The organism is Arthrobacter sp. 05T442 (genome assembly GCF_056395945.1).
Genome location: NZ_JBFTKM010000007.1, coordinates 1 through 112,658, shown reverse-complemented (window position 1 = coordinate 112,658; position 112,658 = coordinate 1). Strand labels below are relative to the sequence as shown.

Genomic DNA, 112,658 nt, shown 5'->3' with positions numbered 1-112,658 from the left:
AAAAAGCAACGAGGCCGATCGTCGCCGGGAGGATGAACAGCAGTGCGATCCTGAAGTCGCGCACTTTGGCCATCCGACGGCCTGGGTTTGAACGTTGCGGCATCTTCTGCGTTACGGCGGGTGGGTGCTTGGTAATAGTGGTCATCTTTGATCCCTCTCCTGTGAGGCAGGTAACAATTGACCGCCACTCTACGCGCGTAGCTAAGAAAAAGGCAACCTTTTCCTTGCAAAGCAGAGCTTTTTGGCTAGTCAAAAAAACGCTCTTGACGCGCGTAGATTTCATGGGCATACTTTTTCCATGACTTCTTCAATTGGAATCGTTGGTGCGGGACAGTTCGCAGGCGTCTTCGCCAAGCTCTTCGCCGCCCATCCCGGAATCTCAGACATCTTTCTCACTGACCTCATCACTGAGCGTGCGGAGGCCCAAAGCAGCAGCGCCGGCGCCGCAGGGACGTTCGAGAGCTTCGAGGCAATGCTTGAAAGCGACGTCGACGCTGTTGCGATCTTCACCCAGCGCTGGACCCACGGACCCTTGGTGCTGCAGGCGCTGCGCGCCGGCAAGCACGTCTACTCCGCCGTGCCCATGGCGATCTCCGAAGAGGAGATCGCAGAAATTATCGAAGCGGTCCGCGAGACCGGGCTGACGTACATGATGGGTGAGACCAGCTACTACAACCCCGCAACCGTCTTTGCCCGCAAAAAGAATGCAGAGGGCGCCTTCGGCCGGATCTTCTACGCCGAGGGCGACTACGTCCACGACATGGACCTCGGCTTCTACGACGCATACCAGTACAGCGGCGGAGAAAACTGGAAACGCACCGCCAGCTACCCGCCCATGCTCTACCCCACCCACTCCGTGGGCGGGGTGCTCGGAGCAACCGGCTCCCACGCCGTCAGCGTCAGCTGCGTCGGCTACCGGGATGAGCGCGGCGACGGCGTCTTCGACCGAGAGGTAAGCATGTTCGCCAACGACTTCTCCAACGCCAGCGCCCTGTTCGAACTCGCCGACGGCGGGTCCATGCGCATCAACGAGTTCCGCAGGGTGGGCTACCCCTCCCACCTGCGCGAGAGCCGCTTCCGCTACTTCGGCACGGAGGCCAGCTTCGAACAGCTCGCCCTGGTCAGCGTCTGGCAGGACAAGCACGTCGTGACCGACATCAGTGACCAGCTCGAGACCCAGGCCACCATGGACGCGGACGACCCCATGTTGGCCGACGTGGCTCCTGCACTTCGCGATGCCTTTATTTCCGGCATGGCCTCCGTGCACGACGCCGGACGACTGCCGGCAGAGTTCCGCGGCCTGCCCAACGGCCACGAGGGCAGCCACCACTTCCTCGTGGACGACTTCGTCACCGCCATCAACACCGGCACACTGCCTCTGATCAACGCCTGGGAAGCGGCGCGCTACACGCTTCCCGGCATCGTGGCCCACCAGTCGGCCCTGCGCGGCGGAGAACGCCTGCCGGTGCCCGACTTCGGCGACGCTCCGGCAGAGCTGCCCCGCCCGGTACTTCGCGAGTCCGCCAAGTGAAACGCCGATAGCATGGTTGCCATGCCGCACCCGACCTCACACACCAAGCCCGCCGTTACACGCGACGATGTCGCCCGGCTGGCAGGGGTCAGCAGCGCCGTCGTCAGTTACGTGGTCAACGGCGGGCCCAGGGCCGTTTCCCCTGCGAACGAGGCCAAGGTGCGGCAGGCAATCAGGGCGCTGGGCTACCGGCCAAACGCGGCAGCCAGGGCACTTGCCTTAGGTTCCAGTGAGATGCTCGCCATGATCATCCCCGATGCCCTGAATCCGTTTTTCGCCTCACTCGCCCGCGCCGTCGAGAACGCCGCGGCGGAGCGGGGCTACACCCTCCTGCTGGCGGACTCTCAGGCTTCGCTGCGGACTGAGCGCCGCCTCATCAAGAACTTCGCCGCCCGGAGGGTGGACGGAATGTTCCTCTGGAGCGAACTGTCCGATCCCGATCTGATGGACCTTGAACAGGCAGACATTCCCGTAGTGCTCCTGAACCACAGCACTGACCTTCCCACAGCAGGCAGTCCCGCCGTCATGAAACACAGCGCGGAAGACCACGGCGCCAACTCCGTCGGTGTAGCTTTCCGGGACGGAGCGCGCATGGCGGTCGAGCACCTCATCGGCCACGGCCACGAATGCATCGGGCTGGTCATGGGCAACACTGCTGGCGGCGACCTCGACGCGCGCGAGGTCGGATGGCGCCAGGGCATCCTGGACGCCGGCCTCACCCCTGGCCCTATCGTTCGGGTTCCGTTTACCCGCGAGGGCGGGTACCGCGCCGGGCTGGAGCTGCTGGCCCGCAGCGAGCGGCCGACCGCGGTCTTCGTCAGCTCCGACCAGCAGGCTGTTGCTCTGCTCTGCGCCCTCCAGGAGGGCGGCCTGCGGATACCGGAGGACCTCGCGGTGTTCTCCTTCGACGGCTCACCCGAAGCTGAATACACCTGGCCCCGGCTCAGCACAGTCGCCCAGCCCGTCAAGGACATGGCCCAAGCCGCCCTGGATGCCCTCCTGGCACCGCCCGGAAAAGAAACTCAGACCAATATCTTCCCCGCCGAACTCGTACTGCGCACTTCCTGCGGCTGCCACTAAAACACAGCCTCTCCGGCTGCGCTAAGGCGATCACCTGCCGGAGGGGCCGGCATCCCCCGGCACTGGGAGAACCGGCCCCTCCGGGGCCGACGTCCGTCCGCAACCGCCCACCGGCGAGTGCGTTTCCTTGCTGACCGGAGGTCACCTGGCAGCCGCCGCGGCTGCCCATCTGCCAGCGGCGTACCTACCGATAAACCACAAAGGCACCCAACGTCATGACTGCTATTTCCGCACACGAGGATGACATCTTCAGGCCCGCCATCCACTACACAGCCAAAAACACCTGGCTGAACGACCCGAACGGACTCGTCTACCACGAGGGCATTTATCACCTCTATTACCAGAACAACCCCTTCGGGAACGTCTGGGGCAACATGTCCTGGGGCCACGCCACCTCGGCGGACCTGGTCAACTGGGACGAGCAGCCCGTGGCCATCCTCTGCGACGCCGAAGAGGACATCTTCTCCGGCAGCATCGTCATCGACCAGTACAACACCAGCGGCCTCGGCAACGGGCGGACCGCCCCACTGGTGGCAATTTACACCAGCGCCTACAAAGACGGCTCAGGCCGCCGGGGCACACAGGCCCAGTCCCTGGCCTGGAGCTCCGACGGCGGCTACACCTGGACCAAGCACCAAGGCAACCCCGTCCTCGACAGGAACTCCGCAGACTTCCGCGATCCGAAGGTGTTCCGCTACAACGGGCCCCCGGGCAGCTATTGGGTCATGGTGGCCGTCGAAGCCAACGAGCACAAAGTGGTCATCTACAGCTCCGATAACCTTCGGGACTGGCACTACCTCAGCAGCTTCGGACCCGCCAACGCCACCGGCGGCGTCTGGGAGTGCCCCGACCTCTTCCCTTTGCCACTGGACGGCGACGAAGAGCAGACCAAGTGGATTCTCACCCTGAACCTCAACCCCGGAGGGCCCAACGGCGGATCCGGGGGCCAATACTTTGTCGGCCACTTCGACGGCGTGGCCTTCACATCCGAAACAACCGTCACCGACGGCAGAAGCCAAACGGCCGAACTCGACACCTACCACTGGCTCGATTGGGGACGCGACTACTACGCGGCCGTCTCGTTCAACAACGCACCCGATGGGCGCCGTCTCATGGTCGGCTGGATGAACAACTGGCAATACGGCGCCGCCATCCCGACCTGGCCATGGCGCAGTTCCATGTCACTCGTACGCGAAATGTCCTTGGTCACGGACCGGGGTCAGCCCCGACTGTCCCAACGGGTCGCCGACGAGTATCGAAAGGGCAGCTCGCTGTCCGTGAACACTTGGTCTGATCTTCCAATAGATGAAGGAATACACCACCCGCACGGGGGAGCGCCCGTAGAGATCATCGAGGTGACCTTCAGCCCGGGATCCGCAGAGGAATTCGGGCTCATCATTCGAGGCAAGGGCACCGAAGGCACGCGTATCGGCATCCGTCCCTCCAACAACCGGCTCATCATGGACCGGACAAGATCCGGCAATACGGAATTCCACGACGCCTTTGCTTCCACCGATACAGCACCATTAAAACCGGCCCCCGACGGGTCCTACACTCTCACCCTCTTCATCGACCGCTGCTCAGTGGAAGTCTTCGCCCAAAACGGCCAGGTCACCATGACAGGGCTCATATTTCCCGAGCCGGATAGCAACCGTCTGTCGCTTTACGCCAAAGGGGGGACCGCCGCCGCCCCCTGCCTGAAAGTGACGCGACTCGCGGAGCCGCCGGTGCGAATCGCAGAACCATTGATCCTGAGCCGGTAGCGCCTAACGACCAATGAAGAAGGCTTCCCAAGGCTCAGAGTGTGCCTTCGATGATGCCGGTCCACCCCCAATCAAGGACGTCATTGCAGTAGTGCAGACGGCTTCTGACATTCCGTGCAGACGCCTTCTGAAACTGACAAGGCGCACGAGCGCCGAACAGCGCACGCAAGGGCACAAAAAAGGAACCGGACGGCCCGGTTCCTTTTTTGTGCGGCGCTATTCGGCGTTTCGCAGCGGTGCGGGGCCTTACTGGCCGCAGACCTGGCTGAAGGTCTGGCCGGCCGAGGTGTAGCTGGCCTTCAGGTCCTGGAGCTTGCCGGCGTCGGGGTTTTCCTTCGTGGATTCGTCCAGGAAGTCGACGACGGCCTTCAGCGACGGCTTCAGGTCGTCCGAGGACGACGCCGCGATGGGCCTGATCTGGTTGGCGAGCTTAATCATGCCGGGCTTGTCCGAGCCGGACGACGGGGCGGCGACGACGGTCTTGATGCGGGCGCAGGTTTCCTCGTTGGTCATCTTCGGGGCAGAGCAGCCGGCGGCGCCGAGCAGGGCCCCGGCAGCGATCAGGACAGTGAGGGTCTTCTTCATGGTGTACTCCGGGGTTCTACGGGTCTGACGATAATGGCAGTCATTTCGAGTCTACTGTGAGGACAGGGTCTTCCAGGCAGGCGTCGCGACGCCCCGCCCCGCACGGGAGGAGCCGGCTCAGGCGACGTCAACCCCGCCGAGCTCCATCTCCGCGACGGCGTCGTCGAGATCCTCGGCGATCCCCACCGTCAGGCCGCGCAGGACGGTGACGGAATAACCGGCCTGCACAGCGTCCAGCGCCGTCGCCTTTACACAGTAATCGGTGGCGATCCCCACCACCACCACGTCCTCGACATCGTGGCTTTGCAGCCAGTCGTCAAGCCCGATCGCATCCTCGTCCGCGGCGGAGGCCTCGGCGGCAGGCGAGCCAAGCGGCATCGAGCCGGGTGTCCGGTCCCCGGTGGGGACGGCGTCGTCCGGAGCCAGGACACCTTCGAAGCCCGAGTAGGCCGCGGTGAACTGTCCTTTGCGGAAGTAGGCCTGGATGTACTCCGGGTCGAGGTCCGGATGCAGCTCGGCGCCGCGCGTGCCGGCCACGCAGTGCGGCGGCCAGCTGTCCACAAAATCCGGGTCCTCGGAGAAGTGCCCGCCCGGGTCGACATGCCAGTCCTGCGTGGCCACGATGTGGTCGAACTGGCCGTGGTGGGCGTCGACGTACTCGCTGATCTCGCCGGCCAGCTCGGCCCCCCCGTCCACGGGCAGCGTGCCTCCCTCGCAGAAATCGTTCTGGACGTCAACGATGATCAGGGCGCGGGACATTTAGTCCTCCTCATAGGCGGTGGGGACGGCGGGTTCGCCGCGCTGGAGGCGGTTGACGACGGCGGGGAGTTCCTTCATGGTCTCCGCGTGGCGCCGGCGGGCGCGCTGGACACCTTCAGCGCCGGTCCAGCCCGGCAGGAGCTCGCCGTTCTTGATGAACTGCTGCAGCAGCTGGCGGTCGTTGCCGTCGTCCTCCGGGCGGTGGCCGATGCCCACGATCTCCTGGGTGGCGGTGCCGTGCGCGTTGAGTTTGCGCAGGGCGTACTTGCGGCCGCCCTTGCTGGTCTTGTTTTTGGCCGCCTTGGCCACCGGAATGAACTCTCCGGCGTCATCGGTGCGGCTGACCAGTTTGTAGACCATGCTGGCCGTCGGGGCTCCGGAGCCGGTGACGAGGGAGGTGCCGACCCCGTAGGAATCCACCGGCGCGGACTGCAGCGCGGCGATGGCGAATTCGTCGAGGTCCGACGTCACCACGATCTTGGTGTGGTCGTTCCCGAGCTCGTCGAGCAGCTGGCGGACCCACTGCGCCTGCGCCACGAGGTCCCCGGAGTCCAACCGGACGGCGCCGAGCCTGTTCCCGGCGAGCTCGACGGCGGTCCGGACGGCCGCTTCGACGTCGTAGGTGTCCACGAGGAGGGTGGTTCCCGGGCCGAAGGCGGCGATCTGGGCCTCGAACGCCTCGCGTTCGGTGTCGTGGAGCAGGGTGAAGGAGTGCGCGGCCGTGCCCACCGTCTTGAGCCCGTACCGCAGCCCGGCCTCAAGGTTGGAGGTGCTGTCGAATCCGGCAATGACCGCGGCGCGGGCCGCCGCGGACGCGGATTCCTCGTGGGTCCGGCGTGATCCCATCTCGATGCAGGGGCGGTTGCCGGCGGCCGTGATCATCCGCGAGGCGGCTGAGGCGATCGCGCTGTCGTGGTTGAGGACGGAGAGGAGGTAGGTCTCCAGGATGCAGGCCTCGGCGAACGTGGACTCCACGATCAGGACGGGGGAGTTGGGGAAGTAGGCCTCGCCCTCCGGGTAGCCCCAGACGTCGCCGGAGAAGCTGTAGCCGGCCAGGTAGTCCAGCGTTTCCTCGTTGACCACGCCCGTGCGGCGCAGGAAGTCGAGCTCGGCCCCACCGAAGCGGAAATTCACGATCCCCTCCAGCAGGCGGCCGGTCCCTGCCACGATCCCGTAGCGGCGGCCGTCCGGCAGGCGCCGGGCGAAGGCCTCGAACACCGACTTGCGGTGGGCGGCGCCGGACTGCAGCGCGCCTTGCAGCATGGTCAACTCGTAGTGGTCGGTGTACAGGGACGTGCGGGGATGGTCCCAGCCGGCAGAGGTACTCACAAATTCACTCTAGTCCCCACCGGCTCCCTCGTCTCGCTTCGCTTCGCCGCGGGGCCCCTCGCCGGCGTGGGCCCACCCTCCCCATAGAATGGACAGATGACCCTCAGCGTTGCGCTCGGCCCCGACACGCGGGAGAGCACCCAGACCGGAACAGTGACGTCCACCGACGTTTTGACCGCCCCGGACATCCCTTGGAACCTCGTCATCTGGAACGATCCGGTGAACCTGATGAGCTATGTGAGCTACGTGTTCCGCAGCTATTTCGGCTATTCGGAGGCCAAAGCCAACAAGCTCATGATGGAGGTCCACAAGAAGGGCCGGTCCATCGTGGCGCACGGCAGCAAGGAACAGGTGGAGCAGCACGCGGTCGCCATGCACGGCTACGGCCTCTGGGCCACCGTGGAAAAGGCCACCGGCGGCGACGGCACAGGATCAGGCAAGGGCAAGGGGAAACGTGGCTAAGGCATTCAAGAACGGGCTCAAAGGCATCACCGGCTATCTGGAGCCGGCCGAGCGGGAGCTGCTGCGCAGCCTCTTCGATGACGTCATTTCGATGCTTGAGCCGGAGGAACGCGCCAACCAGGATCCGCTGGCCGCGCTGGTCGGGCTCGACACCGAAGCCCGGGAGCCCTCTGACCGTGCCCTGCGGCGGCTGCTGCCCAACGTCATGAAGAACGACGACGACGCTTCCCTTGAGTTCCGCCGCTACACCGAACGCTCACTGCGCGAGGGCAAGATCGGGGCCCTGAAGGCGGCCTCGCTGGGGCTGGACAGGAACGAGCTCGTGCTCACCGCGGCGGAGGCCCGGCACTGGGCCACCGCGCTCAACGATGTCCGGCTCGTGCTCGCCGAACGCCTCGACATCCGCGACGACGCCGATGCCGACAACGTCCACCTCATGCAGGACTGGTCCCAGGCCGAGGACGTGGAAAGCTACCTGGCACTCGTCTACAACTTCACCACCTGGCTGCAGGAGTCCCTCGTCCAGGCCATGGCGCAGTCGCTCGAAACGCGCCGCTGAGCCGGGACCCCGGCGCGGCGCATGTGACTGACCAGACACGAGTCGCACGACACAATGTCATGGCCGCACCGGAGGCTAAGCCCTATCCTCGAATAATCATGACTTCAGCATCGAGCATGGATCCGGCAGCGGGAGCTGCAGCGGAGTCCCCAGCGAGCAGCACCGCCCCCAGCCGGATGGGATCGCGGCCCATCGGTGTCTTCGACTCAGGCGTCGGCGGACTCACCGTGGCACGGTCCATCATCGACCAGCTGCCCAACGAATCCATCCTGTATGTCGGGGACACCGCGCACGGCCCCTACGGCCCGCTGCCCATCGCCGAGGTCCGCGCCAACGCGCTCGGCGTCATGGACGAGCTGGTGGACTCCGGCGTCAAGCTGCTGACCATCGCCTGCAACTCCGCCTCCGCTGCCGTGCTGCGCGACGCCCGGGAACGCTACACGGCCCGCTACGGCATCCCCGTGATCGAAGTCATCCAGCCGGCCGTCCGCCGCGCCGTCGCAGCGACCCGCAGCGGCCGTGTCGGCGTCATCGGCACCTCCGCGACGGTCGGGTCCCGCGCCTACGAGGACACCTTCGCGGCGGCCCCGGACCTGGAAATCACCTCCGTGGCGTGCCCGGCGTTCGTGCCCTACGTGGAGGCCGGCATCACCACCGGTCCTGAACTCCTCGCCGTCGCCCGCGAGTACCTCGCGCCGCTCAAGGCCGCGGGGGTCGACACGGTGGTGTTGGGCTGCACCCACTACCCGCTGCTTACCGGCGTGATCTCCTTTGTCCTCGGCGAGGACGTCACCCTGGTTTCGAGCGCCGAGGAAACGGCGAAGGACGTCTACCGCGCACTGGCCTCCCGCGGCCTGGAACGGATGGACGCCGCGGCCCCCGAGCACCACTTCATCGCGACCGGGGATGCCGCCCAGTTCGAACACCTCGCCCGGCGCTTCCTCGGCCCCGAGGTCCTCAGCGTCCGCCACGTGGACCACGTCGCCGCGCAGTACCCCACGGGCAGCCTCGCACGGATCACCCCGGAGATGATCGCCGCAGCCCAGGCCGGGGCGGGCCGTCCCCGGATCTCCAACTTCGTGGCGCCGTCCTCCCAGCGGGGGCGTGGCCTGTGAAGCTGACCATTGTGGGCTGCACCGGATCCTTTCCGGGACCGGGCTCGCCGGCGTCGTGCTATCTGCTGACCGCCAACGACGGCGAGCGGAACTGGAAGATCGTGCTGGACATCGGCAGCGGAGCCCTGGGCGCCATCCAGCGGTACACGGACCTCGAAGACATCGACGCCATCTTCCTCACCCACCTCCACCCGGACCACTGCATGGACCTGTGCGGACTGCACGTCGCGGTGCGCTGGAAGCCGGGCGGCTGGGGCCGGGGCCGGATCCCCGTCTGGGGACCCGCCGCCACGGCTGACCGGATGGCCACAGCCTACGGGCTGGATCTTGACCCGGGCATGCACGAGGAATTCGACTTCAGCAACTGGGCCGAACGCACGCCCGTGACCCTGGGCCCGTTCACGGTGACGCCCTACGCCGTCAACCATCCCGTGGAGGAGTGCTACGCGCTGCGCGTCGAGGTCACCGAGCCTGCAAAGGACGGTACGCCCGTGACCCGGGTCCTGAGCTACTCGGGCGACACGGATTCCTGCAGCGGCCTGGAGGACGCCGCCCGCGACGCCGACCTCTTCCTCTGCGAGGCCGCCTTCGAGGAAGGACGCGACGACGGGATCAAGGACGTGCACCTGACCGGCAAACGGGCAGGCGAGGCCGCCGTCGCTGCCGGTGCGCGGCGCCTGCTGCTGACCCACATTCCGGTCTGGACCTCGCCGACGACCGTCATGGCCGAGGCCAAGGACATCTTTGGCAAGGACGTGGCCGTCGCCGTCGCCGGGGTGCACTACACGGTCTGACTGCGTCCGGCAGCCCGGCGCGGGCGGCGCTGCGTGAGTCGATAAGCTAAGGGCATGACTTCCGAAGCCCTTACTGTCCCCGTCATCCGCGCCGATGGCCGCACTCCCGACCAGCTGCGGCCGATCAGCATCACCCGAGGCTGGTCCAAGCAGGCCGAAGGTTCGGCCCTGATCGAATTCGGCAACACCCGGGTCCTGTGTACGGCTTCCCTGACAGAAGGCGTTCCGCGCTGGCTCAAGGGCGAAGGCCGCGGCTGGGTGACCGCCGAATACGCCATGCTGCCCCGGGCGACAAACACCCGCTCCGACCGCGAGTCGGTCAAGGGCAAGATCGGCGGCCGCACCCACGAGATCTCCCGGCTGATCGGACGCTCACTGCGTTCCATCATCGACACCAAGGCCCTGGGCGAGATCACGATCGTACTGGACTGCGATGTCCTGCAGGCCGACGGCGGCACCCGCACCGCCGCCATCACCGGCGCCTACGTGGCGCTTGCCGACGCCATCCGCTTCGCCCGGGAGAAGAAGATGATCCCGCGCAACGCCGAGCCCCTGATCGATACCATCGCGGCCGTGTCCGTCGGCATCATCGACGGCGTCCCGATGCTGGACCTGCCCTACGTCGAGGACGTCCGGGCCGAGACGGACATGAACGTCGTGGTGACAGGATCCGGCAAATTCGTCGAGGTCCAGGGCACCGCCGAAGGCGCGCCTTTCGACCGTGATGAGCTGAACAAGCTGCTGGACCTGGCTTTGCTGGGCACGGAGCAGCTCGCCGCCATCCAGCGCGAGACCCTGGCCGAAGCGCCGTGACCCAGGCCCCCGCCGAACCGGTGCTCGTCCTTGCCACGCACAACAAAGGCAAACTCCGGGAGCTCCGGGAGCTTCTCAGGGACCAGGTGCCCGGGCTCGACGTCGACACGCAGGTTGTGGATGCGGGAGCCGTCGGAGCACCGGACGTCGCCGAGACCGGCGTGACATTCGCCGAGAACTCGCTGCTGAAGGCGCGGGCGGTCGCCGAGGCGACCGGGCTGGTGGCGATCGCCGATGACTCCGGACTGTCCGTGGATGTCCTGGGCGGCGCGCCCGGGATCTTCTCGGCGCGCTGGGCCGGCCGGCATGGGGACGATGCCGCGAACCTGCGGCTGCTGCTGGCGCAGCTGGCCGACGTGCCGGATGAATACCGTGGCGCAGCGTTTGTTTGCGCGGCAGCCCTGGCGGTGCCGGGCACGCCCCCGGACGGCGGCCGGGAAGTCGTGGAGTACGGGCAACTGGAAGGCACGCTCCTGCGCGAGCCCCGCGGCGAAGGCGGATTCGGCTACGATCCGGTGCTCCAGCCGAGCGGGCTGGACCGGAGCTGCGCCGAGTTGAGCTCCGAGGAGAAAAACGCCATCAGCCACCGCGGCCACGCTTTCCGGGCGCTGCTGCCGGCAATCGTCGAGGCCTTGGCCGGGAAGTAGCGGCCGGTCTTCCCCGCCTTAACCACTTGAAGGCGCCCCACCGTGCGGGGCGCCTTCAAGTGGTTTACGATGCCTGCGTCCTAGGGGGTCTTGCGCTCGTCTTCGGGCTCGTGTTCTTCGATGAACTCGTCCACCGCATCCGTGCCGAACTTTGCGGACTGGCGCCGGGCGATGAAACCGCGGATGACCTCAATGGCGATCGGGATGACGGAGACCAGCACGATGGCGATGAAGATGATGTCGAGGTTGTCCCGCACCCACGGCACGGTGTCGCCCAGGAGGTAACCGAGCAGCGTCACGCCCCCGCCCCACAGGACAGCGCCGACGACGTTGTAGAGGAAGAACTTGCGCTTGCTCATCTGGGCCACGCCGACGATCACGGGAACGAAGGTGCGGATGATCGGCACGAAGCGGGCCAGGATCAGTGCCTTGCCGCCATGCTTTTCAAAGAAGGCGTGGGCGTTTTCCACGTGTTCCCGCTTGAACAGCTTGGAGTTGGGTTTGTTGAACAGGGCATGGCCGGCTTTGGACCCGATCAGATAGCCTGCCTGGTTCCCGAGGATCGCGGAGACGATGATCAGCGCCGCCAAAGCCCAGATGTTGAACTTGATGGTGCCCGTGGCGACGAGCAGGCCGGCGGTGAACAGCATGGAGTCTCCGGGCAGGAAGAAACCGATCAGCAGCCCGGTTTCGGCGAAGATGATGCCGCAGACCAGGAGCACAACCCACGGGGCCAGCGACGGGTTGGCCAGGAAGACCTGCGGGTTGATCCAGTCCGGCAGGAGGGAGGACAGGTGCGGCTGCACCGGCCCGGCGCCTCCGAGTGCGGACACGGCATAGTCGGTCATTGCTATAGGGTTCACCGGTTAAGCGTACTTGACGGCCGTCGTCGGGCATCGTCGCCGCGGCGACAGGCGGGGGCGGTTGCGCGTCGGGCCGGTCGCCGGCGGTAAAGTTGAGGCGTGGGTTTGGACTTTACGGCGATCGATTTTGAGACCGCGAACGGCTTCCGCGGTTCACCGTGCGCCGTTGGCCTGAGCAAGGTCCGCGGCGGCGTCGTGGTCGAGGAGGCATCCTGGCTCATGCGGCCGCCGGAGAACCACGACGCCTTCGACCACCACAACGTCCGGATCCACGGCATCCGGCCGGAGCAGGTGGCGGGCCTGCCCCGCTTCGGTGAACTCTTCCCGGAGATCGGGGCCTTCATCGGCGGGGACGTGCTGGCCGCCCACAATGCCGCCTTCGACCTCGGCGTGATCCGTTCCGGCCTGGAGGTCTCCGGGCTGCCCGGGCCGGCCTACGATTACGTCTGCACCGTGATGCTCGCGCGCCGCTGCTACTCCCTGGTCTCCAACTCGCTGCCCTACGCGGCCCAGGAAGCCGGGGTGCCGCTGGTCAACCACCACGACGCGGCCGAAGACGCCCGGGCGTGCGCCGGTATCCTGATTGATATTGCCGCCCGCAACGGCGCCGGCAGCATCGCGGAGCTGTACCTGTCCCTGGGCCTCGCGGTGTCCCACCAGCCGGCGTTCGACCCCCGGCGCGATGCCCTGTCCAAGGCGACCGTGTCTGCCCTCGCCGGGGGACCGGGCAGCGCAGGGGCACGCGAAGCCCGCCCGTTCCAGCCCGGCTGGCCGGAGGAGGGCGCCAACCCGGCGCCTAACAACGCCGCCGCACCGGACCACCCGCTGTTCGGCCAGACAGTCGTGTTCACCGGCGAGCTGGCGATGCCCCGGCCCGAAGCGAAAATCCGTTCCGCGGAACTCGGGGCGAGGCCGGAAAGCCGCGTCACCGCCCGCACCACGGTCCTGGTGGTGGGGGACGGCTTCGTGGCCGCGGACCTGCGCTCCGGCCGGCTGACCGGAAAAGCCCGGCGCGTCCTGGAGCTGCACGGGCGCGGTCAACGGATCGAAGTCCTGTCCGAAGGTGAATTCCTGCAGATGGTTGGAAGCCACCTGGCCGCGGCCGCCCCTGCCTAATGCGGGGCGCGTCGGGTTTCTCCGGCTGACGCCGGCCTATGCCTGGCTCGCAGGGCTACGCCGGTCCGCGGTTCGCCGGTCACACGGCGCAACATTCATTTCCGCGGTGGTGCGATGGCTCCTAGCCTTGACGGATGAGCAAACTGATCGATGCACGGACTCCGGCGCTGGCTTCGCAACGAACCGACTGGCGCAAGCTCTTCGCGTTCCCGAACCCGGTGAACGAGTACTCCGCCCGCCTTACGGCCGCACTCGTGGTGGTGCTCTCCGGCGTGACCCTGCTGACCGGCTTCGGCTGGGGGCTCGCTGTCATCGCGGCAGGATTCTGGCTGCGCGTGCTCTTCGGCCCGCGGATCTCGCCCCTCGCGCTGCTCTCCGTCAAGGTACTGACGCCCTGGCTGGGCCGGACCCGGCTTGTGCCGGGGCCGCCCAAACGCTTTGCGCAGGGCATCGGCGCCGCCATGTCCACGGCGGCCGCGATCCTGTTCGCCGTCGGCGTCGCACCCGCCGCGTGGATCCTGCTGGCGGTCCTGATCGCCGCCGCCTCGCTCGAGGCGTTTGCCGGCTTCTGCCTCGGCTGCACCATCTTCGGGTTCCTGCAGCGCCGCGGGATCATCCCCGACGACATCTGCGAGGCGTGCAACAACATCTCACTCCGGCGCGCATAAGGCAGGCGCCCGTATGCGGACCCGCGGGAGCGCCAAACCAGGCGCCGCGCGGACCGCTGTTCAGGCTCCGGTGACGGCCGCCAGCTGTGAGGCCATGCCCCGGATGACCTCCGGGGCTTCCAGCGCCGCGAGCCACGCCGCCGGAAGGCAGTCCTCGCCGTAGAAGGCGCCCAGGATGTTTCCGGCAATCGACGCGGTGGAATCGCTGTCCCCGCTGTGATTCACGGCAACGGCGATCGCCGCCCGGAAGTGGGCCTCCGGACCGCAGCCGGCTGCCGCCGTCGTCGTACCTGTGGTTGACGTTCCCGCGGTGGTGACCGTACGGGCTTCCGTCCCAGGGGCCGGCCTGCCGGGGGCGGTGGCCAGCACCGCATAGAGCCCGACGGCGAGTGCCTCCTCGGCGACCCACCCCTCGCCGAGTTCGCGGACGAGTTCCTCGGGGCTGAGCCGCGGCGTGCCGCCCGTGTGAGCGGTGAGGCGCAGCGCCGCCTGCAGGCGCCCGCTGAGCGCGGGATCGGGTTCCTCGCCCCTGCCCAGCTTCTCTTCCTGCAGGTGCCCCAGCGCGAATTCCGCTGCTTCGCGCAGGCCGTGGCCCGTGGTCAGTGCATGGATGACCAGGCTGAACGCCCCGGCACTCTGCCGCGCCGAGGGGTGCCCGTGCGTCAAGGACGCGGCATCGGCGCTGAGCTTGTAGACCGACCCGGGCGGGATGTGCGGGATCAGGCCGAACGGCGCCGACCGCATCACCGTGCCGCAGCCTTTGGAGTCCGGGTTGACCGGCCGGTACACCGTGCCCATCTCGCCGGTGGCGAGTCCGCTGAGGCAGGCATTGCCCGGTGCGCGCCGGTTCTTGAGGACGCCCTGGGTGTCGATCCAGCGGGGAGGCTGCACCGGGGCCGAGGGCGGGACAGCGACTCCCTGGGTGCCCAGCCAGCGCAGGTAGGCCAGCCAGAGGCAGGCGTTGGTGTCAGCGCCCACCCCCGAGTTTGCCCATTCCAGGGCTTCCAGGAGGCCGTCCACCGTGTAGAGGGTCATCTGGGTATCGTCAGAGAAGTGGCTGCCGGCGTCGAGCGCGGAAAAGTCCTGCAGCCCCGCGGGACCGAACCGGGCGCGGATAGCGTGGATGTCGTCGAACTCGACGGCGTAGCCCAGCGAATCACCCAGTGCCCCGCCGAGCAGGCAGCCGTGGATACGTGACGCGTGGGAAGGCGCGGTGGTGGGCGCAGGGGTGGTGCCGGGCTCGGTGCTCATAGCCTCAAATTTACCCCGATGGTGTGACGCCTGCGGCATGGGCCGCGCGCCGGTGGGCGGGCGTGCGCTGGCGGGGCGTGGCGCCGGGTAGGGTGCTGTTGGGGGCACAGGCACCCGGACCGGGCCGCCCGTGGCAGCACAGGAGCCGAGCAGAGGAAGCTAATGCGCGAGCCAGCGTGGCGCAAGACCGGCAGCACGCCCGACTACAGGTTTTCCCTGGCCAACGAACGGACCTTCCTGGCCTGGCTCCGGACATCCCTCGCGTTGATCGCCGGTGCCCTGGCGATCGACCAGCTGGCCCCGGAGATCGCCCCGGCGCCGGTCAGGATCACGTTGTGCGTCATCCTGGCGGTCCTCGGCGCAAGCCTGGCCACGCTGTCCTACCGGCGGTGGGGGCAGATGGAAGCCGCCATGCGTAACAACAGGGAGCTGCCGTTTTCCGGATTGATGCTCGTGATGACCGTCGGCGTCGCCGCTGCCGCCTTCACCTTCGCCGTCCTGATGCTGGTGGCGCATTGAGCGCGCCGCCAGCGCGGGACCGCGGCCTCCAGCCCGAGCGGACGTCGCTGGCCTGGCGCCGGACGCTGCTGGCCCTCGTCGTCGCGGACCTGCTGATCTGGCGCGTCTGGGCGCACGCGGGAACGCACTCGGCCACGCCCGGAGCCGTCGATTACCTGGGCGTCTGCGCCCTGACCGCGATGGCGGCCACCGTGGTGCTGTGTTTGTGTGTACTGGAACGGGGCAGGGAACTGCGGCGTTCCTCGGCCGCGCCGGCGGCCGGGATCGTGCGCTGGGCTTCCGGCGCCGTCGTCGCCCTGGCGGGGAGCGCCGTCGCAGCGGTGGCGCTGGGCCGTTAGGTCCGGACCCCGGCGCAGCCCCGGACACAGGCAAGCCCCAGCCAACGTCCAGACTCCGCTGGCAGACTGCTCGCGGACCGTATTTCCGGGCGGCGGCACGCCGCGGGCCCGGACCATCAGGCGGCTGCCCGCCCAGGCGCACGCAGCCGCAGACCTCCAAGCAAAGGAATTCCCGACCATGAGCACGCCTGTGTCAACCCCCGAGGCAGGCGGCGTCCTGCCGCAGGCCACCCGCGACGATTCGCTCCGGCCCGGACTCGTGGCCCGGCTGTCCGCCGAGGCCCTCGGGACACTCTTTGTGGTGGTTGCGGGCCTGGGAGTGCCGCTGTTCACCATTCCGCAGTCGAACCCGCTGCCCGCGTCCCTGGCCGCGGGCCTGGCACTGACAGCGGCGATGCTTGCTTTCGGCTACCTCTCCGGCGGGCACTTCAACCCGGCGGTCACGGTGGGCAACGCAATTGCCGGGCGCATCAAGCTGGTCCCTGCCGCGGCCTACCTCGGCGCCCAGCTGGTGGGCGCGCTGCTCGGTGCCGTCACGCTCTTCGGTGTGCTACGCACCGTCCCCAAGATCAACGACACCCGGGCCGCCTTCGACACCGTCACCGCAGGATTCGATGAGCATTCCATCATCCAGGTCCCCATGGCCGGAGTGCTGCTCGTGGAGGTCCTCGGAGCCGCCCTGCTCGTTGCGGTCTACCTGGGCACGACGGCGGGCCGCAACCCTGCCAAAGCGGCGGCGCCCTTCGCCGTTGGCCTGACCATGGCCGTGCTGCTGCAGCTCGGCCAGGCGGTCGGCAACCTGCCGTTCAACCCGGCCCGTGCCACGGCATCGGCGATCTTCAGCGGCACCGACTCGCTCGGGCAGCTATGGCTCTTCTGGGTGGCACCCCTCGTGGGCGCGGCGGTCGCAGGACTGGTCTTCCGTGGATTCGCCCAGACCACGGCGACGGCGGCCGTCAAGGCCGTGCCGGCAACGGAGTCGGAAGACCAGGACGACGACGGAATGGCCGCAGTCGAGGCCGAGGACTCCCTCGTTCCGGACAAGGCCGCGGCGCGCGGCGCAGGCGGCACCCGAAGTGCCGGCCGCGACGAAGCCCGCGACTTCTTCGACGGCAAGCCCGGAGACTAATCCCGGGGCGGCGGCAGCTCCGGCGTCGTTGCTGTGCCGGGGCGGCGGCGCATTAGTGTCGGTGGCAGCCGATACCGTAGGAGCATGCGGTTACTGCACACATCGGACTGGCATTTGGGCCGGTCGTTCCACGGCGTCGGGATGCTCGACGCCCAGCGCGCCTTCGTCGACCAGCTCGTGGCCTTCGTCCGGGACGAGTCGGTGGACGTCGTCCTCATCGCGGGGGACGTCTATGACCGCGCCCTGCCCGGCGTCGACGTCGTCGGCCTCCTCGACGACGCCCTGGTGCGTATCACCGGCGCCGGTGCCCAGGTGGTGCTGACCAGCGGCAACCACGATTCCGCCATCAGGCTTGGTTTTGCCTCACGCCTGCTCGAACGCGGGGGAGTGCACCTGCGGACGCGGCTCACCGAGCTGGACCAGCCGGTGCTGTTCCCGCTCCGTGACGAGGCTCCCGGCGACGACGCCCCAGTGCTCGCCATTTACGGCATCCCCTGGCTGGAGCCGAGGCTCGTCGCGGAACAACTCGGCGTCGAGACCGCAAGCCATTTCGAGGTCACGCGCGCCGCCACGGAACGGATCCGGGCGGACCTGGACACCCGGGCCGCGACCCGGACGGTCCATTCCGTGGTCCTGGCGCACACCTTCGCCAGCGGCGGGATCAGTTCGGACAGCGAGCGGGACCTGAGTATCGGCGGCGTCGGTGCCGTGCCCCTGGATCTCTTTGACGGCTTCAGCTACACGGCGCTGGGCCACCTGCACGGCCGCCAGGAGCTGTCGCCTACGGTGCGCTACTCCGGTTCGCCTCTTGCGTACTCGTTCTCCGAGGCGAAGCACACTAAGGGCAGCTGGCTCGTGGACGTCGACGGCACAGGAGTCACGGGCGTCAGTGAGGTGATGTGGGACGCGCCGCGGACCCTCGCCGTGCTGCGCGGGAGGCTGGAGGACCTGCTCTCGGCGGAGGACTTCGCCTGGGCCGAGCCTGCCTACTGCCAGATCACCCTGACGGACGCCCAGCGTCCCGCACAGGCCATGGAGCGGCTGCGCGCCCGATTCCCCGACACCCTCGTGCTGGGGTTCGACCCCGAAGGCGGCGCCGCTGCCGCCAGGACCAGCTACAGCAGCCGGCTCGCCGAGGCCGGGGACGACCTCACAATCTGCTGCGGCTTCCTCGAGCACGTCCGCGGCCGGGGGGCCGACGACGCCGAATCCGCGGTCTTCGCTGAAGCCCTCGAGGCCGTGCGCCTGGCAGGGGTTTCCCTGTGAGGATCCATCGTCTCGAGATTTCCGCCTTCGGTCCGTTCGCCGCCACGGAGCGGATCGACTTTGACCGGCTCAGTGCGCATGGCCTGTTCCTGCTCAACGGGCCCACCGGTGCGGGAAAGACCAGTGTCCTGGACGCTATCTGTTTCGCCTTGTACGGTTCCGTGCCCGGAGCCAGGCAGGATGGCAAGAGGCTGCGCAGCGATCACGCCGGGGCCGCGACCGAACCGCGGGTCACCTGTGAGTTCTCGGCCCGTGGCCGGCATTTTGAAGTCTCCCGTGCTCCCGCCTGGGACAAGCCCAGCGCCCGGGGCAAGAACGGCTTCACCGTCCAGCAGGCCAACACGGTGCTGCGTGAACGGGTTGACGGTGAATGGATCGAAAAATCCGGCCGCAACGACGAAGCAGGCGCGGAAATCGCTGACGTCCTGGGCATGAACCGGGACCAGTTCACCCGCGTCGTCATGCTGCCGCAGGGTGATTTCGCGGCATTCCTCCGGTCCAAGGCCTCGGACCGCCTCGACCTCCTGCAAAGCCTCTTTGGCACCCAGCGCTTCGAAGCCGTAGAACAGGAGCTCACTCGCACAGCACAGTTGGCCCGGGCCGAGGTCGCAAACCTCAACACCCGGCTGGAACTGCTGCTGGCCCAGGCCGTGGCCGAAACCGAAGGGCTCGGACTCGACATGGCCGGGGCCCCGGACCGGGAAGCCGCCGATGCCCTGCTGGACTGGCTGGCGGCCGCCTCGGCCTCCGCAGCGGACGGGTGCCGTGACGCCGCGGCCGAAGCCGAACTGTTGAAGGCAGAACACGCGGCAAGGCTGGGCGCCGCCGCCGCGCGGGCCGCCCGCCAGGCCAAGCTCGCCGTCGCGGTCCGGCGCCGGGCCGACGCCGAAGCCGCCGCACCCGCCCTTGGCGCAAAGAGGGACCAGCTGGCCGCGCACCGCAAAGCCGAAGTGCTCAGCGGCCACCTGCAGGCCGTGGAAAGCGCCGAAGCGGCAGAAGAACTGGCGGCGACGGCGATGGAAGCCGCCAGCGTTGAATTGCACGCGGCGGTCCTTGCCGACCCCGAACTCGCGTCGTTGCGGAGCGCCGGGTCACCACTGGGCGCCGGTGCGGACATTGCGGCCCGCACGTTGCCGGTGGCGCCTCGGTTCGACAGTGAAGCCGTCCGGGCCGCGCTGGGGGGACTGCGGTCCGTCCATGCGGTTCTTGAGGAACGGCTGCCGGATGAGTCAAGGCTTGCCGGGCTACGGACCCGCACCGCCGGCCTGCGGACCTCGCTGGAACAGTTACAGGGCACGCGCCGCTCCGGCGCCGCGGCTCTGGACAGCCTTCGTGCCGAATCGCATGCACTGGTGGCTGGCCTGCGCCCGCTCGAAGAACTCGCCGCGGAGATCCAGCTGCGCACCAAAGAGGCCGGCGCCGCCGAGGAACTCGTGGTCATGGTGGGGCGCTATGCCGCAGCCGAGGCGGCCTGCCGCGCCGTCATGGAACGCCACAGCCGTGCACGGGACGAGCACCAGGACCGCCGCCAGCAATGGCTTGACCTCCGCGAGCAACGGCTCGCCAACGCCGCAGCAGAGCTGGCGGCCCAGCTCCAGCCCGGTGTCCCGTGTGCCGTATGCGGAAGCCCGGACCATCCGCTACCCGCCCCTGCCGCGGCCTCCGCGCTCGCCGTCGCCGAGGCGGAGCAGGCCGCGCAGGACGCGTGCGAGGCCGCGGAGACCGCTTTGGACGCCGTCGAACGCGAACTGGCCGAGGCCCAGCAGGAGCTCGCCGTGCTGGCCGCCCAGGGCGGCACTACGGACCCTGAACAGGCCCGGCTGGATGCAGCACTGGCGCAGGACAGGGCAGCTGAAGCTGCCAAGGCGGCCCGGGAACTTGATGCGAGCCGGGTCCGGCTGAACGGGCTGGAGGTGGAGATCTCCGCGGCCGAAGTCGCCGTCGCTGCCGCTGCGTCCGGCATTACCCAGACGGAATCCACGATCGCGGAAGTCCACGAACAGGCCGACGCCCTCGAACTCGCATTGGAAAAACTGCGCGCCGGACACCCGACGCTGGCGAAACGCACCGTCGCCCTCAAGGCGGCCACCGCCGTCCTGGAACGGGCAGATGCAGCGCAGACCGGGCTGGAACAGGCCGCGATGCGCACCGCCGGGGCCCGGACGCAACTGGAGCAGGCTCTTCCAGAGTCCGGATTCGACACTGCCGGTGCTGCGCGTGCCGTCCTGCTGCCGGCAGCCGACGCAGCCGGGCTGGAGGCCGCGATCCGGGCAGGGCAGGACGAAGCAGCCCGTATCGGCGAGCTGTTCGCCGGCGAGGAACTGGCCCTCGCCGCCTGTGAGCGGGAGTCCGGGAGTCCTGCCGGGGACGGCATCCTGGAACAGCTCCGCCTGGAGTCCGCAGAATCAGAACGTGCCGCAAAGGACGCGGTCCTCGCCTCCGGCATTGCCGAGAAGACGGTGCAAAACCTGGCCCGGATCGCGGGCGACTACACCGTGGCCGCCGCAGCGGGCAAAGAACCGCGCGACCGCGCCGCGCTGCTGAACGCCGTGGCCGACGCCGCCAGGGGCGCGGGGGACAACACGTATCGCATGAGCCTGAACACGTACGTGCTCGCGGCGCGGCTTGAGCAGGTGGCACTCGCGGCTACGGAGCGGCTGATCGGCATGAGCGACGGCCGGTACACCCTCCAGCACACAGATGCCAAGGCCGCACGCGGGGCCAAGTCCGGGCTGGGCCTGGAAGTGGTGGACCAGTGGACCGGCCAGCGCCGCGACACCGCCACCCTGTCCGGCGGCGAGTCCTTCATGGCCTCGCTCGCCCTGGCCCTCGGGCTGGCGGACGTGGTGCAGCAGGAGTCCGGCGGGGTGGACATCGAGACGCTCTTTGTCGACGAGGGCTTCGGAAGCCTCGATGAACAGGCCCTGGAACAGGTCATGGATGCGCTCGAAGGACTGCGTGACGGCGGACGGGTCGTGGGGCTCGTGAGCCATGTCGGTGAAATGAAGCAGCGCATCACCACCCAGCTCCAAGTCGTCAAGGGCCGTAACGGTTCCACGCTGCGCATATCCGACGAGGTCCAGGTCTAGCCGGGCTCACCGACTGGCCGGGCACGCCGGGGCCGCCGGGGCCGCCCGGCTCGCCGGACGGAATTTGCGGTGGGCCCGGCGCCCACAGCGGTAACGAACACGTTGCCGCCGTAGCGCCGTCGGTTATCATTGGACTTGTTACCGGGTCGCGCGCATCGGGAGGAGGGACGATGCGCACTATCGAACGAACCCGGAATCATGAACCCTTCACCGTCTTTCCAGGCGCCCGCTTCCTCTGAGGCGCCCGCTTCCCTCACGCCCGCCCCAGCGCCCGAACAGCATGCTGGCGGCCGCTTCGCCCGCCTCCCGCAGCTTGCGGGCCGAAGTTTCATCCCGCTGGGGCTCTTCGCCCGTCTCCCGCTGGCCATGCTCACCGTCGGCGCCCTCACCCTGGTCACCGCTGTCACCGGTTCTTACGCCGTCGGCGGGGCATCAGCCGGCGCTGTGGGTATCGGCTCAGCCCTGGGAGCTCCCGTCCTGGGCATCCTGGCGGACAGGCTGGGCCAGCGCGGGGTCTTGCTGTTCGCCGCAGCCTTCAACACGGTCGCCGTCGTGGCACTGATCCTCGCTGCCTACCTCATCCCCGGCGGGCAGGACATGGCCACGGCGGTCCCGGTCCTCGGGGCGGCGTTCATCGCCGGCGCCAGTTGTCCGCAGGTCGGCCCGCTGGCCCGGGTCCGCTGGATGGCACTGACCTCGCGGGGCAGCCGCGGCGCCAACACCGCGGACCTGGACGCGGCCTTGTCGTACGAAAGCACCGCGGACGAACTCACCTTCGTTTTGGGACCTGCCCTGGTGGGCATCCTCGCCAGCCTGGTCGCGCCCTGGCTGCCCTTGGCCCTCGCCGCAGTACTGACCATCACGCTGGTGCCCGCCTTCGCCGTCCACCCGACGCACCGCGCCCTCGTGCGGACCCAGGCCAACGGTGCCGGCTCCGGCCCAGGCCAGGAACGGGATGCCGCGGCTGGCGGGACCCGCATCAGGACCCTGGCCGCGGTGGCGCTCCCGGTACTGGCCATGGTGTGCATGGGCACCTTCTTCGGCTCCACCCAGACGTCCCTGAGCTCATTCTCCGCAAGCTTTGCCACGTCTGAGCTGGCGGGCCTGCTCTACGCCGTCATGGGACTCAGCTCCGCCGCGGCCGCGCTCTCGGTCGCTTACTGGCCCCGCCGGTTCTCCGTGAATGGCCGCTGGATTGCCTGCGCGGCGCTCATGACCGGCCTTGCTGCCCTCCTGCTGCTGCCCTCGACGGCGCTGCCCATGATCATGGTGCTCCTGGTCCTCGGCCTGCCGGTGGGGCCGCTCATGGTCACGGTGTTCGCGATCGGCGGTCTCGTCGCCCCCGCCGGCAGGCTCGGCACGGTCATGACGGCGCTGGCCAGCGGCATTGTCGCCGGCACCGCGCTCGGCTCCTCCGTCGCGGGGCGGCTGGCGCAGGACCACGGGTACTCCGCCGCCTTCCTCGTTCCCGTCTGCGCCGCGGCGGCACTGCTCGTCCTGGGTGCGGCGGCCGCCGTCGTTCTCCTGCGCAGGAAATCGACGACGGCGGCGCCCGCCTGACTTTCCCCGTCCGGAGATTGCGCTACAGCTGGGCGCCGAGCTTGAAGCCGCGTTCCTCGCCCGGCTCGCGGGTGTAGGCGAAGCCGTCGGCGCCGACGGTCACGGCCATTTCGCTGCTCTCGGTCCGGATCACGAGCGGCTGTGGGTTTCCGTCGAGGTCTAGGACCAGCGAGGCCTCGGTGTACCAGCTGGGAACCACGGGGTTTCCCCACCAGTCGCGGCGCTGGTTATCGTGCACGTTCCACGTGATGGTGGGGTTGTCCGGGTCTCCGGTGTAGTAGTCCTGCGTGTAGATCTCGATCCGGTGGCCGTCGGGATCCAGGATATACAGGTAGAAGGCGTTGGACACGCCGTGCCGGCCGGGGCCGCGTTCGATCCGGTCCGAGATGCGCAGGGCGCCCATCTTGTCGCAGATCTGGATGATGTTGTGCTTCTCATGGGTGGAGAAGGCGATGTGGTGCAGGCGCGGGCCGTCACCGCCGGTCAGGGCGGTGTCGTGCACGGTCTGCTTGCGGTGCATCCAGGCCGCATAGGTGACGCCGGCGGAGTCCTTGATGTCCTCGGAGACCCGGAAGCCCAGGTCCTCGAGGTACTTCCGCCCGCGCGGCACATCGGGCGTGACCTGGTTGAAGTGGTCCAGCCGGACGAGCTCGCCGGCGGAGTAGATGTCGTAGCGCTGGGTGAGGCGCTCGACATGCTCCACGTCGTAGAAGAACTCGTACGGGAAGCCCAGCGGGTCTTCCACCCGGACGGCGTCGCCGATGCCGCGGGCGAACCCGTCCTTGCGGCGCTCGGTGCGGCAGCCCATTTCGGCGTAATAGGCCTCGGCCTTGTCCACGTCCTCCGGGGTGCGCACCCGGTAGGCGAAGGCGGCCGCAGCAGCCACCGGGCCCCTGCGCAGGACCAGGTTGTGGTGGATGAACTCCTCGAAGGAACGCAGGTAGATGGCGTCCTCGTCCTCGTAGGTCACGTGCAGGCCCAGCAGGTCCACGTAGAACTCGCGGGACTTCGCGAGGTCGGTGACCACCAGGTCCATGTAGGCGCAGCGGACGATGTCCGGGGCAGGAACGGTGGGCGTGATGATGTTCTCAGCCATGGTCAGAACTCCTCATTGAGCGGTGTGCGGCGGCGGTACGGGGGTTGCGGTGCGGCGGCGGTGCAGTGTGCGGTGGCAACAGGTGGGGTCCAGTCGGGTCGGCCGCTAGTGCGGTGCCGACGCGCCGAACCTGGGCGTGTGGACGCTGCCCAGGGTGATGTGGACCGCCTGCTGGTCGGTGTAGAAATCGATCGATCGGTAGCCCCCCTCGTGGCCCAGTCCTGAGGCCTTGACCCCGCCGAATGGCGTTCGGAGATCGCGGACATTGTGGCTGTTCAGCCAGACCATGCCGGCTTCCAGGTTCTGGGAGATGGTGTGCGCCCGGGTCAGGTCGTTGGTCCACACATAGGCGGCCAGCCCGTAACGGGTGTTGTTCGCCAGCGCCAGGGCCTCGGCATCGTCCTCGAACGGCGTGATCGCGACGACCGGGCCGAAGATCTCCTCCTGGAAGATCCGCGCGTCCGGCGCGACGTCGGCAAACACCGTCGGCGCGATGTAGTTGCCGTCGGGCAGGTGTGCCGGGCGGCCGCCGCCGGCGAGGAGCCTGCCTTCGGACTTGCCGATCTCGACGTACTTAGCGACCTTGGCGTAGTGCTCGGGGTGGACCAGCGCGCCGACCTCCGTGGCGGGATCGTGCGGGTCACCGACGACGATGTTCTTCGCGCGCGCGGCGTATCTCTCGCAGAACTCCTCGTAGATGCCGCGCTGGACCAGTATCCGGGAGCCGGCCGTGCAGCGCTCGCCGTTGAGGGAGAAGACACCGAACAGGGTCGAGTCGATTGCGGCGTCGAGGTCGGCGTCGTCGAAGATCACCGCGGGGCTCTTGCCGCCCAGTTCCATGGAGAGGCCCTTGAGGTTCTCAGCGGCGTTGCGGAAAATCGTCTTTCCGGTGGTGGTTTCGCCGGTGAAGGAGATCAGCGGGACGTCAGGGTGCTTGACGAGGGCGTCCCCGGCTTCCTCGCCAAGACCGTTGACGAGATTGAAGACGCCGTCGGGCAGCCCGGCATCCTTGAAGATCTTGGCCCACAGCGAAGCCGAGAGCGGTGTGAATTCGGCCGGTTTGAGCACCACGCAGTTGCCTGTGGCGAGAGCCGGGGCAAGCTTCCATGACTCCAGCATGAAGGGGGTGTTCCACGGCGTGATGAGGCCTGCGACGCCGATCGGCTTGCGGTTGACGTAGTTGATCTGCGCGCCCGGGACCTTCATGGCGTCATCGAACTGGGCGACGATGAGGTCGGCGAAGAACCGGAAGTTTTCCGCCGCACGCAGCGACTGGCCCTTGGCCTGGGTGATTGGCAGGCCCGTGTCAAAGGTTTCCAGCTGCGCCAGCCGAGTCTCCTGGGCCTCGACGGCATCGGCGATCCGGTTCAGGACGCGGGCGCGTTCGCGCGGCTTCATGGTGGGCCACGGCCCCGTAGTGAAGGCCTTGCGCGCGGCGGCGACGGCGAGGTCGATGTCCTCTTTCTGCCCGGCCGCGGCCGTGGCGTAGGTTTCGTTGGATACCGGGTCCAGGACATCGAACGTCTTGCCGCTGATGGAATCGACGAACTCGCCATCGATGTAGTGGCGGATCCGGGTAGGCAGATCGTCCGGAATGTAGTGCTCAGCCATGGAAATCATCCTTTGCTTCTGCGGGAAAGTGCGGCGAAAAAGTGCTGAAAGAACAAGAACTAGCGGGAGATCCGGAAGCCGTCCACCGGCGTGAGGTAGTCCCGGCCGGCTTCCATGAGCTCGCTGATCTTCTTCAACCCGGCCTCGGTGGGCGTGATGAGCGGCGGCCGGACGTAGCCGGAGGAGATCAGCCCGGCCTCGGCCATGAGCCACTTGCCGGGCGCCGGGTTGGTCTCGACGAAGAGCAGGTCCACCAGCGGGTGCACGCCGTAGTGGATTTCGCGGGCGGCCTCGAAGTCGCCCCCGACCCACGCTTTGTACATATCGGCGGAGGCCTTGGGCGCGATGTTCGCCAGGGCAGAGATGAAGCCCACGCCGCCGATCGCCATCAACGGCAGGCACAGCAGCTCGATCCCGGACCAGACCAGCAGGTCCTTGCCGGACAGGTGCATCACGCGGGAGAAATGTTCGAAGTCCTTGGTGGTCTCCTTGATTCCCACGATGTTCTCGAAGTCGCGGAAGAGCCGCGCCACCGTCTCGGGTGCCATGTCGACGGCGGTGCGCGAGGGAACGTTGTAGATCACGAACGGCATCTGGGGGAACTCGGTGGCGATCGTGGCGTACCAGCGGTACAGCGCCTCCTGCGTGGGGCGGGAGTAGTACGGCGTGATGATCATCGATGCGTCAGCGCCGGCGTCGACGGCGGCCTGCGTGAGTTCGAGCGTCTCGGCCAGTTTTGCCGTCCCGGTGCCGGCCATGAAGGGGACCCGGTCGCCGATGGCGGCGGCGGTGGCGCGGATGGCGTCGGCGCGCTCCTCGACGGACTGGGCACTCGGTTCGCCCGTGGAGCCGCCGATCGTGATGCCCGACGAGCCGCTGGCAATCTGCCACTCGACCATGTTGCGCAGGCTTGCGTGGTCGACGTCGCCGGCGTCGGTGAACGGGGTGAACATGGCGGCGAGGGATCCCTTGAGGTGCTGTTGGGGGTCGGAACGGAACTTCATCGTTATGTCCTTATCGCTCGGGGGAGAGGGCGGGCGCCGCGTCGGCGCGGCTGTGGGCAAGGTAGGCGTCCAGGGTGGCGGCCCGGTGCGCGCGGGCGGCGCGTTCGACGGCGTCCGCGCCGGCCCCCGTCTCGATCAGCGCCAGCAGCGCCTCGTGTTCGGCCACGGATTCCCGGGCGCGGCCCGGGACGTAGCTGAACGTGGAGGACCGCAGGGCCTGCAGCCGGTTCCAGCCGCGGTGCACGAGGTCCAGGATGTGCGGGTTGGGGCAGTGCTCGAACAGGACGGCGTGGAACTCCAGGTTCAGGCTTGTGAAGCGGACGGGATCGAAGTCCTCGAGGCAGTCGCGCATGAGGGCATTGACGCGGCGGGCACGGGCGATATCCGCGGCGGAGATCAGCGGTGCCGACAGCGCTGTGGCGGCGCCCTCGACGATGCTCAGCGTCTGCATTGTGTACAGGTATTCGGTGGGTTCGATCCCGGCCACAGTGGCGCCCACGTTGCGCTCGAACACCACGAAACGCTCCGCTTCAAGCCTGCGGATCGCTTCCCGGACGGGGACGACGCTCACGCCGAGGTCATCGGCGATCTTGGCCAGCACGAGGCGGTAGCCGGGGGAGTACTCGCCGCTGAGGATGCTGGCCTTGATCGCAGCGTAGGCCTGCTCCGACTTGCTCGACGATGCGGGCGTGTTCACCGTCCGGTCACCGTCCGTGCTGTTCACGGTCGCTGGCCCAGGCACGGTACTTTTCCTGCCACAGCGCATTCATGGGATAGAGGCCGTCCACGCTGTGCCCGGCGGCCACCATCTCGGCGATGTAAGTCTCCTCGGCCTCCTGGACGATTGCGTCGTCGGCGACTTCTTCGGCGAGGGCCGGCGGGATCACGAGGACGCCGTCGGCGTCGCCCACGATGATGTCACCGGGCTGGACCGTGGCGCCGCCGCAGGAAATGGTCAGGTCCACGTCCCAGGGAATGTGGCGGCGGCCCAGGACGGCAGGGTGGGCATTGGAGAAGTAGGTGGGCATCTCCAGGGCGCCGACGGCGGTGACGTCGCGGACGCCGCCGTCGGTGATGATGGCCACTGCGCCGTTGATTTCCGCGCGGAGGGCGAGGATGTCCCCGACCGTGCCGGTGCCCTTCTCGCCGCGGGCCTCCATCAACAGGATCTCGCCCTCGCGCAGGGAGTCGATGGCGCGCTTCTGGGCGTTGAAGCCGCCGCCGTGGGTCTTGAACAGGTCCTCACGGTTCGGCACGTAGCGCAGGGTCCGGGCGACGCCGACCACCTTCCGGTCCGGCCGGGTGGAGTGCAGGCCGTCGATGCTGACGTTGTTGAGTCCGCGTTTGCGCAGCTGGGAGCTCAGGGTTGCTGTGCCGACCGACTCCAGTTTGGCTTTCAGCCCAGGGGCCAGGACAGCCGTCGGCAACGTGTCCGCGGCGGGCTGTTCCGGGGACCGCGTGCCGTAGGCTTCGGCTCGCTGGGCATCGTCGGTGCGCGGCCGGGCGCCGTAGTCGGCGAGCGGCACGGTGCCCTGGACCACCGTCGTGGTCAGGCGGCCGGTGCTCAGGCCCGACCCCGGCGCGTCGACTTCGATGTCCATCACGTCGCCTGGCTGGGCGACGGAGGCCCCTGCCGGCGTTCCCGTCAGGATGATGTCGCCGGGTTCCAGCGTGAGCAGCTGGGACAAGTCCGCCACGAGCCGCGCGAACGGGAAGAGCAGCGTGCCGGTGGTGTCCTCCTGCACCAGTTCGCCATTGAGCCAGGTGCGGACGCGGAGGCCGGCAGGATCGACGTCGCGGGCGGGAATCAGTCCCGGGCCGACCGGGGTGAAGCCGTCCCCGCCCTTGGAGCGCAGGTTGGAGCCCTTGTCCGCGTAGCGCAGGTCGTAGACGCCGAGGTCATTGGACGCGGTGACGAAGCCGACGTGCTCCCATGCGTCCGCGGGGGCTACCCGGCGCGCCCGGGTGCCGATCACAAGCGCCACTTCGCCCTCGAAGCCCAGCAGCTCGCAGCCGTCCGGGCGTTCCACGACATCCCCGCCAAGGCTCAGCGAGGAGGAGGGCTTCAGGAAGTAGGACGGCTGTTCGGGGGTGCGGCCGCGCTGGGCGGCCCGGCTGGGGTAGTTAATGTGTACCGCGATGACCTTGCCCGCGGCGGCCAGCATGTCCTGCGAAAGCCCGTCCATCGCCACTCCTCATTGAGTATGAAATCGTATACGATACAAAATGCCCGAGTGGGGGTGGATTGTCAAGCGGACGGGCCCGCCTCGTGTCAGCCGGGCGGCGCTTCCGGCCCCGGCGCTAGGGCGTCTCTGCTAAAGCGTAGGGCGTGGTTGTTGGATGCTTGATGGGTGTCTCGTGCTTCTGTTTTGACTGATGGGCAATGGGCCCGGATCCAGGCAGGCCGCGCACCCGCCCCGACCGGTGCGCGGAGACAAGGCCCATTCGTTGCGGGGCGATCCGGTCGCAGCTTCGTGCACGCGGAACAGCGGCAGCTATCCCCGAACCCGCCGACCAGATCGGCCACCGGAATCGGCATCCCCGGGCCCCTCGTCACGGCCCTGACCGTCCGGTAGTGGAGCCGCCGAGAAGTATGCCACCTTCCAGCCCGGCGGAGGGCTTGCCGCTGGCTTCCGGGGATCCTGGACGAGGCCGGCTGCCGGCGAAGCTGTTAGGCCTCGGCCGCCGACGGGGGCTCCGGAATTAGTGCCGCCGTGCCGCTGACTACGATTCCCCCGGTGGGGGGAATGGTCACGTTCAGGAGCCCGGGCCTGCCGACGTGGCGGCCTTGGTGGATGAGGATTCTGGCCGCTGGTTCCACGAGGTCCAGGATGCGAAGGTAGCCGCCGACTGCCGCGGCGGCCGACCCTGTGGCGGGGTCCTCGGTCATCACACCGACGGGGAAGAGGTTCCTCGCTTCGAATTCCTGCTCGGCGCGCCGGTGAAGGACCGCGACCGTGGTCCAGTTGTGGACGTTCATGAGCTGGCGGACGGCGTCCGGGTCGAAGGCCAGGGAATCGAAGACCCGGCGCTCGGTGATAAACAACACCGGATGCCAGTTGCCCGAATATGCGATTCGTGGCGGGAAGGACTGGTCGAGATCTTCTTCTGCGATTCCCAGGAGTCCGAGGAGCTCTGCAAGGACTCCGGCGCTGAATGTATCGATTTGTGGTTCAATGGCAGTGAACGAGGCTTTGGTCTGCTCGCCTTTCCCTTCCGTCTCGATGACAACGGAGCCGGCGGGGGTTTCGAACGTGAAGGTTCCGGCACCGATGCGTGCGCTGAGCGCAACGGCCAGCGCGATGGTGGCATGGCCGCAGAACGGCACCTCGGCGATGGGTGAGAAGTACCGGACCTTGCTGTGCCGGGGATCGCCCCCGACAGCTGGATCAGTCACGAACGCCGTTTCCGCATATCCGACAGCGGCAGCAACGGCCTGCATGCCTGCGGCATCCATGGGGCGGGCATCCAGGACCAAACCTGCGGGATTGCCCCCCTCGGGAGTACGGGCAAATGCGGCATAGCGCAGTACTTCAGTGCTGTTCTTCATGCTGGAATCCTTCCGTGTCTGGCGGTTAGGCGCCCGCCGCCGGTTTTCTGAATCTAATCACGTCGTTCGATAGCCTGCGGTGCACCGCGGTGTGTTTTGCCGGCAAAGCCCATCATCATGGCTTTGTGATCGATGCCGACGGAAACCGTCTGCTCTACCGCGGCGAAGTTAAAACGGATGCCAAAGATGCCGCCGTCAAAGCGGACCAGGCCCGGATCCGAAATGGTCTGCAACTTTTTCGTGAGGGAGACGAGATCAGCACCGGGCTGCGGATCCTCACCGCGAGGCGTGCGGATAAGTCTGCGGACCGGGTCCGGGCGATCAACCGACTCCAGGCCCAGCTGCTCGAGTACTTCCCGGCGCTGGAACGGTCGTTCGACTACAGCCGTTCCAAGGCAGCCTTGACCCTGCTGAGAAAACATCGCACGCGGGCGGGATCCGCCGTGGCGGGCGGGCCAGGATCCACGCCTGGCTGAAGAAGAACGGCGCGCGCTCCTCGGCAGCCGTCACCGCAGCAGCGGTCGAGGCCGCAAAATCCCAGCACACCATCATTCCCGCCCAGCACGCGGGGAGGGGATCGTCGCCGCACTTGCTACCAGTCCTTTACCTCTCTCGGCCCTCCGCGCTGAAGCCCTGCCCACCTTCGCTCGGCTACTACGGCCGCAACCGTGTGGAAGGAAAATCCCACGTCCAGGCGATGCTCTCGCTGGCCAGCCGCCGTCTCAATGTCTTGTGGGCAATGCTCCGCGACGGCACCACCTAGACCCCGGCCCCTGCCCCGGCACCGCGGTCTGCTGCCTGACTGTTCCCGGGCGGCAGAGTCTATCTTGTGAGCTAGAGGTGTGACTTGCCGAAGCAACAGGCGTGGGTTTGGCAGCGCTTTTTGGCGCTTGCCAGGCGCCCTCGCCCGGCGTGCTGCCGGCCCGTCGGGGTGAGGTGTTGTTGAAATCGGGCGGGCCAGTGTTTGGACCGATGCGGACGGGATCGTTCGATGATGCTGGACGTTGCAGCTGCTGCTGTGAGGGTTGTCGCCAGCAGCAGCGGTGCCCAGACCGTTGGTGCGATGGTTGCGCCCGCGACAGCTGTCCCGGCTGATCCCGCTGCGATCTTGAGCGCGCCTACCCAGATGAAGATTTGGCCGCGAGCCTCGATGGGTGCGTATTCGCCGCGCGCGGCGAGTGTCGCGGCGAAGAAGAGCGCGTTGGCAATCCCTGCCAGGCAGAAGGCAATGAGGGAGGTGGGAAGTGTCGGAGCGAGCATCACCAGTATCAGCGTCGCCGCGACGAGCACAGCGAGGGAGCTCATGAGTTGGTCTGCGTCGCGGCGAAGCGGCCGAAGCATGAGTCCTGCTGACCCGAGAAGATTCCCTATCCCGTATGCCGCGACCAGTGTTCCGGCGGCTGCGGCCCCGCCGAACGCGGGAGCTGTGGCAACGGCGTAGATCGGCAACGCGGCGACAGAGAACGCGACGGCCACGGTGAGCCCGAGCGTGCGGCGCAGCGGACCACGTGCCCGTATCAATCGCAGTGTTCGACCGGGCGACGGCACGTCAACTGCCTTATCAGGTGGCTCTTGCCTGGGCAGTGCGAGGACGGCTCCCGCACCAACGACGGCGGCTCCGGCCAGAACCAGTGTCGCGGTGAGCGCGTCAGATGCTGCCGCGATCCATGCCACTGCTGCGGGGCCGAGGGTGCCGCTCAGCCCGTAGCTTGCGACGTCCCAGCTTTGTGCTCTGCGTTGGCTGCGCTGCCCGGGGCCGGCGATAGAGGGCAGACGGCTACTGATCCCGCCGGTGAGCATCGGCCCGAAGATGCCCGAGGCAAAGAGCAGCATGGCTGGCCAGATCGCCCAGGCGACGGGTAGGAGCAGTGCAGCAGCACCGAGCAGCACGCCGTGGAGGACGGCGGAGCAGGCGATGACCCTTCTTCCGTCGCGGGCTGTATCGAGGCGTCGTGCGATGAACGGGCCGAGCAGGTGGGGTGCGGTGATGGATGCTCCCAGGAGCCCGGCCAGCCAGCCGGGCATCCCGCTGGCGCGGGCGAGCAGCACAATGGCGACCACTGCGCCCCTCGGCGGTGCGTACCAGGGTCGCGGCGAAGACGTAGCGGGCCGGCGCCCCGGCCCGGCGCTCCCTGCACGGAACGCCGAGGCCCGCGCTACGGGTTGAGCCCGAGCTCATCGACAATCTTGCCAACGTGGGAACGCTGCTTCTCGGTTAATCCTTGGATGGGAAGAGGCAGGCACGATCTTGATGCCAGTCCCAGCTGCTCCGCTATTGCCGCAACAACACGGATACTCCCGCCAAATTCGGTAAACAACTGCCACAACGGTGCAAGCCGTTCGGACTCGGCCAATGCGTCGGAGACCCGCCCTTCCAGGGCGGCCCGGGTGATCCGCATCGCAAGGGCGGGCATGGTGCCGCCGATGACGGAGTACCAGGCATCGCATCCGGCGGCCAGTCCGGCGGCGGCCTTGGCGTCGCCGGAAACACCGATGGTGACATGAGCCGGGACGGCCGCCCGGATTTCCTCAACGCGCACCTGTGCCTGATCCGGATCGGCCGCTACTCCGGGGATTTTGATGGAAGCGATACCGGGCAGTTCCGCGATGCGCCCGTAGAGTTCAGTCGTGAAGGTGAAGTGGGTGGTGCCCGGGTTGTCATAGACAATCACGGGCAGCGACGAGTTCGCTGTGACGGTCCGGAAGAGTTCGAACACGTCATCTTCGGTGAGGGGTTGATAGGTCATCGGCGCCAGCAGCAGACCGGAAGCCCCGGCCCGCTCGGCGTTCTCGGCGTTCGCGAGGACGTGCGAGGTCCGCAGCGCCCCGACGCCAATGAATACGGGTGTCTGGCCGGCGTGCTCGACGGCAAGGCGCGCAACACGGCTTCGCTCATCACTGCTCAGGTAGGCGTAGGAACCAGTGGAGCCGAGCGCCGTAATGGAGTCGACCGTGGCCTCGCGGAGCCTTTGCACCACGCGGATAAACGCAGCCTCGTCGACCGCATCGTGTGCCAGCGGGGTGATGGGAAAAGCGCTCAAGCCAGTGAACATGGTTCTAACTCCTTTATTAGATTCCGAATGGAAGCAGTGTGGGGGCGCAGGTCGCCACGTCCTCTGTGAGCGTGCGCCAGCGGCTGCCGGAAGCGGTACGTCGTTCGAGGATGTAAGCGCCGCTTCGGGCGGTTAGCCCACAAAGTCGAGATCCGCAGGGCTGGGGTTCTGCTCCGGGCATGCCGGGCGCCGTCGTCCGCCCCGTTGCGCCGCGGCGCCGGCGAGGACGACGAGCAGGATGCCCAGGACCTGGATGGCCGAAAGCTGCTGGTGCAGGATGAGCAGTCCGAGGAGGACCCCGAGGGCTGGCTCGAGGGCCATCAGGGTGCCGAACGCGGTCGGCGTCATCCGCCGCAGGGCGAGCATTTCCAGCGCGAACGGCAGCACGGGCAACAGGACAGCGAGTCCGGCTGCGGCGGCCAGGATCCCGAAGGTGAGGTGGCCGGCGGCCTGCGGAATGCCGACGACGGCTGCCGTGGCCGCAGCGATCGGCACAGTCATTGAGAGCGCCCCGATTCCGGTGAAGCGGTCCCCGATTCGCTGGGTAAGCAGGATGTAGGCGGCCCACCCGATCGCTGCCAGTGCGGCGAAGGTGACGCCGGTCAGGTTGAAGCCGCCCCGCCACGGTTCGGTGAGCAGAACGACGCCGATCAGTGCCACAGCCGGCCAGATGAGGGCCTTCCTGTTGTGGCTGCGCACCGCGGCCACTGTCAGGGGTCCCAGGAACTCGATCGCGACGGCGGTGCCCAGCGGAATGTGCTCGATCGCGGCGAGGAACCCGATCGTGACCAGCCCCGTGGTAATGCCCAGACCGAGCAGCGGCAGCACGTCGCCCCGGCGGACGGAGCGCAGCGGTGGGCGGGCAATCGCTAGGAGAATGATGGCTCCCATGCTGAGCCTGAGCCAGGCTGTCCCGGCCGGACCCACGGCCTCAATCAGATCCACCGACAGGGCAGACCCCAACTGGACTGACAGGATCGCCGTCACAGCCAGCCCCCACGGCGGGACTGGGACGTTCAAAGGGCTTCGCCGGCGCATGTCAGTTCTCTCCATGAACGGAAGTGTCCGCGGCTATCCGACGGCGGGCCGTCCTGACGTCCGGGCCGAGCCCCGCCAGCCGGTGGGCCAGATCGTCGGCGGCGCCGTCGAGTGCCTCATCGGTCATGGGCTGGAGGGCGTCGAGGATGAACAGGGCCGTTGTGGTGTCTTCGCAGAGTTGGGTTCTCCGGCCCTGGCGCCAGTTCCAGCGCCGGCAGGTCACGCCGGCGTCGTCGAACCACACCACCTCGCCCTGCTCCGGGTGCTCGATCACCTCAATGCCCCTCGCGACGGTGTCGAACGCCTCCGCGCCGGCGGCCCGGAGAAGCCGGGGCGGACCGGCATAGCCGGTCAGGTCCTCCCCACCCAGGGGTAGCTGATGCAGCACCGAGACGGCGTTGTAGAGGTCGGTAAGCCGGTTCACACGGGGCAAACCCGACGCCGCGCGGCGCAGCAGGGCCTCCAGGCTGTTGCGGGTGCGCTGTGGCTTGGCGCCGAACGACTTGTAAGCCTCGCGCCACGCAGCCACGTCCGGCAGATCCTCCACGGGCCAGGCGCTCAGTGCTTGGCGGGCTGAGACCTCCGCTGCTCCGAGCAGCGTGTCACTGGCCTGATCGCTTGGTCCCGGGACAAGCCCGTCGACGGCCAGCAGGACGGTGCGGTAGTCCGGCCGCAGCGAGAACACTGCGGCATCGACCCCGGCGCCGTTCAGAAACACTTGAAGCGTTTCCAGATCACGCATTGGTCGCCTCCGGTCGGTGTGCTGATCCCACGCCCGGTTCAAAGACCGCTAGGGAGAAACGGGCCCGTTCCTGGCCCGCGGCGCCATACGAGTGCGCCACGTCGCCGGGAAAGGACACAGCGTCGCCGGCCTTGAGGATGAACGCCTCACCGGCAACCACAACGGAGACGGATCCCTCCTGGACCTGCAGCAGCTCCTTGGTCCCCGGTGAATGCGCTTCGCTCCCGTGAGTATCCCCAGGGGCCATCGTCCAGTCCCAGAGTTCAACCACGTTGGGCGTCTCTGTCCCGGCCACCAGCACGCCGCGGCCACCGGCATCCGAATCCCACAAGGCAGCGCCCTCACCGCGGCGGGTGACCGTCACTGGCCTGGGGCGAGGGAGTTCAACCAACGCGGGCAGTCCAATCCCTAGAGCGTCACTGATTCTCAGGAGCGTCCCCACGCTGGGATTCGTGGCGCCCTGCTCGACGTTGACCAGCATGCGGCGGCTCACACCCGTGGCGTCCGCCAATTGATCAAGCGTCCACCCCCGCGACTGCCGCTCCTGCCGCACCCGGCTGCCAATTGCTACCGCGAGGGCGGATGTACTCATATCCATAAGTGCATCATAGTGCACTTGGAGTGCACTATGCAGTCGGGGTTGGGCAAGATGTAAGCCAAAAGGGCCGAGGGGTCAGACTCAGGAGGCTGGGAAGCTATGGAGCTGAAGGCCTAGGCGACGAGATTGTCCGCGGCGCCGTCCATATGCTCGCGGATCGTTTTGCGGGCCAGGGAGGCGTCGCCGGTTTCGATGGCCGCGACGATCTCGTGGTGCCGGTCCACGCTCATGTTCCTGACCCCCTTTTCCAGGCCAGCGAACATGATGGACATCCGGATGGAGCCCTCCAGCGATTCCCAGGAGTGGAGCAGTGTTTCATTCCCTGTCAGTCGGCACAGGGTGCGGTGGAATTCCATGTCGGATTCGATCCGCTCTTCCAATGACGCGTCCTGAGCCGCCTCCATGACGTCAATCTTCTGATGCAGGGATCCGATGGCAACTTCGCGGTCCGGGAGCTCGCACAGGGTGCGTGCGGCCAATGTTTCGAGGGCGGCCCGTACGGCGAAAATGTCGCGGATTTCTTTTTCGTCCAAGTGCCGGACTGAGAGCCGGCCGCGCGGCCCCGCGGACAGCAGCCCTTCCTGTTCCAACTGGCGGAGCGCCTCACGCAGCGTTCCTCGGCTGATCTGAAGCATTTCGGACAGCTCGGTTTCCACTAGGTGCCGGCCGGGCTCCAGTTCTCCACTAGTGATGGCGGTGCGCAGTGCCGAAACCGCCTGCTCGCGCAGGTTCTGCTTCTGCAATCCCAGCAGCGGGGCTGTCATTCCGGTCATGGCCCGTCCTCAGTGTTATAAGTCGACTGTTTACATTTAATGGTTGTTTTGATGATACGGCAGAAAGCACGGCTCCGGACGGGGGACCGGTGCCGTGCTTTCTGCGTTACTGGAAACTGGTTTGCGGGCGGTCAGCCGAGTTCGGCGAGGACCTTGGCCACGATGCGGTCCACAGCCAGGCCGTAGCGCTCGTGCAGGGTGGGCAGAGCGCCGGCGTCGAGGAACTGGTCCGGCAGTGCCACGGGAACCACGCGTTTGCCTATTCCGGCGGTGACGACGGCGGAGGCCACCGTTTCGAACAGGCCCCCGATTACGGAGTGGTTTTCCAAGGTGACGGCGAGGCGGTCGCTGTTGATCTCGGCGAGCACGGTTTCGGCATCGAACGGCTTGATGGTGGGGGTGTGGACGACGGCGACGTCCACGTTGTGCGCGGCGAGGGCCTTGGCGGCCTGCAGGGCGCGCATGGTCATCAGACCGGAGGAGATGAACACGACGTCGTTGCCGCCGCGCAGGACCTTGGCCTTGCCGAGTTCGAAGGTGTAGCCGTACTCGTCGAGGACGGTAGGGACGTTGCCGCGCAGCAGGCGCAGGTAGGTCGGGCCGTCGCTGGCCGCCAGCTGGGGGACGGCCTGTTCAATGTCGATCGAGTCGCAGGGGTCCACGATGGTCAGGTTGGGCATGCCGCGGAAGATCGCCATGTCCTCGGTGGCCTGGTGGCTGGGCCCGTACCCGGTGGTCAGTCCGGGGAGACCGCCTACGATGTTTACGTTCAGGTTCGGTTCGGCGCTGTCCAGACAGAGGAAATCGTAGGCACGGCGGGCCGCAAACACCGAGTAGGTGGAGGCGAAGGGGACCAAGCCGGTTTCGGCGAAGCCGGCGGCGGCGCCGAAGAGGAGCTGTTCGGCCATACCCATTTGGAAGAACCGCTCCGGGAAGGCCTGGGCGAAGATGTGCATGTCGGTGTACTTGCCCAGGTCGGCGGTCAGGCCCACGATCTTGTCGTTTTCCTGCGCGGCCTTGACGAGTGCGTGCCCGAACGGTGCGGACGCGGTCTTCTGGCCCGCGTCCGCGAAGGAGGCGATCATCGCCGAGGTCTTCAGCTTCGGCTTGGCGGCTGTTGTGGTGTCGGGGGCCTCGGTTGTGGTGCTAGCGGTGCTCATCGGGCAGTCTTCCCTTCGTATCCGGCGGTGAGCTGCTCGCGGCAGGTCTGCCATTCGTGTTCTTCGATGCGCATGAAGTGCGCCTTTTCGCGGTTTTCCAGCAGCGGGACGCCGCGGCCCACCTTGGTGTCGCAGAGGATCACGGAGGGGCGTCCAACGGCGGCGGCCTGGGCGGCTGCGTTGTCGAACGCCGCCAGCAGCGCACCGACGTCGTTCCCGTCCACCCGCTGGGTGTACCAGCCGAACGCTTCCCACTTTTCCGTCACCGGCTCGGTGCGCAGGACGGTGTCGGTTTTGCCGTCGGCCTGAAGGGCGTTGATGTCCACCATTGCGGTGAGGTTGCCCAGCTGGTGGTGGTGGGCCCCCATGGCGGCCTCCCACGTGGAGCCCTCGTCCAGTTCCCCGTCGGAAAGGAAGTTGAACACCCGGGCGCTCGAGCCCAGGTAGCGCAGGCCCAGGGCCATGCCGATGGCGATGCTCAGCCCGTGGCCCAGGGAGCCGCCGGAGATTTCCATGCCGGGGGTGTAGGTGGACATCCCGGACATGGGAAGCCGGGAGTCGTCCGAGCCGTAGGTCTCAAGTTCTTCCACGGGCACGATTCCGGCCTCGGCCAACGCGGCATAGTGGCCGATGGCGTAGTGGCCGGTGGAGAGCAGGAACCGGTCCCGTGCTTCCCAATGGGGGTCCTCGGCCCGGAAGTTCAGTTGGTCTCCGTAAACGGTGGCGAGCATGTCCGCTGCGCCGAGTGCCTGGCCCACGTACCCCTGGCCCTGCACCTCGCCCATGTTCAGGGCGTGGTGCCGGATCCGGTACGCCGCGGCGCTGATCTTCATCACGCGGTCCTGGTCCACCCGCTCGGCGGTAAGTGTTGGCATTGCTGGCTCCGTTTTCGTCTCGGTCGTTGCGGTGATCAAGCGTTCACCATGTTGGGGGTGCTTTTGGTGGCTTCGTCAGCAAACTCGCGCTCACGCTTGCCCCAGGTTTCCTTGGTGGCGATGGCGGCCCAGAGGCCGATGGCTGCGTAAAGGGCGAACAGCAGCGCCGGGCCCATCCAGCCGAAGCTCACGAACAGCAGCGTCGTGATGAAGGGCGTGAAACCGGAGACGGTGGCCGAGATCTGATAGGCCAGCGAAGCCCCGGAGGAACGGGTGTTGGCCCGGAACAGCTCGGGGAACCAGGCGCCCTGGGCCCCGGCGAGGGAGTTCTGGCAGACGGCGTAGGAGATCACGAGGGTGGCGATAATGAAGAAGAACATTCCCGTGTTGACCAGCAGAAACATCGGAATCGCGAACAGCAGGGCGAAGGCGCAGGACCACACATACAGCGGCCGCCGACCGATCCGGTCCGTGAGCGCTCCCCAGGCCTGGGTGGCGAAGATGCCGATCGCCGAGGCGATGCACAGGGCCACCAGGGTCTGGGTCTTGTCCGCCAGGTGCTGGGTGTTCAGGTAGGAAATCATGTAGGTGATAGACACCGCGTAGCCGGCGGTCTCCGCGATGCGCAGGCCGATGCCCTTGACGATGTTCCGCCAGTCCGTCTTAATGACCTCCACGATGGGCGACTTCACGATGGCGCCGGAGTCCTTGACTTCATCGAAGACCGGGGACTCGGGGACCTTGGAACGGATGATCAGGCCGACTATGACGAGCACGATGCTGGCCAGGAACGGGATGCGCCAGGTGAGCTCGCCGCCGAGCTGTGCGCTGGAGAGGAAGACCAGGTTGGCCAGCAGGAGCCCCACCGGGAAGCCCGCCTGGACCATTCCGGTGTATTTGCCCTTCGACTTCCAGGGTGCGTGTTCGTAGCTCATCAGGATGGCGCCGCCCCATTCCGCACCGAAGGCCAGGCCTTGGACGATGCGCACGAACACCAGCAGGGCCGGGGCCAGAAGGCCGACCTGGCTGTAGGTGGGGAGCAGGCCAATGACGAACGTGGCAATGCCCATGAGGACGAGCGAGGAGACCAACACCGGCTTGCGCCCGAGCTTGTCGCCGAGGTGGCCGCCGATGATGCCGCCGATCGGACGGGCGGCAAAGCCGACGCCGAGGGTGGCGAACGCGGCCAGCGTCCCGGTCACGGGGTCACTGCCGGGGAAGAAAGCCGTTCCGAAATACAGCGCCGCAGCGGTGCCGAAACCGATGAAGTCATACGTCTCAATCACAGCGCCGACGCTGGAACCAATGGCTACCCTTCTGGCGTCCTTGGTGCCGTGTACATGGCCCCGCATTTTCAGAGCTTCATTGCTCATGGAGTTTTGTCCCTTTCAATGAGCGAGGGGCACACGGCTCCAGCGCTGTCGACTGTTAACATACCTGACACGAATAATAGTGACGCAGGTCATGAGTGATGTCAACAGTCGATGTTGAGAGTTGACTGTTGACAGCAGACTGTTCTACAGTGATTCGCATCACCCTGCAGATCAAGACGATCAGCGCTGGCCACCGGCGGATTCCTCTGTCGGCCGCAGCAACGCACACCACACGCTACGTTTCCAAGGAGCATCATGAGCCACACCATCCAGCGCACCGCCGTCCTTACCGGGGCGACCTCCGAGCGCGGCATCGGCATCACCACTGCCCGCCGCTACGCCAGCCAGGGATGGGCGGTCGTGATTCTGGATCTCGATGGCGAGAAGTCTGCCAAGGTCGCCGCAGAAATCGGCAACGAATTCGACGTCCCCGCCTTCGGGCACGAAATCGACGTCGCCAACGAAGCCTCCGTCATCACCGCCCAGGCCGCAGTAGCGGCCGAAGTCAGGCAGGGCAACCTTCCCCCGGTGGGTGCCCTGGCCAACATCGCCGGCATCACCTCCCCGGTCCCGTTCCTCGAAACCACCCTGGAGCTCTGGCACAAGATCATGGACGTCAACGCCACCGGCACCTACCTCGTGACCAAGGCGTTCCTGCCGGACATGATCGCCAACGGCTGGGGCCGGATCGTGAACATGTCCTCTGTCTCCGCCCAGCGCGGCGGGGGCGTGTTCGGCAAGGTTCCCTACTCCGCAGCGAAGGCCGCCATCCTTGGCTTCACCAAAGCACTCGCCCGCGAACTCGGCGCCACCGGCGTCACCATCAACGCCATCACCCCCGGGGCTGTTGACACCAACATCCGCGTCGGCAGCACTGACGAGCAGGAAGCCGCCATCAATGCCGGCATCCCCCTTGGCCGAAACGCCACCACCGAAGAAGTGGCTGCAGTCATCACCTTCCTGTCCTCCCAGGACTCGGCTTACCTCACCGGCACCACCATCGACATCAACGGTGGAAGTCACCTCCACTAACAAGCCCAGACGCCCATAGGAGCCGGCCATGACAAGCGACTTTCAAAGGTCTCTCAGATTCACCAAGGAAGCGGTGGCCGGTTCCTGCGACGTCCACTCCGGCGGTACGAGGAAATCCCGGTACCAGGCGCGAGAAACGAGGTTTGGAGATAAGTGCTGACCCATATCCCTACCATGACTGGAGTCGGCTGGTCGGGACACCGGTGGAAATCCGTAAGGACTTCTCGGTCGTCCGGGCAGGAATTGTTGACGACGTCATGCCCGATTCTTCCGCACTGTGGCTGGCTTCCGACAGCAGCAATGGACGAGAACTTTTCGCCGCAGCGGAAGGATACCAAGTGTGGATCCGGCCCCAGAAACTCGACGGAAAGCTTTGCTACAAAATGGCGGCGGAACACCTTCCGCCGCCAACCACCTAAGTCCTAGGCCAAACCAGTCCTCAGAGAACCAGTTTCATCCTTTCCGCCGCTCACGCGAACGCTCAGGACCAGAAGGTCTCGGTAGCTGCCGGATCGCCCACGGCATCCTCGCGTCGCGGCGGCAGTTCACAAAAGGACCGTTGGTGAGACATCGCCAAGTACTGTCTTGGAATACAACAGCTTTTCAAGACACCCCTGGACCCCGGCGGGGCCTGCGGGTAGATGAGAAAGTCGGGCTTGCCGATGTCTTGAAAATACGTCTCACCATAAGTCGTCCCGGCAACGGTTCATCCAGGACTTTTCGAGTCAAAATGCCCTGATGCGGCAGCTGGGTTACACGCGAGTGAGTACTTCGAGCCAGGATGCCGCCGCACCGGACAGACCCGGCTCCATGCCTGGCTGAAGATACACGGCACCCGCTCCTCCGCAGCGGTGCGCCCAGGCCGCCATCGACGCCGCGAAATCCCCGCACACCACCGTCCCCGCCCAGCGCCTCGGAGAACGCATCGTAGCCGCCCTCGCGCGGGAAATCATCGCGCTCGAGAAGGAACTCGCCGCACTCGATGCACTGATCAGCGACAAAATCACAGGACGCCAGCACCCCGGGACTCCGGCAGGATCACCGGCAACCACCACCGCCCCACACGCTACGACCGCCGACTCCTCCGCGTCTTCTACCTCTCCGGGCTCTCGGCCCTGAAAAGCTGCCCCGCCTCCCGGACCTACTACGCCTAGAGTTACATCATCGGTTGCGGCTGTTCCGCTCCCGGATCGGAGGGGCCATGGCAGAAATTCGGAGAGACACGTACAAAGACGGAACGCCTATGGGCGAAGGCCCGATCTTTGACGGGAAGAAGCACGGCAAGTGGCGCAATTGGTACCGCAACGGCCAGGTTAAAGCCGAAGGCAACTTCGTTCAGGGCGAGTTTGACGGGAGCTGGACGTGGTGGCGGGAAAACGGGGAGTTGCTCCAAAAGGGCAATTTCGTAGACGGCAAGCAGAATGGCACGTGGCAACGCTGGCATGACAACGGTGCTCTGATGGATGAGGGCATGTGGCACGCTGGCAAGCGCAGGGGCGACTGGGTGTTCTACAACCCGGACGGATCCATCATAAAGAAGCAAACATTCCGGTAGCCGGAGTCGTGCGACGGGGAACGCCGATGCCTTAAAACGTCGTCGAGTCCGAGTGTCCGCCGATTTCCGGGGCCAGGCTCCAGCAGGCAAGGGGGTTGATGCCGGTCGAAAGTATCAGAACCGCACGCTGCACCAGTTGACGGCAGGCGATGCGATCCCGCAGCGCGTCGAGGCCCGCGCCCGTCCAACGCTCTCCGGGATCGTGTACGGGTCGCCGTAGAGATTGAGGGCGAAGATGTCGAAGTGCTCGCCGTAGTCTCGTGCGAGCGTCTCGTACACCGCGCGGGCCGGGCTGTCGGGCGGGCTTGAGAGGGCGTCGTATCCGCAGCCCCCGAGCACCACCCGCGCCCGGGCATCGGTTTGGCGGACCGCTCGAGCAAAGTGCGTCAGCTGGTGGCCGTATTCGTCGGCCGTTCCTGCCCACAGTATGCCGGCGTTGCTCACCTCGTTATGACACCCTCATGTCCGCTCGCCGTAGGCGACGCTCAGCCCCTGATGTTCACGACCGATGGTGGTGCCGGCTCATTTACTTCATTTGCCACGTTGCGTTCTCCTCAGGACGGGTGAGCACCCGGATTGCGGAATTCGGATTCCCTGTTTCAATCAGCTCGACATTCGCGGCTCATGACCCTGAGGGTCCTTGCCTGATGGATGCAGGCCAAGGCAACGGCGTTGGCCGTGAGCCTGAGGGCGTGGACCCTGTACCACCGCTGCAACAGGGGCTTGCGGCGCATCTCGCTGAGCGGTTCGGGGCTGAAGAACAACTTGGGGTTGATGTAGCGGAGCAGATACAAGGTGGCGAACGTACCCGTGGTCGAACTGGCGGCAGCCGCTATCAGCCAGGGCCTGCTGCCGGAATGAGTCCAGCCGGCGATGAGGGCGGCGATGGCGGCTGGGGCGATGATTGGGGCGATCGGAACCTAGTACCGTCCCGGGCTTCCCGCGCCAAAAGGGGACCGGGGGAGTTCAATGCTGGCTTCGGCGGCCGCGACCCGGTGCGGAACTTTGACGATGGCCTCATAGAGATTGCCGAAAAACCGGTGCGCGTGGCTGAACTCGGCGATATCCATGAGGCGGTCAGCGAGTACATCTTCACTGCCAAAAGAATTCGGTCCCATGCCCACAACCTACTCCCTGACTGTTCGCCGGCGGGCGGTGGCTCCGTCCCCGGGCCCGGAGCCCGCGCCGATGCCGGATCAAGACCTGCAGCCCCTGCCCCGACTGGACGGATTAGAAGCTCCAGCGGTGTCCCGACCGCGAGCCCGGCCGGGACGCACAAAGGCACGCAAAATCCGTTGACAACATCATTGAGGTTCCTTATGGTGCCTAGACGCCCGCTCCGCCCCGTCTCGGGCGTGTCTCCTAATGCGGTGAGCCGGATGCTAACGGCTCGGAGGACAGCGCCGCCGCGGTAGATGAGGGAGAGCTTGTCGTAGCGGGTGGCGAGTCCGCGCCATTGCTTGAACGTGTTTAAGTTCCGTTCGATGACGTTCCTTCCTTGGTAGTCCTCTTTGTCGAATGCGGGAGGTCTGGCGCCGGTAGCGCGTCGCCGTTTTCGGTGGCCGATCTGGTCGGCGGTTCGGGGGTAACTGCGGCTATTCCGCGTGCACGAAGGTGCGACCGGATCGCCCCGGGACGAACCGAGGGCATGGATTTTCGTGCTCAATCGGCCGCGGGACCGACCGCATGATCCAGGGGTTCATCGAGCAGATCCATGTAATTCGGCGGGGCCCCCTGCGATGCGCGGAAAGTTGGTGCCGTGCTGGTGAGCGCGGTTGACCGTCGAATCACTCGACGCCGACCAATCCGCGGCAGCCCGGGCGTCGGCTTCACCAAGCAGGGCTGCCAGGATGCTGTCCCAGCTACCGTCGCCGCTGTAACGGCGGTGGCGCTTCCAGATCGTTTGCCGAGGTCCGAACTCCACAGGCGCATCGCGCCAGGCAATACTGCACCGGTAGATGATGCCCTCCACGACCCGCCGGTCATCCCGGAACGGCCGCCCCCGGCAGCCAGCCGACGACGGCAGCAGAGCTGGATCCGGCGTCAGCCCAGCTGGGCTTCGATGCGGGCGGCGCCCGCCGCCAGCGCGGCCGCCACTTCGTTCGGATCCTGGGCAGCCCGGATGTAGACGACGGCGAGGGCTGCCGGCCGGCCTCCCGGGACGCGGATCGGCACGGCGAGCGAGGAGACCCCGGCGATGACCTCGTCGTGGCTGGCGGCGAAGCCGCGGCTGCGCGCCTCGGCCGCCTCGGCGCGGTAGGCGATCCCGGGTGCCAGGTTCTTCCATTCCTGTTCCGAAAAGGCGGACTGGATGGCAATGCCGGGCGCGCCTGTGTTGATCCGGTGCCGTGAGCCGGGGTGCTGGACGACGGCGGCCCCCGTGTGCCGCGGATCCACGGTGACCAGGGTGACGCAGTCCTCGTGGTCCCAGACCGCAACGAAGGCGCTCATCGTCAGGGAGTTGGCCAGCTGGGTGAGCTCCGGCAGCGCCGCTGTCTGCAGGTTGCGCGACACGCCCCGGGCAAGAACGGCGAGGCCGGGGCCGGGCTGGACCCTGCCGGCGTCGTCGCGCACCAGCAGGGAATGGTCTTCCAGGGTGCGCAGGATGCGGTATGCCACGGAGCGGTGGACGCCCAGGGCGTCGGCGAGTTCGGCGATGGTGAGCGGCTGCTGGGCCTCTGCGAGGATTTCCAGTGCCCTGATCCCGCGGGACAGAGTCTGCGACGGGGATGCCTGTGTGCCGAGGGCGGTCGGGGTCATGGTGTCCATCCTAGGGGCGGGCGCAGGTGCCGGGAGCGCCGGCACGGGACCCTTGTGTCGGCGCTCACGCTGCGCTAGCGTTCTATATAAGAACTACGTGTTCGATTATAGAACACAACTCTGGAGGAGCCCAGGGATCTACGAAGCACGGGGGTTGCTCGCAACAGCCTTCAACCACACCATCAAGTGCAGGGACCAACGATGATTGCCAAGCCACCGGCCCGCCCCGCAGCGGATGTCCCGGGCCGCGCTCCCGGCCCGGCCGCCAACCATTTCCGTGGCAGCCTGGGCAGGTTCGCCACCGGCGTCGCGATCGTCACCTTTGACGGGGTCACCAAGCGCCACGGCATCACGGTTAATTCCTTCACCTCGGTGTCGATGGACCCGCCGCTGGTGCTGGTGAGCATCGCGCGGACCGCCAGGGCGCACGACGAGCTCGCCGGCCGGCCTTTCACGGTGAACATCCTCGGCGCCGAACAGCGTCAACTGGCGATGCACTTCGCCGGGCGGCCCGGCCCGGAGCCGCGCTGGGTGGAGGGCGGCACGGCACCGCGGCTCTCGAATGTGCTCGCGTATTTCGAGTGCAAGCCGTGGGCCGCGTACGACGGCGGGGACCACACGCTCTACATCGGCGAAGTCGTGGACTTCAACTACCGCAACGGCGACGCCCTGGCGTTTGCCAACAGCGCGTTCACCACCATCCCGGAAAGCCAGCTGGGCATGGAAGACCTGCTCTGACGCAGCCTTTAAAACTCACAGCTCGATGACGATCGGAGAAACGACCATGGGTATCCGAACCGGACAGCAGTACCTGGACAAGCTCAACTCAATGACCCCGCATGTGGTGATCGACGGCGAGGTGGTCCGTGACAAGATCGCCGAGCACCCGGCGTTCCGCAATGTGGCCCGCTCCTACGCCAAGCTTTTCGACATGCAGCACGATCCCCGGTACCAGGAGGCGCTCACTTTCGCCTCGCCGAGCACCGGCGACCTCGTCAACGCCTCCTTCCTGGTCCCGAAGACCATCGAGGACCTCCAGCGCCGCCGCCGCGCCATCTCCACCTGGGCCGAGTCCTCCAACGGCTTCCTGGGCCGCTCCGGCGACTACATGAACTCCTCGCTCACCGCGCTCAGCACCGCCGAGAAGTGGTTCTCGCAGGCTGATCCGAAATTCGCCGAAAACATCCGCAACTACTACGAGTGGGCCCGGGAAAACGACGTCCTGGCCACGCACACCCTCATCCCGCCGCAGGTGAACCGCTCCGTCTCCGGCTCGGAACAGCTCGGCGGCCAGCTCTCGGCCCGCATTGTCGAGGAGCGCGAGGACGGGATCGTCATCCAGGGCGCCCGCATGCTCGCCACCATCGCCCCGATCGCCGACGAGCTCCTCGTCTTCCCGTCCACAGTGCTCCGCGGCACCCCGGAAGACGCGCCCTACTCCTACGCCTTCGCCATCCCCAACGATGCCCCGGGCCTGCGCTACCTCTGCCGCACCTCGCTGTACAACGGCGGCAGCACTCACGACGAGCCGCTGGCCTCCCGCTACGAGGAAATGGACGCCGTCGCCGTCTTCGACCACGTTTTTGTGCCCAACGAGCGCATCTTCATGCTCGGGTACCCGCAGCTGTGCAACGCCTTCTACTCCGAAACCGGCGCCGGCGCACTCATGACGCACCAGGTGGTCACCCGCACCATCGCCAAGAGCGAGTTCTTCCTGGGCCTGGCGTCGGAACTGGCCGAATCGATCGGCATCGACGGCTTCCAGCACATCCAGGAGGACATCGCCGAGCTGATTGTCGACGTCGAAATCGGCCGGGCCCTGGTCCGCGCCTCCGAGGCCGACGCCGAGCTCAACGGCGCCGGCGTCATGCTGCCGAAGTGGTCCACCCTGAACGCGGCCCGCAACTGGTACCCGAAGATCGCCCAGCGCTTCCCGCAGATCATCCGCAAGTTCTCGGCGTCGGGCCTCATGGCACTGCCGGGCGAGGCGGACGTCAACAGCGAGGCCCGGGCGGACATCGAGCTGTACCTGCAGGGCAAGACCCTGACCGGGCCCGAGCGCGTCCGGCTGTTCAAGCTGGCTTTCGACGCGTCGATTTCCGGGTTCTCCGGACGCCAGTCGCTCTACGAGTACTTCTTCTTCGGGGATCCGGTCCGGATGGCCGCCGCCCTCGTGAACAGCTATGACCGAGAGCCGGTCCGGGCCCGGATCCGCGAATTCCTCAACCGCGCGGACTGATTCGCCGAAAATATTTCCGACTTTTGTGCGTCGGATCACATTTCCGTAGTAGTCTACATCCTACTGACTGACCGTTCGATCAGTAATTGAGTGGCGCCAGTCATTCACCTCGCATCCACCCGGGCATCACCTCTGCCCAAAGCAATGGAGTTCCAATGACCGCAACTTCAACCGTCGATACCGAGGCGGGACCCAGCAGCAAACACGAGGAACGCAAGGTCCTCGCCGGCACGCTGGTCGGGACCACGATCGAGTGGTACGACTTCTTCATCTTCGCCCAGCTGACAGCGACGCTGCTGTCGCCGCTGTTCCTCGCCCCGCTGAACGATTCCAACCCGGGCCTTGCGCAGATCCTGTCCTTCGCCCTCATCGGCATCAGCTTCCTCTTCCGACCGCTCGGCGCAATCATCGCCGGCCACCTGGGCGACCGCCTCGGCCGCAAGGCCATGCTCGTCTTCACGCTGGTCATGATGGGTGCCGCAACGGCCCTGATCGGCCTGCTGCCGACCTACAAGGAGATCGGGGTCTGGGCGCCGATCCTGCTGATCACCCTCCGTGTGATCCAGGGCTTCTCCGCCGGCGGTGAATGGGGCGGCGCTGCCCTCATGGCCGTGGAGCACGCGCCCATGAGCAAGCGCGGACTGTTCGGCGCATACCCGCAGATCGGCGTCCCGGTCGGCATGATCCTCGCCACCGGGCTGCTGTACTTCCTCAACACCGGCATGTCCAAGGAAGCCTTCGGCGCCTGGGGCTGGCGCGTGCCGTTCCTGCTTTCCATCGTGCTGATCGTGGTGGGCTACCTGATCCGCCGGGCCGTGGCCGAAAGCCCGGTCTTCAAGGAAATGAGCGCACGCAAGGAAGAAAGCAAGGCACCCCTCGGCGAGCTCATCCGCAAGCACAAGAAGGCCGTCCTCTACTCGACGATGATCTTCATCGGCAACAACGCCGCCGGTTACCTGCTGATCGCGTTCTTCATCTCCTACGCCACGAAGTCACTGAAGATGCAGACCCCGCAGATCCTGCTCGCCACCACCCTGGCATCCTTCGGCTGGCTGATCTTCACGCTCGTGGGCGGCTGGCTCTCGGACAAGATCGGCCGCGTCAAGACGTTCCTGATCGGCTATGCGATCATCTTCGCCTGGATGATCCCGATGTTCGCACTCATCGAGACCAAGGACATCGTGCTGTACGGCGTCGCGCTCTTCGTCCTGACGATCGGCCTGGGCCTGTCCTACGGTCCGATGTCCGCCATGTACGCGGAAATGTTCCCTGCCAACGTCCGCTACTCGGGCATCTCGATCGGCTACGCCTTCGGTGCCATCCTGGGCGGCGCCTTCGCCGCGACCATCGCCGAGGCGCTGCTGCAGAGCACCAAGTGGACCGGCTCCATCGGGATCTACATCATGATCCTGTGCGTCATCTCCGCCGTCGGCGTCGTGCTGGCCAAGGAGACGAAGGGCCGGCTGCTCGGGGTCAGCAACCACTAACCCGCATCCACAAACAACGCGGGGATCCCTACGGCCCATCCGGTGGAAGATGGGCCGCAGGTGACCCCGCGTTGCTTTGTGTGTGGATCATTCGGGCCGGGCGCCGAGAAGCCGGACGACGTCGTCATCCCGCACGTGCGCGAAACTCCGGTAGTAGCTGCCGACGGCGCGGAACTGGCCGGAAGTATGGAGAGAGAAGACCGCGTCGGCGAGGCTCTCCAGGGACATCTGGGCGTCCAGGGAGGCGACGGGGACCGCGACGACGACGGATGCGGCGCCGGCGGCCCGTACGGCCTCGACGGCGGCCCGCATGCTCGCTCCGGTGGCCAGGCCGTCATCGACCAGGATCACGGTACTGCCGTCGACGGCCATCCGCGCTTCCGGATACGCCGCAGCGCGCCGTTCCAGTTCCGCCCGTCCGGCCGCCTCCACCTGGTCCAGCGAGGACTGCCGGATGCCGACTTCCAGGAGCCGGTCCACGAGCGGGCGGTTGAGTAAACGCACCACGCGGCCATGTGACCAGGCCAGCGCCCCGAAGGCCGTCTCCTCGTGGCCCGGGACCCCCAGCTTCCGGACGGGAAGCGCAGCGAAGGGAAGCTGCAGCGCCCCGGCCGTGGCCTCTGCCACCGGCACGCCGCCGCGGGCCAGGCCCAGCACCATGGTCTTCGGGCGTCCGCGGAACTGGGGGAGGGCGGCGGCCAGGCGCCGTCCGGCCTCTTCGCGGTCTGTGAAGCGCGTGCCCATGGCTTTCTCTCCCGGTTCCTGCCGCTTTGCTGCGGCCAGCCTACGTCGGGCGGGGAAGACTTGGCGAGGCCGTTGGGATTAGACGGACAGGAAGCTGATGGCTCCCTGCTTGAAGGCGCGGCTCGTGATGGCGTTGGTGTGGTTCCGGCCGGGCAGGAGCAGTTGTTCGACCATGGTGCCGGCCTTGGCGCCCAGTGCGGCAAGCTCCGGCATGGACGCGGCGCGGTCGTCCTTTTCCCCGGCCACGAGCAGCATCGGCATGTGCGGGACGGCCTCGGCGGGGTCGTACGGCTCGGTCTTGATGGCCTCGATCAGCGAGAGCAGCGCGAAAATGTTGTTGCTCGGCAGCAACATGGCCATCTTCAGCAGCCCTGCGGTGGATTCGTCCGCGATCGGGGTGCCGTCGGCCAGGTGCCGCTGGGCGGCGATCAGGTCGAAGTCCGCCAGGGGATCGGCGACGTTCGGGCCGCCCAGGACCAGCCGGTGCACCAGCTCATGCTGGGTTGCGCCGAACTCCCAGGCAAGCCGGGACCCCATCGAATAGCCGATCACATCGAGCCCGCTGGACGGGTCGCCGTCGCGCAGGGGACGCGCGCCGGCGTCGAAGACTATCTGCAGCAGGTCCGCGCGGATCCGGCTGGGGGAGTAGGAATCCATGTCCTCAGGCGCCCCGCTGCGGCCATGGCCGGGCAGGTCCACGGTGATGACGCGCCGGCCGGCCTCCAGGAGTGCGGTGAGCCAGCCGGTGTCCTCCCAGTTGAGCTTGGAGGAGGAGGAGAAGCCGTGCAGCAGCAGGACCGGGCGGAGCCCGGCGTCGTTCTGGGGCTCATGCACCTCCACAAACAGCTGGGGGTCGGTGCCCTCCACGGTGTGGGAATGCTGTTCGCCGGTGTGCCTGCCGCTCATGGTGTCAGTCCTCATCAAGTACGGCGCTCAGGCGGACCCGGCGCTTCGGTGCCTCTTCCTTCGGGACCGTGCCCACGATGCCGGCGGTGTTGTCCGGGACCTCAAACACAATCAGGGGCTCGCCGACGTTGATCTTGTCGCCGGGCCCGCCGTGGATACGCACTACCTTACCTGCCTGCGGGCTGGGCAGTTCGACGGCGGACTTGGTGGTTTCGACCTCCACGAGCGGCTGGTTGCGCTCCACCTGCTCGCCGGGGGAAACGAGCCATTCGAGCACCGTGGCCTCGATAAGCCCTTCGCCGAGATCGGGCAGGGGGAAGGATATTTCAGCCACGGCGGTACTCCAATACTCGCTGGATCCCGAAGAGGATCCGGTCAATGTTCGGGATGTATTCATCTTCCAGGTCGCCCGAGGGGTACGGGACGTCGAAGCCCGTGACGCGCTCCACCGGCGCCTTGAGGGTATCGAAGCAGCTTTGCGTGATCAGCTGCGCGACCTCGGCGCCGAGGCCGGACGTCAGCGGGGCTTCGTGGACGACGACGGCGCGTCGGGTCTTGCGCACGGAGGCGGCCAGGGCTTCGGCGTCGATTGGCTTGAGCCAGCGCAGGTCAAGGACCTCGACGTCGATCCCGTCCTCGGCGGCGAGCTCGGCCACCTGGAGGCAGCGGGCCACCATGGCGCCCCAGGCGACCAGGGTGATGTGGCGGCCTTCGCGCATGACCTTGGCGCCCGTGGGGGAACCGCCGCCTGCATCGTGTCTGGCGACGTCCACCCTACCCTTTTGCCAGTACCGCGACTTCGGTTCCATGAAGATCACCGGATCCGGCCGTGTCGCAGCGTACTTGAGCAGGTGGTAAGCCTCGTGCGGGTTCGACGGCGAGACCACCTTCAGTCCGGGGACGTGGGCGAACAGCGCCTCAAGGCTTTCGCCGTGGTGCTCGGGGGCGCGGATGCCGCCGAAGCTGGGGACGCGCAAAGTGATGGGCATCGACAGGGTGCCCCGGCTGCGGTAGTTCATGCGTGCGATCTGGCAGACGATCTGGTTGATGGCCGGGTAGGCGAAGCCGTCGAACTGGACCTCCGGGATGGGGTGGAAGCCGGCCATCGCCAGGCCCACCGACATGCCGAGGATGCCGGATTCCGCCAGCGGGGTGTCAAAGACGCGCTGCTCGCCGTGTTTGGCCTGCAGTCCGTCGGTGATCCGGAAGACGCCGCCGAGCCGGCCGCAGTCCTCACCGAAGATCAGGGTTTTGGGGTTTTCCGCCAGCACCTCGTCAAGGGCGCGGTTCAGTGCCTGCTGCATGGACATCAGGGTGGTGGGGTGCTGGGCGGCCGCTTCGGCAGTGTTGGTGACAGTGCCGCCGGCAGTGCTCTTGCCGCTGGCACTTTCGCTTTCGAGAATCGAGTTAGACATGTTCGGACTCCTCGCGCCAGTTGGCGGACTGGGCCCGCAGGGCCGGGGTGGTTTCCTGGAAGACCAGGTCAAACATTTCGGTGCCGGGGCGGGAGCCGAGGGCCTGGATGCCGGTGCGGATCTGCTCCTCTTCGGCCTTGGCAGCGGCCAAGGCCCCGGCGAAGAAGGCCTCGTCCGCGATGCCGTCGGCGAGCAGCCGCTGCCGGAGACGTTCGAGCGGGTCCACGCCCGCGCCGTCGCGCTCTTCGTCCAGGGAGCGGTAGCGTCCGGGGTCATCGGAAGTCGAGTGCGGGCCGCGGCGGTAGGTCATGGCTTCGATAACGACGGGCCCGTTGCCGGTGCGGGCGTGCGCGAAGGCCCGGCGGGTGGCCTCGACGACGGCGGTGACGTCGTCGCCGTCGATCTGCAGAGCCGGGATGCCGTACCCGGCGGCGCGGGCAGCGACGGAACCGCCGGCCACCTGGCGTTCGGTGGGGACCGAGATGGCCCAGCCGTTGTTCTGGATGAAGAACACCACGGGTGCCTTCATCACCGCGGCGAAGTTCATGGCCTCGTGGACATCGCCCTGCGAGGAGGCGCCGTCGCCGAAGTAGCTGAGGGCGACGCCGAGCGTGCCGTCGGCGTCCGCGCTGCCGGCGAGCGTCTGGCCGTGGGCCCAGCCGACGGCGTGCAGCACCGAACCGGCGACGACGGCCTGGATCGGGGCGAGGCGGGATTCCAGCGGATTGTAGAGCCCGCCGTGCCAGGTGGCCTTGTGGGTGGACATGTAGGCGACCATGTCCACCCCCATGGTGCGTGCGACGCCCATCTCGCGGTAGGTCGGGAAGACGAAGTCCCGGGTGGTGTCCACGACGTAGCCGCTGCCGACCTGGGCCGCTTCCTGCCCGAGCTCGGGCGCATAGCCGGGGATGATGCCCTGCCGCTGCCACGCGATGGCGGAGGTATCGAGGTGGCGTACGGCCACCATCAGCGAGTAGAGCTCGCGGAGTTCCGCGGGAGTCAGCGGCGCGGCAGCGTCGCCGGAAACCGCCAGGGGAAGTGTGTCCATGCCTGTGACCCTAGTCACCTGGACGGCGCCGGGCAATCAGCTCAGGAAACGCCGTCCAGACTGCACAATGCGGCCAGCCGGATTGCCGTCCAGCGTTACAAGTTGTGCAGTTGCAGTGATACCCAACTGACTGGCAGAAGGGGCCGTTTTGAGGGCGCAAAACGGCCCCTGCTGCTAGCTAGTTGGGCTGGTGCGCCCTGCTGCGGGTGAGCCGGGCACCGATCCAGCACGCCGCGGCGATCCCGGCGACCAGGGCCAGGGTGCTGAACAGCTGACGGCTGCTGTCGGGGCTGCTGAAGCCGACCGCAAAAATCAGGGCGAGGAGGACGAGCCCGAAGACCGTGAGGCCGGGGAAGCCCTTCATTCGCAGCGGCAGGACAGTGCCGTCGCGGTCGGCGCGGCGGCGCAGGATCAGCTGGGAGACCAGGGCGGTGCCCCACACGACGAGGCAGGTCGAGCCGACGAGCTGGAACAGTGCCGGCAGGATCTGCCCCGGGAAGAGGAGTTCAAGCACTGCGGCCAGGAAGCCGAAGGCCACGGAGATGCTGACGGCCACCAACGGGACGCGGGCTTTGTTGAGCCGCGACAGGATCCGAGGCGCCTCGCCGCGGGTGGACAGGGAGTAGACCATGCGCGAGGCGCCGTAGAGGTTGGCGTTGAGCGCCGAGAGGAGCGCGATGACGGCCACGAGGGTGATGGCGGTGCCGGCCCCCGGGATCCGCGCGACGTCCAGGACGCCGGCGAACGGGGACTTCAGGGCCTCCGACGTCGAGGGCAGCACGGCGGCGATCACGAAGACGGAGCCGATGTAGAACACCAGGATCCGCCAGACCACGGTGCGGATGGCCACTCCCACGCTGTGCGCGGGGTTCTCCGTCTCGGCTGCGGCCACGCTGACGATCTCGGTGCCGCCGAAGGCGAAGATCACCACGAAGAGTGCGGTGGCAATACCGCCCAGACCCGCCGGGGCGAAGTTGGTCGTGAAGTTGTGCAGTCCGGGGGAGGGGACGGCCGGGAGCCAACCCAGCAGCAGTGCGGCGCCCACGCCAAGGAACAGCAGGATGGCGGCAACCTTGAGGATGGCGAACCAGAACTCGAATTCGCCGAAGTTCTTCACCCCGGCCAGGTTGATGGCCGTGAAGAGAGCCATGAAGATCAGCGACAGCGCCCAGACGGGTACCACGGGCCAGACCGTGAAGAGGAGGCCTGCGGCCCCGAGGGCTTCGGCGGCAATGACGACAACGAGCTGCAGCCACCAGAGCCAGCCGACCGTGGCGCCCGCTGTCTTGCCCATGGCCTTTTGTGCGTAGACGGAAAATGCGCCGCTGTTGGGGTTGGCGGCGGCCATCTCGCCCAGGGCCCACATGACCAGGATGATCAGGGTTCCCGCGACGAGGTAGGAGATGAGGACGGCCGGGCCGGCTGCCTGGATGCCGGCCCCGGATCCCAGGAACAGGCCGGCGCCGATCGCGCTGCCGAGCCCCATCATGGTGAGTTGGCGTGGCTTCATGCTGTGGCCGAGTTTCAGGGCCGGGCGCTCCGCGGTGGACTTCATTGTCATGCTTGCGAACCTTCTTGTGGTTTTTGATCCTTGCGTCCTTATGGGACCTCTTGAATTTACCGTCTTTGAAGCGCCCCGGCAGGCGGACGACAGCTGCTGCCGTGAGACCATGGTTGCAGTTTGCTAGCTGGAATCCGGTAACGATGGCGGTTTGCCAAGGCGGGATCCCGCGGGAAGGAAAATTCCATCGACGTTGACATCCTGGACGCCAAAATTGTCCGATTCTTCACGGACTCGCCGCGGGCGTCCGTCCTGGAAGCCTCACGCGTCCTGAAAGTTGCCCGCGCCACGGTGCAGTCCCGGCTGGACCGGATGCAGGACAGCGGCGTCATCGGCTCCTGGGTGCCGCAGCCTGATCCGGCGCACTTCGGCTTTCCGGTAGTGGCGTTTTGTTCCCTGACGATCAACCAGGACCTCGGGCACGACGCCGTCGTCGAGGCCCTCGCCCAGATCCCCGAACTGATCGAGATCCACACCGTGTCGGGCAGTTCGGATCTCATGGCGCGCATCGCGGCCCGCTCCAATCCGGACCTCCAGCGGGTGCTCGACGCCATGATCGCCACCAGGACCGTGCTGCGGTCCTCGTCGGTCATCGTGCTCAACACCCACTTCCAGGGCCGCACCCTGCCGCTGCTGGAAGCCGCCGCCCAGCGCCGGTAAGCGCCGGGCGCTGCCGGCGGGCCCGCCCGGCCGGTAAGCCGCGGTAAGCCGCGGCGGACTACAGGACGCTGAGGTCCCCGGGCAGGCCGGAGCGCCCGGTGAGCAGGAGCAGCAGCTCCGGCGCCGAGGTCAGCCGCGCGCCGATGGCCCCGGCAAGTTCCAGGGACGCCGCGACCGCGGGGGAGAGCGCGGCGGGCGGCGCGATGCCGAGGGCGCGCGCCAGGTCCAGGCCGTGCACGGCCAGTTCAAAACTGCGGGTCGGCAGGTAGTCGATGAGCGTCATGGCCCCGGCGGCGGTGGCGACGGGCGCGTCGTCGGGGGTCTTCCCGACGAGTTCCGTGACCCGGCCCACGAGCGCCCTGACTGCGGCGGCCGGATCCTGGCCGAGGGCGTCGCCGGTCTCCCGGCCGCGCGCGGCGATGGCCTCGGGCGCCACGCCGCCGCGAACCGCCAGGAAATAGGCCACCGGGCCCTCCACCCGGTCTCCCGTGGCGGGCGCGGAGAGGTACGCCTCGACCGTGCTCAGCGCCCGGCTCGTGTGGCCCGTCAGCCCGCGGACGTCCCACTCGCCCAGTGCGGGCCGGCTCCAGGCGGCTTCCGGAACTTGTTCCACCAACTCCAGGAACGCACCTGCCGCTCCGAGATAGCACGATCTAATCGCTGCACTGTCCATAGCGCCGATTATTGCCGCCTCCGGCGCGGGCTTCAACCACTCAGCGCGGGACCGCAGCAGCAGGCAGGGTCCGACACATTTCCCTTCTGGAGCACGGGGCCCTAGAATTAGTTCTAGTCACTTTGACTATAACTAATCCGGCTGTCGGCCGGAATCCTCGTGCCGGCCCGTATGGGATCGGTCAGGAGCCAGGAATGCGGGGTGGATCGCCATTTACACGACAGCTGCCAACGTCTCGGAGCGCCAGCTCGCTCCGCCGTCTCTGGCCATCTCCACCGTGATCTTCGCTCTCCGGCCCAGCGAGCGCTCCGGGCGCCCCACCCTCTGGATCCCGTTGGTGCGCCGGATCAGGGAGCCGTTCCTGGGCCTCTGGGCCCTCCCCGGCGGCCCGCTGACCCACTCCGAATCACTGCAGGACGCCGCCTCCCGGAACCTGCGGGAAACGACCGGTCTCGCACCCAGCTACCTGGAACAGCTCTACGCCTTCGGCGGCCTGCACCGCTCACCCACCCAGCGCGTCGTCTCGATCGTGTACTGGGCGCTCGTCCAGCCCACCGAGGCCGCGCTCGCCGACGAATCCGAGAACGTCCGGTGGTTCCGGGCCGACCGGCTTGGAGAACTGGCCTTCGACCACAACGCGATCATCGAGTACGCCCTGTGGCGGCTGCGGAACAAGATGGCCTACGGATCCATCGCGTACCACCTGCTCGGCGAGTACTTCACCCTGGCCCAGGTCCGTGAGGTCTACGAGGCCGTCCTGGACCGCGAACTGGACCCGGCCAACTTCCGCCGCCAGATCAAAGCCACGCCGGAGATTGAAGACACCGGCGAATACCTGCAGGGCGGCAAACACCGCCCGCCCCGCCTCTACCGCTTTACCGGCCGCCCCGGCCTTGACCCAGACAACAGGAGCACACCATGAGCAGCGTCAACACGGCAATCCGGCTGATCACGCGCGAGCAGGCCGTCACGTCCGCCGCCGGGGCTGCGGCCGCCACCTGCAGCCCGGCGCTCGTCCGCGGCCCGTGGGACTTCGACGCGGCCGAGGCTGCCGCCGGTGTGCCCGCCTACGGACCCGGGGCCTCCTCCGCCGACGTCGCCCCGGCGTCGACCCCCCGGCAGGGCCAGCTCCCGGAGGAATACAAGCTGGCGAGCGACGCCGAGCTCGACGCCCGGATCCGGGCCGCCAAGGCTGCGCTCGGTGACCGTGCCGTGGTCCTGGGCCACTTTTACCAGCGCGACGAGGTGGTCGAGTACGCGGACTTCGTGGGCGACTCCTTCCAGCTCGCCAACGCGGCACTGACCCGGCCGGACGCCGAGGCCATCATCTTCTGCGGCGTCCACTTCATGGCCGAGACCGCGGACATCCTGTCCCGGCCGGACCAGGCTGTCATCCTGCCGAACCTGGCGGCCGGCTGCTCCATGGCGGACATGGCGGACATTGATTCGGTGACCGAATGCTGGGAACAGCTGGAGGAACTGTTCGGCACGGAGCCCGACGCCGACGGCCGGGTTCCGGTCATCCCCGTCACCTACATGAATTCCTCGGCTGCGCTCAAAGGATTTTGCGGCGAGCACGGCGGCATCGTGTGCACGTCCTCCAACGCCGCGACCGTCCTTGAATGGGCGTTCGAGCGGGGCCAGCGGGTGCTGTTCTTCCCGGACCAGCACCTGGGCCGCAACACCGCCAAGGCCATGGGCGTGCCGCTGGAGCAGATGCCCATGTGGAACCCGCGCAAGGACCTCGGCGGCAACGACCAGCAGGCCCTTGAAGATTCCCGCGTGATCCTGTGGCACGGCTTCTGCTCGGTGCACAAGCGCTTCAACGTCGGCCAGATCGCGAAAGCCCGCGCCGAATTCCCGGGCGTCCAGGTCATTGTGCACCCCGAATGCCCCATGGAAGTGGTGGACGCCGCCGATTCCGCCGGATCCACCGACTTCATCCGCAAGGCCATCGCCGCCGCGACCGAGCCGACCACCTTCGCCGTCGGAACCGAGATCAACCTGGTCAACCGGCTGGCCGCCGAATACCCGCAGCACACCATCTTCTGCCTGGACCCGGTGATCTGCCCCTGCTCCACGATGTACCGCATCCACCCCGGCTACCTCGCCTGGGTCCTGGAAGCGTTCGTCCGCGGCGAGGTGGTCAACCGCATCACGGTGGAGAACGAGGTCGCCGCCCCGGCGAGGGTCGCGCTGGAACGCATGCTGGCGGCCCGGCCGTGAGCCGGTCCGCACGCCTGGTCATTGTGGGCAGCGGGATTGCGGGGCTCTACGCCGCGCTCCTGGCCTCCGACGCCGTCGCGGAAGACCGGACCGGTGCCCCCGCCGCCGAGGTCGTGCTTCTGACCAAGGGAAAGCTTGAGCAGAGCAACACTTTCTACGCCCAGGGCGGGGTCTCGGCCGTGCTGTCCCCGGACGAGGCCGCCCCGGGAGACTCCGTGGCCGCCCACATCGCCGACACCCTCGCCGCCGGGGCCGGGCTGAACGAGCCCGAGGCCGTGCGCATCCTGTGCACCGAAGCAGCCCGGGACATCGAGGGGCTCCGCCGCTTCGGCATACTCTTCGACGCCGGGCCAGGCGGCGGCCCGGCCCTGGGCCTTGAAGCCGCCCATTCCGCGGCCCGGATCCTGCATGCCGGCGGCGACGCGACCGGTGCCTGCATCGCCCGCGGGCTTGTCGCCGCCGTCCTGGACCGTGCGGCCCAGGGCCGGCTCCGGGTTGAAACCAGCGCCTTCGTCACGAAGCTCCTGACCGGGGACACACCGGCGGAAGCCCCGACGGCGGCGGCCCGGGTCACCGGCGTCGGGTACCTGTCTAACGGAGCGCCGAAGCGGCTGGCCGCGGACGCGGTGCTGCTGGCCACCGGCGGCGCCGGACGGCTGTTTGCCCGCACCAGCAACCCCGCTGTGGCCACCGCTGACGGGCTGGCCCTGGCCTGGCGGGCGGGGGCTGCCGTGCGCGACCTCGAGTTCTTCCAGTTCCACCCGACGACCCTCGCCGCCGGGGAGATCCACGGCGGGCCGCCGGCGCTGCTGATCTCCGAAGCCGTGAGGGGCGAGGGAGCGATCCTGCGCGATGCCGCCGGCCACCGCTTCATGCCCGACTATCATCCGGACGCGGAGCTGGCCCCGCGCGACGTCGTCTCCCGCAGCATCGCCCTGCACCTGGCGGCTACGGGGGCGCCGGCGGACAGCCCGGTGTATCTGGATGCCCGCGGCATCGACGCCGCCCGGGGTGCAGGGTTCCTGGCCCGGCGGTTCCCCACGATCACGGCCGCCACCCGGGCCGCCGGCTACGACTGGACCACGGAAGCGATTCCCGTGTCGCCGGCGGCCCACTACTGGATGGGCGGGGTAGCCACCGATCTGTGGGGCCGTACGTCCGTTCCGGGCCTGTATGCCGCAGGGGAGGTCGCCCGCACGGGGGCCCAGGGCGCCAACCGGCTGGCGAGCAACTCGCTCCTGGAGGGCCTGGTCTTCGGCCGCCGCGCGGTGGAGGCTGTCCTGGGTGACGAACCGTCGCACGACACCGCTGCTCCGGGTGCTCCCCGCGATCGCCCTAACCTCGCAAGCGCGGCAAGGGAACCCGGAGTGAGTTTCTCGCGGGAGGCTCTCGGGCGGTTGATGACCGCGCACGCTGGCGTGTTGCGCAGCGGCGAGCAACTGCGGGAGGCGGAGGCCACCCTTGCTGCCTGGGCCGCCGTCGTCCGTCCCGGGATCGTGACGACCGCGGCGGACCCGCGGGAGCACGAGGACCGGAACCTGCTGCTGGCCGCGCAACTGCTCGTCGCAGCGGCGCGGACGCGGACCGGATCGGTGGGCGCCCACTACCGTGCGGATGCGGACACCGCAGCCGCCCTCCCGGCGGTGCTCGCAGCCCCCGTCCGTTCCGCCCCTCCGGCCGGCACGCACAGCCACCGGCATGCCGCCGCTTCCCGTCCGAAACAAAGGATCTCCTCATGAGCGCACCCGCCGCAGCCCGCCCCTCCGCCTCCCCGGTCACGGCGCTTGCCGGGACCCTGTCCGCTTCGGCCGTCGACGCCGTGCTGCGGGCCGCCCTGCAAGAGGACGCGCCGTACGGCGACATCACCTCGCAGACGCTGATCCCCGCCGACGCGCAGGCGACGGCGGTGCTGAACGCACGCGTCCCGGGCGTCTTCAGCGGCGGTGAGGTGTTCGCCGCCGCCATGGCACTGACGGATCCGGACGCCGTCGTCGAACTGCTCGTCAACGACGGCGAGTCCTTCCCTGCAGGGACAGCCCTGGCCCGCGTCACCGGGAATGCCCGTGCCGTGCTGCTCGCCGAGCGCGTCGCCCTGAACCTGGTCCAGCGGATGAGCGCCATCGCCACCCGTACGGCGGAGTTCGTCGAGCTCGTGGCGGGAACCCGGGCGCGGATCACCGACACCCGCAAGACGACGCCGGGACTGCGCGTGCTGGAACGCTACGCAGTGCGTTGCGGCGGCGGCGCCAACCACCGGTTCAGCCTCTCCGACGCCGTCCTGGCCAAGGACAACCACCTGGCGGTCCTGACCGGGGGCGACCCGGCGAAGCTTACCGCGGTGCTGCGGAACGCCAAGGCGCAACTGGGCCACACGACGCACTTCGAGGTGGAGGTCGACCGCATGGAGCAGATTGAACCCGTCCTGGCAGGCGGGGTGGACACCATCATGCTGGACAACTTTTCGCTGACCGAGCTCGCCGCCGGCGTAACGCTGATCGGCGGACGGGCCCGGGTCGAGGCCAGCGGCAACGTCGACCTGTCCACGGTCGCGGACATCGCCGCCACCGGCGTGGACGTCATCTCGATCGGCGGGCTCACCCACAGCGTCACCGCCCTCGACCTCGGGCTCGACATCGAGCTCGACGTTGACCCGGTAGCCGGCTGAGGGATGCCATGATCTTCCTCGACGCAGCGGCCACCACGCCGGTCCGCCGCGAAGTGCTGGAGGCCATGTGGCCCTACCTCAGCGGCGAATTCGGCAACCCCTCAAGCCACCATTCCCTCGGCGACGCGGCGGCCGCCGCACTTGCCGGCGCCCGGACGGCAACGGCCAAGGCGCTCGGCTGCCGTCCCGGGGAAGTCATCTTCACGTCCGGCGGCACGGAAGCGGACAACCTGGCCGTCAAGGGCATCGCCCTGGCGCGGCGCTCGGCAGACGCCCGGCTGGACCGCGTGGCGATCAGCGCCGTCGAACATCCCGCCGTGGAGGAATCCGCCCGCTACCTTGAACGGGTCCATGGCTTTGCCGTGGACGTGATTCCGGCGGACGCGTACGGGCAGGTCACGGTGGAGGCCCTCGCTGCGGCGCTGCGCCCCGGGACGGCCCTGGTCAGCGTGATGTACGCCAACAACGAAGTCGGCACGGTCCAGCCCGTCGCGCGGCTCGCCGCACTGGCCCGCGCCCATGGTGTCCCGTTCCACACCGATGCGGTCCAGGCCGCGGGCTGGCTGCCGCTCGGCACCGCGGCCCTGGGCGTGGACGCGCTGAGCATTTCCGGCCACAAACTGGGCGCCCCCAAAGGCAACGGCGCACTGTTCGTGCGCGGCCGGACGAGGCTTGAGCCCCTCGTCCACGGTGGCGGGCAGGAACGCGGACGCCGCTCGGGCACCGAAAACGTGGCTGGTGCCGTGGCACTGGCGACGGCACTGACCCTGGGGATGGCGTCACGGGATGAGCTCGCGGCCCGGGTCTCGGCCCTGCGCGATGACTTCATCGGATCCGTCCTGGCCGGTGTCCCCGGGGCGATCCTGACCGGCCACCCCACCGGCCGGCTTCCCTCCGTGGCGTCGTTCTGTTTCCCCGGGACGAGCGGCGAGTCCGTGCTGCTCGAGCTCGAACGCCAGGGGGTGATCTGCTCGAGCGGTTCGGCCTGCGCAGCGGGCTCGGATGCGCCGTCGCCGGTGCTGCTGGCCATGGGCATCGGCGCCGAGGTGGCGCAGACCGCCGTGCGGTTCAGCTTCGACTCGACCATCACGGAAGCGGAACTGCAGGAGGCGGCGCGGGCCGTGCGCACCGCCGTCGGCAGCGTCCAGGCGCTCGGCCCGACCCGCCGTTGAGCCATCAGCAGATGCCGTTCCGGAACGCAGAAAGCAACATCGATCCATAGCTCAACGGGAGTCGTGCGGGGAGGGTGGGCTCAGCGGTGCCGGGCGCGGCGGAAGATCCAGTGCCGCAGCAGCGTGAACCGCACGGCGGTTGCCGCGAAGCCGGAGAGCGTGGTCGTCCAGAGTTCATCGGCGACGGTGGCGTTGGGCCGGACCCAGTTCAGCACGGCCAGGCTGCCGCCGGTGATCAGCAGCGCCACCAGGATCACGATCAGCCCGTTGAGGTGGTCGCGCTTCATCCGGTGACGCTCGGTGATCTTGAAAGTCAGGCGCCGGTTGAGTGCCGTGTTCATGAGCGATGTAATGACGAGGGCGGCCGCGTTGGCCGGCTGCGATCCGATCCAGTGCCGGGACAAGGCATACAAGGTCAAGGATGTCAGCGTGCAGATGATGCCGACGCCCGTGAACCGGATCAGTTGCCGGATCACCGGATAACGGAGAATTCCGGGGCGACGCTTAGGTCCCGGACTGCGGACGACGCCGGATGTGCCGGCCCGGGACTCCGCCCCGGTCCCTGCGGGATCCCGTGCCCCCGGGAGAGGCTGCTGCCCGAGCTCGGTGGCCGGGGCAGCGAAGGGATCCATAGTCCAACACTGTCATACGGGGCTGGGAATTCCCGAAAAAGGCCCTGTGCGGACGCTGCCGACCGGCCCCCGGACGCTGCTGCCTGCCGTCGGCCCCGGGATAGCCTCAGTACAGCTCGCCCACCGGGATTTCCACGGCCAGCCGGTTTGACGGGCCGGCGAGGGGACATGCCCAGGCCTCGTTGTAGGCGCAGGAGGGGTTGTAGGCAAAATTGAAGTCCAGGACGACTTCGGCACCCGGCCCGGAACCACTTACCCCGTGGAAGGCGCCCTTAATGGTGTCCAGGAGGTAGCGCCCGGCACCGTAGCTGCCGCCCGGCTGTCCGGCCGTGGCGTCGCGGAACGGAACAAAGATGCCGCCGCCGTAGCCGTTCAGCTTCCAGACGGCCAGCTGGCCCATCTCGGGAAGGTCGAACGTGCCCAGCCGGACGAACCGGACCACGCCGTCGGTCCCGGTCTCGACGTTCATTTCCCGGCCCGCGCCCTCCTTGGTCAGGGGGACGTGGAAGCGGTAGATCGGATCGTAGTCCGCCGTTTTCAGGCCGCCGAAGCTGGACTTGGCCTCGGCGGTCAGCGCCGAGGCGGGATGGGTGCCGAACATGCGGTCCCGCTCGTGGCGCCAGTAGGAGTGGGCCTCTGCGGGGCTGTCCTCGGCGATCTTCCGCACTGTGGCGTAGAGAGCGAAGGTCCGGAGCCGCCAGTCTGCAATGTCAAGGGCGGACATCTCCGCCACGCCGTCCTGGTCCCCAAAGTGCGTTCCGTCAAAGTGCTGTTCCGCCATGTCCCCAGAGTAGCCCGCTTTCGCCACGGTGAATCACGCGGGAAATCATGCCGGCACGGGCGTGTCCGGCACATAGACTTTCGCGCATGCAAAACACTGCGGCACCCGCCGGAACCGTCACCCGCGCCGCGGCATCACTTGCCGAACTCGTCCGGTTCCGCACCGTCTCCATCCGCCCGGACGCCAGCCAGCAGGCGGCGCCAGCAGGGGGTGAGGACACCGCGGAGTTCGAGCGGTTCATCGAAGCCCTGCCGCGGCTGTATCCCGCGGTCCACGCCGCCCTGGAGCTGGAGCCCATCAATGGGCATGCCCTGCTGTACCGCTGGCCCGGCACCCGTCCGGACGCCGGATCCCGTCCGTCGGTGCTGATGGCACATTACGACGTCGTCCCGGCGGGCGATCCGGGGCAGTGGACCCGGCCGCCGTTTTCCGGCCACAACGACGGCACCTTCCTCTGGGGCCGCGGGACCCTCGACGACAAAGGGCAGCTGGTGGCCATCCTTGAAGCGGCGGAAGCCCTGCTCGGCACGGGATTCGCCCCTGGCTATGACCTCTATTTCTCCTTCGGCAACAACGAGGAGACCGCCGGGAGCAGCGCGGCCGCCGCGGCTGCTGTCCTGGCCGGCCGGGGAGTCCGGCCGTGGCTGGTGCTGGACGAGGGCGGCGCCGTCGCCGGCGGCGCCTTCCCCGGCGTGACCCGGCCGGCCGCCGTCGTCGGCGTGGCCGAGAAGGGGATCCTCGACGTCGAGCTGCTGACCCGGGACCCGGGCGGCCACGCCTCCACACCCCCGCGCATGGGGGCCACCGCCCGGCTCGCCCGCGCCATCACCCGGATTGAGCGCCATCCCTTCCCGCAGTCCCTGCCGGACGTGACGGCGGAGATGCTGCGGCGCTTCGGCCCGCACACCCCTCCGCCGATGCGTGCTGTGTTCGCCAACCTGTCCCTGCTGCGGGCCCCCATGACCTGGCTCTTCGGACGCCTTGGGAACGAGACGAACGCGATGACCCGCACCACGGTGGCCATCACCACGCTGGAAGGCAGCGCGGGCGCCAATGTCCTCGCCGCGACGGCCAGGGCGAACGCCAATATCCGGGTGGCAGTGGGGGAGTCCGTCCAGGGGACCGTGGACCGGCTGCGGAAGATCATCCGGGACCCCAAGGTGGAACTGCGCGTCGCGGAAGGCAACGAACCTTCGCCCGTGTCCCCGTCCTCCGGTGCCCAGTGGCAGCTGCTGGAGCGCTGCATTGCCGGGACGTTCCCGGAGGCCATCATCACGCCGTACATCATGATGGGCGGCACCGACTCGCGCCGCTTCACGGGGATCTGCGAGGCCGTCTACCGCTTCGCCCCGTTCTTCATGGACGTGCAGGCGCGCGCGTCCATCCACGCCGTCGACGAGAAGATCTCGCTGGAGACCCTTGGCCGTGGCGTCCGCTTCTACGAAACGCTGATCCGGGAACTCTGAGCCGCGCGGCGATCCGGCTACGCTGGCTGCATGACTGGCAGGGCAATCTCCCGCAGGATCCGGATCACCGCCGCGCTCGCAGTGGCCGCGGCGGCGCTGGCCGGCTGCAGCACCGACGGCAAGGGCACGCCCGCCTGGACGGCCGGCAGCGGCACCGCGGGAACCACGACGCCGGACGGGGCGTCCGCGGCCGCCCCGCCGGTTTCCGGCTCGAGCGCCGGCCCGACACCGGACCCCGGAGCTTCCGGCAGCGGGTCCGCCGTTCCCGGCTCGACGGCGTCGGCCTGGAAGGTCTTCACCGATCCCGGCAAGACCGTGAGTTTCGAGCTGCCGCAGGACTGGATTGCCCAGTCCGTCGCGCCTGATGCGGGAACGATGCCCGGAGCGCTCAAAATCGAAGTCAAGGACGCCAAGGGCGGCTATCTGGCCACCCTGCAGACCGGGCTCCCGCCACAGCCGGTCCCGCCGTGCACGGACGACGCAGCCAAGAACTATGTGGTGGTCAGCAGCGTCCCGGTGGAACTCCCGCACCGGGGCGGCGACGGCACGATTGACCCGCATGCCGTGTTCCGGGTCATCCAGGGCTACAAGTACTTCGGCTCCTTTGGCATCACCAACATTGTGGGCGGGGCCGGGGGCAAGAGCTGCGGGCTGCAGAACGTGGTCCGCGGCCCGGAGGGGAAGGGCGACTACTCTTTCGGGGACCTGACCATGCTTAAGACGCTCGCCCCGGACCAGAAAGTCGCCCCGGCGAAGTCGTTCGACACCCTCGACCAGGCGGCCAAGTACGTCAATGAGGGATCCGAATTCGCCAATGTCCAGCGGATGCTAATGTCTCTGAAGATCAAAAACTAGTCCCGCTCCGCCCGCACACCCCATGGGCCGACGACGGCGACTTCCCTGGCCGTCCCTTCACACCCGGAGATACATGGAACGCACCGTAGCCGCACGCCTGGCCTTCAAGACCGTCGCCGATACCAGGGTCGCCATGGCGGTGGCCGTGGCCCGCAACGCCGGCTACGACTCGCTTGTGGAGACGCTCTCGGTCACCGCCGGCGGCGCGGACGTGCCGCTCACGGAGCTCTCGGACCATCACGGCGGCCGCTTCCACTACATGGAATTCGCGGACCCCACGGAGGTCCTGGTGGAATACACGGCCACAGTCACAGGCTTCGCCCAGCCCGAAGAGCCCGGGCTGATGGAACTCATCCGCTACGTCCGGCCCAGCCGCTACGCCGAATCGGACCGGCTGCTGCCGACCGCGTACGCCGAATTCGGCGGCCTCCAGGGTGAGGAGCTGCTGAACGGCGTGCGCAATTGGGTGTTCAGCGAGCTGCGCTACGTCAGCGGCTCCTCACGGGGCACGGACGGCGCCGTCGAGACACTGCTGCACCGCCGCGGGGTCTGCCGGGACTTCGCCCACCTGGCCATTGCGCTGCTGCGGGCCAAGAACGTCCCGGCCCGGCTGGCCGCCGTGTATGCGCCCGGGCTGACCCCGATGGACTTCCACGCCGTGGCAGAAGCCCACATCAACGGCACGTGGCACGTCATCGACCCCACCGGCCTGGCGCCGCGCGAAAGCATGCTGCGCATCACGGCCGGGCGCGATTCCTCGGATACCGCGTTCCTTTCCACGGTGGGCGGCAGCCTGTCCCTCCAGGAGCTCAAAGTCGTGGCCGTCGTTGACGGTGATCTGCCGGAAGAAGACCCGGCGAAGCTCGTCGCCATCCGCTAGCGCCAAGCCGCCTGCCGCCATCTCGTCAGCGCGAGGCCACCGAGGCCCGCAGCTTCTCCGTGAGCCGCAGCAGCTCGCGCTGTTCCATGGCCGTGAGGGCCGGGGCCACGAGGGTGGCGATGTCCCGGACGTGCTCGCGGCCGATCTGCTTCTGCAGCTCCCGGCCGGCCTCGGTGAGCCGGATCAGGATCCCGCGGCCGTCTTTGGGGGCCGGCGACCGCTCCACGAGCCCGCGCTTTTCCAGCCGTTCCACGAGCCGGCTGAGACTCGACTGGCTCAACAGCACGTTGTCGTTAAGCTCGTTCAGCCGCAGCCACCCGGACGGGCAGCGGGAGAGGGTGAAGAGCACGTCATACTCATTGAGCGCGAGGGCCTTGAAGGCGGGGGCCGCCTGCAGCCTGCGCATCACCGCCACCTGGGCGCGGAACAAGGACTCCCAGGTCTCCGCGGCCAGGCGGACCGGTGACTCCGCTGCCGTTGCCGGCACGTTCCCGGTCATCAGGCGTCCTGGCTGCTTGCTGTGCTGAGTCCCGCGGAACCGTTGGCCGTGCCTGCGGTCCCGGTGCCTGAGGTCCCGGTGCCTGCGGCGAGCGAGGCCGCCACGCGTGCGGCGTGCGTCGGCGGCTCGGGGACATGGGCCGGGGTGAGGGCGGCGTATTCCTTGCGCAGGACCGGAAGCACTTCCTCGCCGAACAAGTCCAGTTGCTCCAGGACGGTCTTCAGCGGCAGGCCCGCGTGGTCGATCAGGAACAGCTGGCGCTGGTAGTCGCCGAAGTACTCACGGAAGGTGAGGGTCTTTTCGATGACTTCCTGCGGGCTGCCGACCGTCAGCGGGGTCTGCGATGTGAAGTCCTCCAGCGACGGGCCGTGGCCGTAGACGGGTGCGTTGTCGAAGTAGGGGCGGAACTCCTTGACGGCGTCCTGGGAGTTCTTCCGCATGAAGAACTGCCCGCCGAGGCCCACGATCGCCTGGTCCGCTGTGCCGTGGCCGTAGTGCTCGTAGCGCTCGCGGTAGAGGCCGATCAGCTGCTGGTAGTGCTCCTTGGGCCAGAAGATGTTGTTCGCGAAGAAGCCGTCGCCGTAGTACGCGGCCACTTCGGCGATCTGTGGCGTTCGGATGGAGCCGTGCCACACGAAGGGGGCGACGCCGTCGAGCGGGCGCGGCGTGGAGGTGAAGTTCTGCAGCGGCGTGCGGTGCTTGCCGGACCAGTTGACGGTGTCCTCGTCCCAGAGGCGGCGCAGCAGGGAGTAGTTCTCGATGGCGAGTTCGATCCCGTCCTGGATGTTCTTGCCGAACCAGGGGTAGACCGGGGCGGTGTTGCCGCGTCCGAGGACCAGGTCGACGCGGCCATCGGCGAGGTGCTGGAGCATGGCGAAATCTTCCGCGATCTTCACCGGGTCATTGGTGGTGATCAGCGTCGTGGCCGTGGACAGGATGATGCGCTCCGTCTGGGCGGCGATGTAGGCCAGCGTGGTGGTGGGGGAGGAGGAGAAGAACGGCCGGTTGTGGTGCTCGCCGATGGCGTACACATCCATGCCGATTTCTTCGACCTTCTTGGCGATGGCCACGGAGGCCTTGATGCGTTCGTGCTCCGTGGGGGTGTGGCCCGTGGTGGGGTCGGTGGTGATGTCGCTGACGCTGAAGACGCCGATCTGCATGATGTGCCTTTCCATGGCCGGTCTGATCCGGGAACTGCTTCCACTGTAACCGATTTACATGCATTTGCATGTATCGACGTGTACAACGCGCGCCCGACCCGAATATTCCCGGGTCTTCCGCCGGGCTTACCACCGACTCCGCCGGCGAGTCCCCGGCCTGGTCTGCCGCCCGTGGCGGGAGCGCGGGCCTAGGATGCAATCAATCGGCTGGCCAACAGTGTCCGGCCCGCCCGGAAGGTCTCCATGCGCCGCGTCATCGCTTTCCTGTGCCTGGTGGAGCTCACCAGTGGAATCCTGCAGGGCTACTACACGCCCATCCTCACTGACATCGCCCGGCACCTGGGCATCCACGACGCCGACGTCAACTGGTTCGAGGCCGCACAGCTCATGGTCAGCGCCTTGGCCGTGCCTGTGCTGGCCAAGCTGGGTGACATATATGGTCACCGCAGGATCCTCCTGGCCTCCACCCTCGTGACCGCCGTGGCCTCATGGGGTGTCGCGCTGGCACCCGACTTCTGGACCTTCCTCGCTGCCTGGTCTTTCCAGGGCTTCTACGTCGTCTGGCTCCCCTTGGAAATCGCGCTGATCTTCAGCCGCGTCCACCAGCTGCCCGACGGCGCCGCCCGCACGCGCCGCGCCGCCGGTATCCTCGTCGGCGCGCTTGAGTTCGGGGTCATCGCCGGAGCCCTCGCGGCCGGTGCGCTCGTGGAGGCGTTCGCCGGGCAGCTGCAACTGGTGCTGCTGGTCCCGGCTGTTGCCGTCACCGCCTGCGGCGTCGTCATCCGGTACGGGGTGCCGGAGTCCCTGGAACGCAGCGGCGGGCGTGTGGACACGCGCGGCTTCGTCCTGCTCGCCGTCGGGCTCCTGCTGGTCACCTCGGGGCTGACGTTCATGCGGCTCAACGGTCCGGGGGCCTGGTGGCCCTGGGCGCTCGTGGCGGCCGGTCTCACGGCATTCATTCCGTTCACGCGCTTCGAGCTGGGCCAGTCGGATCCGCTGGTGGATATCCGGATGCTCCGGGGCAAGTCCATGTGGCCCGTCCAGCTGACCGCCGGCCTGTTCGGAGTCTCCGTGCTGGGCGCCCAGGCGCCGCTGTCCACCTTCGCGCGGACGGATCCGGCGCTGCACGGCTACGGACTGGGGCTGCGCGCGGGGCAGGTCTCCATCATCATCGGCGTGTACGTTCTTGCGCTGCTGGTGGGTGCCCTGCTGTACCCGCTCGTGACCAGGCGGCTCACGCCGCGCTGGACCCTGGTGTGCGCGGCCATCCTCGTGGGCGTGGGCTATCTGCTGTTCCTGCCCTTCCACGGCAGCCTGGCCGAGGCGCTCGTGAACATGGCCGTGGCCGGCGTCGGCTCCGGAGCGCTCGTGGCGGCGCTGCCCTCCGCGGCTGCTGCGGCGGCGCCCCTGAACCGGACCGCGATGGCCACGGGCCTGACCAACACGGCCAAGACCATCGGCGGCGCGTTCGCCTCGGCGGTCTTCGGTATCGCCTTGCTGAGCCATGTCCTCGCGGAGGCAGGGACGGCGGCTACGGCGGCGGGCCAGACGGCGGCGCCCCTGGCCGGTTACCTGACGGTCTGGACCATTTGCGGGCTGACCGGACTGGCGGCCGCGGCCGCGCTCGTGCTCGTTCCGCGTCTGGCGTTCTCCGACCCGGCCCGCGGCGTAGCCGAGGCAGTTCCGGCCCTAACCGGCCCGCAGTAGCAGGCGGCGTGCCCAACCGGGGTATGCGGGCGCTAGTTCCGCAGGGCCGGGGCTTCGTCCGCTTCGGGGAGCTCGTCCTGGAAGTCAATGTCCCGGGAGGCCGGCGTCCTGGCAGGGCCCGCCGGTGCGGCGGCAGGGGCGGCCGCCGGGCGCCCCGCCGGTGCGGCGGACGCGGAGGATGCCGGGGCGGCGGCATGGCGGCCGGAGCGGGGGAGTGTCTTTTGCAGGGCCTTGCGCTCCCGGCGCCCCTCCACGAGCCGGTACAGCACGGGAACCAGGATCAGCGTCAGGGCCGTGGAGGAGATCAGGCCGCCGATCACCACGATGGCCAGCGGCTGCGAGATGAACCCTCCGCCGCCGGTCAGGCCAAGCGCCATCGGCGTCAGCGCGAACACCGTGGCCAGGGCCGTCATCAGGATCGGACGCAGACGCTGCCGGGCCCCGTGCGTGATCGCATCCGCCACGCTCATCCCGGGCTCGCCGTTGCGCGGCTGCCGGTACTGGTTGATGAGGTCGATCAGCACAATAGCGTTGGTCACCACGATACCCACGAGCATCAGCATGCCGATCAGCGAGGGGAGCCCCAGCGGCACGCCCGTCACGAGCAGCAGGGCGATGGCGCCGGTCGCGGCGAACGGGACTGACACGAGCAGGATCAGCGGCTGGATGAGGGACTTGAATGCGGCCACCATGATCACGTAGACAATCGCGATGGCGGCCAGCAGGGCCAGTCCCAGCTGGGCGAAGGACTCGGCCTGCTGCGTGGTGGCGCCGCCGATGGTCGCGGTGACCCCGGGCGGCAGCTGGACGGATTTGAGCCGGTTCTGCACCTCGGTGCTGACGGCGCCGAGGTTGGCGCCCGACGGCGTGACGGACACCCGTGCGGTGCGCTGGCCGTTACTGGCGGTGATCGAGACCGGGACGTCCACCGGCTCCACGGAAGCGATGCTGCCCAGCGGAACGGGACCGGCCGCCGTCGGCAGCGGGATGTTCCGGACGGCACCGATGCTGGTGAAGTGGGTTCCTTCGCCGATCCGGACCGGGAAGTCGTTGGTGTCAATGCGCACGGTGCCGGCCTGGACCGGGCTGATGGTGGCGGCCAGGACCCCGGCCACCTGCTCCTCGTTCAGTCCGGCGGCGACAGCCTTGGCGCGGTCCACCTTGACCTGGACGACGGACTGGTTCGCGGCCAGGTTGGTGGCGACCTCGCTGCTGCCGGGGACGCCGTCCATTGCCTTGACCATGGCGTCGCTGGCGGCCTTAAGACCGGCGGAGTTGGCGGCCTTGAGCGTGATGTCGACAGTCGAGGACGTGCCGAAGCCGCCCTGCTGGGAGCCGACGGTGATCTTGCCGGCGTCGCTGAGCCCGGCCAGGGCGTCGCGGACCGTGTCCTGGAGCTTGGTCTGCTTGGCTTTCTCATCGGTGACGACGGTGAAACTGGAGTTCGAGGCGCCGGTGGAAAGCAGCGCGGCGAAGCCCGTCTGGGCGTTGCCGGTGGTCACCTGGACGTCCTTGACGCCGTCGATGGTCCGCAGCACGTCTTCGACCTTGATGGCCGCGGCATTGGCGTCGCTGAGGCTGGTGCCCGCGGGCAGTACCTGCTTGACGGTCATGCTGTTTTCGCCCGAGCTGCCGAGCAGATCGGTGGCGAGCAGCGGCGACATGGCGGCCGTGCCGCCGAGCACCAGGACGGCGGCGATCAGGGTGATGACCGGATGCCGCTGGGTCTTGGTCAGGACGGGCAGGTAGCCGCGCTGCAGGAGGCTGCGCTGCTCGGCCTCGTGGGCCTTCGCCGCGATGTCCCGGGCGGCGGCCTCGGAGACGCCGGCGTCGGCGGGCGTGCGCAGGAACCAGTAGGCGAGCACCGGCACGATGGTGAGGGAGACGAGCAGCGAGGAGACCAGGGCGATGGTGACCGTCAGCGCGAACGGCCGGAACAGTTCACCGGCGAGGCCGCCCACGAACGCGATGGGCAGGAAAACGGCAACCGTGGTCAGGGTGGAGGCGGTGATGGCGCCAGCCACTTCCCGGATGGAGGTCAGGATCGCGGTGATTTTGGCTTCGCCGTAACTGAGGTGGCGCTTGATGTTCTCGATGACCACAATCGAATCGTCCACGACCCGGCCGATCGCGATGGTGAGCGCGCCGAGGGTCAGGATGTTCAGGGAGTAGCCGGTGCCGGAAAGGCCGATGAAGGTGATCAGGAGCGACAACGGGATGGACACGGCAGTGACCAGCGTGGAGCGTACCGACATCAGGAACACCAGGATCACGGCGACGGCGAAGCCCAGGCCCAGGAGGCCCTCGGTGGTGAGGTCCTTGATGGACTTCTCGATGAACGGCGCCTGGTCGAACACCGGGGTGAACCTGGCGTTGGAGCCGAGCTCAGCCTCGAGCTGGGGGATCGCGTCCTTCACTGCGTGGGAGATCGCCACCGTGTCGCCCTCGGGCTTCTTGGTGACGGAGAGGGCCAGGGTTTCCTTGCCGTTCGTGCGGGTGATCGAGGTGCGGGTGTCCTCGGCGAGGCTGACGTCGGCCACGCTGCCGATGGTGGCGGCATCCTTGGCCCCGGCCAGCGGGAGGGCCTTGATGGCGTCGAGGGAATCCACCGGGCTGCCGATCTGCAGCGAGAGGGACTTGCCCTGGTCCTCGATGGTGCCGGCCGGGATGAGTGCCCCGTTGTTCTTCAGCGCGTTGCTGATCGATTGGATGCTCGCGCCTGCCGCGGCCATGGCGGCCGGCCTGGGCAGGATCTGGATGTGTTCGGTGGCGCCGCCGGTGACATCGGCACCCCTTACGCCGTCGAGCTTCTGCAGCCGGGGGACGCTGAGGCGGGCGAGGTCGGCGTTCAGCTCACTGAGCGGCTTGTCCGAGGAAACCGCGAGGTAGACGATCGGGAAGTCGCTGATGCTGCCGGCGATCGCCTGCGGCTGCACGTCCTTGGGCAGGGCCTGCTTGGCGTTGGAGATCGCGCGGTCGATCTGGTTCCGGGCCCGGTCCAGGTTGGAGCCGTAGGTGAACGCCATGGTGATCTGCGAGACGCCGTTGCGCGAGGTTGACGACGTCGACTCCAGCCCCTCGACGCCGTTCAGCGCAGTCTCCAGCGGGGCGCTGACCTGCTTGTCCACGACATCCGGGGAGGCCCCGGGCATCGAGGTGACGACCGTGATTTGCGGGAACTCGATGGAGGGGATGAGCTCCTGCTTCAGCGAGGACATCGTGATCACGCCGAACACCGACGCGAAAACGGTGATCAGCGCGATTAGAGCCCGGTTTGCCAGCGACAGCTTTGCGAGCCGGAACATCTCATGGTCTCCTGGTGGGTCGACGGACGTACTTCAAAGGGGCACTTCAAAGGGGTGAGGCCTGCCGCAAACCCGCGCAGGGGGGTCAGCTGCGGGCGGCGTCGACCTGTTCGAGCTGCAGCGTCTTGGCCGTGCTGGCCTCCAGCTGCGCGGCGAGCTCAGGGTTCTCATTGAGCTTGACGCCGTAGCCGGGCATCATGTCCTTGAGCTTGGACTGCCAGCCCTTGAAGTTCTTCGGGAAGGACTTCTGGAGCAGTTCGATCATGATCGGCACGGCGGTGGAGGCGCCCGGCGAAGCGCCGAGCAGGGCGCCGATAGTCCCGTCCCGTCCCGCGATAACCTCGGTGCCGAACTGCAGCACGCCGCCCTTCTTCGGGTCCTTCTTGATGATCTGGACACGCTGGCCGGCGGTGATGAGTTCCCAGTCGCCGTCCTTGGCCTCGGGGTAGTACTCGCGCAGGGCTTCGACCTTGTCGCCGTGGCGCTTGGCGACTTCCCTGATCAGGTAGGCCGTGAGGTCCATGTTGTCCTTGGCCACGGCCAGCATCGGGATGATGTTGGAGGGGCGGATGGACAGCGGCAGGTCCAGGTAGGAGCCGTTCTTGAGGAAGTTGGTGGAGAAACCGGCGTACGGGCCGAACAGCAGGGAACGCTTTCCGTTGACGTAGCGGGTGTCCAGGTGGGGCACCGACATGGGCGGGGCGCCGACGGACGCCTGGCCGTAGACCTTGGCGCTGTGCTGGGCTGCGAGGGTTTCGTCCGTGCAGCGGAAGAACTGGCCGGAGACGGGGAAGCCGCCGAAGCCCTTGCTTTCCGGGATGCCGGAGGCCTGCAGCAGGTGCAGGGCGCCGCCGCCGGCGCCCACGAAGACGAACTTGGCGTGGATCGAGCCGTGCTCGCCGGACCGCGGGTGCTTGAGGGACAGGTCCCAGCCGCCGTCGGACGCGCGCTTGATGCCGTTGACGTCGTGGCCGTAGTTGATTTCCACGCCGTTGTTGCCAAGGTAGGTGGTCAGCTCGCGGGTCAGGGCGCCGAAGTCGACGTCGGTGCCTTCCGCCGCGCGGGTAGCGGCGATGCGCTGCTTCGGGTCGCGGCCCTTGACGATCAGCGGAGCCCACTTTGCGATCTGGGCGTGGTCTTCGGAGAACTCCATCGACCGGAACAGCGGGTTCGGCTTGAGCGCCTCAAAGCGGGTGCGGAGGAACGTGGAGTTGGCCTCGCCGATCACGAAGCTCATATGCGGCACGGTGTTGATGAAGCCCTTGGGGGAGCCGATCAGGGACTTCGTCACCAGGTGGGACCAGAACTGGCGGGAGAGCTGGAACTGCTCGTTGATGTTCAAGGCCTTGGCGGGGTCCACCGAGCCGTCTTTGGCTGCGGGGGAGTAATTAAGCTCACACAGGGCGGCGTGTCCGGTGCCGGCGTTGTTCCACGGGCCGGAGCTTTCCAGCCCGGGCTGATCCAGGCGTTCGAACAAGGAGATCGTCCAGTTCGGTTCGAGCTGCTTCAGGAAGGCGCCCAGCGTGGCGCTCATGATGCCGCCGCCAATCAGGACGACGTCGGCATGTTGGGTCTTGGAAATGAAAGTCACAATCAGTCTCCGATAGCAGCGGCTCTGGCTGTCACAGAATATCCCCGCACCCTCCACTAACTGAAATTGGGTCCGCCCGTCAAGGCTTGAGCTCGACCTTAGTGAAAACTTCGTTCAGGACCGGGGAGGCCGGGTACTTGAGCACCCGGTCGGACAGGGCCAGGGCCGAGATCGGGAAGGCGATCGGGACGGCCGGGACCGTGGCCGCGATCTGGGCATTGATGGTCTGGTACTGCTCGGTGCGGTCTTTGCCGTCCGGCAGTCCGCGGGCCCGGGCGATCTTGGAGAAGACCTGCGGGTCCTGGTAGCCGAATTCACCCGTGTTCTCGCCGAACAGCGGTCCCACGAAGTTGTCCGGATCCGCGTACGAGCCATTCCAGCCGAGCAGGTGGAGGGCGTGGTCCCCGGGGGAGGTGACCTTCTGCAGGTAACCGTCGGACCAGTCAACAGGCACCGGTTTGATGTTGAGTCCGACGGCGGTCAGCTGCCGGCTGATCTCCGCGTACACCTTTTCCGGCGTCGGAAGGTAGGGCCGCGTGACGTTGAGCGGGTAGTAGAACTTCAGCTCCTCGCCCTTGTATCCGGCTGCGGCGAGGAGTTCCTTGGCCTTGTCCGGGTTGTACCCAAGGGAAGCCGCGTTGTTGTTGAAGCCGCTGAGTTTGGGCGGGACGAACTGGGTCGCCTGGGCCGTGTTGTCGATGAAGAACCGGCGGATCAGCGTGTCTTTGTCGAGTGCCATTTCGATGGCCTGGCGCACCTTGAGGTTCTGCAGGATGGGGATGTCCTGGTTCATGCCCAGGTACATGACGGAGAAGGGATCCCGCTGGATGATCTGCTTGCCACGCTTGACGAGTTGGTCGAAGTTGCCCACCGTGACGGCGTCATAGGCGTCGATCTTGCCGTCGAGCAGCGCCTGCATCCGGGTCTGCGGGTTGTCGTAGGCCACAAAGTGGATGGTTCCGATCTGCCCCTTGTCGCCCCAGTAGTCCTTGTTGCTGGCCAGCGTGACGGTGCCCTGGTCCCAGGAGCTGAAAGTATACGGCCCGGTACCGACGGGATGCAGGGCGTAGGCGGACACGGGCTGGCCGGCGGGACTCTGGTTCAGGACGTCCGCGTTTTGCGCGGCCAGGGCCTGGGGGGAAGACATGGCGAAGGCCGGAAGTGTCAGGGCCTGGAGGAACCCGGTGAACGGCTGGGTCAGGTCGATCCGCACGTTGTCCGGGGCCAGGGCGGTGCAGCCCTTGTAGATCGAGAGCGATGCCTGGTCTGCGTAGGCTTTGAAGACGCCCTTGAATGTGGCGCCGGTGGCCTGCTTCCGGAGGGCTTCCGGGAAGTTGAACCAGCGGTTGAAGTTGCTGCACACGGCTGCTGCGTCGAAGGGCGTCCCGTCCTGGAACGTGACTTTCCCGCGGAGCTTGAAGGTGTAGGCCCTGCCTTCGTCGCTCTGGTTCCATTCCGTGGCCAGCAGCGGCGTGGGCTGCCCGGTCGTCTGGTCGACGCCGACCAGTCCTTCCAGGATCTGCCGGGTGACGCGGTAAGAATCAGTGTCCGAGACGAGGGCCGGATCCAGGCCCAGGGGCTGTGCGGCAGTGCCGAAGGTGAAGACGGCGCTGGGCGCTGCGTCGGGGGAAGACGCTGATGCGGTTCCGGAGCTGGGCCCCGGCCCGGGCGCTCCTGTGCAGGAGGCCAGAGGCAGCATGAGGATTGCGGCACCGAGGCTTACCGCAATGCGGCGCAACGTCCTGCTGGGCACTGTACTGCTGGGCACTGAAGGAATCTCCTCTGGGGAACTGGACTGCCGCCGGCAGCGGAACAGCCCCAGTCTAGTTGACCCCGGAACCGGTTCCCCGTTGTGGTTCTCCGTTGTGACGGTGCGGTACAAGCGAAGGCCCGCACCGGACGGTGCGGGCCTTCGTTTCTCCTAGGAGGTCCAGGGAGTCAGGCTGGAGCCGGGGCAGGAGTGCTTAGTGCTGCTTATTTGGGCATCAGGACGGAGTCGACCATGTAAACAGTGGCGTTTGCGGTCTTCACACCGCCGCAGATGACGTTGGCGCCGTCAACCTTGAGGGCGTCCTTGCTGCCGGTGACCGTCACGGAACCGCCCTCGACCGTCTTGTGGGTGCCGACGATCTTGTCCGGGCTGATCTTGCCGGGCACTACGTGGTAGGTCAGGATCTTGCTGAGCAGGGCATCGTCCGTCTTCAGCGTCTCGATCGTGGCCGGGTCGATCTTCTTGAAGGCGTCATCGACCGGGGCGAAGACTGTGAATTCGCTGCCGTTCAGCGTGTCCACGAGGTTGACCTTGGGGTTGAGCTTTCCGGACACGGCAGCCGTGAGGGTCGTCAGGATCGGGTTGTTGGACGCCGCCTTGGCAACCGGGTCAAGGGCCATGCCGGACACCGAGCCGGCGCCACTGGGGACCTGTGCGGCGTAGGCTGCACAGCCGGAACCGACGAGGTCAGCTGCCGGATCCATGGCTGCCGCTGAGGAGCTCATGGACGGCGACGGCGCCATGCTCGAGGCGGAGGGCGTGGAAGCCGGCGCCGAGGAGCCGGAAGCCGTTGTGCTGGATCCGCCACAGGCAGTGAGGCTAAGCATGGCAGCGGCTGCGATTCCTGCAACGGCGAACGTGGTGCGCTTGATGGTCTGCATTTCGGTTTCTCCTTCGTTATGTCGATCATTGGCTGCGGCGAACTTTGCCGCTCTGGCCCTTTTCCGACTGTCGGGCACCGACCCTTGGTTGGTGTCTCAATGGGTATTCGCCGGTTCGAAGGAAACGGATGGGTGAAGGATTGAAATTCTTTTTGAACCTTTGAGAATCCCCAAGTTCTCGCCGAAAATGCGAGAACCCCGGTCCGAAGACCGGGGTTCTCTTTCTCATTATGTGCGCAAGGGGGGACTTGAACCCCCACGCCCGAAGGCACAGGAACCTAAATCCTGCGTGTCTGCCAATTCCACCACTCGCGCGCGGTGCCGTCGTCCGTGCATCCTCGCACTGCGTGCCTGAAGATGCCCGACGGCCGACGCCAGGCTCCATTGTACCTATTACCAGTGTTTCTGCGTCTGTGCGCCCCGACGCGGCCCGCGCCGTCAGGTCCCGGCGGGACTAGCCATCAAGCTTGAGGTCCCGGCGGAGTTTGGCCACATGGCCGGTGGCCCGCACGTTGTACTGCGCCACCGCGACGGTTCCTTGGGGATCGATCACCACCGTGGAACGGATGAGCCCTTCATAGGTGCGGCCATAGTTCTTCTTCTCCCCCCAGGCGCCGTAGGCCTCGGCCACGGCGTGGTTCTCGTCGGAGAGCAGCGGGAAGTTCAGTCCTTCAGCGGACGCAAAGCTGGCGAGCTTGTCGACCGGATCCGGGGAGATTCCCAGTACGTCATAGCCCGCCAGCTGCAGCGACTGAAGGGAGTCCCTGAAGTCGCACGCCTCTTTCGTGCATCCGGGCGTGGAGGCCGCCGGATAGAAGTAGACCACGGTGTTGCGGCCGCGGAAGTCCGTCAGGCTGACGTCGTGTCCCTCGGAATTCTTGAGGGTGAAGTCCGGGGCCAGGGCACCGGAAATGAGTCGTTCAGACACGGGTTTCTCCTTGAAAGGTGGGGTTTAACCCAGCCTAGTGAGCCGTGCGGCGCCCGACGAATCCAGCGCTCGCTATACTCGGTGGTATGCCTGATATGGATCGCTGGCCCACGGGCCGCCTATTGTCCACGGCAGCACGCCTTGTAGAGCACTCCTGGAACGAAAAATTGGGGGCCATTGGCCTGACCCACGCAGGGGTGATCGCCATGGAAGTGCTTTCAGCCAATGGGCCGATGACGCAGGCCCAACTGGCGCAGCTGGTTCGGGTCCAAGCGCAGACCATGGGGAAGACGCTAAGCCGCCTCGAGGCGCACGGCCACATCTCCCGGCAGCGCAGCGCCTCGGACCGCCGCAGCCATGTCGTGTCCCTGACTGAACGTGGCCGTGAGGCCGTGGCGCAAGCCGCGGACATGGAACGCTCCGTGCTTGCAGCCACCTCGATTGACCCGGACCTGCTCCGCCAGGAGCTTCAGTCCGTGGTGAAGGTGCTGGCCACCAAAACATCTGCGCCTGAGGTCAAGGCCATTGTCAGTGCCGTTGAACCCGGGCTTGCCGTCGAGACGACACACCTGAACTGAGCTTCGAGCGGCCGCGCGCCGTCCGGTCCGCTGCGGTCCGCTCCGTCCAGCACACTGTGCAAAGCTGTGGGCATGGGACACATGCTGACTATTTCACATAACGGGACCACCCTGGACGCTTACGTGGGCGAGCCTGCGGGCCGGCCGAAGGGCGGCCTGATAGTCATTCACGAAGTGTGGGGCCTCGTGGGCCACACCAAGGACGTCGCCGACCGTTTCGCCGCCGAGGGCTATCTCGTCCTCGCCCCGGACCTGCTTGCCGGGACTGCGATGACGCCGGAGCTGGCGGCCGAGCTGCAGGTGAAACTGTTCGATCCCGAGCAGCGGAGCATAGCGCAGCCGAAGCTGCGCGAAGCGATGGCCCCGCTGCACGCGCCCGGATTCGCCGACCGCACACTGGCATCGCTGCAGGCCTGCTTTGAACACCTCTACGCCATGCCGGCGCTCGCAGGCCGGGTCGCGGTGAGTGGCTTCTGCTTCGGCGGCACCTACAGCTTCTCGCTGGCAGCGCGCGAACCGCTGCGGGCGGCGGTGCCGTTCTACGGCCACGCGGACCTCCCGGTTGAGCGACTCGGGAGCATCACCTGCCCGGTCCTGGCCTTCTACGGCGAAAAGGACGCGGCCCTGGTGGACAAGCTGCCGGTACTGACCGAAATGATGGACCGGGCCGGCGTCGACTTCACGCCGGTCGTGTACCCCGGAACGGGCCATGCGTTCTTCAACGACACCAACACGTGGACCTACGACGCCGATTCCGCCCGGGATGCCTGGACGCGGACTCTTTCATTCCTGGCGACGAACCTCGCAGCGTAGGGCCTTCCCTTGGCCCCGCGGAGGCTCCCATGATTCGACAAGTGCGAGGATGATGAAGCCATGCGTGGGCAGGATCGATCCCGTCGGAAGGCAAGGGCATGAGCAGCAGCAGCGCGTTCAGGATTGTTGTGGGAGTGGATGGTTCGGTGCAATCCCAGGCAGCCCTCGATTGGGGCGTGCAGGAAGCCCGGCTCAGGGGCGGCGAGGTCCTTGCGCTGGCTTCATGGCACTATCCCTACGTCACGGACGCTGCCGGCCAGGCCTGGGATTACGGGGCTTTTGAGCGGGATGTGCAGGCGATCCTGGACGAAGAGTTGGCGCGCGCGGCCCAGCCTGGGGTACCGGTCAGCGGGCAGCTTGTGCAGGGAAGTGCGGCCTCCGCACTGGTGGCGGCGTCCCGGGATGCTGATCTGGTGATCGTCGGCTCGCGCGGACATGGCGGCTTCGCCGGGCTGCTGCTGGGCTCGGTGTCTTCCCAGCTGGCGCACCATGCCCATTGCCCGGTGCTGATCATCCGGACCGCGCCCGAAACCTAGGGCCCCGGGCCGCCGGGGAGACCCCTTTGGCCGGGGCCTTGTGGGCGTGCTGACACCCGGGCTAGTCTGGCCGCGGCTGCCGCGCACCGTTGCGCCGCCGTCTGCTACCGACCAGGAGGCCTTTGTGCAGATTGACCCGAGCACCACCGCTGTCGTACTCATCGAATACCAGAACGATTTCGCAACCGTGGGCGGTGGCCTGCACGACGCTGTGAGGCCCGTGATGGAGAAGACCGGCATGCTCGCCAACACGTCCCGGGTGGTTGAGGCCGCACGGGCCGCCGGCGCCACGATCATGCACGCGCCCATCACTTTCGCGGAAGGCTACAACGAGCTCGGCGCGCACCCCTATGGGATCCTCAAGGGCGTCGTGGACGGGAAGGTGTTTGTCAAAGGATCCTGGGGCGCCCAGATCATTGACGGGCTGACGCCGGCCGACGGCGACATCCTCATTGAGGGCAAGCGCGGCCTGGACACATTTGCGAGCACAAACCTGGATTTCATCCTGCGCAGCAAAGGCATCACGACCATCGCACTCGGCGGCTTCCTGACCAACTGCTGCGTCGAATCCACCATGCGCAGCGGGTACGAAAACGGCTACAAGGTCATCACGCTGAGTGACTGCGTCGCGGCGACGTCAGCGGAGGAGCACGAGAACGCCATCACCTACGACTACCCGATGTTCTCCACGCCAATGACAGGCGGGGAATTCGTCGGTTACCTGTCCTAACTGCCGCGGCTGAGTCCGTCCGGCGGCACGAGCCAGGCGCCGGACGGACTCAGATGGTGGCGACGTGGTTCGCCAGCGTGGCCACCATCGCGGACATCTTGAGTCCCACCAGGACAATGGCCACCGCGGTCACGGCGATGGTGGCCCATATCGGCGCGAGCCCGCGCCGCGGCGCCGCCTCGTGCACTATGACGGAGCGGCCGATCACGTAGAGTTCGCGGCTCAGGAATACCCACGCCCAGTGGAAGGGCCGCACAACACCGTCGCGGCGAAGTTTCGCCCAGTCCAGGTACGCCAGGACGGCGGACACACCGTACACCAGGATGCCGCTGGCGAGCAGAAGGAAGTAGGGGACGGTAAGGATCGACGCCGGGTCGAGCGTCTGGACCTGCCGCGCACCGACGCTGCGCAGCCGCAGGACCGGATTCCAGATCATCAGGAAGATGAGCGGGATGACCGGCAGCGCCACAATCAGCCAGATGAAGGGGTTGTAGACCTGGGTCTTGGCACTGATGTGCGGACGTTGAAGCGGCGGGCCCGGGCGGGCCGGCCCGCTGAACTGGCCGGTCCACGCCGCACCGTTCCACCATTGAAGCCGGCCTGAGCCGGCCGGATCCGGATACCAGCCTGGACCAGGCGTGGATGCATTCTGGGGGACGGTCATGGGTGCTCTTCCTTTAGCTCGTTCTGACACCGAGAGTACATCCGCGTGGCGCCGCCCGCGAGGGGTCTAGCCCCGTCCGGGCCGTTTGAGGCCGAACGCTGCCGACACCGTCATCAACAGCCCTCCCAAAGTCAGCAGGTACGCGCCGGCGCGGCTGCCATATCCGCTCTCCGCAGGTGCTTGGGAGACAACTGCGTCCTCATAGCCGGCAGCAGCAGCAGCCGACGTCGTCGGGGCGGCGGCCGTGCCCGACGCGGCGGGTTCCGCTGCCGGCGGCATGGCGGTGCCGCCGCCGTTGTCCGGCGATCCGGGGCCGGGCCCGGGCGCCGCAGCGGTTTGCGTTGTCCGAGGAGGGAGCGGCCCGCGGGTGCCGGCGGGAATGGGGTGCACCACACTGCCCGGCGCGGTCGAGGGGCCGGGCGGCAATGCCGTGGGTGCCGGGGATGGTGTTGGTGAATGGGCGGGCCGCGGCGGAACTGCCGGGCATAAGTTCACGGGGCTGATGCCCACGAGCCCGGGCCCGCACGTATCCGCGAAGGCGGGCAACGCCAGGGCAATCGGCGCGACTAAGAATGCCAGGGATGCTGTTCCCAGATAGTAAGCCCTCTTAGCGGTTTTCATCCCGATCATCCTACGTGCCGTCCGGGACATAGGATCGTAATGCCGCTGACACGGCGGCGTCGACAGCGTTTCAAGCTATTTGCCCAGTCCGGTCCTCCCGAAAGAGAACACTACGATGCCTGATACCGACCCCGTGAGCTTTCCCGGGCGGAAACCCCGAACGGGTATGCCGGCCATCTGGTCCGACGGCCTCGGACGCGCCAGCATCCGCTCCGTCCAGGCCCTCACCGTGGCAGCCCTGGCTTGGGCGGTCCTCTGGGCCGTCACCCGGGTCCCGCTCGTCATCATTCCCGTGGTGATCGCCGTGATTTTGGCCGCCGCGATATCACCCCTGGTCCGCTGGCTCACGGGCCACAGATGGCCGCGGGCACTGGCGGTCGTTGCCTCATTCCTGGCGATCCTGGCCGTATTCGGCGGCGTCATCACCGGGGTTGTGTTCCTGGTCCGTTCCCAGTGGAAGGAGCTGTCCGTCCGCGCCGTGGCCGGCGTGGACCAATTCCACGGGTTCCTGAACAACGGGCCCTTCCAGGTCAGCGATGAACAAATCACCGCCACACGCGACTCGGTCCAGAAGTTCTTCACGAGCAGCACCTTCGGGACCGAAGCCCTGACCGGGGTACGGACTGCCGGTGAAATCCTTGCCGGCATGGTCCTCATGGCTGTCATCTTGTTCTTCTTCCTCAAGGACGGCGAGAAAATCCGCGGCTTCCTGATCGGTTTCCTTCCCGCCACGCACCGCGCCAGGGCTGCGCTCGCGGCCGAGCGCAGCACACTTGTCCTGGGCGGGTACGTCCGCGGGACAGCCATTGTCGCGGCCACCGACGGACTCATCGTCGGCGTGGCCCTGGCCATCATGGGTGTGCCGCTGGCCTTGCCGCTGGGCGTGTTCGTCTTCCTTGGAGGCTTCATCCCGATCGTGGGTGCCACGGCCGCCGGGACCCTCGCGGTCCTGGTAGCCCTGATCTCCAACGGGCCCGTGCCTGCCTTGATCGTGCTCGCGGTGGTCATCGGGGCCAACCAGCTGGAACACCACTTCCTGCAGCCTGTCCTCATGGGCAGGGTGCTGAGCATCCACGGACTCGCCATCCTGCTGGCGCTGGCCGCGGGGACCATGCTTGCCGGCGTCGTCGGAGCATTGCTGGCCGTGCCGCTGACGGCGGTCGGCTGGACCGTCATCAAGACGTGGTCCGGACGTGGGGACGCCGCGGCCTAATGCGCCGGGGACACCGTGGCTTCATACGTGAGGATCTCGGTTCCGTTTCCTTCGTCGCCGTTGTCCGGTGCCACGTTCATTGTCAGGCGGTTGCCGTCGGCAGTCATTTTGAACGGGTTGCGGGTTGCGACATGCCCTGCCGTGGACCACTGCTGAAACGGAACGTCGCGGAGCACGGTGTGGGATTTGAGGTCGATCAACGCGATGCCGCCGAGTTCGTAGGTGGCACCGGTGCCTCCGGCGGCCGGGGTCTGCGGGAGGTTGGTGATCCCGGCGCAAAGCATCTTGGAGCTGGGCACGTACTGGCAGTCCTGGTAGTCGATGACGTAGTTCGGGTTATCCCAGGCGGAGAGCTGTCTGCCCTGCAGGTCCCATTCGGCGAACCGGCGCGAGCCCCAGGTGTTGCCGACCAGGTGGCCGGTCTGTTTGTCCATCACAATGCCGCCGAAGTGGTCTTTGACCTCGAACTGCTTGTGAACGTCGAGGGTGTTCGCGTCGACGCGGTAGATGATGGCGCTGCTGTCGGGCCGGTACTGGGCCACCGGAACCCAGACGTTGGTGCCGTCGAAATCGATGCCGCCCGGGTGGTACATGTCGCCTTCGCCCAGGATGATGTCTTTTTGCAGGTTGCCGGATTTGTCCATGACGAAGAGGTGGCCTATGCCTTTACCGGGCGTGCGGTCGAACCCGTTCTGCGGGCTCGGGAACTTCGTGGTCGGCTCGATAATCTGGACGGCCGAGAGGAAAATGTGGTCCTGGCTGTAGGCAATCCCCTCGGTGTGGTAGCTGGGGAAGTTCAGCTTCAGCTTCGACGTCAGCTGCCAGTTCGTCGTGCGGTCGACGGCGGCGAAGTCCCTGGAGAGGGCGGTGTCTCCGGCCGGATGGTTTCCGTCCGGGGCGGAGTCCCCGGACCGGTGGGCGCCATTGTCAGCGGCCTGGGCCGCGGCCGTGGCGCCCAGCGCGGACGCTGCGAGAAGAGTGGCGGCGGCCGCGGCAAGGATGCGGCGTGTACGAGTGGTGATCATCAGGGAGCCTCCCATTAGTTGGATCTCGACGGAGCCACCGAGGCTAACTGCCGCGGGTGAACCTCCGGGGGCGGCCGGCTGAACGGCGGGTTCCGGCGGGGCGGCGGCGGACCGCGGCGCCGCACCAGCGACGCCGGACCGCCGTCGGCCGGAGCGCCGGCGCGGGCAGCCTGAAAGCGCCTCCCGGATTAAGCGGGGACAATGGTTCCCGGCATAAAGGACCGATCCACAGAATGAAGGACATGCAGACACCCACAGACACCGCCGTGCCGGCGCACGTCGACCTCAAGCGCAGCGAGCCTCCCGCGCGGAACGCCTTCACCGGCTGGCTGCTGGCCAACCGGGTCGCGCCCGCAGGGCGGGCAGCGGCCCAGCAGGAGCACACCACGCCAAACGCCTGGTGGAAGGTCATGTGCCTGACCGGCGTCGACTACTTCTCTTCCCTCGCGTACCTGCCGGGGATCGCCGGGCTGGCAGCCGGTGCCCTGTCCCCGTTTGCGACCCTTCTGATCGTGGCCCTGACGCTGCTCGGCATGCTGCCGATGTACCGCCGGGTCGCCCACGAAAGTCCGCACGGGCAGGGCTCGGTCGCGATCCTGGAGAAGCTGCTGCCATTCTGGCGCGGGAAGTTCTTCGTTTTGGTGCTGCTCGGGTTCGTGGCGACCTCGTGGATCATCACCATCACGCTCTCGGGTGCTGACGCGACCGTGCAGATTATGGAAAACCCGTTGCTGCCCGCCGGGCTGCACGGTCAGGCCGTCCCGATCACCGTTGTGATGCTGCTGATCCTGGGCGGGGTCTTCCTGCTCGGCTTCAACGAGGCCGTCGGCGTGGCCATCCCGCTGGTGGCCGTGTACCTTCTGCTGAACGCCGCGATCGTCGGCGTCGGACTCTTCGACGTCTTCACGGACCCGGGCGTCCTCAACGGCTGGGTTGGCCGGCTCGGTGCCAACACGGGCAGCGGACCCCTGGGTCTGATCATGCCGGTGGTCATCGCGTTCCCGCTGCTGGTCCTGGGCTTGTCCGGGTTCGAGACCGGGGTGTCGATGATGCCGCTGATTAAATCCCACGGCGGCGACGAGGAAGCGCACCTGGGCTCACGGGTGCACAACACCCGCAAGTTGCTGACCACGGCCGCCCTCATCATGTCCGGCTACCTGCTGACCACGAGCTTCATCACCGCGGTCCTGATTCCCGCCAGGGAATTCCAGGACGGCGGCGCCGCAAGCGGCCGTGCCCTTGCGTACCTGGCCCACGAAAAGCTCGGCAGCGGCTTCGGGACCGTCTATGACATCAGCAGCGTCCTTATCCTCTGGTTCGCCGGCGCGTCAGCGATGGCCGGGCTGATCAATATCGTCCCGCGCTACCTGCCCGACTACGGGATGGCCCCGGAATGGGGCCGCGCCGTGCGCCCGGTCGTGATTGTCTTCACAGCGATCAGCGTCGGCATCACCATCGCCTTCCACGCCGATGTCAACGCCCAAGCGGGGGCGTACGCCACCGGTATCCTCGCGATGATGGTCTCCGGTGCCGTCGCGGTCACCGTCTCGGCCATCCACCGCGGACACAAGGGCGGGGGTGCCGGGTTCGGGCTCCTGTCCCTGGTCCTGCTCTACGCGCTGGTCATGAACGTCATCGAAAAGCCCGAGGGCATCGCGATCTCCGCCGTGTTCATCGCCGGCATTGTCATTGTGTCCCTGATCTCGCGGATTTCCCGGACCACGGAGCTGCGGGTGGACAGGGTGGAGTTCGACGCCGCAGCGCGCCAGTTTGTCGCCGATTCCATCGCGTTCGACGGCGAGCTGAACCTGATTGCCAACCAGCGCCAGGCCGGCGACGGGCACGAATACGACGACAAGGAACGCGAACAGCGGGCCCTCAACCCGGTCCCGGGCAAGGCCGACGTCCTGTTTATGGAGGTGGGGGTCGTGGACCCGTCCGCCTTCACCCACGTTCTGCGGGTCCAAGGCGTAGATATCGACGGTCACCGCGTCCTGAGGGTCGAGTCCCCGGCCGTCCCGAACGCGATCGCCGCTGTCCTGCTGGCCCTGCGTGAGAGCACCGGGCTGCGCCCGCAGTGCTACTTCGAATGGTCCGAGGGCCACCCTGTCGGGCACCTCATGCGTTACCTCGTCCTGGGCAAGGGGGACACCGCCCCGCTCGTGCGCGAAATCCTGCGCGTCGAAGAGGAGGACCCTGCCCGCCGGCCGGGCATCCACGTGGGCTAGTCCTGCGCCGCTGGGCTGTTGCGGTGCCCGGCGCCTGCCAGGAGGACCTCCTTCACAACGAAGCGCGGAGGAGGAATAATCAGGTTGGTCAGTATACTTATCAATTTCAGCTGCAACTGAAGGAGCGGACATGAGGGCACTTACCTGGCAGGGAAAGCGGTCGGTCAGCGTGGAGATAGTTCCGGATCCGGTGATCCAGGAGGCGACGGACGCGATCGTGAAGATCACGTCGTCGGCGATCTGCGGTTCCGACCTCCATCTGTACGAGGTCCTCGGGCCGTACATGAACGCCGGCGACATCCTGGGCCACGAACCCATGGGTGTCGTTCAGGAGGTCGGTTCGGGAGTTTCGAACCTCAAGCCGGGCGACAGAGTGGTTATCCCGTTCAACATTTCCTGTGGCCATTGCTGGATGTGTAAACAGGGCTTGCAGTCACAGTGTGAGACCACCCAGGTGCACTCCCACAGTAGCGGGGCGAGCCTGTTCGGGTTCTCCGAGCTTTACGGGTCGGTCCCCGGCGGGCAGGCAGAGTACCTGCGCGTGCCCCACGCCGACTACGGACCCATAAAGGTGGGGCATGAACTGCCCGATGAACGGTACCTCTACCTTTCCGATATTCTTCCCACAGCCTGGCAGGGAGTGAAATACGCGGACGTCCCTGCGGGCGGGACACTGGCCGTCTTTGGGCTTGGGCCGGTGGGGCAGTTCGCCAGCCGGGTCGGCCGCCACCTGGGCCGGAGGGTCATCGCCGTCGAACCGGTTCCGGAACGCCGCCGCATGGCGGAGCGGCACGGAGTGGAAACGATCGACTTCACGAAAGACGTCGGTGACCAGCTTCGCGATATGACCGACGGAAGGGGCCCGGACGCGGTGGTCGACGCTGTCGGTATGGAAGCGCATCATTCGCCCGTCGGCGCTTTTGCACAGCATGCGGTGGGGCTCCTGCCCGACGCACTGGCCAAGAAGGCCATGGAGACTGCCGGCGTCGACCGGATGACGGTCCTCCATGCCGCCATAGATTCCGTGCGTCGGGGCGGGACCGTCTCGCTGAGCGGAGTGTACGGGGGCACAGCGAGTCCCATGCCGCTGCTCACAATGTTCGACAAGCAGATCCAACTCCGAATGGGCCAGTGCAACGTCCGCCGGTGGACAGACGAGCTGCTCCCGCTCGTGGAAGATCCCACGGACCCGCTCGGCGTGATGGATCTCAAAACACACGAGGTCTCCCTCGACGGCGCCGCTGCCGCCTACGAACTTTTCCAGAAAAAGGAAGATGGCTGTATCAAGGTGGTCCTGAAGCCATAGCAGCGCTTCAGCGTGCCACGATGAGCGCCTGTGGCGCCGCCTGCTTCATCCGGGTCTGCAGCCAGCGCAGTTGGACCGCGGTCTCAGCGTCGCACCGGGAAACGACGTCGAGGAGGTCGCGGTCGCGGAGGGCCGACCCGGCTTGTTTGACCATGGTCCAGGTCACGTCGACGAGGCTCGCAAGGAGGTAGAGGTCCTGAAGGTCCCGCAGTAGGCCGACCGGGCCCTGGCGCGTTGTGGAAAGCCCTTCGGCGTGGAGCCGTTCGGGTTCGTTGTCGGAGCTGTCCTCGCCGTAGCGCTGAACGAGAGGGATCAGCAGCCGCCTGTGTTCATCGCACTGGTGCGCCAGCGTATGGCACAGGAAGTGCACGTCGGGTTCGGCCCCGTGGCCCTCCGCCACTTGGCGGAATGAATCTGACAGTGTCTGTTCGGCCTTGTGCAGCATGCCCAGATAGATAGTCAGGTTCATGGCCTGCCCTCCTGTCCACCGCGCCTGATCGCCTCGGGGAAGCGGGGCGGCGGGGCTGCGCCGACGCGCTCGGTGGCTTCGGCGTCCGTGCCGCCGGTGGTCGGCCGCACGGATTCGGCGCCCGCTGCGGTGGACGGGCGGGATGCGGTTGTAGTCGGCGCCGGGGCGGGGCCGGCAGCGTCGCCGATCTTCTCCACGTTCACGGCGGCGTTTTTGAAGACGGGCTGTTTGGAGACCGGGTCCCATTCAGTGAGCGTGAGTTCGTTCGCAGCTGTCGGGTGTTCTCCGGGTGATCCGTCCCCGTCCCAATAGCCGTAGTGGAACGGGGCGAAAACCGTGCCGCGCCGGACGTCGCTGACGCGGGCCGGGACCTCGATCCGTCCCCGCCGCGACGTCACGCGGACAAGGTCGCCTTCCCGGATTCCCAGCCGCTCGGCGTCGTCCGGACCAAGCTCCACCCAGGCGCTGGGCGCGGCCTGGGTCAGGGGCCGGGACCTTCCGGTCTTGGTCCGGGTGTGGAAGTGGTAAGCGGTGCGGCCGGTCGTATACCGGAGCGGGTACTGGCCGTCGGGTTCCTCGTGCGCGGGATGGAACTCCGCGGCTTTCAGGATCGCGCGTCCGCCCGGGGCGCTGGCCCGGAAACCCTCCGGTCCGACGGTGGCGCCCGTGAGCAGTTCGTGCCCGTAGCTTTCGCAGTAGTCCGGGTCCGTGGGGAAGACTCCGTCCCTGTAGAGCCGCTCCCGCCCGTCCGGGTTCTCGTCGTTGCAGGGCCACGGGATGCCGCTGCCGCCGCGTAGCCGTTCATAGCTCATCCCGGTGTAGTCGCAGGGACGGCCCCGGGAACATTCCTTCCACGCCTCAAAGGCGTCCTCGGGACCGGCCCAAGGCAACAGCGGTTCGCCGTGCAGCGTGGTGAATTCCATCCGGCGGGAGTAATCGAGGAAGATGTCCAAGTCGCTGCGCGCTTCTCCAGGCGGCTCAACGGCCTTGTCCGAGAGGTGCACGGTCCGGTTGACGTTCGTGAAAGTGCCGGTCTTTTCACCCCAGCCCGCTGCCGGAAGGACGACGTCGGCGGCCTGGGCCGTCTCGGTCAGGTACAGGTCCTGCACCACAACGAACAGCTCGGGCTTGGCGAGGATGTTCCGGATCCGGGGGAGGTCGGGCATGGAGACGGCAGGGTTGGTCGCGGAGACCCAGAGGAATTCGATGGAGCCCTGCTCGGCATAGCGGAAGATCTGCATGGCATGCGTCGGCGGGGCCCAATGTGGGATGGTCAGGGAGTCAACGTCCCAAAGCCTGGCGAGTTCCTCGATGTGTTCGGGGTTCTCCCAGTTCCGGAAGGCGGGCAGGTCACCGTCCGCCCCGCATTCGCGGTTATTCTGCGCGGTCGGCTGGCCGTTCATCTGGAGGATTCCGCAGCCGGGGCGGCCCAGCAGCCCGCGGAGCAGGTGCAGGTTGTTGACCTGGCAGGACGCTGCGGTGGCCTGCGCCGACTGGTAGAAGCCCTGAAGGACCGTGGACAGGACACGGGCCGAGGTGCCGAAAATCCGGGCCGCTTCCCTGATGTCGGCGGCGCTCACGTCGCAGACCGCCGCGGCCGCTTCGGCAGTCCACGGCTCGACTGTGGCCCTGAGTTCCGCCAGCCCGAGCGTGTGCGCCTTCACGTACTGCTCATCGAGCCAGCCGTTGGCCAGGACTTCATGGACAAGGGCGTTCATCAGGGCGAGGTTTGTCCCGGGCCGGACGGCAAGATGGACGTCGGCGTGGCGGGCGACTTCGGTGTCGCGGGGGTCGACGCAGACGAGCTTGGGCCGGTCAGGTCCGGCGATGCGGTCCAACACCCGCGACCACAGCACGGTCTGTGTTTCGGCCATGTTGTGTCCGTAGAGGAAGATCGCGTCGCAACTGTCGATGTCGGTATAGCTTCCGGGCTGGCCGTCAGCTCCGAAGGTTTCCTTCAGCGCCGCCGCCGCCGTCGCGGTGCAGAGGCGGGTGTTGCCGTCCATGTGAGGGGTGCCGATGCCGGCCTTCCCGAGGACGGCGAGGGCGTAGTACTCCTCGAGGAACAGTTGGCCGCTGGTGTAAAAACCATGGCTGAGGGGTCCGCGGTCTAGCAGAAGCTGCCTGCTGCGCTCGGTGATCCGGTTCATCGCGGTGTCCCAGTCGCATTCGACGAGCCGGCCGTTCTCGCGGATCAAAGGCTGTGTGAGACGGTCCTTGTGGGACATCCCCTGCCAGCTGGCAAAGAGGCCCTTGGGCCCCAGCCGGCCGTGGTTGACCAGATCACCCGCGCGGCCGCGGATGCCCACCATTGCACCGTTCTTCACGGCGATGTCGCACGCGCAGCCGTTGCTGCAGAGGACGCAGGCGGACTGAACCCAGCGTTCGACGTCATCCTCGGTGATGCCCTCACGCAGGGCCTGGTCCACCCGCACCGGCCATAGTCCGTCCCGCGGGTACGGGGTTCTCGTGCCCCAAATCTCTGCAATCCGGTCAACCACGGTTGTTCTCCAGTTCATTCGCCGCTTGGTTCGACGGCAGGTGTCGCCGCTTTCCGGACCCGGATTATCCCCGTGAATCCGGGTCGGCCGCGTCTTCGCCCGCGTCCGGCGTGCCCAGCTCGGGGTCGATCTTGCGGGCCATGTCGCCGGCGAGGGAGTCCCTCGCGGCAGCGTCTCCGGACCGGTCCGGGTCCGGCTCGTTCTCGCTTACGTTCTCCATGGCATTCTCAGCCGCTTTGCGGATGTTGTCCCCGATTCCCATGTCACTCCTTCTTTGGATCTGAGTTCAGACGGTTGCCCGGATCAAGCTTTATCAGCATGCTTTGGAGTAGTACAGACCTTTTGGTGGTTGATTACTTGTCGGTCCCTATGGAACCGGGAAAACGATGCACCACGTGGCCTCCGACCGGACTCAGAAAAGGCGGCTCTGGAACGGACTCTGGCATGGTGGGCGTGCCGGATGGGAAGATGCGTATATGAGCGAGAACACGCAGTCCGGTTCGAACAGTCCTGCTTCTGGCGGCGAGGAAGAACACGCTCCGGGTCCGGGTCAAGCGCACCCGCGGACGCCGACGACTCAGCCGATGCGCACCGTGGGCCAGCGGCGCCGGGATTCGGAGAAGAAGCTGGACAACCACCAACGCGGAGCCCGGACAAAACCGGCAGATTGAGGCGCCGGCCAGCTGCCGGTGGCGTGCCACGCGGCATCCGGCCCGGGCGGAACGCAGCAAAGATGCAACCCCATGGAACGGCTCCGGGAGGGGCTCAGCGACGTGATCACATCCCCGGGAGGACGACTTATGAACGCGAACATGCAAGCTGATAAATCGGTAGCCGATAATTCATTGCGCGGATACCTGCACAGTCATTTGATGGCCGCCTCGGCAGGCGAACGCCTGTTCGAGCAGGCAGCCAAATCGTGGGCGGGTTCCGCTCAAGGGGCCGAGCTCAGCAGGCTTGCCGCAGAGGTCGGCGAGGACAAATCTGCGCTCGAGGAAATCTGTGAGAAGCTGCAATCCGGCTTGCCGGGCCACAAGAAGCCTCTGGCCTGGATCGGTGCACACCTGGCCACTTTGGACCCCTTGAATCCGACGCATTCCCGCGACGGCGCTGCCGGCCAGTTGGAGCTCGAAGCGCTCATCGCTGCGGTCTCCGGCAAATTGTTGCTCTGGAAAACCCTCACCGTACTCTCCGGCGTCTACCAGGCCATCGACCAGGGACAGATACAGCGACTGCTGGAACGAGCCCTGGGACAGATCCGGGACCTGGAAACCCTCCTTCTGGATACCAGCCCGGGGCGGCTCGGCCCATAAGAAAAGAAATAACGTACCGCACGAACGACGGAAGTGGCGCCCTTCCCGAGTCCTTTCCAGGCGTTGCCGACTGCGTCAACCCCGGAGGATATGCGGGCACGGGGTTTCCGGCGCCGGCACCGAAGATCGGACGATCCGCGACCTGGCGCGTTCAGATGCTCAGTTCCATCATCAGGGCCGGCAGCTCGTCGGCCAGTTCCCGCGCCAGGTAGCCGGGGCTTCCCATTCTGCTGGCGAGCCTGTCCCCGGCTGCGGCGTGGAGGTGCGTGCCCCAGCAGGCGGCCTGAATGTTTGTTGTGCCGCGGGCCCGAAGCCCGGCGATGGCGCCGGCAAGGACATCGCCGCTCCCTGAGGTTCCCAAACCCCCGGATCCGGTGGTGATCTCCCAACAACCCGCCGAAGTGGCATCGTCCCGGCCCGTGTTTGCAGGCTGGGCGATGATGCCTTGGCAGCTGACCACGGCACCGTATCTTTCTGCGATCGCGGCGGTGCCTGTACGGAGGTCCGTCAAGTCCGCTCCGAGAAGCAGGCCGGATTCTGTCGGATTCGGGGTGAGGATCAGGCGCCCGGCCCAGGGACGGATCTCCTGGTCAAGGCGCGGCAGGATCCCGAGGGCGTAGGCGTCGATGACGATCGTCCAGCTCTCGGCACGTGCATCCCGTCGGAGGAGGTTTCGCAAAAGCCCTGTAGTTTCGTCTGGATCATCCAGTCCCGGGCCAATCAGGATCGTATCGGCGGCACCCAGTTCCGCCTCCAGTGCTTCAATGCCTGCGGCGCGGACTGAGCCGGAGGAAGTTTCCGGGAGGCCTATCACGCCTGCCTCGGGCAGTGCCACGGCCAGTGCCACTGCAGTGGATTCGGCGACAGCAAGGGTGAGGCGTCCGGCTCCGGACCGCAGTGCGGCGGTGCCGGCCAGCAAAGCGGCGCCGGGCGTTTTCCGTGCCCCTCCGATGACCAGCACAGACCCGCGTTCATCTTTTCCGGATCCGGGCGCAGGCAGCTGCCAGCTCCGCAGGAGAGTCGGGGTCACCGGAACGGCGCGGGGCAACTCATCGCGGATGGACATCGGCGTCGCCCCCGTGTTCGGTAAGGGCCACGCCCTGCTCGGCAAGATGATCGGCGACGTTGAAACTCTCCAAGGTCCACGGGCCGCGACCGTCGAACCGGCCATAGCGCGTGAGGGATGCGTTCAACACGGTGGACGTCGCGGCGATATCCAGCAACTGCGACTCGGACAGTCCTTCGAGAATGTAGCGGAAGAGCAGTATGACGGCGTCGTGGCTGACCACAAGGATCCGTGCCGACCCTGGCTGACGCTCGAGATCGGAGATGACAGACCGCAGCCGCAGCGCGACGTCAGCCCACGATTCCCCGCCCGGAGGCCGGTAGTAAAACTTCCCCAGCCATCTGCGCCGCGTGGCTTCCCCGGGCAGCCGGGCCTCTACGCCCGCTGTGGTGAGCGCGTCCAGGATGCCAAGTTCCCGGTCCCTTAGCCGCTCGTCGAGAAGGATCGGAACGGTCCATTCTGCAGCATGCGCGAGGGCCTCCGCCGTCCTATGGGCCCGCGCGTAGGGCGAGGACCAGATAACGTCAGGGCGTTGCTCGGCCGGGACACCCTTCAAGGACCGCCCCAAGGCGATGGCCTGGTCGTAGCCGACCGCGGACAGATCGACGTCGGCGTCCCGGGCAGGGACATCGATCACTTCGGCCCCGGACAGCCCGGCGTTCGTGGCCGCTAAGTTTCCCAGACTCTCGCCGTGACGGACCAGGACGAGCTCGACCGTCCCCTGATCGAATGGTAGTTGCCGGTCATCGCCCATAGCGATCTCCTTTGGTCACAGCCGACCTCCCGCGATCCGCACCGGTCATCTGGATGGATCCGCCACACGATACCGGCCAGCCGCAGGAAAGGCCATAGGGCCCCGTGCTTAGGAACCGGCCGGAGCGGGAGCGAAAGCGCGGCGAGTCCGGCTACCCGGGAGCGCCGCGGATACTGCGAGGCGTACTTCTCAGCGCGGCTATCGGAGAAGTGCGTTTTTCTGCCTTGCCTTGATCGTTGAGCTCTGCCCGCAGTTGGAACACGTGATGCGGTACGACTTCGACGTCGTGAAGATCGGGAGGAAGAACAACGTAAGTTTGGTGGCCCGCTCCTGAAGGCCATGCTGAACGAACCGGTGGCAGTACTGGCACGTGGCCATCCGGCCGGCCAAATCGCGCAGGACGGTTCTAAACCCGAACAGTAGAAACATGGGTGTGCCTTTCACTGGGTTACTCGGTCAGGGTTCCGGGCCGGGAGAGGAGCGGTCGTGAGCCTGCATCGCAAGGATCCCGAGGGTGCTCATTCAAGCAATTTAGCAAGCGTACTTATCATCTGATTGTAGCCATATTCACCCGGACCAAAACCTGCGTAGCCAAAGGCGGCACAGGGGGTGCTGGGGCGCGCCTGCCCAAGGCGCGCGCCAGTACGTGAGGAAGGACGATGACGTGTCACAGCCGGAGGATGGGCCGGCCGGGGCAGCTATTTCAGGAAGTCTGCGAAGTGCGCCACGGGCCGGAGTTGAGGTGCTTCCTGCGTGCTTGCCGCGCCGAAACCAGTCCGGGTCGCAAAAGCCATTGACTTCAAAGGCTCAGGTGAGGATCCTCAAAATAGCCATCCAAAACCTTTACGACACACCGCTGCGGGGGAGCGCGGAGCGGACGGCGATTACGCCAATGGCTGCACCAGAGGTGCAGCGGCGCCGCGGCCCGGTCGTTACCTGAAGGATCCGGGGTTCAGGGTGGGGTCCATAGTCACCCACAGCGGCAGCAGCGGCACGGAATACGCCGCCCCCAAACTGCACTCGCACCTGAAGGTCCTTCTCATGAAACACCAACAACCCTGGCGTAACTCGTTCGCGCCACGGACTGGCCGGCGGCACGTCTTGGCGCAGGCCAGGATACTCGCGGCCATTCTCCTCACCGCCTGCTTCTGCCTGGCGGGCGGCCCCGCACACGCGGACATCATCGACCCCTTCGGACATCAGTTCCATTCCAGCCTGATGTGTGACCCTGCGTCGTTCTCCCGAGGGACCCACCTTTATGCCTGGAGGATGGATAACAAGCCCTCATCTGTCGTCCTGACGCTGAGGAATATCAAGACCGGCGCAGTCCTGACCAGCGATCCGGCGGGTGTCCCGGCCGAAAACATTCCGGGCAATGTTGAATGGGCATGGATCTGGATCCGCCCGGGCGATGAGGCCGTTTACGGCCCGAACGAAGCCTGGGTGCACTACACCTGGCCCGACGGGTCAATGGCCTGGGAGCAGCTAACCGACATATCGGTGAGCATGCTCGGCAACGGCGCCCCATACTGCATTCTCGGCTTTTGACCCTACGCAAAGGATTTAGCCATGAAACCATTCGCTCGCACCCATGGACCCTCTTCCCCCCGCCGCGCCTCCGGCCCCCGCCGCGGCTCCTTGTTGGCCCTGCGCAGCCCCCGAAACATCCTCCGGCTTCTGAATACAGTCGTCCTGGCCGCGGCCAGCTCGCTGGGCGGCGTCGCTCCGGCCCAGGCAGGCGTACCGCATGCTTCCCAGCTCAGTCCGTTCGTCGACATCATGGGGTACACATGGGGTGACTGCTTCATCAAAGTTGGACCGGCCTACGACAACTGGCACGCCGCACCGGACTACCACTTCTTCGGTGCCGGAGAGGTCAATTGTGCCTCCAGCCACGAGATTGACATCACTATCCTCCAATACCGGGACTCCAATGGCTCCGGCCCGGGCGGTGACGTCGGCGCAGTGGGTGATCCCGGCTCCTCCGGTCCCCTCTACACGAACTACGTCTGGGTCGCTACAGGTCCTGCCTGTAAGGACGGGTCACCGGACGCGGAGTTCTTCGCAAGCGCGTACCTGACCATCGACGGGAACGATATCGGCTGGCTACCCGGCTACCAGCAGCCGACACCGCAGGGTTGCCCATAGCCGCAACCAGGAGCCGTGCCCTCCGGGTGGCGGACAGGACGCTGCCAGGCTCGAGAGCCGTGCGCTTGGCGAACTGGCCGCCGTCGGGGGTGCCTGCGGGCTTGTGGGCTGGAATAAAAAGTCATGCCGCTGACCCCGTAAGGATCGTCTCGGGACCAATCGAGGCAAAACAAAAACCCCGCCGTCACCAGCCGCTAGGCCGGTGAAGACGGGGTTTCTCCGTGGTGCACCCCCCGGGACTCGAACCCGGAACCCATTGATTAAGAGTCAATTGCTCTGCCAGTTGAGCTAGAGGTGCATCTGTTGTTTTCGTTCATCCGGGGGCTTTTTATTTCCCTCGTTGTTCTCCGCAACGACATGAAACTCTACACGAGTTTGGACGTTGTGTGAAATCGGCGGCCGGTGCAGGTGCTCCGCTAGCCGTGCAGGTCCAAAACCAGCACGAAATCAGGGTTTTGGTCGTTGCTGAGGAGCCAGAGGCGGCCGTCCGGGGCGAGCGAAACGTTCCGGATACGGCCGTACATTCCTGTGAAATAGCCCACAGGATTGCCGGCGGTTTCCCCGTCCAAGACCACGACCCACAGCCGTTGCCCGCGGAGGGCGCCCAGATAGGCGGTGTCACGGACAATCTCGAGTCCGCTGGGGGACGAATCCGCCGTCGAGGGCCATACGACTTTGGCGTCCAGGAAGCCCGGACGGTGCGGTGCGCCGGTCACCTCGGGCCAGCCATAGTTTCCGCCTGGCACAATGAGGTTCAGCTCGTCGTCCACGTCGGGACCGAATTCGCTGGCCCACAGCCGTCCCGCACTGTCCCAGGCAAGTCCTTGCACGTTCCGGTGGCCGAGACTGTATACGGGATTAGTTCCGAAGGGGTTTCCCGGAGCGGGCCTGCCGTCCGGCGTGAGCCTGAGGATCTTGCCGCCCAGGGCCAATCTGTCCTGCGGCTGCTCACGCCGCTGCGAATCTCCGGTACCCACATAGAGATATCCGTCCGGCCCGAAACGGATCCTTCCGCCGTTGTGCGTGCCCGCCTTCGGTATCCCGGGGAAGATGACCTGCGGGGCCCCCAATTTCAGCTGCCCGCCGCTCCCGTCAAGGCGGAAGCGGGCGATCCTGTTGTCGTTAGCGGCCGTGAAGTAGGCGTACAGGTAATGGTCCGTGGCGAACTCCGGCGAAAGTGCCAGTCCCAGCAGGCCGCCTTCGCCTCCGGGTACGACGCCGGGCACCTGGCTGATCGTTTCGGAGTGCCCGCCGCTCACAGACTTGAGCAGGGCGGTGTCGCGTTCGGAGATGACGGCGGTGCCGTCCGGCAGGAACACCGATGACCACGGCTCCTGCAGTCCGACGTCGATCCGGCCGGCGACGGCCGGCGGTGCCGGCCGCGGTTGCGCACCGCCGGCCGGGTTGCTGCCCCCTGTCGCGGAGTGGCTATTTGGCGGGGGAGTGCCATTGCCGCCTGTGCAGGCCGTGAACAGGAGTGCCGCGGCGGCAGCCAGCGCCCTGATGGCACGTGTCCGGGCCCCCATCGAACTGCGGCGTCTGCTGTCGGCAGGCCGTCCCGTCGCCGCTATTGACGGGTGCGGCGTGGCGGCCGGAAGCCGGCGGCCTCGGCGTGGGCGGGCGAAAGGAACCAGACCTCCGCCCGGGTTTCCTCGAAGGCCGGACTCGTCTCGTCGTGATAGATCATCGAGGACGCGTTGCCCTTGACTGTGAAACCCTCCGGTCCGCTGCCGTCGGCAGCCGGCGCTGCCGATCCTTCGCCGTAAGGCTGGTCCTGGGCCAGGTGGCCCGCTGGTTCCGCCGTGTGGCTCGCAAGGGTCTCGGACGCGGCGGAAGATGCTGCCGCCTGCAACGGATCGGCCGCTGCCACGGGCGCCGCCTGGGTTTCGGGCGCGGCCTGGGTTTCGGGCGCCGCCGGAGCCGATTGAGCCGCCGCCGATTCCCCGCCGGCCTCGGCGGCTTCGGCCGCGGCCGATTCCGCACCGGGAAGGGTCGGAGCGTGGGGCTCGGTGTATTCGGGATGGTGGACCGGCATGCCGGCCGCCGCGGGCGGCTCCGCGGCGCCCTCGGCCTCGGCAGCCTGCGTCTGCGCGGCGTGCGTCCCCGCGGCGTGGGCTCCATAGCCATGGTCGCCTCGGACCGGTTCGTGGTGCACCGGGGCGGGATGAGTTTCTGCGGGGGCGGTCTCCGACCACTGTGTTTCCCATTCTGCGGCGTCCGCCGCCGTCGTGTCCGCCGCCGTCGTGTCCGCCGCCGTCGTGTCCGCCGCCGTCGTGTCCGCCGCCGTCGTGTCCACGGTGTCGTCCGCCGCTGCGGGAGCGGACACGGGGGGCATCTCGTGGGCGGCGACGGCGTCGTCGGCCGGAACCGCGGTCGTCTGGCCCGGGACCCGGTCCTGGACACGGTCCTGGACCCGGTCCTGGGCAGCGAACGCCTGCGGCGGAGCCTCACGTCCCTGTGGCTTCTGGTCCGCCTGGGCCTTTGCGGGCGGCGCCATGGCTGCCGCTGTGGCGGAGGAGCCGGCGGTGGCGGTGCCGCCCGCGCTCTTACGGGAGTTGCGGCTGAGCAGCCACCACACGACGGCGACGATGACGACGATGACGATGAGCCAGACAATCCAGTCCATGGCGGAGCCCTTCTGTCCATAAGGCAAGGTTGCCGTTGCTTGACGTTACGTCCGTCCCAAGCTGGCTGTCCACCCTCGTCGGCACGGCTCCACGGCGCTACGGGAAGGGCCGAGCCCGCGGCAGGAAACCTGAACCAACCCTCCCTGCCGTGGTGCTGGACCTGCGTGCCGGAACCCGCTGGAACCGGGTCTTTGAGCCGGGCAAGCCCGCTCCGATTCCACCAGGTGAGACGAGAGTCCACTATTTGATCGAAATATTCCCGGTTTTCCGCTTAATCAGCCTTTTTCGGTCGTTGGCGTCCGGGACGGCGCCCTAGACTTTGAGCCATGAGTGAGGACACCCAAACAACAACAGACACCAAGCCGGACATCAAGCCCCGCAGCCGGGTCGTCACCGATGGCATTCACGCCGCACCGTCGCGCGGGATGCTCCGGGCGGTCGGCATGGGCGACGACGACTTCGCCAAACCGCAAATTGGCGTGGCCAGCTCGTGGAACGAAATCACTCCCTGCAACCTCTCCTTGAACCGGCTCGCCCAGGGTGCCAAGGAAGGCGTCTTCGCTGCCGGCGGTTTCCCGATGCAGTTCGGTACCATCTCCGTCTCCGACGGCATCTCCATGGGCCACGAGGGCATGCACTTCTCCCTGGTGTCCCGCGAAGTCATCGCAGACTCGGTGGAGACCGTGATGCAGGCCGAGCGCATCGACGGCTCGGTGCTTCTGGCCGGCTGCGACAAGTCCCTGCCCGGCATGCTGATGGCAGCCGCCCGGCTCGACCTGGCGTCGGTCTTCCTCTATGCCGGCTCGATCATGCCGGGCTGGGTCAAGCTCGAGGACGGGTCGGAAAAGGAAGTCACCCTGATCGACGCCTTCGAAGCCGTGGGCGCCTGCGCCGCCGGCAAGATGAGCCGAGGGGACCTGGACCGCATTGAAAGGGCCATCTGCCCCGGCGAAGGTGCCTGCGGCGGGATGTACACGGCCAACACCATGGCCTGCATCGGCGAGGCGCTGGGCATGTCCCTTCCCGGTTCTGCCGCGCCGCCCTCCGCGGACCGCCGGCGTGACGTCTTCGCGCATAAGTCCGGCGAGGCCGTCGTCAACCTGCTCCGTCTCGGCATCACGGCCCGCGACATCCTGACCAAGAAGGCCTTCGAGAACGCCATCGCCGTCACGATGGCCTTTGGCGGCTCCACCAACGCCGTACTGCACCTGCTCGCCATCGCCCGCGAGGCCGAGGTCGACCTGAGCCTGGAGGACTTCAACCGCATCGGCGACAAGATTCCGCACCTGGGCGACCTGAAGCCGTTCGGCCGCTACGTCATGACCGACGTCGACAAGATCGGCGGCGTGCCGGTCATCATGAAGGCCCTGCTCGACGCCGGCCTGATCCACGGCGACTGCCTGACTGTCACCGGCAAGACCGTGGCCGAGAACCTTGCCTCGATCAACCCGCCGGATCCCGACGGTAAGGTCCTGCGCGCCATGGACAACCCGATCCACAAGACGGGCGGCATCACAATCCTGCACGGTTCAATGGCGCCCGAAGGCGCCGTCGTAAAGACCGCAGGCTTCGACGCCGACGTCTTCGAGGGCACCGCCCGTGTGTTCGAGCGGGAACAGGGCGCCCTGGACGCACTCAACAATGGCCAGATCGCGGCCGGCGACGTCGTCGTAATCCGTTACGAAGGGCCCAAGGGCGGCCCGGGCATGCGCGAAATGCTCGCCATCACCGGCGCCATCAAGGGCGCCGGCCTCGGCAAGGATGTCCTGCTGCTGACCGACGGCCGCTTCTCCGGCGGAACCACCGGACTGTGCATCGGCCACGTCGCCCCGGAAGCGGCCGACGGCGGCCCGATCGCCTTCGTCAAGGACGGCGACCGGATCCGGGTGGACATCGCGGCCCGCACGTTCGACCTGCTGGTGGACGAGTCCGAGCTCGAGGCCCGCAAGGTCGGCTGGCAGCCGCTGCCGGCCAAGTTCACCAAGGGGGTCCTCGCCAAGTACGCCAAGCTGGTGCACAGCGCCTCCACCGGCGCGTATTGCGGGTAGTGCCGAGTGCCCCAGCCTCCAGCGGCGACACGGCCGCTGGGGGAAGATCAACCCGTGAACCCAACTAGCTCGCACTTGTGGCCGTTTTGAGCGGTCATAACGGCCATTAGCTGCGACCTAGTTGGGAGGGCGTTCAGTCAGTGGACAATGGGGTCCATATCGTGAGACTCGGGGCGGGCTCGTTGACACCTGTCTCACTCAGAGGGAAAACTGAACGCATGATCGAGATCGTTACCGCCGGAGCCACTGCAGTCGACAGCACTGCAGATGCTTCCGTCGTCCTTACCGGGCGCGTGGCTCATTAGCCTTTACCGGTAACAAACCGTCACGCGCAACCCCTCGAAGAGCCTCCCGGGCTGAGGGGTTTTTTTATTTCCCGCATCACCCGTACCACCAGCACCAGGCGTTACCAGCAGTTCCACGATCACAGAAGATCCACACCGAAGAGCCACAAAGGAAGAGTCCGATGAGCAAAGGATCGCCGATCAGCCCCTCGCTGATGGCCACGAAGTCCGCTGGAGCCTCCAAGGCTTCGGACCGCGTCGAACGCCCGGCTGACGCCGCCGTCGACACTGTTGCCGTCTCTCCTGTCCTTGGGCCGAACAACGTCGTACCCCCGACGGTGATGACCGGCTCAGAAGCAATTGTCCGCGCGCTCGAAGAACTCGGCGTGAAGGATATTTTTGGTTTGCCCGGTGGCGCGATCCTGCCCACCTATGACCCCTTGATGGCCTCCCGAATGAACCACGTTCTGGTCCGTCACGAACAGGGAGCCGGCCATGCCGCGCAAGGCTACGCCATGGTCACCGGACGGGTTGGCGTCTGCATCGCCACCTCGGGGCCGGGTGCCACCAACCTCGTTACCGCCATCATGGACGCCCACATGGACTCCGTGCCGATTGTGGCGATCACGGGCCAGGTCTCCAGCGGGGTGATCGGCACCGACGCGTTCCAGGAAGCGGACATCGTCGGCATCACCATGCCGATCACGAAGCACTCTTTCCTGGTCACGGACCCCAATGACATCCCGCACGTCATGGCCGAGGCCTTCCACCTTGCCTCCACAGGCCGTCCGGGACCGGTACTCGTGGACGTCGCCAAGGACGCCCAGCAGGCGCAAATGACATTCTCCTGGCCGCCGAAGATCGATCTCCCCGGCTACCGCCCGGTGCTCCGCGGCCACAGCAAGCAGGTCCGGGAAGCCGCCCGGCTGATCGCGGCCGCCAGCAAGCCCGTCCTCTACGTGGGCGGCGGCGTCGTCAAAGCCCACGCGTCCGCGGAACTGCGCGAGCTGGCCGAGCTGTCCGGTGCCCCCGTGGTCACCACCTTGATGGCCCGCGGCGTGTTCCCGGATTCGCATCCGCAGCACGTGGGCATGCCCGGCATGCACGGCACGGTCTCCGCCGTCACCGCCCTGCAGCAGTCCGATCTCCTGATCACGCTCGGAGCCCGCTTCGATGACCGGGTGACCGGCATCCTGAAGTCCTTCGCGCCGAACGCCAAAGTCATTCACGCCGACATCGACCCCGCGGAAATCTCCAAGAACCGCACGGCGGATGTACCGATCGTGGGCTCGGTCAAGGAGATCATCCCGGAACTGAGCGATGCCCTGCGCCTCCAGTTCGAGGCCTCCGGCACCCCCGACCTCACCAACTGGTGGGCCTTCCTGAACAACCTCAAAGAGACCTACCCGCTCGGCTGGACCGAACCCGAGGACGGCCTCAGCGCCCCGCAGCGCGTGATCGAACGCATCGGCGCCCTCACCGGCCCCGAAGGCATCTATGTTGCCGGCGTCGGCCAGCACCAGATGTGGGCCTCCCAGTTCATCAAGTACGAGCGCCCGCACGCGTGGCTGAACTCCGGCGGGGCCGGCACCATGGGCTACGCCGTCCCGGCCGCCATGGGCGCCAAGGTCGGCGAACCGGACCGTGTGGTCTGGGCGATCGACGGCGACGGCTGCTTCCAGATGACCAACCAGGAGCTCGCCACCTGCGCGATCAACAAGATCCCGATCAAGGTGGCCATCATCAACAACTCCTCGCTGGGCATGGTCAGGCAGTGGCAGACCCTGTTCTACGAGGGCCGCTACTCCAACACCGACCTCAACACGGGACACAACACCGTCCGCATCCCGGACTTCGTCAAGCTGGCGGACGCCTACGGCTGCGCCTCCTTCCGCTGCGAACGCGACGAGGACATCGACGCCACCATCCAGAAGGCCCTGGCAATCAACGACCGCCCCGTGGTCATCGATTTCGTCGTGAGCCCCAACTCCATGGTGTGGCCGATGGTCCCGGCAGGAGTCAGCAACGACCAGATCCAGGTTGCCCGCAACATGACCCCGGAATGGGAAGAGGAGGACTGAACATGACCCGCCACACACTGTCCGTTCTGGTCGAAGACAAGCCCGGTGTGCTGACCCGCGTCGCCAGCCTCTTCGCCCGCCGCGCCTTCAACATCAACTCCCTGGCCGTCGGCCCGACGGAAGTTCCGGGCATGTCCCGGATGACCGTCGTCGTCGACGCCGACGGCGAGCTGATCGAACAGATCACAAAGCAGCTGAACAAGCTCGTCAACGTGATCAAGATCGTTGAGCTCACCCCAGAATCGTCCGTACAGCGCGACCACATCCTGGTCAAGGTACGTGCGGATGCCGCGACACGCCTGCAGGTCACCCAGGCTGCAGACCTGTTCCGCGCTTCAGTGGTCGACGTCTCCACAGAGTCGGTGGTCATCGAGGCAACGGGCCACCCCGAGAAGCTCTCGGCACTGCTTTCCGTGCTTGAGCCTTTCGGCATCCGCGAAATCGTGCAGTCCGGCACCCTGGCCGTTGGCCGTGGATCCCGCTCCATGAGCGACAGGGCCCTCCGCTCCGCGTAGGAACGTGCCCCCGTACCGCACCACCGAGTTCCCCAACCGCTTTCCCACACCAGCAACACCTACGAATCCATTCAAAGGAGACACCCCAGTGACTGAAATGTATTACGACGACGACGCCGACCTGTCGATCATCCAGGGCCGCACCGTCGCCGTCATCGGTTACGGCTCCCAGGGCCACGCCCACGCCCTGAGCCTGCGCGATTCCGGTGTTGACGTCCGCGTCGGCCTGAAGGAAGACTCCAAGTCCCGCGCCAAGGCCGAGGCCGAGGGGCTGCGCGTCCTGAACGTCGCCGACGCCGTCGCCGAAGCCGACCTCATCATGGTCCTCACTCCGGACCAGGTCCAGCGCCACGTCTACGCCGAGGACATAGCTCCGAACCTGCAACCCGGCGACGCCCTGTTCTTCGGCCACGGCTTCAACATCCGCTACGGCTACATCAAGCCCCCTGCCGACGTCGACGTCGCCCTCGTCGCCCCGAAGGGCCCGGGCCACATCGTGCGCCGCGAGTTCGAAGCCGGCCGCGGCGTGCCGGACCTGATCGCCGTCGAGCAGAACCCCTCCGGCAAGGCCAAGGAACTGGCCCTGTCCTACGCCAAGGCCATCGGCGGCACCCGCGCGGGCGTCATCGAGACGACCTTCACCGAAGAAACCGAAACCGACCTCTTCGGCGAACAGGCTGTCCTCTGCGGCGGCGCGTCGCAGCTGATCCAGTACGGCTTCGAGGTCCTCACCGAGGCCGGCTACAAGCCCGAGGTTGCCTACTTCGAGGTCCTGCACGAGCTCAAGCTGATCGTGGACCTCATGGTTGAAGGCGGCATCGCCAAGCAGCGCTGGAGCGTCTCCGACACCGCAGAGTACGGCGACTACGTCTCCGGCCCGCGCGTGATCGACGCCCACGTGAAGGAAAACATGAAGGCCGTCCTAAAGGACATCCAGGACGGCACCTTCGCCAAGCGCTTCATTGACGACCAGGACGCCGGAGCTCCCGAGTTCAAGGCGCTGCGCAAGAAGGGTGAGGACCACCCGATCGAGGCCACCGGCCGCGAACTGCGCAAGCTTTTCTCCTGGATCAAGAACGAAGACGACTACACCGAAGGATCGGTAGCCCGCTAAGGCAACTGACCGGCAAGGGGGGCCGGACACCAGCACTGGGGTCCGGCCCCCCTTCTGTAGCGCACCACCTGCACCACGACGATTCACCAAAATCCGCACCTGAAATACAAGAGAGCTAAAGAGGTCACCGGTGACAAGCACCAAACCTGTAGTACTCCTCGCTGAGGAACTTTCGCCCGCCACGATCGAGGCCCTCGGCCCGGACTTTGACATCCGCCAGACCGACGGCGCCGACCGTTCCCAGCTGCTCTCTGCGATCGCCGACGCCGACGCGATCCTGGTCCGCTCCGCCACGCAGGTGGACGCCGAAGCCATCGCCGCCGCGAAGAACCTCAAGGTGATTGCCCGCGCCGGTGTCGGCCTGGACAACGTCGACATCAAAGCCGCCACGCAGGCAGGTGTCATGGTGGTCAACGCCCCCACCTCGAACATCGTCTCCGCCGCCGAACTCACGGTAGGCCACATCCTCAGCCTGGCCCGCCACATTCCGCAGGCCAGCGCCGCCCTCAAGGACGGCGAGTGGAAGCGCTCCAAGTACACCGGGATCGAACTGTTCGAAAAGAAGATCGGCATCATCGGCCTGGGCCGGATCGGCGCCCTCGTCGCAGCCCGTCTTAAGGGCTTCGACACCAAGATCCTGGCGTATGACCCCTACATCACCTCCGCACGGGCCGCGCAGCTCGGCGTGCAGCTCGTGACGCTCGATGAGCTCCTCGCGCAGTCGGACTTCGTCACCATCCACATGCCCAAGACGCCGGAAACAGTCGGCATGCTCGGAGCCGAGGCCTTCAAGAAAATGAAGGGCACCGCCTACGTCGTCAACGTCGCCCGCGGCGGCCTCGTGGATGAAGAAGCCCTTTACGCGGCCCTGGAGTCCGGCGAGATCGCCGGCGCCGCCGTCGACGTCTTCGTCAAGGAGCCCAGCACGGACCTGCCGTTCTTCAAGCTCGACAACGTCGTGGTGACCCCGCACCTGGGCGCGTCCACCGACGAAGCGCAGGAGAAGGCCGGCGTCTCCGTCGCCAGGTCCGTGCGCCTGGCCCTGGCCGGTGAACTCGTGCCCGACGCCGTGAACGTCGCCGGCGGCGTCATCGCCCCTGACGTGCGCCCCGGCATCCCGCTCATCGAAAAGCTGGGCCGCATCTTCACGGCGCTCACCCACGCCTCGCTCACCCAGTTCGACGTCGAGGTGGCCGGAGAAATCTCCTCCCTCGATGTGAAGGTGCTGGAGCTGGCGGCGCTGAAGGGCATCTTCGCCGACATCGTGACCGAGCAGGTCTCCTACGTCAACGCCCCGGTGATCGCCGAACAGCGCGGCATCAACGTCCGCCTCATCACGACGCCGGACACCGAGTCCTACCGCAACGTCCTGACCCTGCGCGGCGCGCTCAGCGACGGCACCCAGATCTCGGTGGCCGGAACCCTGACCGGCCCCAAGCAGATCCAGAAGCTCGTCGGCGTCAACGGCTACGAGGTGGAAATCCCGATCAGTGAGCACCTCGTGGTGGTTGCCTATGCGGACCGCCCCGGCGTCATCGGCACGATCGGGCACATCCTGGGCATGAACAACATCAACATCGCCGGCATGCAGGTCGCGCGCCAGACCGAGGGCGGCCAGGTGCTGGCTCTGCTCACCATTGACAGCTCCGTTCCGCAGCAGGTCCTTGACGCGATCAAGGCCGGAATCGGCGCTGAGATGGTCCGCGAGGTTGACCTCGAGGACTGAAGTCCCCGCCGCGGGCGCCGGCGGCGGCACAGCCGCGGCCGGCGGCCACGAATGAGTGGCCGGTCTGCGTACAATGGCTAGGTCCGAATTTCGGATCTTGGCCGGCAGACCGGCCTTTACTTTTTGCACGCCCGGCAGGGGACGCCTTCAATTCCGCAGGAAATGAACAGCGGCGTGCGCACGCAATCCAGCTTTCAGGAGCCCAATGAACGCCGTCCAGAGGTTCATCAGAAGCAGAGTGCTTTTGCTGACCGCGTCCATTTTGATCGTGGCCATGTGCCTGTCCGTCCTCGTCCAGGGCCAGTCCCAGGCGGCGCTGAACCGGACCGTTGACCAGAACTCCCGGGGCCTCTACGACGTTCTGGTCCAGGCCAAGCCGGACAGCAGTGGCGGCCTCATGCAGCCGGATATCGCTACCGGCCAGGGCGGCATCAGCTTCGACCAGCTCGATTCCATCCGGAAGCTGTCCGGCACCTCCGTTGCCGCGCCCATCAGCCTGGTCTCCCGCGTCACCCAGAACCTGGAGTCCCCGCGGCTCGACGCCACCGACTACCTCGGCTTCAACGCCGGACTCGCCGGCACCGCGGGGGACCCGACCGCCACGGATCCCAGCAAATGGCCGGCCGCCGAGTCGGTCCTGAGCGACTCGCCCAAGAAGTACCGGCTCACCGCCAGCGCCGTCAGCTCGGACGGCCACTCCGACAAGACCCTCTTCAAGACGACGGCCGAAGGCTCCCTCGGCAAGGCCAAGCTCGTTGAAGAGCAGGTCGCCGGCGGCAAGAACGTCCGCATCCAGGGCCCGGCAGGGGAGACGGGCATCAAGTTCCCCGCCCCCGCCGGCGGCTCCGAGCACAACCTCTTCGACCTTTCCGTCTCCCTGCCGATGGCACCGCAGGTGACCGAGTCCGTCGTCGCCGTCGACCCCGTCTCCGAACGGGCGCTGCTCGGCACGGCAGGTGACTTCCTGGCACCCCTGGAGAAGGCGCCGCCCGCCGACGCCCGCAACGCCGGCGCGATCGGCCGCCACTTCGAGAGCCTCTTCACCGGCGGCATCAGCATGGACCAGCTGAAGGAAGGCCCGGACTTCCTCGGCGTCAAGCTCAAGTACTGGGCCCCCCTGATGACCCAGTACCAGCAGGCCAAGCGTGCCGGACAGCTCACTGACGACTCGCAGGCCATCCCGCTGATCGTCCGCTCGGGCACCTCCCTGGACCTGAAATACTCGGTCAAGATCGAGGAAATCGATGACTCCGGAAAGGTCGTCAAGGACGTCGGGACAGCCACACGGTCCCTTGACAAGGACTACCTGCCGTTCGTCTCCAAGTCGCCGTTTGCGTTGGCCTGGCCCGGCTCCAAGGACCTGTCGCAGCTGATGGGCGATACCGGATCCTTCAGCCAGGGCCTCTACAACCCGGCCACCTGGAGCACCAACTTCGCCGCCGCCCCCAAGTACAAAGACGGCGAAACCGCCGGCAACGGCGCCGTGGACAAGAGTGCCACCCCGGGCGACTGGGTCACCGTGAACCGGCTGCCCGAGAAGGGCGCCAACGGCGCTCCTGTCGACCAGACCCAGCGCGACCCCGTTGACGAGCGCTCCTACCGGGAGAACCTCGAAACAGGGAAGAAGCTGGCCACCCCGCTCGCGATGGTCTACGGAACATTCGACCCCGCCAAGGTCCAGGCGGCCGCAGGCGACGTCAACCGGCTTCCCCTGGGCGGCTACGACCCGACGCCGTTCACGCTGACCAAGGACGCCACCGGGAAGGACGCCGGGAACACTGAACTCAAGCCCTCGCTGAGCGCCACGGGCCTGGCCAGCCAGTCCGCCGGCGCCATCACCGACTACTACGGCCTCGCGGCAGCCCGCGGTTTCGACAAGAACGCCAACGTGATCGACGCCGTCCGCGTCCGGGCCAAGGTGCCCGGCAGCTGGAAGCAGGCGCAGCCGGACGTGGAGAAACTAGCCAACGAGATCCGCGGCATGGGACTCCAGGCGACGGTCGTCGCCGGTTCAGCGCGCGAGGACGCCAGCATCGCCGTTCCGGGGTACTCCAAGGACGACGCCGGCAAGGAATCACCGCTCGGCACCGTCCAGCAGTCGTGGGTCCGCCAGGACGCCGCTGACGCGGTCTCCGGGTCCCTGACCGGGACCAACCTGACACTGCTCTTCCTCACCCTGTGCGGAGCGGCGCTGCTGACCGGCGCCTCGACCGTCAGCTACATCCGCAAACGCAGGAGCGAGGCCGGGACCCTGCGGGCCATGGGCTGGACCCAGCGCAAGATCCGCTCCTGGGTACTGGCCGAATTCGGTGTCGGCGCGGCCCTCCTGGCCGTCGCCGGAACTGTCCTGAGCCTGGTCAGCTGGAGCCCGGCAACCGCCATCGTCTCGGCATCGGTCCTGGTCCTGTATGTGGGCGCCGCCTACATCGCGGCGCAGCAACTGCGGCACCGCGACGAAGTAGACCAGGAACCGCAGCACGATGAACGGCTCATCCCGGTCGATTCCCCGCTCACCTTCGCCAACCGGCAGCTGAGCACGAACAAGTTCAACACCATTTCCCTCGCCGTCGCTGTCGGCGTCTTCGGGGCGTCGGTGGGCGGACTCGTGGCCCTGCTGATCGACATCCCCCGGGCCGCCGGAGCCAGCGCGCTGAGCGGGCTGGCCGCGGCCAGCATCGCACTGCCCAGCATCATCCTGGGCCTGTCGGGCGTGGCCGTGGGGCTCCTGCTGACCATGGTCACCGGACGCTTCGAACTGCAGGCCAAGCGCCAGTACCTCGGCACGCTGCAGGCCATGGGCTGGAACCCGGACATGCTCGGCCAGGTGCGTTTCTTCGAAAATGCCATGGTAGGAACTGTCGCACTCCCGCTCGGTGTCCTGGGCGCCCTCGGCGTCGGCCTCCTTCTCGCCCCCTATGCCGCACTCTGGGCCGCTCTCGCCGGTCTTGTGGCTGTACTTTGCTGGATTCCCATTGCAACGAAAGTGGTCCAATGACTAACGAGCTGAACCTTGACCGGGCGGCACACGACCGGATGACGGAAAGCACCCGCCGCGGGGGACACAAGACCCGCGCCAACACGATCGTGAAGGCTGCGGACCACGCAACCCCGTTGGAACTGAGCAACATCACCATCCACTACGGCGGAGGCAAGGGCGGCGCCGAAGCCGTAAACGTGGTGGACGATTTCAACTTGACCCTGCACGCCGGTGAGATGCACTGTGTCGCAGGCCGTTCCGGCTCAGGCAAGACCAGCATCCTCACGGTTGGTGCGGGCCTGACCCTGCCGACGTCGGGCCGCGTGTTCTGGGAGGGCGATTCCCTCGAAACCATGGGCGACGACGAGATCGCCGACCGCCGCCGGGCCCTCATTGGTTACGTTGACCAGGGCGGTGCCCTGATTGACGGGATGAGCGCGCTGGAGAACGTCCTGCTGCCGGCCGTGCCCGATGGCGAGGTCGAGAAGCGCCGCGACATGGCCAAGGACCTCCTGGACCTCGTGGGCCTGGGCAGGCGCATGCGTCACCGCCCGGCCCAGCTTTCCGGCGGTGAACGCCAGCGGGTGGCGATCGCCCGGGCGCTGATCCTCGGCACCCGCGTCCTGGTCGTCGACGAGCCCACGGCCAGCCTGGACCGTGCTTCCGCCAACCGCATCATCAGCATCCTCAAGGACACGACCTCGGACGGCATCGCCGTGCTCGTCGCTTCACACGACCACGAACTTGTCCGCCAGAGCGATACCCTGACCGAACTGATCTAGGTTTAGACCGTGACTTCTTCTGAAAAACCCCCGTTCTACATCACCACGGCCATCAGCTACCCCAACGGCGTGCCGCACATCGGCCACGCCTACGAGGTCATCGCCACCGACGCCATGGCGCGTTTCAAGCGGCTGGACGGTTTCGACGTCTTCTTCATGACGGGCACGGACGAGCACGGACTCAAGATGCAGCAGACCGCGGAAAAGGAAGGCATCCCGGTCAAGGAACTGGCCGACCGGAACTCCGCCGCGTTCCGCCAGATGAGCGATGACCTGGGCATCTCGCTCGACCGCTTCATCCGCACGACGGATCCGGACCACTACGAGGCGGCCAAGGCGCTCTGGCAGCGGATGGAATCCAACGGGGACATTTACCTCTCCAAGTACGCCGGCTGGTACTCCGTCCGCGATGAGCGCTACTTCGTCGAGGACGAGACCGAAGTCCGCCCGGACGGACTGCGCTACGCGAGCGAGACCGGCACCGAGGTCACCTGGACCGAGGAGGAAAGCTACTTCTTCAAGCTCTCCGCCTATCAGGACCAGCTGCTGGCCCTCTATGCGGAGCACCCGGACTTCGGCGCTCCCCACAGCCGCTTCAACGAGGTCATCAGCTTCGTCAAGGGCGGCCTGGAAGACCTGTCGATCAGCCGGACCTCGTTCGACTGGGGCGTGCCCGTCCCGGGCAACCCCGAGCACGTGATGTACGTGTGGGTTGACGCCCTGACCAACTACCTGACCGGGGTCGGCTTCCCCGACACTGAGTCCGAGTCCTTCCAGAAGTACTGGCCGGCCGACGTCCACGTGATCGGCAAGGACATTTCCCGCTTCCATGCCGTCTACTGGCCCGCCTTCCTGATGTCCGCCGGGCTGGAACTGCCCAAGCGGGTGATGATCCACGGGCACCTGCAGAACCAGGGCGTCAAGATGTCCAAGTCCCTCGGCAACGTCGTGGCCCCTGCGGACTGGGTAGCCCAGTACGGCCTGGACCAAGTCCGCTTCTTCCTGCTCCGCGAGGTCCCCTTCGGTGCCGACGGGAACTACAGCCATGACGCGATCGTGGGCCGGATGAACTCGGACCTGGCCAACAACTTCGGCAACCTCGCCCAGCGATCGCTGTCCATGGTGGCCAAGAACTGTGGCGGCCAGGTTCCTGTCCCGGGCGGGTTCTCCGCTGAGGACGCCGCCCTGCTGGGCCAGGCCAACGGCCTGCTCGACATCTCCCGCGCCGCGTTCGAAAAGCAGGAGTTCAGCCGCGCGCTGGAGGCGATCTGGGGCGTCCTGGGGGACACCAACGCCTACTTCGCCGAACAGGCCCCCTGGGTGCTGCGCAAGACGGACGTCGAGCGCATGAACACGGTCCTCTATGTCACGCTGGAGGTGCTGCGCATCGTTTCGATCCTGGCGCAGCCGGTCATGCCGACGGCGACCTCGGCGATTCTCGACACCCTCGGTCAGACGGAGGGGGCGGCACGCGACTTCGCCGCTATCGCCGAGCCGATCGCGGCCGGCACCGCCCTGCCTGCACCCGCCCCGGCCTTCCCGAAGTACGAGGAGCCCGCCGAGGCCTAGCCCCCTCTCCCGACGCTCCCGCAGATCCGGCGGTGGTTCGGGTGACGCTCCCGCAGATCCTGCGGCGGTTCGGGTGACGCTCCCGCAGATCCTGCGGCGGTTCGGGTGACGCTCCCTCATCGTCAAGCTGGTTGTGAGTCATTCATTACCTGTTGATTGAAGGAGCCGGCGATGGCCGTTGATAGCAAGGGTTTTACGCGTGAAGAGATCCGTGAGTTCATGCATGAGTACTATTTGCAGCCGCACGGGACGAGGAAGGTGT

Annotated in this window: 103 protein-coding genes, 2 tRNA genes and 3 pseudogenes (1 of these 108 running past the window's edge); 53 read left to right on the top strand and 55 right to left on the bottom strand. The window is 67.0% G+C overall.

All coding sequences use genetic code 11. From position 1 onward, the window contains the following. Nucleotides 1-103, bottom strand: partial view of a carbohydrate ABC transporter permease gene (locus tag AC1DES_RS09355; RefSeq protein WP_476895472.1) — the start only. The gene continues 800 nt to the left of window position 1, outside the view; the window shows 103 of its 903 coding nt (coding positions 1-103); its start codon is at nucleotides 101-103; its stop codon lies beyond the left edge, outside the window. Between the two features lie 195 nt (nucleotides 104-298). Between AC1DES_RS09355 and AC1DES_RS09350 the strand changes: the two genes are divergently transcribed. The 3 genes from AC1DES_RS09350 (at nucleotide 299) to AC1DES_RS09340 (ending at nucleotide 4,374) form a co-directional block, all read left to right on the top strand. Next, a complete protein-coding gene (locus tag AC1DES_RS09350) occupies nucleotides 299-1,531 on the top strand; it encodes a Gfo/Idh/MocA family protein (protein ID WP_476895418.1) in 1,233 nt (410 codons plus the stop codon). Nucleotides 1,532-1,543: 12 nt separating this feature from the next. Then, the gene (locus AC1DES_RS09345; RefSeq protein ID WP_476895417.1) at nucleotides 1,544-2,611 is read left to right on the top strand and encodes a LacI family DNA-binding transcriptional regulator; all 1,068 of its coding nucleotides are present in this window, start codon (nucleotides 1,544-1,546) and stop codon (nucleotides 2,609-2,611) included. Nucleotides 2,612-2,826: 215 nt separating this feature from the next. Continuing rightward, the gene (locus AC1DES_RS09340) at nucleotides 2,827-4,374 is read left to right on the top strand and encodes a glycoside hydrolase family 32 protein (RefSeq protein ID WP_476895416.1); all 1,548 of its coding nucleotides are present in this window, start codon (nucleotides 2,827-2,829) and stop codon (nucleotides 4,372-4,374) included. Nucleotides 4,375-4,620: 246 nt separating this feature from the next. Here the strand turns inward: AC1DES_RS09340 and AC1DES_RS09335 are convergent, their stop codons facing one another. From AC1DES_RS09335 to AC1DES_RS09325, 3 genes are all read right to left on the bottom strand, one after another. Beyond that, on the bottom strand, nucleotides 4,621-4,959 hold the full coding sequence (locus tag AC1DES_RS09335; protein ID WP_476895415.1) for a hypothetical protein: 339 nt from the start codon (nucleotides 4,957-4,959) through the stop codon (nucleotides 4,621-4,623). Nucleotides 4,960-5,076: 117 nt separating this feature from the next. Continuing rightward, nucleotides 5,077-5,718: an isochorismatase family protein gene (locus AC1DES_RS09330; RefSeq protein WP_476895414.1), complete on the bottom strand. Its 642-nt coding sequence runs from the start codon at nucleotides 5,716-5,718 to the stop codon at nucleotides 5,077-5,079. Further along, on the bottom strand, nucleotides 5,719-7,047 hold the full coding sequence (locus AC1DES_RS09325; protein ID WP_476895413.1) for a nicotinate phosphoribosyltransferase: 1,329 nt from the start codon (nucleotides 7,045-7,047) through the stop codon (nucleotides 5,719-5,721). It abuts the gene before it with no gap. 96 nt (nucleotides 7,048-7,143) lie between these two features. On the opposite strand from AC1DES_RS09325, the gene clpS reads away from it, so the two are divergent. From clpS to rdgB, 6 genes are all read left to right on the top strand, one after another. Then, nucleotides 7,144-7,509 carry an ATP-dependent Clp protease adapter ClpS gene (gene clpS, locus AC1DES_RS09320; RefSeq protein WP_476895412.1) on the top strand — a complete coding sequence of 122 codons (366 nt, stop codon included), beginning with the start codon at nucleotides 7,144-7,146 and terminating at the stop codon, nucleotides 7,507-7,509. Then, nucleotides 7,502-8,068, top strand: coding sequence for a DUF2017 domain-containing protein (locus AC1DES_RS09315; protein ID WP_476895411.1), 567 nt, complete (start codon nucleotides 7,502-7,504; stop codon nucleotides 8,066-8,068). The genes clpS and AC1DES_RS09315 overlap by 8 nt, the downstream gene beginning before the upstream one ends. A 98-nt stretch (nucleotides 8,069-8,166) precedes the next feature. Further along, a complete protein-coding gene (murI, locus tag AC1DES_RS09310) occupies nucleotides 8,167-9,183 on the top strand; it encodes a glutamate racemase (RefSeq protein WP_476895410.1) in 1,017 nt (338 codons plus the stop codon). Further along, nucleotides 9,180-9,977 (top strand): MBL fold metallo-hydrolase, encoded by a 798-nt coding sequence (locus AC1DES_RS09305; RefSeq protein WP_476895409.1) that lies wholly within the window; start codon nucleotides 9,180-9,182, stop codon nucleotides 9,975-9,977. Before murI ends, AC1DES_RS09305 begins: the two co-directional genes overlap by 4 nt. A 54-nt stretch (nucleotides 9,978-10,031) precedes the next feature. Next, nucleotides 10,032-10,790, top strand: a complete 759-nt coding sequence (gene rph, locus AC1DES_RS09300; protein WP_476895408.1) for a ribonuclease PH — start codon at nucleotides 10,032-10,034, stop codon at nucleotides 10,788-10,790. Continuing rightward, entirely contained in the window at nucleotides 10,787-11,437 is a 651-nt protein-coding gene (gene rdgB / locus AC1DES_RS09295) for an RdgB/HAM1 family non-canonical purine NTP pyrophosphatase (RefSeq protein WP_476895407.1), read from the top strand. Before rph ends, rdgB begins: the two co-directional genes overlap by 4 nt. Before the next feature lie 80 nt (nucleotides 11,438-11,517). Here the strand turns inward: rdgB and AC1DES_RS09290 are convergent, their stop codons facing one another. Next, nucleotides 11,518-12,285: a VTT domain-containing protein gene (locus AC1DES_RS09290; protein ID WP_476895471.1), complete on the bottom strand. Its 768-nt coding sequence runs from the start codon at nucleotides 12,283-12,285 to the stop codon at nucleotides 11,518-11,520. Between the two features lie 114 nt (nucleotides 12,286-12,399). Here AC1DES_RS09290 and AC1DES_RS09285 point away from each other — a divergent pair, with 114 nt between their 5' ends. Together AC1DES_RS09285 and AC1DES_RS09280 are read left to right on the top strand one after the other, a co-directional pair. Continuing rightward, nucleotides 12,400-13,416 (top strand): 3'-5' exonuclease, encoded by a 1,017-nt coding sequence (locus AC1DES_RS09285; RefSeq protein WP_476895406.1) that lies wholly within the window; start codon nucleotides 12,400-12,402, stop codon nucleotides 13,414-13,416. A gap of 134 nt (nucleotides 13,417-13,550) precedes the next feature. Next, nucleotides 13,551-14,084 (top strand): DUF4395 domain-containing protein, encoded by a 534-nt coding sequence (locus AC1DES_RS09280; RefSeq protein ID WP_476895405.1) that lies wholly within the window; start codon nucleotides 13,551-13,553, stop codon nucleotides 14,082-14,084. 60 nt (nucleotides 14,085-14,144) lie between these two features. Here AC1DES_RS09280 and AC1DES_RS09275 read toward each other — a convergent pair whose 3' ends face one another. Then, nucleotides 14,145-15,335: an ADP-ribosylglycohydrolase family protein gene (locus AC1DES_RS09275; protein WP_476895404.1), complete on the bottom strand. Its 1,191-nt coding sequence runs from the start codon at nucleotides 15,333-15,335 to the stop codon at nucleotides 14,145-14,147. Nucleotides 15,336-15,497: 162 nt separating this feature from the next. On the opposite strand from AC1DES_RS09275, the gene AC1DES_RS09270 reads away from it, so the two are divergent. From AC1DES_RS09270 to AC1DES_RS09245, 6 genes are all read left to right on the top strand, one after another. Continuing rightward, a complete protein-coding gene (locus AC1DES_RS09270; RefSeq protein ID WP_476895403.1) occupies nucleotides 15,498-15,854 on the top strand; it encodes a YidH family protein in 357 nt (118 codons plus the stop codon). After that, complete coding sequence (locus tag AC1DES_RS09265; RefSeq protein ID WP_476895402.1) at nucleotides 15,851-16,192, top strand: DUF202 domain-containing protein; 342 nt, start codon at nucleotides 15,851-15,853, stop codon at nucleotides 16,190-16,192. Before AC1DES_RS09270 ends, AC1DES_RS09265 begins: the two co-directional genes overlap by 4 nt. 178 nt (nucleotides 16,193-16,370) lie before the next feature. Beyond that, complete coding sequence (locus tag AC1DES_RS09260) at nucleotides 16,371-17,321, top strand: MIP/aquaporin family protein (protein ID WP_476895401.1); 951 nt, start codon at nucleotides 16,371-16,373, stop codon at nucleotides 17,319-17,321. An 84-nt stretch (nucleotides 17,322-17,405) separates the two neighbouring features. After that, nucleotides 17,406-18,587, top strand: coding sequence for an exonuclease SbcCD subunit D (locus tag AC1DES_RS09255; RefSeq protein WP_476895400.1), 1,182 nt, complete (start codon nucleotides 17,406-17,408; stop codon nucleotides 18,585-18,587). Beyond that, nucleotides 18,584-21,676: an AAA family ATPase gene (locus AC1DES_RS09250; RefSeq protein WP_476895399.1), complete on the top strand. Its 3,093-nt coding sequence runs from the start codon at nucleotides 18,584-18,586 to the stop codon at nucleotides 21,674-21,676. Before AC1DES_RS09255 ends, AC1DES_RS09250 begins: the two co-directional genes overlap by 4 nt. 198 nt (nucleotides 21,677-21,874) lie before the next feature. Further along, on the top strand, nucleotides 21,875-23,236 hold the full coding sequence (locus tag AC1DES_RS09245; protein ID WP_476895398.1) for an MFS transporter: 1,362 nt from the start codon (nucleotides 21,875-21,877) through the stop codon (nucleotides 23,234-23,236). A 22-nt stretch (nucleotides 23,237-23,258) separates the two neighbouring features. Here the strand turns inward: AC1DES_RS09245 and hpaD are convergent, their stop codons facing one another. The 5 genes from hpaD to AC1DES_RS09220 form a co-directional block, all read right to left on the bottom strand. Further along, entirely contained in the window at nucleotides 23,259-24,332 is a 1,074-nt protein-coding gene (gene hpaD / locus AC1DES_RS09240) for a 3,4-dihydroxyphenylacetate 2,3-dioxygenase (RefSeq protein ID WP_476895397.1), read from the bottom strand. A 105-nt stretch (nucleotides 24,333-24,437) separates the two neighbouring features. Further along, nucleotides 24,438-25,943 carry a 5-carboxymethyl-2-hydroxymuconate semialdehyde dehydrogenase gene (gene hpaE, locus AC1DES_RS09235; RefSeq protein ID WP_476895396.1) on the bottom strand — a complete coding sequence of 502 codons (1,506 nt, stop codon included), beginning with the start codon at nucleotides 25,941-25,943 and terminating at the stop codon, nucleotides 24,438-24,440. 59 nt (nucleotides 25,944-26,002) lie between these two features. Next, nucleotides 26,003-26,947, bottom strand: a complete 945-nt coding sequence (gene dapA, locus AC1DES_RS09230; protein ID WP_476895395.1) for a 4-hydroxy-tetrahydrodipicolinate synthase — start codon at nucleotides 26,945-26,947, stop codon at nucleotides 26,003-26,005. Between the two features lie 10 nt (nucleotides 26,948-26,957). Beyond that, nucleotides 26,958-27,689, bottom strand: coding sequence for a GntR family transcriptional regulator (locus AC1DES_RS09225; protein WP_476895394.1), 732 nt, complete (start codon nucleotides 27,687-27,689; stop codon nucleotides 26,958-26,960). Continuing rightward, complete coding sequence (locus tag AC1DES_RS09220) at nucleotides 27,652-29,133, bottom strand: fumarylacetoacetate hydrolase family protein (RefSeq protein WP_476895393.1); 1,482 nt, start codon at nucleotides 29,131-29,133, stop codon at nucleotides 27,652-27,654. The genes AC1DES_RS09225 and AC1DES_RS09220 overlap by 38 nt, the downstream gene beginning before the upstream one ends. 212 nt (nucleotides 29,134-29,345) lie before the next feature. Between AC1DES_RS09220 and AC1DES_RS09215 the strand changes: the two are divergent. Beyond that, nucleotides 29,346-29,522, top strand: a pseudogene (locus AC1DES_RS09215) (IS5/IS1182 family transposase); the annotation flags it as partial. Nucleotides 29,523-29,618: 96 nt separating this feature from the next. On the opposite strand, the gene AC1DES_RS09210 reads toward AC1DES_RS09215, so the two are convergent. Continuing rightward, nucleotides 29,619-30,497 carry a PhzF family phenazine biosynthesis protein gene (locus AC1DES_RS09210; protein ID WP_476895392.1) on the bottom strand — a complete coding sequence of 293 codons (879 nt, stop codon included), beginning with the start codon at nucleotides 30,495-30,497 and terminating at the stop codon, nucleotides 29,619-29,621. 125 nt (nucleotides 30,498-30,622) lie between these two features. Here AC1DES_RS09210 and AC1DES_RS09205 point away from each other — a divergent pair, with 125 nt between their 5' ends. Further along, complete coding sequence (locus AC1DES_RS09205) at nucleotides 30,623-30,973, top strand: IS110 family transposase (RefSeq protein WP_476895391.1); 351 nt, start codon at nucleotides 30,623-30,625, stop codon at nucleotides 30,971-30,973. A gap of 358 nt (nucleotides 30,974-31,331) precedes the next feature. On the opposite strand, the gene AC1DES_RS09200 is transcribed toward AC1DES_RS09205, so the two are convergent. From AC1DES_RS09200 to AC1DES_RS09160, 9 genes are all read right to left on the bottom strand, one after another. Continuing rightward, nucleotides 31,332-32,558 (bottom strand): MFS transporter, encoded by a 1,227-nt coding sequence (locus tag AC1DES_RS09200; RefSeq protein ID WP_476895390.1) that lies wholly within the window; start codon nucleotides 32,556-32,558, stop codon nucleotides 31,332-31,334. A gap of 95 nt (nucleotides 32,559-32,653) precedes the next feature. Then, a complete protein-coding gene (locus AC1DES_RS09195) occupies nucleotides 32,654-33,550 on the bottom strand; it encodes a dihydrodipicolinate synthase family protein (RefSeq protein ID WP_476895389.1) in 897 nt (298 codons plus the stop codon). 132 nt (nucleotides 33,551-33,682) lie between these two features. Beyond that, a complete protein-coding gene (locus AC1DES_RS09190) occupies nucleotides 33,683-34,603 on the bottom strand; it encodes an EamA family transporter (protein ID WP_476895388.1) in 921 nt (306 codons plus the stop codon). Beyond that, nucleotides 34,590-35,330: a B3/B4 domain-containing protein gene (locus AC1DES_RS09185; RefSeq protein ID WP_476895387.1), complete on the bottom strand. Its 741-nt coding sequence runs from the start codon at nucleotides 35,328-35,330 to the stop codon at nucleotides 34,590-34,592. Before AC1DES_RS09185 ends, AC1DES_RS09190 begins: the two co-directional genes overlap by 14 nt. Further along, nucleotides 35,323-35,928 (bottom strand): helix-turn-helix domain-containing protein, encoded by a 606-nt coding sequence (locus tag AC1DES_RS09180; protein WP_476895386.1) that lies wholly within the window; start codon nucleotides 35,926-35,928, stop codon nucleotides 35,323-35,325. Before AC1DES_RS09180 ends, AC1DES_RS09185 begins: the two co-directional genes overlap by 8 nt. A 113-nt stretch (nucleotides 35,929-36,041) precedes the next feature. Next, nucleotides 36,042-36,701: a GntR family transcriptional regulator gene (locus AC1DES_RS09175; RefSeq protein WP_476895385.1), complete on the bottom strand. Its 660-nt coding sequence runs from the start codon at nucleotides 36,699-36,701 to the stop codon at nucleotides 36,042-36,044. Between the two features lie 131 nt (nucleotides 36,702-36,832). Further along, nucleotides 36,833-37,861, bottom strand: coding sequence for a transketolase family protein (locus AC1DES_RS09170; RefSeq protein WP_476895384.1), 1,029 nt, complete (start codon nucleotides 37,859-37,861; stop codon nucleotides 36,833-36,835). Then, nucleotides 37,858-38,736: a transketolase gene (locus AC1DES_RS09165; RefSeq protein WP_476895383.1), complete on the bottom strand. Its 879-nt coding sequence runs from the start codon at nucleotides 38,734-38,736 to the stop codon at nucleotides 37,858-37,860. Before AC1DES_RS09165 ends, AC1DES_RS09170 begins: the two co-directional genes overlap by 4 nt. A 35-nt stretch (nucleotides 38,737-38,771) precedes the next feature. Beyond that, complete coding sequence (locus AC1DES_RS09160; protein WP_476895382.1) at nucleotides 38,772-40,109, bottom strand: MFS transporter; 1,338 nt, start codon at nucleotides 40,107-40,109, stop codon at nucleotides 38,772-38,774. Nucleotides 40,110-40,364: 255 nt separating this feature from the next. Between AC1DES_RS09160 and AC1DES_RS09155 the strand changes: the two genes are divergently transcribed. The 3 genes and pseudogenes from AC1DES_RS09155 to AC1DES_RS09145 all read left to right on the top strand — a co-directional run bounded on the left by AC1DES_RS09155 (nucleotide 40,365) and on the right by AC1DES_RS09145 (nucleotide 42,696). After that, the gene (locus AC1DES_RS09155) at nucleotides 40,365-41,141 is read left to right on the top strand and encodes an SDR family NAD(P)-dependent oxidoreductase (RefSeq protein WP_476895381.1); all 777 of its coding nucleotides are present in this window, start codon (nucleotides 40,365-40,367) and stop codon (nucleotides 41,139-41,141) included. A 1,013-nt stretch (nucleotides 41,142-42,154) separates the two neighbouring features. Continuing rightward, nucleotides 42,155-42,289 (top strand): annotated as a pseudogene (locus AC1DES_RS09150) (IS110 family transposase); the annotation flags it as partial. Nucleotides 42,290-42,342: 53 nt separating this feature from the next. Further along, nucleotides 42,343-42,696, top strand: coding sequence for a toxin-antitoxin system YwqK family antitoxin (locus AC1DES_RS09145; protein ID WP_476895380.1), 354 nt, complete (start codon nucleotides 42,343-42,345; stop codon nucleotides 42,694-42,696). 114 nt (nucleotides 42,697-42,810) lie between these two features. On the opposite strand, the gene AC1DES_RS09140 is transcribed toward AC1DES_RS09145, so the two are convergent. The 5 genes and pseudogenes from AC1DES_RS09140 to AC1DES_RS09120 form a co-directional block, all read right to left on the bottom strand. Further along, a complete protein-coding gene (locus tag AC1DES_RS09140) occupies nucleotides 42,811-43,140 on the bottom strand; it encodes a hypothetical protein (RefSeq protein WP_476895379.1) in 330 nt (109 codons plus the stop codon). A gap of 155 nt (nucleotides 43,141-43,295) precedes the next feature. Then, nucleotides 43,296-43,490, bottom strand: coding sequence for a hypothetical protein (locus AC1DES_RS09135; protein ID WP_476895378.1), 195 nt, complete (start codon nucleotides 43,488-43,490; stop codon nucleotides 43,296-43,298). 126 nt (nucleotides 43,491-43,616) lie between these two features. Further along, on the bottom strand, nucleotides 43,617-43,814 hold the full coding sequence (locus AC1DES_RS09130; protein WP_476895476.1) for a hypothetical protein: 198 nt from the start codon (nucleotides 43,812-43,814) through the stop codon (nucleotides 43,617-43,619). 236 nt (nucleotides 43,815-44,050) lie between these two features. Continuing rightward, nucleotides 44,051-44,743 (bottom strand): annotated as a pseudogene (locus AC1DES_RS09125) (transposase); the annotation flags it as partial. Beyond that, complete coding sequence (locus AC1DES_RS09120; RefSeq protein WP_476895377.1) at nucleotides 44,740-45,456, bottom strand: IclR family transcriptional regulator; 717 nt, start codon at nucleotides 45,454-45,456, stop codon at nucleotides 44,740-44,742. The gene AC1DES_RS09120 and the pseudogene AC1DES_RS09125, both read right to left, overlap by 4 nt. 201 nt (nucleotides 45,457-45,657) lie before the next feature. Here AC1DES_RS09120 and AC1DES_RS09115 point away from each other — a divergent pair, with 201 nt between their 5' ends. The 3 genes from AC1DES_RS09115 (at nucleotide 45,658) to AC1DES_RS09105 (ending at nucleotide 49,182) form a co-directional block, all read left to right on the top strand. After that, nucleotides 45,658-46,194 (top strand): flavin reductase family protein, encoded by a 537-nt coding sequence (locus AC1DES_RS09115; RefSeq protein ID WP_476895376.1) that lies wholly within the window; start codon nucleotides 45,658-45,660, stop codon nucleotides 46,192-46,194. Between the two features lie 46 nt (nucleotides 46,195-46,240). After that, nucleotides 46,241-47,695, top strand: coding sequence for a 4-hydroxyphenylacetate 3-monooxygenase, oxygenase component (gene hpaB / locus AC1DES_RS09110; protein ID WP_476895470.1), 1,455 nt, complete (start codon nucleotides 46,241-46,243; stop codon nucleotides 47,693-47,695). A 155-nt stretch (nucleotides 47,696-47,850) separates the two neighbouring features. Then, the gene (locus AC1DES_RS09105; protein WP_476895375.1) at nucleotides 47,851-49,182 is read left to right on the top strand and encodes an MFS transporter; all 1,332 of its coding nucleotides are present in this window, start codon (nucleotides 47,851-47,853) and stop codon (nucleotides 49,180-49,182) included. A gap of 87 nt (nucleotides 49,183-49,269) precedes the next feature. Here AC1DES_RS09105 and AC1DES_RS09100 read toward each other — a convergent pair whose 3' ends face one another. The 6 genes from AC1DES_RS09100 to AC1DES_RS09075 form a co-directional block, all read right to left on the bottom strand. Then, nucleotides 49,270-49,926 carry a phosphoribosyltransferase gene (locus AC1DES_RS09100; protein WP_476895374.1) on the bottom strand — a complete coding sequence of 219 codons (657 nt, stop codon included), beginning with the start codon at nucleotides 49,924-49,926 and terminating at the stop codon, nucleotides 49,270-49,272. A 78-nt stretch (nucleotides 49,927-50,004) separates the two neighbouring features. Beyond that, on the bottom strand, nucleotides 50,005-50,832 hold the full coding sequence (locus AC1DES_RS09095; protein WP_476895373.1) for an alpha/beta fold hydrolase: 828 nt from the start codon (nucleotides 50,830-50,832) through the stop codon (nucleotides 50,005-50,007). Between the two features lie 4 nt (nucleotides 50,833-50,836). Next, nucleotides 50,837-51,166 carry a biotin/lipoyl-containing protein gene (locus AC1DES_RS09090; RefSeq protein WP_223979734.1) on the bottom strand — a complete coding sequence of 110 codons (330 nt, stop codon included), beginning with the start codon at nucleotides 51,164-51,166 and terminating at the stop codon, nucleotides 50,837-50,839. Next, nucleotides 51,159-52,247, bottom strand: a complete 1,089-nt coding sequence (locus tag AC1DES_RS09085) for an alpha-ketoacid dehydrogenase subunit beta (protein ID WP_476895372.1) — start codon at nucleotides 52,245-52,247, stop codon at nucleotides 51,159-51,161. The genes AC1DES_RS09090 and AC1DES_RS09085 overlap by 8 nt, the downstream gene beginning before the upstream one ends. Continuing rightward, on the bottom strand, nucleotides 52,240-53,295 hold the full coding sequence (locus AC1DES_RS09080; protein WP_476895371.1) for a thiamine pyrophosphate-dependent enzyme: 1,056 nt from the start codon (nucleotides 53,293-53,295) through the stop codon (nucleotides 52,240-52,242). The genes AC1DES_RS09085 and AC1DES_RS09080 overlap by 8 nt, the downstream gene beginning before the upstream one ends. Nucleotides 53,296-53,473: 178 nt before the next feature. After that, nucleotides 53,474-54,856, bottom strand: a complete 1,383-nt coding sequence (locus AC1DES_RS09075; RefSeq protein WP_476895370.1) for an amino acid permease — start codon at nucleotides 54,854-54,856, stop codon at nucleotides 53,474-53,476. A 186-nt stretch (nucleotides 54,857-55,042) separates the two neighbouring features. On the opposite strand from AC1DES_RS09075, the gene AC1DES_RS09070 reads away from it, so the two are divergent. Next, nucleotides 55,043-55,516 carry an Lrp/AsnC family transcriptional regulator gene (locus AC1DES_RS09070; RefSeq protein WP_476895469.1) on the top strand — a complete coding sequence of 158 codons (474 nt, stop codon included), beginning with the start codon at nucleotides 55,043-55,045 and terminating at the stop codon, nucleotides 55,514-55,516. A 58-nt stretch (nucleotides 55,517-55,574) separates the two neighbouring features. Here the strand turns inward: AC1DES_RS09070 and AC1DES_RS09065 are convergent, their stop codons facing one another. Continuing rightward, the gene (locus AC1DES_RS09065; protein WP_476895369.1) at nucleotides 55,575-56,189 is read right to left on the bottom strand and encodes a maleylpyruvate isomerase N-terminal domain-containing protein; all 615 of its coding nucleotides are present in this window, start codon (nucleotides 56,187-56,189) and stop codon (nucleotides 55,575-55,577) included. A gap of 211 nt (nucleotides 56,190-56,400) precedes the next feature. On the opposite strand from AC1DES_RS09065, the gene AC1DES_RS09060 reads away from it, so the two are divergent. The 5 genes from AC1DES_RS09060 to AC1DES_RS09040 are packed head-to-tail and all read left to right on the top strand — an operon-like array spanning nucleotide 56,401 to nucleotide 62,252. Then, a complete protein-coding gene (locus AC1DES_RS09060) occupies nucleotides 56,401-57,111 on the top strand; it encodes an NUDIX hydrolase (RefSeq protein WP_476895468.1) in 711 nt (236 codons plus the stop codon). Then, nucleotides 57,108-58,415: a quinolinate synthase NadA gene (nadA, locus tag AC1DES_RS09055; protein WP_476895368.1), complete on the top strand. Its 1,308-nt coding sequence runs from the start codon at nucleotides 57,108-57,110 to the stop codon at nucleotides 58,413-58,415. The genes AC1DES_RS09060 and nadA overlap by 4 nt, the downstream gene beginning before the upstream one ends. Next, nucleotides 58,412-60,154, top strand: coding sequence for an L-aspartate oxidase (nadB, locus tag AC1DES_RS09050; protein ID WP_476895367.1), 1,743 nt, complete (start codon nucleotides 58,412-58,414; stop codon nucleotides 60,152-60,154). Before nadA ends, nadB begins: the two co-directional genes overlap by 4 nt. Then, on the top strand, nucleotides 60,151-61,080 hold the full coding sequence (gene nadC / locus AC1DES_RS09045; RefSeq protein WP_476895366.1) for a carboxylating nicotinate-nucleotide diphosphorylase: 930 nt from the start codon (nucleotides 60,151-60,153) through the stop codon (nucleotides 61,078-61,080). The genes nadB and nadC overlap by 4 nt, the downstream gene beginning before the upstream one ends. An 8-nt stretch (nucleotides 61,081-61,088) precedes the next feature. Then, entirely contained in the window at nucleotides 61,089-62,252 is a 1,164-nt protein-coding gene (locus AC1DES_RS09040; RefSeq protein ID WP_476895365.1) for a cysteine desulfurase family protein, read from the top strand. An 80-nt stretch (nucleotides 62,253-62,332) separates the two neighbouring features. On the opposite strand, the gene AC1DES_RS09035 is transcribed toward AC1DES_RS09040, so the two are convergent. Both AC1DES_RS09035 and AC1DES_RS09030 read right to left on the bottom strand, forming a co-directional pair. After that, nucleotides 62,333-62,884, bottom strand: a complete 552-nt coding sequence (locus tag AC1DES_RS09035) for a GtrA family protein (RefSeq protein ID WP_476895364.1) — start codon at nucleotides 62,882-62,884, stop codon at nucleotides 62,333-62,335. Between the two features lie 106 nt (nucleotides 62,885-62,990). After that, nucleotides 62,991-63,665, bottom strand: a complete 675-nt coding sequence (locus tag AC1DES_RS09030) for a DUF1684 domain-containing protein (RefSeq protein WP_476895363.1) — start codon at nucleotides 63,663-63,665, stop codon at nucleotides 62,991-62,993. 86 nt (nucleotides 63,666-63,751) lie between these two features. On the opposite strand from AC1DES_RS09030, the gene AC1DES_RS09025 reads away from it, so the two are divergent. From AC1DES_RS09025 to AC1DES_RS09015, 3 genes are all read left to right on the top strand, one after another. After that, nucleotides 63,752-65,131 carry a M20/M25/M40 family metallo-hydrolase gene (locus tag AC1DES_RS09025; RefSeq protein ID WP_476895362.1) on the top strand — a complete coding sequence of 460 codons (1,380 nt, stop codon included), beginning with the start codon at nucleotides 63,752-63,754 and terminating at the stop codon, nucleotides 65,129-65,131. A 30-nt stretch (nucleotides 65,132-65,161) separates the two neighbouring features. Continuing rightward, nucleotides 65,162-65,986, top strand: a complete 825-nt coding sequence (locus AC1DES_RS09020) for a hypothetical protein (protein ID WP_476895361.1) — start codon at nucleotides 65,162-65,164, stop codon at nucleotides 65,984-65,986. 73 nt (nucleotides 65,987-66,059) lie between these two features. Continuing rightward, nucleotides 66,060-66,866: a transglutaminase-like domain-containing protein gene (locus AC1DES_RS09015; RefSeq protein ID WP_476895360.1), complete on the top strand. Its 807-nt coding sequence runs from the start codon at nucleotides 66,060-66,062 to the stop codon at nucleotides 66,864-66,866. A gap of 25 nt (nucleotides 66,867-66,891) precedes the next feature. Here the strand turns inward: AC1DES_RS09015 and AC1DES_RS09010 are convergent, their stop codons facing one another. Next, the gene (locus AC1DES_RS09010; RefSeq protein ID WP_476895359.1) at nucleotides 66,892-67,365 is read right to left on the bottom strand and encodes a MarR family winged helix-turn-helix transcriptional regulator; all 474 of its coding nucleotides are present in this window, start codon (nucleotides 67,363-67,365) and stop codon (nucleotides 66,892-66,894) included. After that, nucleotides 67,365-68,525 carry an LLM class flavin-dependent oxidoreductase gene (locus AC1DES_RS09005; protein ID WP_476895467.1) on the bottom strand — a complete coding sequence of 387 codons (1,161 nt, stop codon included), beginning with the start codon at nucleotides 68,523-68,525 and terminating at the stop codon, nucleotides 67,365-67,367. Before AC1DES_RS09005 ends, AC1DES_RS09010 begins: the two co-directional genes overlap by 1 nt. Before the next feature lie 243 nt (nucleotides 68,526-68,768). On the opposite strand from AC1DES_RS09005, the gene AC1DES_RS09000 reads away from it, so the two are divergent. Next, the gene (locus AC1DES_RS09000; protein ID WP_476895358.1) at nucleotides 68,769-70,232 is read left to right on the top strand and encodes an MFS transporter; all 1,464 of its coding nucleotides are present in this window, start codon (nucleotides 68,769-68,771) and stop codon (nucleotides 70,230-70,232) included. Nucleotides 70,233-70,264: 32 nt separating this feature from the next. On the opposite strand, the gene AC1DES_RS08995 is transcribed toward AC1DES_RS09000, so the two are convergent. The 6 genes from AC1DES_RS08995 to bcp form a co-directional block, all read right to left on the bottom strand. Beyond that, a complete protein-coding gene (locus AC1DES_RS08995; RefSeq protein WP_476895357.1) occupies nucleotides 70,265-73,537 on the bottom strand; it encodes an efflux RND transporter permease subunit in 3,273 nt (1,090 codons plus the stop codon). 85 nt (nucleotides 73,538-73,622) lie between these two features. After that, on the bottom strand, nucleotides 73,623-75,128 hold the full coding sequence (locus tag AC1DES_RS08990) for a malate:quinone oxidoreductase (RefSeq protein ID WP_476895356.1): 1,506 nt from the start codon (nucleotides 75,126-75,128) through the stop codon (nucleotides 73,623-73,625). Nucleotides 75,129-75,207: 79 nt separating this feature from the next. Continuing rightward, nucleotides 75,208-76,827, bottom strand: coding sequence for an ABC transporter substrate-binding protein (locus AC1DES_RS08985; RefSeq protein ID WP_476895466.1), 1,620 nt, complete (start codon nucleotides 76,825-76,827; stop codon nucleotides 75,208-75,210). 275 nt (nucleotides 76,828-77,102) lie between these two features. Further along, complete coding sequence (locus tag AC1DES_RS08980) at nucleotides 77,103-77,780, bottom strand: fasciclin domain-containing protein (protein WP_476895355.1); 678 nt, start codon at nucleotides 77,778-77,780, stop codon at nucleotides 77,103-77,105. A 233-nt stretch (nucleotides 77,781-78,013) separates the two neighbouring features. Beyond that, nucleotides 78,014-78,095 (bottom strand) — tRNA-Leu (locus AC1DES_RS08975). 139 nt (nucleotides 78,096-78,234) lie between these two features. Then, on the bottom strand, nucleotides 78,235-78,708 hold the full coding sequence (bcp, locus tag AC1DES_RS08970) for a thioredoxin-dependent thiol peroxidase (protein WP_476895354.1): 474 nt from the start codon (nucleotides 78,706-78,708) through the stop codon (nucleotides 78,235-78,237). 95 nt (nucleotides 78,709-78,803) lie between these two features. Here bcp and AC1DES_RS08965 point away from each other — a divergent pair, with 95 nt between their 5' ends. From AC1DES_RS08965 to AC1DES_RS08950, 4 genes are all read left to right on the top strand, one after another. Next, nucleotides 78,804-79,286 carry a MarR family winged helix-turn-helix transcriptional regulator gene (locus tag AC1DES_RS08965; RefSeq protein ID WP_476895465.1) on the top strand — a complete coding sequence of 161 codons (483 nt, stop codon included), beginning with the start codon at nucleotides 78,804-78,806 and terminating at the stop codon, nucleotides 79,284-79,286. 72 nt (nucleotides 79,287-79,358) lie between these two features. Further along, nucleotides 79,359-80,099, top strand: a complete 741-nt coding sequence (locus AC1DES_RS08960) for a dienelactone hydrolase family protein (protein WP_476895353.1) — start codon at nucleotides 79,359-79,361, stop codon at nucleotides 80,097-80,099. Between the two features lie 98 nt (nucleotides 80,100-80,197). Beyond that, the gene (locus tag AC1DES_RS08955) at nucleotides 80,198-80,635 is read left to right on the top strand and encodes a universal stress protein (protein WP_476895352.1); all 438 of its coding nucleotides are present in this window, start codon (nucleotides 80,198-80,200) and stop codon (nucleotides 80,633-80,635) included. 124 nt (nucleotides 80,636-80,759) lie between these two features. Further along, the gene (locus tag AC1DES_RS08950) at nucleotides 80,760-81,365 is read left to right on the top strand and encodes a cysteine hydrolase family protein (RefSeq protein WP_476895351.1); all 606 of its coding nucleotides are present in this window, start codon (nucleotides 80,760-80,762) and stop codon (nucleotides 81,363-81,365) included. A gap of 49 nt (nucleotides 81,366-81,414) precedes the next feature. On the opposite strand, the gene AC1DES_RS08945 is transcribed toward AC1DES_RS08950, so the two are convergent. Both AC1DES_RS08945 and AC1DES_RS08940 read right to left on the bottom strand, forming a co-directional pair. Further along, the gene (locus tag AC1DES_RS08945; protein ID WP_476895350.1) at nucleotides 81,415-82,029 is read right to left on the bottom strand and encodes a DUF2510 domain-containing protein; all 615 of its coding nucleotides are present in this window, start codon (nucleotides 82,027-82,029) and stop codon (nucleotides 81,415-81,417) included. 66 nt (nucleotides 82,030-82,095) lie between these two features. Next, nucleotides 82,096-82,650: a hypothetical protein gene (locus AC1DES_RS08940; RefSeq protein WP_476895349.1), complete on the bottom strand. Its 555-nt coding sequence runs from the start codon at nucleotides 82,648-82,650 to the stop codon at nucleotides 82,096-82,098. A gap of 115 nt (nucleotides 82,651-82,765) precedes the next feature. On the opposite strand from AC1DES_RS08940, the gene AC1DES_RS08935 reads away from it, so the two are divergent. Beyond that, nucleotides 82,766-83,863, top strand: a complete 1,098-nt coding sequence (locus AC1DES_RS08935; protein WP_476895348.1) for an AI-2E family transporter — start codon at nucleotides 82,766-82,768, stop codon at nucleotides 83,861-83,863. Here the strand turns inward: AC1DES_RS08935 and AC1DES_RS08930 are convergent. Beyond that, on the bottom strand, nucleotides 83,860-84,888 hold the full coding sequence (locus AC1DES_RS08930) for a DUF6454 family protein (protein ID WP_476895347.1): 1,029 nt from the start codon (nucleotides 84,886-84,888) through the stop codon (nucleotides 83,860-83,862). The two genes, AC1DES_RS08935 and AC1DES_RS08930, sit on opposite strands and share 4 nt — an antisense overlap. Nucleotides 84,889-85,130: 242 nt before the next feature. On the opposite strand from AC1DES_RS08930, the gene AC1DES_RS08925 reads away from it, so the two are divergent. Both AC1DES_RS08925 and AC1DES_RS08920 read left to right on the top strand, forming a co-directional pair. Then, complete coding sequence (locus tag AC1DES_RS08925) at nucleotides 85,131-87,116, top strand: APC family permease (RefSeq protein WP_476895346.1); 1,986 nt, start codon at nucleotides 85,131-85,133, stop codon at nucleotides 87,114-87,116. Between the two features lie 130 nt (nucleotides 87,117-87,246). Beyond that, on the top strand, nucleotides 87,247-88,422 hold the full coding sequence (locus tag AC1DES_RS08920) for a zinc-dependent alcohol dehydrogenase (RefSeq protein ID WP_476895345.1): 1,176 nt from the start codon (nucleotides 87,247-87,249) through the stop codon (nucleotides 88,420-88,422). A gap of 7 nt (nucleotides 88,423-88,429) precedes the next feature. Here the strand turns inward: AC1DES_RS08920 and AC1DES_RS08915 are convergent, their stop codons facing one another. Genes AC1DES_RS08915 through AC1DES_RS08905 form a run of 3 tightly spaced genes read right to left on the bottom strand, consistent with a single transcriptional unit; the run spans nucleotide 88,430 to nucleotide 91,654 of the window. Further along, nucleotides 88,430-88,891 carry a hypothetical protein gene (locus tag AC1DES_RS08915; RefSeq protein WP_476895344.1) on the bottom strand — a complete coding sequence of 154 codons (462 nt, stop codon included), beginning with the start codon at nucleotides 88,889-88,891 and terminating at the stop codon, nucleotides 88,430-88,432. Continuing rightward, a complete protein-coding gene (locus AC1DES_RS08910; protein ID WP_476895343.1) occupies nucleotides 88,888-91,410 on the bottom strand; it encodes a molybdopterin oxidoreductase family protein in 2,523 nt (840 codons plus the stop codon). Before AC1DES_RS08910 ends, AC1DES_RS08915 begins: the two co-directional genes overlap by 4 nt. A gap of 46 nt (nucleotides 91,411-91,456) precedes the next feature. Further along, nucleotides 91,457-91,654, bottom strand: a complete 198-nt coding sequence (locus tag AC1DES_RS08905; RefSeq protein WP_476895342.1) for a hypothetical protein — start codon at nucleotides 91,652-91,654, stop codon at nucleotides 91,457-91,459. A 538-nt stretch (nucleotides 91,655-92,192) separates the two neighbouring features. Between AC1DES_RS08905 and AC1DES_RS08900 the strand changes: the two genes are divergently transcribed. After that, nucleotides 92,193-92,705: a hypothetical protein gene (locus AC1DES_RS08900; RefSeq protein ID WP_476895341.1), complete on the top strand. Its 513-nt coding sequence runs from the start codon at nucleotides 92,193-92,195 to the stop codon at nucleotides 92,703-92,705. Between the two features lie 151 nt (nucleotides 92,706-92,856). Here the strand turns inward: AC1DES_RS08900 and AC1DES_RS08895 are convergent, their stop codons facing one another. From AC1DES_RS08895 to AC1DES_RS08885, 3 genes are all read right to left on the bottom strand, one after another. Beyond that, nucleotides 92,857-93,771: an NAD(P)H-hydrate dehydratase gene (locus tag AC1DES_RS08895; RefSeq protein ID WP_476895340.1), complete on the bottom strand. Its 915-nt coding sequence runs from the start codon at nucleotides 93,769-93,771 to the stop codon at nucleotides 92,857-92,859. Next, nucleotides 93,755-94,525, bottom strand: a complete 771-nt coding sequence (locus AC1DES_RS08890) for a histidine phosphatase family protein (protein WP_476895339.1) — start codon at nucleotides 94,523-94,525, stop codon at nucleotides 93,755-93,757. Before AC1DES_RS08890 ends, AC1DES_RS08895 begins: the two co-directional genes overlap by 17 nt. A gap of 198 nt (nucleotides 94,526-94,723) precedes the next feature. Beyond that, on the bottom strand, nucleotides 94,724-94,903 hold the full coding sequence (locus tag AC1DES_RS08885) for a zinc-ribbon domain-containing protein (protein WP_476895464.1): 180 nt from the start codon (nucleotides 94,901-94,903) through the stop codon (nucleotides 94,724-94,726). 663 nt (nucleotides 94,904-95,566) lie between these two features. On the opposite strand from AC1DES_RS08885, the gene AC1DES_RS08880 reads away from it, so the two are divergent. Together AC1DES_RS08880 and AC1DES_RS08875 are read left to right on the top strand one after the other, a co-directional pair. Further along, a complete protein-coding gene (locus tag AC1DES_RS08880) occupies nucleotides 95,567-96,073 on the top strand; it encodes a hypothetical protein (RefSeq protein ID WP_476895338.1) in 507 nt (168 codons plus the stop codon). A gap of 21 nt (nucleotides 96,074-96,094) precedes the next feature. Beyond that, complete coding sequence (locus AC1DES_RS08875; RefSeq protein WP_476895337.1) at nucleotides 96,095-96,673, top strand: hypothetical protein; 579 nt, start codon at nucleotides 96,095-96,097, stop codon at nucleotides 96,671-96,673. A 222-nt stretch (nucleotides 96,674-96,895) separates the two neighbouring features. Here the strand turns inward: AC1DES_RS08875 and AC1DES_RS08870 are convergent. The 3 genes from AC1DES_RS08870 to AC1DES_RS08860 form a co-directional block, all read right to left on the bottom strand. Beyond that, nucleotides 96,896-96,971 (bottom strand) — tRNA-Lys (locus AC1DES_RS08870). A gap of 118 nt (nucleotides 96,972-97,089) precedes the next feature. Then, a complete protein-coding gene (locus tag AC1DES_RS08865) occupies nucleotides 97,090-98,199 on the bottom strand; it encodes a PQQ-dependent sugar dehydrogenase (RefSeq protein ID WP_476895336.1) in 1,110 nt (369 codons plus the stop codon). Nucleotides 98,200-98,240: 41 nt separating this feature from the next. Continuing rightward, nucleotides 98,241-99,299, bottom strand: a complete 1,059-nt coding sequence (locus AC1DES_RS08860; protein WP_476895335.1) for a sunset domain-containing protein — start codon at nucleotides 99,297-99,299, stop codon at nucleotides 98,241-98,243. Nucleotides 99,300-99,626: 327 nt separating this feature from the next. On the opposite strand from AC1DES_RS08860, the gene ilvD reads away from it, so the two are divergent. From ilvD to metG, 8 genes are all read left to right on the top strand, one after another. Next, nucleotides 99,627-101,348, top strand: a complete 1,722-nt coding sequence (ilvD, locus tag AC1DES_RS08855) for a dihydroxy-acid dehydratase (RefSeq protein ID WP_476895334.1) — start codon at nucleotides 99,627-99,629, stop codon at nucleotides 101,346-101,348. A gap of 466 nt (nucleotides 101,349-101,814) precedes the next feature. Next, a complete protein-coding gene (locus AC1DES_RS08850; protein WP_476895333.1) occupies nucleotides 101,815-103,713 on the top strand; it encodes an acetolactate synthase large subunit in 1,899 nt (632 codons plus the stop codon). A gap of 2 nt (nucleotides 103,714-103,715) precedes the next feature. Continuing rightward, nucleotides 103,716-104,228, top strand: coding sequence for an acetolactate synthase small subunit (ilvN, locus tag AC1DES_RS08845; protein WP_476895332.1), 513 nt, complete (start codon nucleotides 103,716-103,718; stop codon nucleotides 104,226-104,228). Between the two features lie 88 nt (nucleotides 104,229-104,316). After that, nucleotides 104,317-105,342 carry a ketol-acid reductoisomerase gene (ilvC, locus tag AC1DES_RS08840; RefSeq protein ID WP_476895331.1) on the top strand — a complete coding sequence of 342 codons (1,026 nt, stop codon included), beginning with the start codon at nucleotides 104,317-104,319 and terminating at the stop codon, nucleotides 105,340-105,342. 130 nt (nucleotides 105,343-105,472) lie between these two features. Then, nucleotides 105,473-107,068: a phosphoglycerate dehydrogenase gene (gene serA / locus AC1DES_RS08835; RefSeq protein WP_476895330.1), complete on the top strand. Its 1,596-nt coding sequence runs from the start codon at nucleotides 105,473-105,475 to the stop codon at nucleotides 107,066-107,068. Nucleotides 107,069-107,273: 205 nt separating this feature from the next. After that, nucleotides 107,274-110,063: an ABC transporter permease gene (locus AC1DES_RS08830; RefSeq protein ID WP_476895329.1), complete on the top strand. Its 2,790-nt coding sequence runs from the start codon at nucleotides 107,274-107,276 to the stop codon at nucleotides 110,061-110,063. Beyond that, complete coding sequence (locus tag AC1DES_RS08825; RefSeq protein WP_476895328.1) at nucleotides 110,060-110,827, top strand: ABC transporter ATP-binding protein; 768 nt, start codon at nucleotides 110,060-110,062, stop codon at nucleotides 110,825-110,827. The genes AC1DES_RS08830 and AC1DES_RS08825 overlap by 4 nt, the downstream gene beginning before the upstream one ends. A gap of 9 nt (nucleotides 110,828-110,836) precedes the next feature. After that, complete coding sequence (gene metG / locus AC1DES_RS08820) at nucleotides 110,837-112,396, top strand: methionine--tRNA ligase (RefSeq protein WP_476895327.1); 1,560 nt, start codon at nucleotides 110,837-110,839, stop codon at nucleotides 112,394-112,396. Nucleotides 112,397-112,658: the final 262 nt, after the last annotated feature.

Coding starts and splice junctions, on each gene's coding strand:
- AC1DES_RS09335 (WP_476895415.1), bottom strand. CDS start 4,959: ATGAAGAAGACCCTCACTGTCCTGATCGCTGCCGGGGCCCTGCTCGGC.
- AC1DES_RS08880 (WP_476895338.1), top strand. CDS start 95,567: ATGAAACACCAACAACCCTGGCGTAACTCGTTCGCGCCACGGACTGGC.
- AC1DES_RS09260 (WP_476895401.1), top strand. CDS start 16,371: ATGAGCACGCCTGTGTCAACCCCCGAGGCAGGCGGCGTCCTGCCGCAG.
- AC1DES_RS09065 (WP_476895369.1), bottom strand. CDS start 56,189: ATGGACAGTGCAGCGATTAGATCGTGCTATCTCGGAGCGGCAGGTGCG.
- AC1DES_RS09025 (WP_476895362.1), top strand. CDS start 63,752: ATGCAAAACACTGCGGCACCCGCCGGAACCGTCACCCGCGCCGCGGCA.
- AC1DES_RS09170 (WP_476895384.1), bottom strand. CDS start 37,861: ATGAGCACCGCTAGCACCACAACCGAGGCCCCCGACACCACAACAGCC.
- AC1DES_RS08935 (WP_476895348.1), top strand. CDS start 82,766: ATGCCTGATACCGACCCCGTGAGCTTTCCCGGGCGGAAACCCCGAACG.
- AC1DES_RS09245 (WP_476895398.1), top strand. CDS start 21,875: ATGAACCCTTCACCGTCTTTCCAGGCGCCCGCTTCCTCTGAGGCGCCC.
- AC1DES_RS09085 (WP_476895372.1), bottom strand. CDS start 52,247: ATGTCTAACTCGATTCTCGAAAGCGAAAGTGCCAGCGGCAAGAGCACT.
- AC1DES_RS08860 (WP_476895335.1), bottom strand. CDS start 99,299: ATGGACTGGATTGTCTGGCTCATCGTCATCGTCGTCATCGTCGCCGTC.
- rph (WP_476895408.1), top strand. CDS start 10,032: ATGACTTCCGAAGCCCTTACTGTCCCCGTCATCCGCGCCGATGGCCGC.
- AC1DES_RS09160 (WP_476895382.1), bottom strand. CDS start 40,109: ATGAGCAATGAAGCTCTGAAAATGCGGGGCCATGTACACGGCACCAAG.
- AC1DES_RS08850 (WP_476895333.1), top strand. CDS start 101,815: ATGAGCAAAGGATCGCCGATCAGCCCCTCGCTGATGGCCACGAAGTCC.
- AC1DES_RS09185 (WP_476895387.1), bottom strand. CDS start 35,330: ATGCGTGATCTGGAAACGCTTCAAGTGTTTCTGAACGGCGCCGGGGTC.
- AC1DES_RS09040 (WP_476895365.1), top strand. CDS start 61,089: ATGATCTTCCTCGACGCAGCGGCCACCACGCCGGTCCGCCGCGAAGTG.
- AC1DES_RS08940 (WP_476895349.1), bottom strand. CDS start 82,650: ATGAAAACCGCTAAGAGGGCTTACTATCTGGGAACAGCATCCCTGGCA.
- AC1DES_RS09115 (WP_476895376.1), top strand. CDS start 45,658: ATGATTGCCAAGCCACCGGCCCGCCCCGCAGCGGATGTCCCGGGCCGC.
- AC1DES_RS08960 (WP_476895353.1), top strand. CDS start 79,359: ATGGGACACATGCTGACTATTTCACATAACGGGACCACCCTGGACGCT.
- AC1DES_RS09220 (WP_476895393.1), bottom strand. CDS start 29,133: ATGGACGGGCTTTCGCAGGACATGCTGGCCGCCGCGGGCAAGGTCATC.
- AC1DES_RS08905 (WP_476895342.1), bottom strand. CDS start 91,654: ATGGGAATCGGGGACAACATCCGCAAAGCGGCTGAGAATGCCATGGAG.
- AC1DES_RS08980 (WP_476895355.1), bottom strand. CDS start 77,780: ATGCAGACCATCAAGCGCACCACGTTCGCCGTTGCAGGAATCGCAGCC.
- murI (WP_476895410.1), top strand. CDS start 8,167: ATGACTTCAGCATCGAGCATGGATCCGGCAGCGGGAGCTGCAGCGGAG.
- hpaD (WP_476895397.1), bottom strand. CDS start 24,332: ATGGCTGAGAACATCATCACGCCCACCGTTCCTGCCCCGGACATCGTC.
- AC1DES_RS09195 (WP_476895389.1), bottom strand. CDS start 33,550: ATGTTCACTGGCTTGAGCGCTTTTCCCATCACCCCGCTGGCACACGAT.
- AC1DES_RS09290 (WP_476895471.1), bottom strand. CDS start 12,285: ATGACCGACTATGCCGTGTCCGCACTCGGAGGCGCCGGGCCGGTGCAG.
- hpaB (WP_476895470.1), top strand. CDS start 46,241: ATGGGTATCCGAACCGGACAGCAGTACCTGGACAAGCTCAACTCAATG.
- hpaE (WP_476895396.1), bottom strand. CDS start 25,943: ATGGCTGAGCACTACATTCCGGACGATCTGCCTACCCGGATCCGCCAC.
- AC1DES_RS09105 (WP_476895375.1), top strand. CDS start 47,851: ATGACCGCAACTTCAACCGTCGATACCGAGGCGGGACCCAGCAGCAAA.
- AC1DES_RS08955 (WP_476895352.1), top strand. CDS start 80,198: ATGAGCAGCAGCAGCGCGTTCAGGATTGTTGTGGGAGTGGATGGTTCG.
- AC1DES_RS08875 (WP_476895337.1), top strand. CDS start 96,095: ATGAAACCATTCGCTCGCACCCATGGACCCTCTTCCCCCCGCCGCGCC.
- AC1DES_RS09180 (WP_476895386.1), bottom strand. CDS start 35,928: ATGGATATGAGTACATCCGCCCTCGCGGTAGCAATTGGCAGCCGGGTG.
- AC1DES_RS09095 (WP_476895373.1), bottom strand. CDS start 50,832: ATGAGCGGCAGGCACACCGGCGAACAGCATTCCCACACCGTGGAGGGC.
- AC1DES_RS09340 (WP_476895416.1), top strand. CDS start 2,827: ATGACTGCTATTTCCGCACACGAGGATGACATCTTCAGGCCCGCCATC.
- AC1DES_RS09280 (WP_476895405.1), top strand. CDS start 13,551: ATGAGCAAACTGATCGATGCACGGACTCCGGCGCTGGCTTCGCAACGA.
- AC1DES_RS08865 (WP_476895336.1), bottom strand. CDS start 98,199: ATGGGGGCCCGGACACGTGCCATCAGGGCGCTGGCTGCCGCCGCGGCA.
- AC1DES_RS08925 (WP_476895346.1), top strand. CDS start 85,131: ATGCAGACACCCACAGACACCGCCGTGCCGGCGCACGTCGACCTCAAG.
- AC1DES_RS09155 (WP_476895381.1), top strand. CDS start 40,365: ATGAGCCACACCATCCAGCGCACCGCCGTCCTTACCGGGGCGACCTCC.
- AC1DES_RS09210 (WP_476895392.1), bottom strand. CDS start 30,497: ATGAAGAACAGCACTGAAGTACTGCGCTATGCCGCATTTGCCCGTACT.
- AC1DES_RS09165 (WP_476895383.1), bottom strand. CDS start 38,736: ATGCCAACACTTACCGCCGAGCGGGTGGACCAGGACCGCGTGATGAAG.
- AC1DES_RS08995 (WP_476895357.1), bottom strand. CDS start 73,537: ATGTTCCGGCTCGCAAAGCTGTCGCTGGCAAACCGGGCTCTAATCGCG.
- AC1DES_RS09330 (WP_476895414.1), bottom strand. CDS start 5,718: ATGTCCCGCGCCCTGATCATCGTTGACGTCCAGAACGATTTCTGCGAG.
- AC1DES_RS09020 (WP_476895361.1), top strand. CDS start 65,162: ATGACTGGCAGGGCAATCTCCCGCAGGATCCGGATCACCGCCGCGCTC.
- AC1DES_RS09130 (WP_476895476.1), bottom strand. CDS start 43,814: ATGGGACCGAATTCTTTTGGCAGTGAAGATGTACTCGCTGACCGCCTC.
- AC1DES_RS08825 (WP_476895328.1), top strand. CDS start 110,060: ATGACTAACGAGCTGAACCTTGACCGGGCGGCACACGACCGGATGACG.
- AC1DES_RS08890 (WP_476895339.1), bottom strand. CDS start 94,525: ATGGGCGATGACCGGCAACTACCATTCGATCAGGGGACGGTCGAGCTC.
- AC1DES_RS09030 (WP_476895363.1), bottom strand. CDS start 63,665: ATGGCGGAACAGCACTTTGACGGAACGCACTTTGGGGACCAGGACGGC.
- AC1DES_RS09015 (WP_476895360.1), top strand. CDS start 66,060: ATGGAACGCACCGTAGCCGCACGCCTGGCCTTCAAGACCGTCGCCGAT.
- AC1DES_RS08945 (WP_476895350.1), bottom strand. CDS start 82,029: ATGACCGTCCCCCAGAATGCATCCACGCCTGGTCCAGGCTGGTATCCG.
- AC1DES_RS08900 (WP_476895341.1), top strand. CDS start 92,193: ATGAACGCGAACATGCAAGCTGATAAATCGGTAGCCGATAATTCATTG.
- AC1DES_RS08930 (WP_476895347.1), bottom strand. CDS start 84,888: ATGATCACCACTCGTACACGCCGCATCCTTGCCGCGGCCGCCGCCACT.
- AC1DES_RS08910 (WP_476895343.1), bottom strand. CDS start 91,410: ATGAACTGGAGAACAACCGTGGTTGACCGGATTGCAGAGATTTGGGGC.
- AC1DES_RS09275 (WP_476895404.1), bottom strand. CDS start 15,335: ATGAGCACCGAGCCCGGCACCACCCCTGCGCCCACCACCGCGCCTTCC.
- AC1DES_RS08915 (WP_476895344.1), bottom strand. CDS start 88,891: ATGAACCTGACTATCTATCTGGGCATGCTGCACAAGGCCGAACAGACA.
- AC1DES_RS09100 (WP_476895374.1), bottom strand. CDS start 49,926: ATGGGCACGCGCTTCACAGACCGCGAAGAGGCCGGACGGCGCCTGGCC.
- ilvD (WP_476895334.1), top strand. CDS start 99,627: ATGAGTGAGGACACCCAAACAACAACAGACACCAAGCCGGACATCAAG.
- clpS (WP_476895412.1), top strand. CDS start 7,144: ATGACCCTCAGCGTTGCGCTCGGCCCCGACACGCGGGAGAGCACCCAG.
- ilvN (WP_476895332.1), top strand. CDS start 103,716: ATGACCCGCCACACACTGTCCGTTCTGGTCGAAGACAAGCCCGGTGTG.
- AC1DES_RS09175 (WP_476895385.1), bottom strand. CDS start 36,701: ATGACCGGAATGACAGCCCCGCTGCTGGGATTGCAGAAGCAGAACCTG.
- AC1DES_RS09005 (WP_476895467.1), bottom strand. CDS start 68,525: ATGCAGATCGGCGTCTTCAGCGTCAGCGACATCACCACCGACCCCACC.
- AC1DES_RS09270 (WP_476895403.1), top strand. CDS start 15,498: ATGCGCGAGCCAGCGTGGCGCAAGACCGGCAGCACGCCCGACTACAGG.
- AC1DES_RS08885 (WP_476895464.1), bottom strand. CDS start 94,903: ATGGCCACGTGCCAGTACTGCCACCGGTTCGTTCAGCATGGCCTTCAG.
- AC1DES_RS09010 (WP_476895359.1), bottom strand. CDS start 67,365: ATGACCGGGAACGTGCCGGCAACGGCAGCGGAGTCACCGGTCCGCCTG.
- AC1DES_RS09190 (WP_476895388.1), bottom strand. CDS start 34,603: ATGGAGAGAACTGACATGCGCCGGCGAAGCCCTTTGAACGTCCCAGTC.
- AC1DES_RS09255 (WP_476895400.1), top strand. CDS start 17,406: ATGCGGTTACTGCACACATCGGACTGGCATTTGGGCCGGTCGTTCCAC.
- AC1DES_RS09000 (WP_476895358.1), top strand. CDS start 68,769: ATGCGCCGCGTCATCGCTTTCCTGTGCCTGGTGGAGCTCACCAGTGGA.
- AC1DES_RS09035 (WP_476895364.1), bottom strand. CDS start 62,884: ATGGATCCCTTCGCTGCCCCGGCCACCGAGCTCGGGCAGCAGCCTCTC.
- AC1DES_RS09080 (WP_476895371.1), bottom strand. CDS start 53,295: ATGGACACACTTCCCCTGGCGGTTTCCGGCGACGCTGCCGCGCCGCTG.
- AC1DES_RS09075 (WP_476895370.1), bottom strand. CDS start 54,856: ATGACAATGAAGTCCACCGCGGAGCGCCCGGCCCTGAAACTCGGCCAC.
- nadA (WP_476895368.1), top strand. CDS start 57,108: ATGAGCAGCGTCAACACGGCAATCCGGCTGATCACGCGCGAGCAGGCC.
- AC1DES_RS08920 (WP_476895345.1), top strand. CDS start 87,247: ATGAGGGCACTTACCTGGCAGGGAAAGCGGTCGGTCAGCGTGGAGATA.
- AC1DES_RS08830 (WP_476895329.1), top strand. CDS start 107,274: ATGAACGCCGTCCAGAGGTTCATCAGAAGCAGAGTGCTTTTGCTGACC.
- AC1DES_RS09145 (WP_476895380.1), top strand. CDS start 42,343: ATGGCAGAAATTCGGAGAGACACGTACAAAGACGGAACGCCTATGGGC.
- AC1DES_RS08985 (WP_476895466.1), bottom strand. CDS start 76,827: ATGCTGCCTCTGGCCTCCTGCACAGGAGCGCCCGGGCCGGGGCCCAGC.
- nadC (WP_476895366.1), top strand. CDS start 60,151: ATGAGCGCACCCGCCGCAGCCCGCCCCTCCGCCTCCCCGGTCACGGCG.
- AC1DES_RS08895 (WP_476895340.1), bottom strand. CDS start 93,771: ATGTCCATCCGCGATGAGTTGCCCCGCGCCGTTCCGGTGACCCCGACT.
- AC1DES_RS09120 (WP_476895377.1), bottom strand. CDS start 45,456: ATGACCCCGACCGCCCTCGGCACACAGGCATCCCCGTCGCAGACTCTG.
- dapA (WP_476895395.1), bottom strand. CDS start 26,947: ATGAAGTTCCGTTCCGACCCCCAACAGCACCTCAAGGGATCCCTCGCC.
- AC1DES_RS09350 (WP_476895418.1), top strand. CDS start 299: ATGACTTCTTCAATTGGAATCGTTGGTGCGGGACAGTTCGCAGGCGTC.
- AC1DES_RS09345 (WP_476895417.1), top strand. CDS start 1,544: ATGGTTGCCATGCCGCACCCGACCTCACACACCAAGCCCGCCGTTACA.
- AC1DES_RS08965 (WP_476895465.1), top strand. CDS start 78,804: ATGGATCGCTGGCCCACGGGCCGCCTATTGTCCACGGCAGCACGCCTT.